Annotated in this window: 107 protein-coding genes, 3 tRNA genes and 2 pseudogenes (2 of these 112 cut by a window edge); 15 read left to right on the top strand and 97 right to left on the bottom strand. The window is 42.8% G+C overall.

Going from position 1 to position 115,343, the window contains the following annotated elements:
• From ftsZ to P0G38_RS04425, 11 genes are all read right to left on the bottom strand, one after another.
• A protein-coding gene (gene ftsZ, locus P0G38_RS04475; protein WP_005228816.1) for a cell division protein FtsZ crosses the window boundary here: on the bottom strand, positions 1-499 show its 5' portion. It extends 746 nt beyond the left edge of the window; only the first 499 of its 1,245 coding nucleotides appear in the window; its start codon is at positions 497-499; its stop codon lies off the left edge, out of view.
• Between the two features lie 31 nt (positions 500-530).
• Positions 531-1,853, bottom strand: a complete 1,323-nt coding sequence (gene ftsA / locus P0G38_RS04470; RefSeq protein ID WP_005228814.1) for a cell division protein FtsA — start codon at positions 1,851-1,853, stop codon at positions 531-533.
• A gap of 153 nt (positions 1,854-2,006) precedes the next feature.
• Entirely contained in the window at positions 2,007-2,990 is a 984-nt protein-coding gene (locus P0G38_RS04465; RefSeq protein WP_081116377.1) for a cell division protein FtsQ/DivIB, read from the bottom strand.
• Between the two features lie 86 nt (positions 2,991-3,076).
• Positions 3,077-4,171: an undecaprenyldiphospho-muramoylpentapeptide beta-N-acetylglucosaminyltransferase gene (gene murG / locus P0G38_RS04460; RefSeq protein WP_010749767.1), complete on the bottom strand. Its 1,095-nt coding sequence runs from the start codon at positions 4,169-4,171 to the stop codon at positions 3,077-3,079.
• 15 nt (positions 4,172-4,186) lie between these two features.
• A complete protein-coding gene (gene murD, locus P0G38_RS04455; RefSeq protein WP_128431585.1) occupies positions 4,187-5,545 on the bottom strand; it encodes a UDP-N-acetylmuramoyl-L-alanine--D-glutamate ligase in 1,359 nt (452 codons plus the stop codon).
• Positions 5,546-5,557: 12 nt separating this feature from the next.
• On the bottom strand, positions 5,558-6,520 hold the full coding sequence (mraY, locus tag P0G38_RS04450; RefSeq protein WP_010749769.1) for a phospho-N-acetylmuramoyl-pentapeptide-transferase: 963 nt from the start codon (positions 6,518-6,520) through the stop codon (positions 5,558-5,560).
• Positions 6,521-6,539: 19 nt separating this feature from the next.
• On the bottom strand, positions 6,540-8,735 hold the full coding sequence (locus tag P0G38_RS04445; RefSeq protein WP_275854112.1) for a penicillin-binding transpeptidase domain-containing protein: 2,196 nt from the start codon (positions 8,733-8,735) through the stop codon (positions 6,540-6,542).
• Positions 8,736-9,155, bottom strand: coding sequence for a cell division protein FtsL (gene ftsL, locus P0G38_RS04440; protein ID WP_005228796.1), 420 nt, complete (start codon positions 9,153-9,155; stop codon positions 8,736-8,738).
• Between the two features lie 5 nt (positions 9,156-9,160).
• Complete coding sequence (gene rsmH / locus P0G38_RS04435) at positions 9,161-10,120, bottom strand: 16S rRNA (cytosine(1402)-N(4))-methyltransferase RsmH (RefSeq protein WP_005228794.1); 960 nt, start codon at positions 10,118-10,120, stop codon at positions 9,161-9,163.
• 25 nt (positions 10,121-10,145) lie between these two features.
• On the bottom strand, positions 10,146-10,577 hold the full coding sequence (mraZ, locus tag P0G38_RS04430; protein ID WP_005228792.1) for a division/cell wall cluster transcriptional repressor MraZ: 432 nt from the start codon (positions 10,575-10,577) through the stop codon (positions 10,146-10,148).
• Between the two features lie 198 nt (positions 10,578-10,775).
• Positions 10,776-11,144, bottom strand: coding sequence for a DUF3397 domain-containing protein (locus P0G38_RS04425; RefSeq protein ID WP_005228786.1), 369 nt, complete (start codon positions 11,142-11,144; stop codon positions 10,776-10,778).
• A gap of 331 nt (positions 11,145-11,475) precedes the next feature.
• On the opposite strand from P0G38_RS04425, the gene P0G38_RS04420 reads away from it, so the two are divergent.
• Entirely contained in the window at positions 11,476-11,595 is a 120-nt protein-coding gene (locus P0G38_RS04420) for a DUF4044 domain-containing protein (RefSeq protein ID WP_005237290.1), read from the top strand.
• A 64-nt stretch (positions 11,596-11,659) separates the two neighbouring features.
• Here P0G38_RS04420 and cls read toward each other — a convergent pair whose 3' ends face one another.
• The 16 genes and pseudogenes from cls to P0G38_RS04345 form a co-directional block, all read right to left on the bottom strand.
• Positions 11,660-13,105, bottom strand: coding sequence for a cardiolipin synthase (cls, locus tag P0G38_RS04415; RefSeq protein ID WP_005228785.1), 1,446 nt, complete (start codon positions 13,103-13,105; stop codon positions 11,660-11,662).
• A gap of 124 nt (positions 13,106-13,229) precedes the next feature.
• Positions 13,230-14,114, bottom strand: a complete 885-nt coding sequence (gene ftsX, locus P0G38_RS04410) for a permease-like cell division protein FtsX (protein WP_338070815.1) — start codon at positions 14,112-14,114, stop codon at positions 13,230-13,232.
• Complete coding sequence (gene ftsE / locus P0G38_RS04405; RefSeq protein WP_005237293.1) at positions 14,107-14,793, bottom strand: cell division ATP-binding protein FtsE; 687 nt, start codon at positions 14,791-14,793, stop codon at positions 14,107-14,109. Before ftsE ends, ftsX begins: the two co-directional genes overlap by 8 nt.
• Positions 14,794-14,905: 112 nt before the next feature.
• Positions 14,906-16,013 (bottom strand): peptide chain release factor 2 gene (prfB, locus tag P0G38_RS04400; protein WP_100214389.1). Its coding sequence is split into 2 segments (ribosomal slippage): positions 14,906-15,940 and positions 15,942-16,013, totalling 1,107 coding nucleotides; the frame shifts between segments, so codons are not numbered across the junction.
• 88 nt (positions 16,014-16,101) lie between these two features.
• Positions 16,102-16,176: pseudogene (locus tag P0G38_RS17215) on the bottom strand (SEC-C metal-binding domain-containing protein); the annotation flags it as partial.
• Between the two features lie 45 nt (positions 16,177-16,221).
• Positions 16,222-18,606, bottom strand: a pseudogene (gene secA / locus P0G38_RS04395) (preprotein translocase subunit SecA); the annotation flags it as partial.
• A gap of 248 nt (positions 18,607-18,854) precedes the next feature.
• Positions 18,855-19,670 carry a DUF1189 family protein gene (locus P0G38_RS04390; RefSeq protein ID WP_275854109.1) on the bottom strand — a complete coding sequence of 272 codons (816 nt, stop codon included), beginning with the start codon at positions 19,668-19,670 and terminating at the stop codon, positions 18,855-18,857.
• Between the two features lie 10 nt (positions 19,671-19,680).
• Positions 19,681-20,514 carry a sugar ABC transporter permease gene (locus tag P0G38_RS04385; RefSeq protein ID WP_016608756.1) on the bottom strand — a complete coding sequence of 278 codons (834 nt, stop codon included), beginning with the start codon at positions 20,512-20,514 and terminating at the stop codon, positions 19,681-19,683.
• A 2-nt stretch (positions 20,515-20,516) separates the two neighbouring features.
• On the bottom strand, positions 20,517-21,806 hold the full coding sequence (locus P0G38_RS04380) for a carbohydrate ABC transporter permease (protein ID WP_010749778.1): 1,290 nt from the start codon (positions 21,804-21,806) through the stop codon (positions 20,517-20,519).
• A gap of 160 nt (positions 21,807-21,966) precedes the next feature.
• Positions 21,967-23,238: an extracellular solute-binding protein gene (locus tag P0G38_RS04375; RefSeq protein WP_275854108.1), complete on the bottom strand. Its 1,272-nt coding sequence runs from the start codon at positions 23,236-23,238 to the stop codon at positions 21,967-21,969.
• Positions 23,239-23,394: 156 nt separating this feature from the next.
• Positions 23,395-24,342: a LacI family DNA-binding transcriptional regulator gene (locus P0G38_RS04370; RefSeq protein WP_005228774.1), complete on the bottom strand. Its 948-nt coding sequence runs from the start codon at positions 24,340-24,342 to the stop codon at positions 23,395-23,397.
• Between the two features lie 184 nt (positions 24,343-24,526).
• On the bottom strand, positions 24,527-25,084 hold the full coding sequence (gene hpf, locus P0G38_RS04365) for a ribosome hibernation-promoting factor, HPF/YfiA family (protein ID WP_005231866.1): 558 nt from the start codon (positions 25,082-25,084) through the stop codon (positions 24,527-24,529).
• A 137-nt stretch (positions 25,085-25,221) separates the two neighbouring features.
• Positions 25,222-25,698 (bottom strand): ComF family protein, encoded by a 477-nt coding sequence (locus tag P0G38_RS04360; RefSeq protein ID WP_275854107.1) that lies wholly within the window; start codon positions 25,696-25,698, stop codon positions 25,222-25,224.
• Positions 25,699-25,894: 196 nt separating this feature from the next.
• Positions 25,895-27,205, bottom strand: a complete 1,311-nt coding sequence (locus tag P0G38_RS04355; protein WP_275854106.1) for a DEAD/DEAH box helicase — start codon at positions 27,203-27,205, stop codon at positions 25,895-25,897.
• Between the two features lie 106 nt (positions 27,206-27,311).
• The gene (locus tag P0G38_RS04350; RefSeq protein WP_275854105.1) at positions 27,312-27,632 is read right to left on the bottom strand and encodes a PTS sugar transporter subunit IIB; all 321 of its coding nucleotides are present in this window, start codon (positions 27,630-27,632) and stop codon (positions 27,312-27,314) included.
• A 72-nt stretch (positions 27,633-27,704) separates the two neighbouring features.
• Positions 27,705-27,998 carry a DUF7662 domain-containing protein gene (locus P0G38_RS04345; RefSeq protein WP_005228767.1) on the bottom strand — a complete coding sequence of 98 codons (294 nt, stop codon included), beginning with the start codon at positions 27,996-27,998 and terminating at the stop codon, positions 27,705-27,707.
• Positions 27,999-28,108: 110 nt separating this feature from the next.
• On the opposite strand from P0G38_RS04345, the gene P0G38_RS04340 reads away from it, so the two are divergent.
• Positions 28,109-28,750 (top strand): YigZ family protein, encoded by a 642-nt coding sequence (locus P0G38_RS04340; protein ID WP_275854104.1) that lies wholly within the window; start codon positions 28,109-28,111, stop codon positions 28,748-28,750.
• Between the two features lie 193 nt (positions 28,751-28,943).
• On the opposite strand, the gene P0G38_RS04335 is transcribed toward P0G38_RS04340, so the two are convergent.
• Together P0G38_RS04335 and P0G38_RS04330 are read right to left on the bottom strand one after the other, a co-directional pair.
• A complete protein-coding gene (locus P0G38_RS04335) occupies positions 28,944-29,651 on the bottom strand; it encodes a GntR family transcriptional regulator (RefSeq protein ID WP_005228765.1) in 708 nt (235 codons plus the stop codon).
• Between the two features lie 199 nt (positions 29,652-29,850).
• A complete protein-coding gene (locus P0G38_RS04330) occupies positions 29,851-34,077 on the bottom strand; it encodes a 2-hydroxyacyl-CoA dehydratase (RefSeq protein ID WP_275854103.1) in 4,227 nt (1,408 codons plus the stop codon).
• A gap of 174 nt (positions 34,078-34,251) precedes the next feature.
• Here P0G38_RS04330 and P0G38_RS04325 point away from each other — a divergent pair, with 174 nt between their 5' ends.
• Positions 34,252-34,857, top strand: a complete 606-nt coding sequence (locus P0G38_RS04325; RefSeq protein WP_086337982.1) for a TetR/AcrR family transcriptional regulator — start codon at positions 34,252-34,254, stop codon at positions 34,855-34,857.
• Between the two features lie 136 nt (positions 34,858-34,993).
• Here the strand turns inward: P0G38_RS04325 and P0G38_RS04320 are convergent, their stop codons facing one another.
• The 47 genes from P0G38_RS04320 to rpoN form a co-directional block, all read right to left on the bottom strand.
• A complete protein-coding gene (locus P0G38_RS04320; RefSeq protein WP_115232638.1) occupies positions 34,994-36,022 on the bottom strand; it encodes a LacI family DNA-binding transcriptional regulator in 1,029 nt (342 codons plus the stop codon).
• Between the two features lie 208 nt (positions 36,023-36,230).
• Positions 36,231-37,154 (bottom strand): carbohydrate ABC transporter permease, encoded by a 924-nt coding sequence (locus P0G38_RS04315; protein WP_275854102.1) that lies wholly within the window; start codon positions 37,152-37,154, stop codon positions 36,231-36,233.
• Positions 37,155-37,191: 37 nt separating this feature from the next.
• Positions 37,192-38,055, bottom strand: coding sequence for a carbohydrate ABC transporter permease (locus tag P0G38_RS04310; protein ID WP_115232640.1), 864 nt, complete (start codon positions 38,053-38,055; stop codon positions 37,192-37,194).
• Positions 38,052-40,307 (bottom strand): DUF5696 domain-containing protein, encoded by a 2,256-nt coding sequence (locus tag P0G38_RS04305; protein WP_275854101.1) that lies wholly within the window; start codon positions 40,305-40,307, stop codon positions 38,052-38,054. Before P0G38_RS04305 ends, P0G38_RS04310 begins: the two co-directional genes overlap by 4 nt.
• On the bottom strand, positions 40,304-42,319 hold the full coding sequence (locus P0G38_RS04300; RefSeq protein WP_275854100.1) for a hypothetical protein: 2,016 nt from the start codon (positions 42,317-42,319) through the stop codon (positions 40,304-40,306). The genes P0G38_RS04305 and P0G38_RS04300 overlap by 4 nt, the downstream gene beginning before the upstream one ends.
• A gap of 1 nt (position 42,320) precedes the next feature.
• On the bottom strand, positions 42,321-43,190 hold the full coding sequence (locus P0G38_RS04295; protein WP_275854099.1) for a carbohydrate ABC transporter permease: 870 nt from the start codon (positions 43,188-43,190) through the stop codon (positions 42,321-42,323).
• Positions 43,191-43,217: 27 nt separating this feature from the next.
• Positions 43,218-44,153, bottom strand: a complete 936-nt coding sequence (locus P0G38_RS04290) for a carbohydrate ABC transporter permease (RefSeq protein ID WP_087627829.1) — start codon at positions 44,151-44,153, stop codon at positions 43,218-43,220.
• Positions 44,137-47,151 (bottom strand): extracellular solute-binding protein, encoded by a 3,015-nt coding sequence (locus P0G38_RS04285; protein ID WP_275854098.1) that lies wholly within the window; start codon positions 47,149-47,151, stop codon positions 44,137-44,139. Before P0G38_RS04285 ends, P0G38_RS04290 begins: the two co-directional genes overlap by 17 nt.
• An 89-nt stretch (positions 47,152-47,240) precedes the next feature.
• The gene (locus P0G38_RS04280; RefSeq protein ID WP_275854097.1) at positions 47,241-48,767 is read right to left on the bottom strand and encodes an ABC transporter substrate-binding protein; all 1,527 of its coding nucleotides are present in this window, start codon (positions 48,765-48,767) and stop codon (positions 47,241-47,243) included.
• Between the two features lie 718 nt (positions 48,768-49,485).
• On the bottom strand, positions 49,486-49,653 hold the full coding sequence (locus tag P0G38_RS04275) for a hypothetical protein (RefSeq protein WP_005228760.1): 168 nt from the start codon (positions 49,651-49,653) through the stop codon (positions 49,486-49,488).
• A gap of 152 nt (positions 49,654-49,805) precedes the next feature.
• Positions 49,806-49,877: transfer RNA gene (locus P0G38_RS04270), tRNA-Gln, on the bottom strand.
• Between the two features lie 4 nt (positions 49,878-49,881).
• A tRNA-Tyr gene (locus P0G38_RS04265) sits at positions 49,882-49,965 on the bottom strand.
• 85 nt (positions 49,966-50,050) lie between these two features.
• On the bottom strand, positions 50,051-50,284 hold the full coding sequence (locus P0G38_RS04260; RefSeq protein WP_005228752.1) for a DUF2969 domain-containing protein: 234 nt from the start codon (positions 50,282-50,284) through the stop codon (positions 50,051-50,053).
• Positions 50,285-50,410: 126 nt separating this feature from the next.
• Positions 50,411-51,058, bottom strand: coding sequence for a CBS and ACT domain-containing protein (locus P0G38_RS04255; protein ID WP_010749788.1), 648 nt, complete (start codon positions 51,056-51,058; stop codon positions 50,411-50,413).
• A gap of 3 nt (positions 51,059-51,061) precedes the next feature.
• Positions 51,062-51,763, bottom strand: a complete 702-nt coding sequence (locus P0G38_RS04250; protein WP_015510178.1) for an ABC transporter ATP-binding protein — start codon at positions 51,761-51,763, stop codon at positions 51,062-51,064.
• Entirely contained in the window at positions 51,763-52,539 is a 777-nt protein-coding gene (locus P0G38_RS04245) for an ABC transporter ATP-binding protein (protein ID WP_015510179.1), read from the bottom strand. The genes P0G38_RS04250 and P0G38_RS04245 overlap by 1 nt, the downstream gene beginning before the upstream one ends.
• Positions 52,520-53,497: a branched-chain amino acid ABC transporter permease gene (locus P0G38_RS04240; protein WP_005228744.1), complete on the bottom strand. Its 978-nt coding sequence runs from the start codon at positions 53,495-53,497 to the stop codon at positions 52,520-52,522. Before P0G38_RS04240 ends, P0G38_RS04245 begins: the two co-directional genes overlap by 20 nt.
• 9 nt (positions 53,498-53,506) lie before the next feature.
• Entirely contained in the window at positions 53,507-54,385 is an 879-nt protein-coding gene (locus tag P0G38_RS04235; protein WP_005228742.1) for a branched-chain amino acid ABC transporter permease, read from the bottom strand.
• A 108-nt stretch (positions 54,386-54,493) separates the two neighbouring features.
• Positions 54,494-55,681: an ABC transporter substrate-binding protein gene (locus tag P0G38_RS04230; RefSeq protein WP_010749790.1), complete on the bottom strand. Its 1,188-nt coding sequence runs from the start codon at positions 55,679-55,681 to the stop codon at positions 54,494-54,496.
• A gap of 284 nt (positions 55,682-55,965) precedes the next feature.
• Entirely contained in the window at positions 55,966-56,847 is an 882-nt protein-coding gene (locus P0G38_RS04225; protein ID WP_074536095.1) for an ROK family protein, read from the bottom strand.
• A 124-nt stretch (positions 56,848-56,971) separates the two neighbouring features.
• Positions 56,972-57,430: a GNAT family N-acetyltransferase gene (locus P0G38_RS04220; RefSeq protein ID WP_005228727.1), complete on the bottom strand. Its 459-nt coding sequence runs from the start codon at positions 57,428-57,430 to the stop codon at positions 56,972-56,974.
• 39 nt (positions 57,431-57,469) lie between these two features.
• A complete protein-coding gene (gene yidD / locus P0G38_RS04215) occupies positions 57,470-57,745 on the bottom strand; it encodes a membrane protein insertion efficiency factor YidD (protein ID WP_016608771.1) in 276 nt (91 codons plus the stop codon).
• A gap of 91 nt (positions 57,746-57,836) precedes the next feature.
• Positions 57,837-58,013: a DNA-directed RNA polymerase subunit beta gene (locus P0G38_RS04210; RefSeq protein ID WP_005228723.1), complete on the bottom strand. Its 177-nt coding sequence runs from the start codon at positions 58,011-58,013 to the stop codon at positions 57,837-57,839.
• 21 nt (positions 58,014-58,034) lie between these two features.
• Positions 58,035-59,327, bottom strand: a complete 1,293-nt coding sequence (gene murA / locus P0G38_RS04205) for a UDP-N-acetylglucosamine 1-carboxyvinyltransferase (protein ID WP_005228721.1) — start codon at positions 59,325-59,327, stop codon at positions 58,035-58,037.
• 90 nt (positions 59,328-59,417) lie between these two features.
• Entirely contained in the window at positions 59,418-59,651 is a 234-nt protein-coding gene (locus P0G38_RS04200) for a DUF1146 family protein (RefSeq protein WP_008380880.1), read from the bottom strand.
• A 160-nt stretch (positions 59,652-59,811) separates the two neighbouring features.
• Complete coding sequence (locus tag P0G38_RS04195; protein WP_005228716.1) at positions 59,812-60,234, bottom strand: F0F1 ATP synthase subunit epsilon; 423 nt, start codon at positions 60,232-60,234, stop codon at positions 59,812-59,814.
• Positions 60,235-60,265: 31 nt separating this feature from the next.
• A complete protein-coding gene (gene atpD, locus P0G38_RS04190; RefSeq protein ID WP_005231864.1) occupies positions 60,266-61,672 on the bottom strand; it encodes a F0F1 ATP synthase subunit beta in 1,407 nt (468 codons plus the stop codon).
• A 26-nt stretch (positions 61,673-61,698) separates the two neighbouring features.
• Entirely contained in the window at positions 61,699-62,601 is a 903-nt protein-coding gene (locus tag P0G38_RS04185; RefSeq protein ID WP_074536097.1) for a F0F1 ATP synthase subunit gamma, read from the bottom strand.
• A gap of 15 nt (positions 62,602-62,616) precedes the next feature.
• On the bottom strand, positions 62,617-64,173 hold the full coding sequence (gene atpA / locus P0G38_RS04180) for a F0F1 ATP synthase subunit alpha (protein WP_005228708.1): 1,557 nt from the start codon (positions 64,171-64,173) through the stop codon (positions 62,617-62,619).
• 23 nt (positions 64,174-64,196) lie between these two features.
• Complete coding sequence (locus tag P0G38_RS04175; RefSeq protein ID WP_194193315.1) at positions 64,197-64,739, bottom strand: F0F1 ATP synthase subunit delta; 543 nt, start codon at positions 64,737-64,739, stop codon at positions 64,197-64,199.
• Positions 64,726-65,250, bottom strand: a complete 525-nt coding sequence (gene atpF, locus P0G38_RS04170) for a F0F1 ATP synthase subunit B (protein ID WP_005228706.1) — start codon at positions 65,248-65,250, stop codon at positions 64,726-64,728. The genes P0G38_RS04175 and atpF overlap by 14 nt, the downstream gene beginning before the upstream one ends.
• 88 nt (positions 65,251-65,338) lie before the next feature.
• Entirely contained in the window at positions 65,339-65,551 is a 213-nt protein-coding gene (atpE, locus tag P0G38_RS04165; protein ID WP_005228705.1) for an ATP synthase F0 subunit C, read from the bottom strand.
• Between the two features lie 32 nt (positions 65,552-65,583).
• Complete coding sequence (gene atpB / locus P0G38_RS04160; RefSeq protein WP_008380872.1) at positions 65,584-66,303, bottom strand: F0F1 ATP synthase subunit A; 720 nt, start codon at positions 66,301-66,303, stop codon at positions 65,584-65,586.
• A 293-nt stretch (positions 66,304-66,596) separates the two neighbouring features.
• Positions 66,597-67,055 (bottom strand): SsrA-binding protein SmpB, encoded by a 459-nt coding sequence (smpB, locus tag P0G38_RS04155; protein ID WP_008380870.1) that lies wholly within the window; start codon positions 67,053-67,055, stop codon positions 66,597-66,599.
• A gap of 15 nt (positions 67,056-67,070) precedes the next feature.
• Positions 67,071-69,431 carry a ribonuclease R gene (gene rnr, locus P0G38_RS04150; RefSeq protein ID WP_275854096.1) on the bottom strand — a complete coding sequence of 787 codons (2,361 nt, stop codon included), beginning with the start codon at positions 69,429-69,431 and terminating at the stop codon, positions 67,071-67,073.
• A gap of 3 nt (positions 69,432-69,434) precedes the next feature.
• Entirely contained in the window at positions 69,435-70,187 is a 753-nt protein-coding gene (locus P0G38_RS04145) for an alpha/beta hydrolase (RefSeq protein ID WP_275854095.1), read from the bottom strand.
• Between the two features lie 123 nt (positions 70,188-70,310).
• On the bottom strand, positions 70,311-70,547 hold the full coding sequence (secG, locus tag P0G38_RS04140; RefSeq protein WP_005228700.1) for a preprotein translocase subunit SecG: 237 nt from the start codon (positions 70,545-70,547) through the stop codon (positions 70,311-70,313).
• Between the two features lie 153 nt (positions 70,548-70,700).
• The gene (locus tag P0G38_RS04135; RefSeq protein WP_015510184.1) at positions 70,701-70,973 is read right to left on the bottom strand and encodes a GNAT family N-acetyltransferase; all 273 of its coding nucleotides are present in this window, start codon (positions 70,971-70,973) and stop codon (positions 70,701-70,703) included.
• A gap of 17 nt (positions 70,974-70,990) precedes the next feature.
• Positions 70,991-71,947, bottom strand: a complete 957-nt coding sequence (locus P0G38_RS04130; RefSeq protein ID WP_275854094.1) for an alpha/beta hydrolase — start codon at positions 71,945-71,947, stop codon at positions 70,991-70,993.
• Between the two features lie 139 nt (positions 71,948-72,086).
• Entirely contained in the window at positions 72,087-75,092 is a 3,006-nt protein-coding gene (locus P0G38_RS04125) for a Cna B-type domain-containing protein (protein WP_275854093.1), read from the bottom strand.
• A 525-nt stretch (positions 75,093-75,617) separates the two neighbouring features.
• Complete coding sequence (locus tag P0G38_RS04120; protein ID WP_275854092.1) at positions 75,618-76,673, bottom strand: hypothetical protein; 1,056 nt, start codon at positions 76,671-76,673, stop codon at positions 75,618-75,620.
• A 157-nt stretch (positions 76,674-76,830) separates the two neighbouring features.
• Positions 76,831-78,132, bottom strand: a complete 1,302-nt coding sequence (eno, locus tag P0G38_RS04115; protein ID WP_005234360.1) for a surface-displayed alpha-enolase — start codon at positions 78,130-78,132, stop codon at positions 76,831-76,833.
• Between the two features lie 112 nt (positions 78,133-78,244).
• The gene (tpiA, locus tag P0G38_RS04110) at positions 78,245-79,000 is read right to left on the bottom strand and encodes a triose-phosphate isomerase (protein WP_275854091.1); all 756 of its coding nucleotides are present in this window, start codon (positions 78,998-79,000) and stop codon (positions 78,245-78,247) included.
• 63 nt (positions 79,001-79,063) lie between these two features.
• A complete protein-coding gene (locus tag P0G38_RS04105; protein WP_005234355.1) occupies positions 79,064-80,254 on the bottom strand; it encodes a phosphoglycerate kinase in 1,191 nt (396 codons plus the stop codon).
• Positions 80,255-80,353: 99 nt separating this feature from the next.
• Positions 80,354-81,355 carry a type I glyceraldehyde-3-phosphate dehydrogenase gene (gap, locus tag P0G38_RS04100; RefSeq protein WP_008380858.1) on the bottom strand — a complete coding sequence of 334 codons (1,002 nt, stop codon included), beginning with the start codon at positions 81,353-81,355 and terminating at the stop codon, positions 80,354-80,356.
• A gap of 40 nt (positions 81,356-81,395) precedes the next feature.
• A complete protein-coding gene (locus P0G38_RS04095; protein WP_005228675.1) occupies positions 81,396-82,433 on the bottom strand; it encodes a sugar-binding transcriptional regulator in 1,038 nt (345 codons plus the stop codon).
• A 244-nt stretch (positions 82,434-82,677) separates the two neighbouring features.
• The gene (gene rpoN / locus P0G38_RS04090; protein ID WP_176323943.1) at positions 82,678-83,997 is read right to left on the bottom strand and encodes an RNA polymerase factor sigma-54; all 1,320 of its coding nucleotides are present in this window, start codon (positions 83,995-83,997) and stop codon (positions 82,678-82,680) included.
• Between the two features lie 51 nt (positions 83,998-84,048).
• Here rpoN and P0G38_RS04085 point away from each other — a divergent pair.
• A tRNA-Arg gene (locus P0G38_RS04085) sits at positions 84,049-84,120 on the top strand.
• Between the two features lie 165 nt (positions 84,121-84,285).
• On the opposite strand, the gene rpoE is transcribed toward P0G38_RS04085, so the two are convergent.
• Together rpoE and P0G38_RS04075 are read right to left on the bottom strand one after the other, a co-directional pair.
• Positions 84,286-84,894 carry a DNA-directed RNA polymerase subunit delta gene (gene rpoE / locus P0G38_RS04080; RefSeq protein ID WP_005234347.1) on the bottom strand — a complete coding sequence of 203 codons (609 nt, stop codon included), beginning with the start codon at positions 84,892-84,894 and terminating at the stop codon, positions 84,286-84,288.
• 84 nt (positions 84,895-84,978) lie between these two features.
• On the bottom strand, positions 84,979-85,416 hold the full coding sequence (locus tag P0G38_RS04075; RefSeq protein ID WP_005228669.1) for a YwiB family protein: 438 nt from the start codon (positions 85,414-85,416) through the stop codon (positions 84,979-84,981).
• A 223-nt stretch (positions 85,417-85,639) separates the two neighbouring features.
• Between P0G38_RS04075 and P0G38_RS04070 the strand changes: the two genes are divergently transcribed.
• From P0G38_RS04070 to yidA, 3 genes are read left to right on the top strand one after another with little or no spacing between them, the layout of a single operon-like run.
• Positions 85,640-86,461 (top strand): lipoate--protein ligase family protein, encoded by an 822-nt coding sequence (locus tag P0G38_RS04070; protein ID WP_420842488.1) that lies wholly within the window; start codon positions 85,640-85,642, stop codon positions 86,459-86,461.
• Positions 86,445-87,815 (top strand): HD domain-containing protein, encoded by a 1,371-nt coding sequence (locus P0G38_RS04065; RefSeq protein WP_010749809.1) that lies wholly within the window; start codon positions 86,445-86,447, stop codon positions 87,813-87,815. The genes P0G38_RS04070 and P0G38_RS04065 overlap by 17 nt, the downstream gene beginning before the upstream one ends.
• A gap of 9 nt (positions 87,816-87,824) precedes the next feature.
• Entirely contained in the window at positions 87,825-88,643 is an 819-nt protein-coding gene (gene yidA / locus P0G38_RS04060) for a sugar-phosphatase (RefSeq protein WP_016608788.1), read from the top strand.
• Positions 88,644-88,688: 45 nt separating this feature from the next.
• Here yidA and P0G38_RS04055 read toward each other — a convergent pair whose 3' ends face one another.
• Complete coding sequence (locus P0G38_RS04055) at positions 88,689-89,132, bottom strand: NUDIX hydrolase (protein ID WP_060792833.1); 444 nt, start codon at positions 89,130-89,132, stop codon at positions 88,689-88,691.
• A gap of 147 nt (positions 89,133-89,279) precedes the next feature.
• On the opposite strand from P0G38_RS04055, the gene gloA reads away from it, so the two are divergent.
• Together gloA and P0G38_RS04045 are read left to right on the top strand one after the other, a co-directional pair.
• The gene (gene gloA, locus P0G38_RS04050) at positions 89,280-89,654 is read left to right on the top strand and encodes a lactoylglutathione lyase (protein WP_005228659.1); all 375 of its coding nucleotides are present in this window, start codon (positions 89,280-89,282) and stop codon (positions 89,652-89,654) included.
• A gap of 87 nt (positions 89,655-89,741) precedes the next feature.
• The gene (locus P0G38_RS04045; RefSeq protein WP_221693245.1) at positions 89,742-90,455 is read left to right on the top strand and encodes a gamma-glutamyl-gamma-aminobutyrate hydrolase family protein; all 714 of its coding nucleotides are present in this window, start codon (positions 89,742-89,744) and stop codon (positions 90,453-90,455) included.
• Between the two features lie 72 nt (positions 90,456-90,527).
• On the opposite strand, the gene P0G38_RS04040 is transcribed toward P0G38_RS04045, so the two are convergent.
• The 8 genes from P0G38_RS04040 to zapA form a co-directional block, all read right to left on the bottom strand.
• Positions 90,528-91,781: an ABC transporter permease gene (locus P0G38_RS04040; protein ID WP_275854089.1), complete on the bottom strand. Its 1,254-nt coding sequence runs from the start codon at positions 91,779-91,781 to the stop codon at positions 90,528-90,530.
• On the bottom strand, positions 91,774-92,673 hold the full coding sequence (locus tag P0G38_RS04035; RefSeq protein ID WP_005228654.1) for an ABC transporter ATP-binding protein: 900 nt from the start codon (positions 92,671-92,673) through the stop codon (positions 91,774-91,776). Before P0G38_RS04035 ends, P0G38_RS04040 begins: the two co-directional genes overlap by 8 nt.
• Positions 92,674-92,690: 17 nt before the next feature.
• Positions 92,691-93,371, bottom strand: a complete 681-nt coding sequence (locus P0G38_RS04030) for a DUF2812 domain-containing protein (protein ID WP_010749814.1) — start codon at positions 93,369-93,371, stop codon at positions 92,691-92,693.
• On the bottom strand, positions 93,358-93,684 hold the full coding sequence (locus P0G38_RS04025; protein WP_010749815.1) for a PadR family transcriptional regulator: 327 nt from the start codon (positions 93,682-93,684) through the stop codon (positions 93,358-93,360). The genes P0G38_RS04030 and P0G38_RS04025 overlap by 14 nt, the downstream gene beginning before the upstream one ends.
• Before the next feature lie 282 nt (positions 93,685-93,966).
• Positions 93,967-94,281, bottom strand: coding sequence for a thioredoxin (gene trxA / locus P0G38_RS04020; RefSeq protein WP_005228645.1), 315 nt, complete (start codon positions 94,279-94,281; stop codon positions 93,967-93,969).
• Positions 94,282-94,377: 96 nt separating this feature from the next.
• Positions 94,378-96,741, bottom strand: a complete 2,364-nt coding sequence (locus P0G38_RS04015) for an endonuclease MutS2 (RefSeq protein WP_060792829.1) — start codon at positions 96,739-96,741, stop codon at positions 94,378-94,380.
• Between the two features lie 78 nt (positions 96,742-96,819).
• On the bottom strand, positions 96,820-97,374 hold the full coding sequence (locus P0G38_RS04010) for a CvpA family protein (protein ID WP_005234314.1): 555 nt from the start codon (positions 97,372-97,374) through the stop codon (positions 96,820-96,822).
• 23 nt (positions 97,375-97,397) lie between these two features.
• Positions 97,398-97,838, bottom strand: coding sequence for a cell division protein ZapA (gene zapA, locus P0G38_RS04005; protein WP_005228634.1), 441 nt, complete (start codon positions 97,836-97,838; stop codon positions 97,398-97,400).
• A gap of 216 nt (positions 97,839-98,054) precedes the next feature.
• On the opposite strand from zapA, the gene rnhC reads away from it, so the two are divergent.
• Positions 98,055-98,981: a ribonuclease HIII gene (gene rnhC, locus P0G38_RS04000; RefSeq protein WP_167826954.1), complete on the top strand. Its 927-nt coding sequence runs from the start codon at positions 98,055-98,057 to the stop codon at positions 98,979-98,981.
• Positions 98,982-99,070: 89 nt separating this feature from the next.
• Here rnhC and P0G38_RS03995 read toward each other — a convergent pair whose 3' ends face one another.
• The gene (locus P0G38_RS03995; protein ID WP_060792827.1) at positions 99,071-100,051 is read right to left on the bottom strand and encodes an ROK family protein; all 981 of its coding nucleotides are present in this window, start codon (positions 100,049-100,051) and stop codon (positions 99,071-99,073) included.
• A 158-nt stretch (positions 100,052-100,209) separates the two neighbouring features.
• Here P0G38_RS03995 and P0G38_RS03990 point away from each other — a divergent pair, with 158 nt between their 5' ends.
• Genes P0G38_RS03990 through P0G38_RS03980 form a run of 3 tightly spaced genes read left to right on the top strand, consistent with a single transcriptional unit; the run spans position 100,210 to position 102,113 of the window.
• The gene (locus P0G38_RS03990; protein ID WP_016619764.1) at positions 100,210-100,602 is read left to right on the top strand and encodes a VOC family protein; all 393 of its coding nucleotides are present in this window, start codon (positions 100,210-100,212) and stop codon (positions 100,600-100,602) included.
• Positions 100,603-100,615: 13 nt separating this feature from the next.
• Complete coding sequence (locus P0G38_RS03985; RefSeq protein WP_074535528.1) at positions 100,616-101,257, top strand: sugar O-acetyltransferase; 642 nt, start codon at positions 100,616-100,618, stop codon at positions 101,255-101,257.
• Between the two features lie 19 nt (positions 101,258-101,276).
• Complete coding sequence (locus P0G38_RS03980) at positions 101,277-102,113, top strand: histidinol-phosphatase HisJ family protein (RefSeq protein WP_275854088.1); 837 nt, start codon at positions 101,277-101,279, stop codon at positions 102,111-102,113.
• A 119-nt stretch (positions 102,114-102,232) separates the two neighbouring features.
• On the opposite strand, the gene P0G38_RS03975 is transcribed toward P0G38_RS03980, so the two are convergent.
• The 4 genes from P0G38_RS03975 to P0G38_RS03960 all read right to left on the bottom strand — a co-directional run bounded on the left by P0G38_RS03975 (position 102,233) and on the right by P0G38_RS03960 (position 107,201).
• Positions 102,233-103,957, bottom strand: coding sequence for an ABC transporter permease/substrate binding protein (locus P0G38_RS03975; protein WP_167826952.1), 1,725 nt, complete (start codon positions 103,955-103,957; stop codon positions 102,233-102,235).
• The gene (locus P0G38_RS03970; protein ID WP_005228609.1) at positions 103,950-105,164 is read right to left on the bottom strand and encodes a quaternary amine ABC transporter ATP-binding protein; all 1,215 of its coding nucleotides are present in this window, start codon (positions 105,162-105,164) and stop codon (positions 103,950-103,952) included. Before P0G38_RS03970 ends, P0G38_RS03975 begins: the two co-directional genes overlap by 8 nt.
• 135 nt (positions 105,165-105,299) lie before the next feature.
• Positions 105,300-105,953, bottom strand: a complete 654-nt coding sequence (locus P0G38_RS03965; protein ID WP_061053152.1) for a GntR family transcriptional regulator — start codon at positions 105,951-105,953, stop codon at positions 105,300-105,302.
• A gap of 54 nt (positions 105,954-106,007) precedes the next feature.
• On the bottom strand, positions 106,008-107,201 hold the full coding sequence (locus P0G38_RS03960; protein WP_275854087.1) for an NAD(P)-dependent oxidoreductase: 1,194 nt from the start codon (positions 107,199-107,201) through the stop codon (positions 106,008-106,010).
• Positions 107,202-107,295: 94 nt separating this feature from the next.
• Here P0G38_RS03960 and P0G38_RS03955 point away from each other — a divergent pair, with 94 nt between their 5' ends.
• Complete coding sequence (locus tag P0G38_RS03955; protein ID WP_015510201.1) at positions 107,296-107,919, top strand: DapH/DapD/GlmU-related protein; 624 nt, start codon at positions 107,296-107,298, stop codon at positions 107,917-107,919.
• A gap of 194 nt (positions 107,920-108,113) precedes the next feature.
• Entirely contained in the window at positions 108,114-109,652 is a 1,539-nt protein-coding gene (locus P0G38_RS03950; RefSeq protein WP_275854086.1) for an AMP-binding protein, read from the top strand.
• A gap of 72 nt (positions 109,653-109,724) precedes the next feature.
• Here the strand turns inward: P0G38_RS03950 and menC are convergent, their stop codons facing one another.
• The 5 genes in view from menC to menE are tightly spaced (at most 15 nt apart) and all read right to left on the bottom strand, a layout consistent with a single transcriptional unit that may run on beyond the window.
• Positions 109,725-110,852 (bottom strand): o-succinylbenzoate synthase, encoded by a 1,128-nt coding sequence (gene menC, locus P0G38_RS03945; RefSeq protein ID WP_275854085.1) that lies wholly within the window; start codon positions 110,850-110,852, stop codon positions 109,725-109,727.
• A 15-nt stretch (positions 110,853-110,867) separates the two neighbouring features.
• Positions 110,868-111,707, bottom strand: coding sequence for a 2-succinyl-6-hydroxy-2,4-cyclohexadiene-1-carboxylate synthase (gene menH, locus P0G38_RS03940; protein WP_275854084.1), 840 nt, complete (start codon positions 111,705-111,707; stop codon positions 110,868-110,870).
• Positions 111,704-113,416 (bottom strand): 2-succinyl-5-enolpyruvyl-6-hydroxy-3-cyclohexene-1-carboxylic-acid synthase, encoded by a 1,713-nt coding sequence (menD, locus tag P0G38_RS03935; protein WP_275854083.1) that lies wholly within the window; start codon positions 113,414-113,416, stop codon positions 111,704-111,706. The genes menH and menD overlap by 4 nt, the downstream gene beginning before the upstream one ends.
• A complete protein-coding gene (locus P0G38_RS03930; RefSeq protein WP_086332646.1) occupies positions 113,409-114,773 on the bottom strand; it encodes an isochorismate synthase in 1,365 nt (454 codons plus the stop codon). Before P0G38_RS03930 ends, menD begins: the two co-directional genes overlap by 8 nt.
• Positions 114,751-115,343, bottom strand: partial view of an o-succinylbenzoate--CoA ligase gene (gene menE, locus P0G38_RS03925; protein WP_275854082.1) — the end only. The gene runs 907 nt beyond the window's last position; the window shows 593 of its 1,500 coding nt (coding positions 908-1,500); the start codon falls outside the window, past its right edge; the stop codon is at positions 114,751-114,753. The genes P0G38_RS03930 and menE overlap by 23 nt, the downstream gene beginning before the upstream one ends.

The raw sequence follows: 115,343 nt of genomic DNA, 5'->3' as shown, positions 1-115,343 counted from the left end.
TTGAGATGATCAATAAGGTATCGACATTCTCTTTTAATTTAGCGATGCCTTCAGCCGCAAAACGGCCACGTTTTGGTCCTTCAAATGTAAACGGACGAGTAACGACACCGACTGTCAACGCGCCGATTTCTTTAGCGATTTTCGCTACGATCGGTGCAGCACCTGTTCCGGTTCCGCCACCCATACCAGCGGTAATGAAAATCATGTCTGCGCCTTCTAATGATTCGCGAATAGAATCTTCACTTTCTTCCGCTGCTTTTTGACCAACTTCTGGTTGAGAGCCAGCACCAAGTCCGCGGGTATATTTAGGGCCTAATTGAATGACTGTTTCTGCTTTTGAGTTTTTTAACGCTTGAACGTCAGTGTTGGCTGCAATAAATTCTACGCCCTTGACATTTTCTTCGATCATACGATTAACTGCGTTGCCGCCACCGCCACCGACTCCGATGACTTTGATCACAGCGCCGTCATTGATGTTATTATCAATTGAAAATTCCATAATTTATCTTCCTCCTGAGAATCGTTTTAGATTATTCAAAGATATTTGAGAAGAAATCTTTTACTCGGTTTGTGATCGACTCACCTTTTTTCTCTTCTTCTGCTTCTTCATAAGTTTCTTCTGGCGCTTCATATTGTTCGTAATGCACTTCTTGTTGTTGAATAGCAACGGGCTGTTGCGCCACTGTTTTTTCACCAGTGATCGCACTTTTGGCAAGCTGGTACACTTCGCTTAAGTTTGCCGAATAGTCAACGATACTGATCACATTCGTGAAAACAGGATTTCTAAGTCCCATATGATTAGGAACGTAAAGCTTGACGTTTGTTTCGAATACTTCTTGAGCAAGATCTACGACACCAGGAAGACTTGCAGCGCCACCAGTCAAGATCACGCCACCCGGTAAATCAAGTCCATCGATTTCGTCTAGGACTTCTTTTGATTTGGTGAAGATTTGTTCCATACGGGCTTCAATGATTTCTGATAAATAGCGTTCATCGATTTTCACTGGTTCTGATTTTCCGATCACATCAACCGGAAATTCTTCGCTGGCTGAAGTGCGTTCAGGATACGCATCCCCATAATTGATCTTCAATGCTTCTGCATTGTTGAAAGAGGTATTTAAAACCGTCGAAATGTCTTTTGTGACAAATTCGCCGCCCTCTTGGTTCACATGGGTGAATTTCAATTGCTTGTCGTGCATCGCTGCTGTGGTTGTTTGGCCGCCACCAATGTCGATGACGATCGTACCAAAATCTTTTTCACCGTCTGATAAAATCGATTCTGTTAGTGCTAATGGCGTAATGACTACTTCATTAACAATCAAACCAGATTTTTCAACACATTTGCGAATGTTGTGAATGATGGTTTTTGGTCCTGTATACACAACACCAAACATTTCTAGGCGAACCCCGATCATGCCACGAGGATCTTTGATTCCTTCAAAACCATCAACGGTAAATTCCTGCGGTAAAATAGCAATGATCTGTCTTTCAGGAGGGGTAGAACGAACGAGTGCTGCGGAGGCAACATTACGCACGTCTTCGTCGGTGATCTCTTTTGATTCACTATTGACAGCGATCATTCCTTGACAATTTTCCACTTCAAGAAGATTGGCTGGTACACCAACACTTACACTGCGAATTTGAATTCCTGCTTTTTCTTCTGCTTGTCTTACTGCTCTTTGAATGGCTTGTACCGTTTTATCGATATCTACAATGATCCCACGGTTGATTCCTTCTGATTTTGCATTACCTACACCAATGATATTCATTTGGCTGTCAACGTATTCGGCTACTACAACTTTTACAGATGTCGTACCGATATCAAGGCCAACATACATTCCCGTTTTTGCCATGGATGGGGTTCCCTCCTACTTAAATTGGATATATAGCGAACCATCACAGTCCGTTTTTAGAGTTCATTCGAATAATTTGTTCACTGTTACCAATTCTACCATATAATGGCGCTTTTTAGAAACAAGTTAATGAAAAAAACTCTTGAATTTTTCCTAAGAATCACTATCAGCTGTTTGATTTTCGTCTGCATCGTCTTCTTGTGTATTTGAAATTGGGTAAGTAAAGATTCCAACTTCCATATCCACAATACTGTCCTCGGTCAAATCTTTGGCAATTTGCGGATAATACTGCATTTGACTCACCATATTCGAAATGTTGACGATCACTTGATTGCCATCATTCATAAAGAGAGTCAGCAGCTCATCATTGCTGTCACGGGGGGTATATTTGATTTGAGAAACGCCATCGCGAATTTCTGAACTTAATTCTTGATAGGCACTAAGTGTTGCTTTGATTTTATCTTCAGCCGAAAAATTTTCTAAAACCGGCAATCCTTCCACTGGCTGCTCACTGATTTCATCTAACACAACTCCATTTTCTAAAACCGGCGCATAGCCACCATCTTGGGCTAGTAAAGCAACTTCTTGAAATTCAGTGACAGTGATATCGAAGCGATTGATACCAGATAGAGAAATTGAGGCATTTTTTATACGTGGCAATTCTTTTTTGATGGCAGACACGCTTTGATTACGTTCGAAAAATTGCGGCCACATCTCTTCATTGACGGTTAGGTCCGAATTTTCGAGAATTGCTTCTGCGGATACTTCATGATTGCCTTTGACGACCACATTCGCCAAACGACTAAGGGGCGAAACGAAATACAAAACAATCAATAAAGGAATCATCAACAATCCAATAATCAAGGCTAAACGGCGAATCAACACTTGGTTGCGGTACGCCTTTAGGTTAGGCAGCCGATCAGCAAAGGAGCGGGCCTTATTTTCTGGCTCTGGCAATGCTTCCTTCTCATCAACAGACTCTTCCATTGCTTCATCTGCTTCAAAAAATGTTTCTTCTTGCTCGTCTTCATGGTCTTTGGACGTATCTTCTGTTTCTTCAGGAGCAGGAGAAGACCAAGCTGGCTGATTGCCTTTTTCTTGCAAATACTTTAGATTTTCTTTTTGCCAAGGGGTCAACTCTTCCGTTGACGAGGGGGTTTGATCATCATGAGGTGTTTTGTCTTTACTAATGATAATCGCTCCTTTCTATCCCACACATTGTACTATTTGATTACCTCTTGCACAAGTCGAAATAATCGTTCTGAGGCATCGCTGATCCCTTGTTCTTTTGAGGCTTTTGCCATCTTACTACGAAGGGCTTCATCTTGCATGATACTGTCTACTGCTTCCACGAGGTTTTGACTGTTTAGTTCATGATCGGCAATCATTTTGACTGCTCCTGCATTGGCTAAACTTTGGGCGTTCTTCGTTTGGTGGTCATTGGTCACATAAGGACTAGGAATCAAAATCGCTGGAATCCCTAATGCAGTGAATTCTGCGATCGATGTGGCTCCTGCTCGTCCAATCAACAAATCACTATTTGCCATCACTTCTGCCATCTGATCAATGTAAGGGCGAATACTGATATTAGGAAAGGCATCTTTTGACATGCCGATTTTTTCTTCGATCTCTTTGTAATACCGTTCACCTGACGCATAGAGAAGCTGATACTCTTTTTGAGCAAACAGCGGCAGCGCATCAATGATCGCTTGATTGATTTTCAGTGCTCCTTGACTCCCACCAAAAACCAAGACCGTCTTTTTCGCCGGATTTAAATCGTAGGAAGACAAGATCGCTGACTTTTGACTGTTGCGTACTTCTTGACCTCTGGGATTCCCCACCAGCACCGTTTTCTTCGCTGGAAAGTACTGGGACGCATCGTGAAAGGCAATGGCGATTTTGTCCACATATTTGGTTAGAAATTTATTCGTGATCCCGGGAACACTATTTTGTTCATGAATAATTGTAGGAATTTTCAACTTCGCTGCAGCAAAGACCACCGCGCCAGAAACGTAGCCGCCGGTGCCGATCACCACATCCGGTTGAAACTCCTTGATGATTTTTTTGGCTGCGTAATAACTTTTCATGAAAAGTTGGATCGTTTTTACATTATCGAAGGACAACTTACGCTTAAAGCCTTGGATTTCTAATGTTTTAAAAGGAATACCTGTTGGAGGGACGATTTTATTTTCCAAGCCCCTTGTTGCACCAATGTATAAAAATTCGGCTGTCGGGTCAATCTCTTTTACATAATCGACAAAAGACAACGCTGGATAAATATGTCCGCCAGTACCGCCGCCAGTCACAAGTATTTTCATATCCGTCACTCATTTCTATTTAAGTTCTGCTACTGCCGCCATAAATTTGTCGCCGCGAACTTCAAAATTAGGGTATTGATCCCAACTTGCATTCGCAGGTGACAATAAAATCGTATCTCCAGCAGCACTTAAAGAAAAGGCTAATGGGACGGCTGTTTCAACATTGTCTGTCATTTCAATTGTTTTTACCCCTGCTGCTTGAGCAGCAGCGGCTAATTTTTCCTTTGTTTCACCAAACAACACGATGGCTTTTAGCCCTTTTAGTGCGGGAACTAAGTCATCAAAGCTGTTCCCCCGATCCAGACCACCTGCCAATAAAATCAGTTTCTCATTGTCAAAGCCGCCTAATGCCATTTCTGTGGCTAGAATGTTTGTTGCTTTGGAGTCATTGAAAAATTTCACCTGATTGATGGTGGTGACATACTGAGTCCGATGGGGCACGCCTGTAAAGGTTTGTAACGCTTGCTTAATGGCTTCGTTTGGCATATCGCAAAGTTTACCGACAGCAATCGCTGCTAATGCATTTTCAATATTATGATCTCCTGGCACGCCAAGTTCATCAGCTGCCATAATCACTTCTTCTTTATAATAGAGGATACCGTCAAGCATGTACGCGCCTGCTACTTTTTCCTTGGTGGAAAAAGGAATGATTTGCGCTTTTGATTTTGCCGACAGTGCTTCTAGTTCTGGCTGGTTCCAGTTGATCACCAAATAATCATCTGCAGTCATTCGCTGTTGCAACCGCCACTTTGCTAGGACATACTCTGGACGACTGCCATGGTAATCGATATGGGCTTCATAAATATTGGTGATCACGGCGATTTTTGGTCGCAAAGTATCGATCCCCATCAATTGGAAGCTAGACAATTCCATGACTAATCGGTCTTCCGCTTTGGCCGTTTGAGCAACGGAACTTGCAGGAAACCCAATGTTCCCAGAAAGCAGTGCCTGCCCTTTTTGCATCCCTGCGTTTAAGACATTGGCGATCATGGTCGTTGTGGTGGTTTTTCCGTTCGTACCAGTAATGCCGATAATCGGAGCCTCAGAGATTTGATACGCTAGCTCCACTTCCGTGATTACAGGAATTTTTTTCTCTAAAGCTTTTTGAACAAGGGGCTGTGAATAAGGGATTCCTGGATTTTTCACAACTAACGAAAAGCCTTCATCCAATAATTCGATTGGGTGGCTGCCAGTGATCACTTTGACCCCTAACGCCAAAAGATCTTGTGCTTCGGGATTTTCAGCAAATGGCTTGCCGTCATTAACGGTCACAAGTGCGCCCAAATCATGTAACAATTTGGCCGCACTGAATCCACTACGCGCTAATCCTAGCACAAGAACTTTTTTATTTTGATATGTTTTAATTTTTTTCATTTTCTTCATCTCCTACCATACAAGGGCTATTGTGAGCAACGAGCAACCTAACGCAATACACCAAAATACAGTGTCGATCTTCCACTCAGACCATCCGCTCATTTCAAAATGATGGTGGATGGGTGACATCTTGAAGATTCGTTTGCCCGTTAATTTGAATGAGGCAACTTGCAGCATCACGCTTGCTGTTTCACAAACATAGACCAGTCCGACAAGCAAGAGGGTCCATTCTTGGTGTAAAAGAATCGAAATTGCTGCCAGCAGACCGCCTAAAGCCAGTGAGCCGACATCCCCCATAAAAATTTTAGCCGGTTTGCGATTGTACGGAAAGAAGCCGATCAATCCGCCAATGATTGCTAGACAAACGATCAACACATCGATTTGATCTTGCCGCCAAGCAATCAGTGCGTAAGTTGAAAAAGAAATCGTGCCCAGTCCTGCGACCAGACCATCGATACCGTCGGTCAAGTTGACTGCATTTGAAAAACCGACCAGCCAAAAGATGACGAACACTCCGTAAAAGATCGACAGTGGCACATCGATCCCAAAGAAATTTAGCACGTCTGCATTGCCTTCCGCTCGAAAAACAAAGTAAAAGACGAGTCCGCCTAAAATCTGTCCAATCAATTTTTGCAGCGAGTTTAAGCCCATATTTCTTTTGCGGAAAATCTTGATGAAATCGTCAAGAAATCCTAATGCACCATAAACCAAGGTAATGAACAAAAGAATGAACAATGAAGCAGTCAGTTGATTTTGCCATGCCCCTACCCAAATTGCAGTGATCATTGCAGAAATCAAAAATACAAACCCACCCATCGTTGGTGTACCAGCCTTTACATTATGCCATTTAGGGCCGTCACCACGTATTTCCTGTCCGTATTTCTTCATTTGAAAATAGCCGATAAACAAAGGCATCGCGGCTGTTACGATCGCAAAGCCGCTTGCCAAAGGTAATATCATCTCTGTCCATTCCATATCGTTCTCTCCTATTATTCTATTCGTTTTCGCTTAGTGTAAACTTGATCGATTGTCCCGATAACTCAGTATAAGGCTCCACGCTCTGTTTGGTACAATAGCCGTCCCCTTCAAAACTGACGTCCACATTCAACAGACTGCCAAATTTGATCAAATCTGCTTTGGACCAGGAGGTCGTATCAGGCATGTAATACTTGTTGCTATCCGTAATCAGCAGTACCCGTCCGCCAGGCATGATCGAAGTGCCGCTGTCAACGGACTGTGCGATGACCTTCTCGCCATCACCGATGACAACAGGGGTCAACCCAGCTTTTTGAACGTCAGTTGCCGCTGATTCTGTATCAAGATTACGATAATCCCCTACAGTCGTTTCACTACCAGAGGTTGTACTATCTTCTAATGCAGAATTTTTCAGATCCATGACTCGTTTCATCAATGGATTGGCAATTTCACCCAACACGGTGCTTTCGTGCTTCTCTGGCAATTTGATCGTCAAATACAAAATATATTCAGGTTCTTCTGAAGGAAACATCAAAACAACAGAATACAGATAATTGGTACCACCAGACAAATACTTACCGGTCGTTGGATCGGCTACTTGGGCTGTCCCCGTTTTCGCGGAAATATTGTAGCCCGGTAGTTCATAGACACCATAAGCACTTCCGTAATTTTCACTTTCGACAACATCACGCATATATTCCCGTACTTTTGTTGCCGCTTCTGCTGTGATGGGATGGCCAACTTCTTCTGGTTGTGTGACCGTTTCTTCTCCTGTATTGCCATCAACGATTTTACTAATAAATTGTGGTTTTAACATCGTTCCGTTATTTGCCACCGACGTAAAGGCCTGCATCATTTGGAAATTCGTCACACCAATCGCTTGACCAAATGACGTCATCGCTTGGCTGACAGGGTTATCCTCTGGTGTGATCCCAGTATTTTCGTTAGGCAATCCTGAATAGGTACTGCGACCAAAACCAAATTCTTTTAAGTATTGCTGCCAACGATCTGCCATTCGCTGTTCCAAGGTCACCATTCCAATATTACTCGACCATGAAAGTGCTTGGCGCATCGTCAGTGTTCCTTTTTGACCGAAGTCCCAGTCGTTGATGGTTGCATCATAAAGTTTCATTCCATCAGGGCTTGGGGTAAAAGTTTCGTTTTCATTAAAGATCCCTTGATCGATCGCTGCAGCCGTCGTCAAGATCTTCATGGTTGATCCTGGCTCGTAGTTGTCCTCAACTAATAGGTTTTGCCAATCATTGATGGAATCCAAATTTTCTGGATTATAGGTTGGTCGCTGCGCCATCGCCACGATCTCACCCGTTTTTGCATCCATCAAGTTCGCTGTTAAGTTTTCTGGTTTGTTTTCTTTAAAGACACTGTCCATCAGCGTTTCCAAGTAGCTTTGGATTCGACTATCGATGGTCGTATAGACGTCTTTTCCATCCACCGCTGCAACAGTTTCGGCTACGGTTCCTGGCAACGGATTTTGATTGTTATCTTTTTGATAAACGATCTCGCCATCGGTCCCAGAAAGCACGTCATTGTACGCAGCTTCTAGCCCGGTTTTCCCAACTAGACCAGTATCGTCATCATTAGCAACAGCATACCCGATAAAGTGAGAAGAAAAGACACCATTCGGATAAAGTCGAGCTGGATGACTGTCAAAATGAAAGCCAGCAATCCCTTCTTTTTCCATTGCATCTTCAATCGCATTCTTTTGTTCTAATGTAATATTGTTCCCTTTGCTTCCAAAAGAAACACGCCATAATTGTTGCTCAAGCCCTTCTTCTAATGTATTGACTGCTGTTTCTTGGTCGATGGACAATACATCCGACAAGATTTTGCCCAATTTATTGAAGTTTGCTTCTTCTGCAAAAAGATTCTTTTTGCCATCTTTGTAATTTTGGTTCAAAACAGCGTAAATTGAATAGGAAGTCACATCTTCAGCAATTGGAATCCCATTGCGATCATAGATCGTTCCACGTTTCGCTTTGATGACTTCACTGCCTTCATAAAGATTTTTCGTTTTTTCAGCTAAGGAAGTCCCTGCGACATCTCCGACAATGACGATGTAGCTCAAACGCGTGACAAACAAAAAGAACAATCCAATACTCGTAGCAAAGAGAATAATACCTACTTTTTTGCGATTGTTCGTTGTAGTTTGATTGTTCTTTTTTAAGTATTGCTTGAATTTATCTGTTAACTTCATTTAGTCCACTTTCCTTAAATTGCCGTCATCGATCGACAATCCATTATCCTCAGCAATCTTTTGGATGCGCTCGGTTTTAGAAAGTTCATTTTTCTCTTGTTCCAACTGTTCTGCTTGTGTTGTTTTTTCATTGATATCCGATTGGATCAAAGAAATATCGTGTTCGACTTGACTGATATTGGTTCGAATATTGATGGTCAAGATCGCCAACGTCAATACAGAGATGATCACAAAGGCAGCAATCAGTTTTTCCAGAGTAGAAATGCTTTTTAACCGACGAGCCGGAGATGCTGGTACGCGGATGACCTCAGGACGCTGGGGATCAGTAGGCAGTTTTTCAGTTGTCGGTTCAGAGTGTTCCATAGGTTGTGATTCAAGTGGTTCTCTGAATTCATAGTCATGAACTTTTAGTTCTGCCATAGTTGTTACCCTTCGCTTTCCTTGATTTTTTCCGCGATTCGCAGTTTCGCACTGCGAGAACGATTATTTTCAGCTACTTCTTCCTCAGTTGGAAGTAGTGGTTTTCTTGTTATAAGTTTAAGTGTTGGTTGGAATTCTTCTGGTATCATCGGCAAACCTGGCGGCATATCCTTCGGTGTGCTGTATTCCTTGAACATCGATTTCACGATGCGATCTTCTAAAGAGTGAAACGTGATGACACTCACACGTCCGTTGACTGCTAAAAGATGAATCGCTTGTTCAAGTGATTCTTCAATCACACCTAGCTCATCATTGACTGCAATGCGAATGGCTTGGAAAACCCGTTTTGCAGGGTGTCCGCCTTTTCTTCTTGCTGGCGCAGGAATGGCTGTTTTGATGATATCAACCAACTCACCCGTTGTTTCGATTGGATGATCTTGTCGCACCCGCTCGATTTCACGAGCGATTTGTTTCGAGAATTTTTCTTCTCCATAACGGAAGAAGATTTTGACTAATTGGTGGTAGTCGAATTGATTGACTACTTCATAGGCAGTCAATGCTGCAGTTTGATCCATCCGCATATCCAGCGGTGCATCTTGGTGGTAGCTAAAGCCGCGTTCGGCTTCATCTAATTGGGGTGAGGAAACACCTAAATCGTACAAAATCCCATCGACTCGGCTCACACCGTGTTGATGCAATGCTTCCTTTAAATAGCGGAAATTACTTTTAATGAACGTAACCATTCCTTTAGCAACATATGGTGCTAAACGTTCTTTCGCATGATCGATAGCAGTTTGGTCTTGATCAAAAGCAAAGAGATGTCCCTCTTCAGACAGTTGCGACAATAAATATTCACTATGACCGGCTCCACCTAATGTACAATCGACATAGACGCCTTCTGGACGAATCTTTAACCCATCAACGGTCTCCTGTAGCATAACGGTGTAGTGTTGAAAATCTGCCATGTGTTTTTTCCTCTTCCTATCAAGCCTATAAGCCAAAATCAATCATTGTTTCAGCAATTTCATCAAAGTTTTCTTCTGCTTCTTCAGAGAATGCTTGCCAACGCGTTTCATCCCAAATCTCGATTCGGTTTGAAACGCCGATGATCACACAGCTTTTGGTAAGGTCTGCATGATTTCTCAATGTAACAGGGATATTGATTCGTCCTTGTTTATCGATTTCGCACTCTGTTGCAGCAGAATAAAAGAAGCGGACAAATGTCCGAGCGTCCTTTTTCGCTAAAGGCATTTCGTTTAGTTTTTCTTCAAGTTTTTCCCATTCAGATAAGGGGTAGCCAAATAAACAGCCATCTAATCCACGTGTCACAACAAATTTTTCTCCGAGTTTTTCTCGTAGTTTTGAAGGGACGATTAGTCGGCCTTTTGCATCTATCGAATGTTGAAATTCACCCATAAACATCGATAAATAACCCCCGATCTCCACCTGATATTCACAGTCTACCACAATCCCCCACTTTCTACCACAAATTATATGAAATTTGAAAGGGAAGTTGTTTGACTTTTCTTTACCAAATGAGGAAAAAGAGGAAAACCGACTACTTAAAGTTTTTAAAAAAACTTTAAGTGAAAAAATGGGCGTTTATCAAGAGTCAAAACACTATAAGTAACTAACAATATTTAGAATGATCAAAACGACATGAAAAATGATCGTAAATAGAAAAATACTACGCCAATACATCTTTAAATAGCGACCATATTGGATCTCCTCATAGTAATATGCCTGAAAAACTGCCAGCAGAATCCCTAATAAAAAAATGGAGATCAAATAGTACAATGTGATCGCTTGATCAAAAGTATACTTTGATAATTGATGAATCCCGACCATCAAAAACGGTACTGCTAAATCCGGTGCCTTCACGTGGTAACGATCATTCAAGGACAACGCGGAAACAATGAACCGACAGGCGAAATAGACGAGCACAGGGAAGATATACCAAAACAAAACGATTGGATTAAATCCAGACATACAGCAAAATCCTTTCTAACAACTAGTGTCACTATACTTTATTTTCTTTACATCCGTGTTTCAGTTCTTTTAAAAATCTGAGCTGGAATAAGACAGCCATGAAATTTTTAAGGAGCCTCTTTGTTCATCAGCCAACTTTTGAAAGTCTTGAAGAATGCATTTCTTTACCTATTAAAACAGAAGGGCGTAGCTTCAACAAGTCTATCTTGCCATTCTAGTGATTTTTTTTGTCCTGAAATTGAAAATTTCTTAATTTCTCCTTGGTTCAACTTGAGTTCTTGTGTATTTGAGGGTAAACTGTCACTAGAATAACTCTAAAAGGTGGATTAGAATGAACGAGAAAAAACCAAAAAGTACCTTTGCAAAAATCACGCAAGTCGTGATCTGGACCATGCTTATTCTCACTGTTGGCTCGATTTTCTTAGCAGCATACACAAGTATTATGGGTTAATCCTATTAAAAAAGTGCCCTTTTCCAAAATGATGGCTTCCATCTTTTGGAAAAGGGCACTTTTTTTACAGCAAGGGTGACACAAGGCGTGCCAAGCCTTCTTTGATTTTGATCGTCAGCTTTCTTTGCTGATACGCTTCGATCGTTAAGTGCTTAGAATCGATCGAATCCGCCAGAAACGCTTCTTTCGTTTGCGTCGCGAGTTGTGCATCGTAGATGATCGTATTGACCTCAAAGTCTAAACGAAACGATCGGACATCGATATTTGCTGAACCAATCGAAACGAGCCCACTGTCAATGATCATCGTTTTTGCATGCATAAACCCTTTCTCATAGGTTTCGATGACTGCCCCAAAATGCAGCAGCTCAGCCGCAAAGGAATAGGTCGCCCAATATACCAAGGGATGATCCGGTTTGTTAGGGATTTGTATATGAACTTTCACCCCAGAAAGCAGTGCCAACTTCAAGGCATTGTGAATGGCTTCATCCGGAATATAATAAGGTGTTTGGATCAAGATTTCCTTTTTGGCTAAGTTGATCATTTTCAGATAGGTCATTTTGATTTCTTCATGTTCCGTATCAGGACCACTCGTGATGACTTGGGCTGCAACTGTCCCGACTTGTTTAATTTCAGGAAACAAGGAAGGATCATATTTGATCTCCAACGCATGTTGTGAATTCCAATCCATCAAAAACCGATTTTGCAGCGAATAGACAGCTGAACCGGCAATTCGCAAGTGATTGTCTCGCCAATAACCGAATTTTTCCACTTGCCCTAGATATTCATCTCCCACATTAAAACCGCCTGTATAGCCAATTTCTCCATCGATCACCACGATTTTCCGATGATTTCGATAATTGATTCGCGGATTGACATAAGGAACGAATAAAGGAAAGAAGAAGGCAATTTGACCGCCATGTAGACGCAACTCATCAAAAAACTTCAATGATACTTGGGTGCTGCCCCAAGCATCTAATAAGACTCTTACTTTTACGCCCCGCTTCGCCGCGCGCACCAGTGCCTCTTTGACTTCATTTCCCAATGTGTCACTGCGATAAATGTAATATTCCATATGAATGTGATTTTTTGCCTGTTCGATATCCGCGATCAAAGCATCAAATTTCTGCCGTCCGTCGGTATAAAGCGTCATACTATTCGCTGTCGTATACAGGGATTGCCCAAAGACTGTCAACAGGTAGACCAGCTGCTGCACTTCTACCTGCGCGGTCGGCGGATGCGGAAACAGCTGACGAGCGAGCGCTTGTTTTTGTTCTTCTAATTCAACATTCAGCCCCACCTTTGCCTGTGAGCGCATATCAAAGATCTTTTCCTTAGAGATCCCTCTACCAAAGAAAAAGTAAAGCACAAAGCCAACGATTGGAATGAACATCAAGACCAAAAGCCAGGCCCACGTTTGAGCAGTCTGCCGCCTTTCTCTGAAAATGATAATGATTGATAACAAAATATTGACTATAAATAAAATGGTTACCAAATTATCCATTACAACCATTTCTCCACCTCTTCCCCGATTTCCCGCTACTAAAGCATATCAAAAAATAGTACCTAAAGTAAAGAAACACTGTGATGAAACAAAAAAAGCCGATCTTGACGATCGACTTTAAGAAAACATCGGTTTAGAATTTTAAGAAACGGCGCATTGATAATACGGAACCAAGTGAACCGATCACGATCCCAATCAGTGCCATCACACCGCACACTTGAATCAAGAACAGATTTGGTGTGATCAAACTATAGTTTGATCGTAGCAAGTTTGGATTGACCCAACTGTAAACTTGGTGATACCCGAAGTACATCAACGCAATTGGAACGATCGATCCTAAGAGACCGATCCAGCCGCCTTCAAGGAAGAATGGCCAACGGATGTAGCCGTTTTTCGCCCCCACCAGACGCATGATTTGAATTTCTCTTTGACGAGACAAAATCGTGATCCGAATCGTATTAGAAATCAAGAACATTGCCACAAAAATCAGTAAGACAGCAGCAGCTAAGCCCCAAGTCCGTACAGCAGCAGACAATTCGAATATTTTATCAGAAGAATCACCACCGTAATCGGCTTTAAAGACATTCGGCAAATCCCCAGCTTGTTCTGCGATCTCTGTCGTATACTCTGGATCTGTGGCACTAACGACAAACACGTTATACAGCGGATTGCTGTCGCCTTCGAATAAGTTCCATGAATCCCCCATTGCATCTTGGATTTTCTGCAATTCTTCGTCTCGACTCGAAAATTGTACATCTGAAACGTTCGGCAGATCATTTAAGGCCTGTTCTAAAGCATCCATGTCTTCTTGTTCCGTACCAATATCAACGAAAACCGAAACGTCCACATTCTCACGAATGTCTTCGGCTAGTTTTGTTGCATTTAAGATTACACCTAGAAAAATACCGACTAATGTCAGTGTGATCGTTACCGCACTCAATGACGCAATAGTCATCCAGCCGTTACGCTTTAAACTTTTGATACTCTCCAGGAGATGACGGAAAAATGTTCTAATCATCGTAACCATATTCTCCTTCCGCTTGGTCGCGAATAATGCGGCCATTTTCAATCGCGATCACGCGATGACGAATCGTATTTACGATCGTACTATTATGGGTCGCCATAACGACCGTTGTTCCTTGGGCATTGATCCGATCAAGCAGCTTCATGATTTCCCATGAGTTTTCAGGATCTAGATTCCCCGTTGGTTCATCCGCAATCAATACTTTCGGCGTATTTACGATGGCACGAGCGATCGACACCCGTTGTTGTTCCCCACCGGAAAGCTCACTTGGAAAGACCCGAACTTTATGTTTCAGTCCGACCAAATCCAAAACTTCCATCACCCGTTTTTTGATATCACGAGGCTTGCGGCCGATAACTTGCATTGCATAAGCAACATTTTCAAAGACCGTTTTCCGTGGTAAAAGTTTATAATCCTGAAAGACCACGCCGATTTCCCGACGCATCAAAGGGATCTCGCGGTTTTTCATGCCGACCAAATCATATCCTGCGACATTCAAAACGCCTTTGGTTGCTCTTTCTTCTCGATACATCAATTTGATAAAGGTTGATTTGCCGGCGCCTGATGGTCCAACGACATAGACAAACTCTCCTTGATCAATTGAAATCGAAAGGTTACGGATAGCAGTCGTACCATTAGAGTACTTTTTCATTATATCTTTCATTTCTATCATACAGCTATCTCTCCATCTCAAATTTTCATTCTGGCTTATTATAGCATGAATATATTTCACCTTGCTTGCAACAGATTACAATTATGTTTCAATCTGTTTAAGTCACACAAGGTTATTTTTGATTCAGTTTCAGCTTCAAATACGCGTCGATAAAGCCATCCAAATCGCCATCCATGACTGCCTGTACATTCCCAGTTTCGAAATTCGTTCGGTGATCTTTGACCATCGAATAGGGATGGAAGACATAAGAACGGATTTGCGAGCCCCAACCAATTTCTAACTGCTCGCCTCGCAAGGCTGCTGCCTCTTGCTCTTTCTTTTCCACTTCTAATTGATACAGCTTGGCTTTCAACATCCCCATCGCTTGCTCACGGTTTTTCAATTGTGAGCGCTGGGCTTGGCTAGCAACGACCGTTCCTGTCGGAATATGGGTGATCCGCACAGCAGATTCGGTTTTGTTGATGTGCTGTCCACCCGCACCACTTGCGCGGTACGTATCGATTTTCAAATCATCTGAGTTGATTTCCACATCGATCGCCCCATCTAATTCTGGCATCACATCCACCGAGCAAAATGACGTGTGCCGTCTCTTGGCTGAATCAAAAGGTGAGATCCGAACTAAACGATGAACGCCTTTTTCCGATTTCAAATACCCATAGGCGTTGTGGCCTTTTACAAGTAAAGTGACACTTTTGATCCCCGCTTCATCACCAGCTTGATAGTCGAGGGTCTCTACTTGATACCCGTGTTGTTCGCAAAAACGAGTATACATCCGTAACAGCATGCTGCCCCAGTCTTGTGATTCGGTACCGCCTGCACCAGGATGAAGCTCGATGATGGCGTTATTTCGATCATAGGGTTCATCTAACAGCATCGACAATTCATAAGACGCCATTTTCTCGTTTAGCTTCGTGATCCGTGCTTCAAGTTCTGCTTCCATTTCTGGGTCTGCTTCTTCTTGAATCATTTCCAACATCACTTCCAGCTCTTCCAATTCTTCTGCTAACTGATTGAACTGATCGTAGGTCTCTTTGTTGGCATTGTTTGCGTTAATGACTTGTTGAGCTTTTTCTGAGTCATCCCAAAAGGTGGGATCTGCCATTTGGTGTTCCGCTTCCGCAATGTCCTCTTCTAACTGATCTAAGTCAAAGAGACCCCCTAAAACTGATTATTTTTTCATTCATCTGGGTCAATTGATTCCGAATATCTGCGATTTCCATTAAAATTCCTTCTTTCTTTTTTTCTTACAAACGAAAGTAGACTGGACAAAAACGTCTGCCAGCCTACTCTCAACTTTTTCAAAACGTGTTACATACTTTTCCCGTGGCAATTCTTGAATTTTTTCCCGCTGCCGCATGGACAAGGATCGTTACGACCAACGTTTTTGAAACTTGGTGCTTGGGCAGCAGGTGCTTCTTCTACCCCTTGTGCTTCCCCTTGAGCAACTTGTTCCCGTTGAACGTTTTGACGAATCTCTGCCTTCATAAAGAGACGAGTTACTTCATATTCGATCGCTCCAACCATGTTCTCAAACATATTGAATCCTTCTGTTTGGTACTCAACTAATGGATTGTTTTGTCCATAAGCCCGTAACCCAACCGATTGACGCAGCTGATCCATAGCATCGATGTGGTCGGTCCACTTCGTATCGACAACTCGTAGGATGACCACTTTTTCAAATTCCAGTAATTGTTCTGGACTATTAAGTTGTGCTTTCTTTTGTTCAAAGACTTCTTCTGCCCGTTGGTTTAGGTAGTCTTTGATCTCTTGAGCTGATTTGCCCTTGATGTCCTCGATACTGATAGTATCTTCATGAACAAGTGCATTCGCCGCAAAATCAACGATTCCTTCGTAGTTCCAATTGCTTTCTTCTAATTGCGTATGACTGTCGACGACTCGGCTGATGGAACGTTTCACCATATTCATTAATTGTGGTGAAAGATCCGTTTCTTCCATGATCACTTCTTGACGTTGTCCGTAAATAACTTCCCGCTGTTCTCGCATCACGTCATCGTATTGCAAGACGTTTTTCCGAGTATCGTAGTTATTGCCTTCCACTCGTCGTTGGGCAGATTCTACTTGTTTTGAAAGCATCTTGCTTTGGATCACGGCGTCGCCTTCATCGATCTTCATCCGATCCAAGAACACTTTGATTCGTTCAGAACCAAAACGCTTCATTAAATCATCTTCTAACGACAAGTAAAATTGCGACATCCCTGGATCTCCTTGACGTCCCGCACGTCCCCGCAACTGATTATCGATCCGTCGTGATTCATGACGCTCAGTACCGATAACTGCCAAGCCGCCTAGTTCTGCAACACCAAGACCTAACTTGATATCCGTTCCCCGACCAGCCATATTGGTCGCGATCGTTACAGCACCTTTTTGTCCCGCATTCAAAATGATTTCTGCTTCTTTAAAGTGATTCTTGGCATTCAATACTTCATGAGGAACTTTCTCACGATCAAGCATCGATGACAGTAATTCAGAAGTCTCAACAGCGACCGTCCCTACAAGCACGGGTTGTCCTTTGCGGTGACGCTCTTTGATGTCTTGAACGACTGCTTGGAATTTGCTCGTAAGCGTTGGATAAAGCAAGTCCGCACGATCATCCCGTAAGATTGGTTTGTTTGTAGGAATCTGAATGACTTGCATGTTATAGATTTCTCGAAACTCTTCTTCTTCCGTTTTCGCTGTACCAGTCATCCCAGACAGTTTTTTGTACATCCGGAAGTAGTTCTGGAATGTGATCGTCGCCATCGTTTTGGTTTCATCTTCGATTTCGACACTTTCTTTCGCTTCGATCGCTTGATGGAGCCCATCAGAATATCGGCGACCATCCATGATCCGACCTGTAAATTGGTCAACGATCATTACTTTTCCATCTTGCACGACATAATCGATATCGCGAATCATAATGTAATTCGCTCGTAGTGCTTGGTCCAAGTGATGGGTCAATGCCGTGTTTTCAATATCATACAAGTTTTCTAAGCCGAAGGTCTCTTCCGCTTTTTCGATCCCACGTTCTGTCAAACCGATCGTTTTTGATTGGATATCGATTTTGTAGTCTTCTTCTTCCGTCAAGCGTTTGACAAAATTGTCGACCCGATTGTATAGCGCAGTTGATTTTTCTGCTTGTCCTGAAATGATCAACGGTGTTCTCGCTTCATCGATCAAGATCGAATCGACCTCATCGACGATGGCATAGTTTAATGGACGCTGTACCATTTGATGACGGTAAACCACCATGTTGTCCCGCAAATAGTCAAACCCTAATTCATTGTTTGTACTATAAGTGATGTCACAAGCATATGCCGCACGTTTTTCTTCTGCTGATTTTGAGTTAATGTTCAAGCCGACCGTCAACCCTAAAAAGTTGTACAGCTCCCCCATCTCAGTCGAGTCACGAGTTGCCAAGTATTCATTGACAGTTACGACGTGGACACCTTGACCGCTCAAAGCATTCAAATAAACAGGTAATGTCGCCGTCAAGGTTTTCCCTTCACCCGTACGCATCTCTGGGATATTCCCATCATGCAAGACGATCCCACCCATTAATTGGACGTGGTAAGGATAAAGGCCCAAAACGCGTTTTGCAGCTTCACGTACTACTGCAAAGGCTTCAGGTAATAATTTATCCAAAGTCTCTCCCTCTTGGAAACGACGACGAAATTCATCGGTTTTCCCGCGTAATTGTTCATCAGATAAAGCGGCCATTTCATCCGCATGTGATTCAACTTGATTCGCAATATGGTCAAGACGTTTTAATTCTTTTTTGTCGTTTTCGATTAATTTTCTAAAAAAATTGGCCATACCTTAATAATTCTCCTTTTACTTCTGCATTATCCTAGCTGGAAACTCTCCTAACTATTTTAGCACTAGTTCACCATAAATGAAATATTTTTCGATAGAACTATCGCATCAATCTTGCGTGATAAACGGATTCTTAACCTTTTTTCACAGATTTTAAAGAAACGCGGGAAAAAAAACACGCAACAAGCCATTGATCGGCGCTGAAAGTCCAGCACACGCCCAAACGTCTTGTTGCGAAGGTTTGCAAATTATGCCGTTTTAAAACGGGTTTTTAAGAAAGCTAAGAAGAGCATCAGTAGCATGCCTAAAGACTGAATCCCGATCATCAAGACGATATCAGCGCCAATAAATCCTGCCAACATCGCAACGAGAGAGCCTGCCCCCAGTGCATTTAAAATCACGTTCGTACTTTCTTTGAAGCTGCCGATTGTCGATAGTCGTGATTTTTTCGTCAACCAGAGGAAAAACGCTGCGCCTATGACTAGAATACTATTCATTGCCACCAATAAAAATGCCACTGTGATCGTCTGACTGAAGAAAATCGCTGTCTCGTTGTTGCGATAGAAGCCGTCTTCGATTGCTTTTTGAAACGAAGCCGCATCATCTACTTGATCAGGTGCCATTTCCGCCGTGTAACGCATTTCATAGTGATAAGTTTGTCCATCGATTTCTTCTTTGATGGTCCAGTCTGTTTCCCGAAAATTGATGGCGTATTTTGCTTTTTCAAGAGCCGCTTCTGAAAGCGCAACGCCTATGATCCCCGCTTCTGTTTGGGAAAAGACTTGTGACTCATCCGCTAAAAGTTTGCCATCTTCCAGCTGCAACTCATTGTATTTTGCTGCCGTTTCTGCCGTCACGAGTGTTTTTGCATGGGGAAAAAATGCCGCAAAGGCTTGATCCGTTTGCTTGCTGATTATTAAGGTCAACGGGATCATCAGCAAGGACATCAAGAAAACATAGACGAACACTTGCTGCCAGCGATTTAATATTTTACGCCATGCATAGACTTTTGTTGGAGAAAAAATGGCCCCAAAGTACGTTAAGGGAAATCGTTGTTCAGACATCCTATCATTCCTATCCTTTTGTTCCGCCAGAGGTCAAACCTGAAACAAAGTATTTTTGTAAGAAGAAAAACAGTGCAGCGATCGGTACGGCGATCAAAATCGCCCCAGCCGCAAAGAGTGCGACCCGTTGGTTACGGGCATCATTGATAAAGGTTTGTAGCCCGACTGCGACGGTCAAACGCTCTTGTGAGCGAAGCAAGAATCGCGCCAGCAAGAATTCGCCGAATGGTCCCATAAAGGCCCACAATGCTTGGACGGCAACCATTGGTTTTACGAGGGGCAAAACGATTTGCCAAAAGATGCGAAAATGCCCTGCACCATCAAGTTTTGCTGATTCATCCAAGTCGATCGGTACCGTATCAAAGTACCCCTTCATCAGCCAAGTATTCATCGGAATCCCACCACCGATATAAATCAGTGTCAAGAACCAGAAGCTATCTAGACCGTTTGCTAATAAGCCCATGACATAAAAAGCGGTCAACGCCGACATTGTCGGTACCATTTGAACGATCAAGAACACCATCAGACTACTTTTACGACCAGCAAAACGGTAACGACTGTAAGTATACCCTGCTAACGTTACGATCATTACTTGAATGATCATCGTCGAAACGGCCACGATCAAGGTATTTTTATACCATGTCAAATACGGGGTTTCATTGAATAAACGTCGAAAGTTGTTCAATGTCCAATCCGCATCAAAATCTAAGCGAAAAGCGATCATGTTCCCTGCCTTGAAGGCTGAGGTTGCGGTAATCAACAAGGGATAGATGATAATGATCGATAACGCGATCATAAACAAGTAGGTAAATAATTTGCTGAAAGAAAACTTCTTCTTTTTCATCCTCAATCCTCCATATTAAATGCATTCGTCTTTTTAAACACCAGTAATGAAATGGAGATCACCACAAAGGAAATGATCAAGGTCAATGCAGAAGCAATCGAATATTGTGGTGAGCCGCCGGTCGTCAGTTTGTAGATCCATGAAATCAAAATATCTGTCGATCCAGCATTTCCGCCTAAACTTCCTGGTCCACCTTCGTTAAATAGATAGATCATCGAGAAGTTATTAAAGTTCCCTGTATATTGCGTAACGAAGGTTGGGGCTGCTACCAAAAAGATTGCCGGCAGCGTAATGTTCCGAAAACGCTGCAACGCATTGGCTCCATCCATTTTTGCTGCTTCATACAAATCTTCGGAAATGGATTGTAAAATCCCCGAAACCATTACATAGATGTAGGGGAACCCTAACCAACCCTGAATCAAAATAATCGCCGTTTTCGTCCAAAACGGATCGGTCTTCCAAGCAATGTTCCCAATATCCACAAAAGGTAGATTGTTCAATAGCGGGATCACCTGCGTATTGATCGCTCCTGCGGTATCATTAAACATATTTGAAAAACTCATGATTGTGATAAACGCTGGCACCGCCCAAGGAAGCAAGAAAATCACCCCAAAGACGCGACGAAACTTCACAAATTTTTGGTTGGCAACAACTGCTGTCAGTATGCCGAGTGTAATTTGCAAGGTGGTTGCTAAAACGGTCCAAATCACCGTCCAACTGAATACTTTTACAAAGGTGTCGCGGTAAGAACTTAAGGTGAAGATATTCGTGAAATTCGAAAAACCGATCCAGTCGATTAAGTTTGCTGGCGGAATGTGTCGAAAATCATAGTTGGTAAATGCCATAAAGAGCGTCACCATTACTGGAAAAATAATTGCTACGATCATTACCAAGTAGGCAGGGATCGTCAGTAAGTACGCGAACCCATCTTCGTATAATTTTTTGAAAAATTCTTTTCTCGTAACAGCTACCGGGAAGCCTTTTTCAATGCTTTGCCGAACCTGATAAGCATCTTTGATATTTAAAACCCAAAAGATAATGAAAATAACGGTAACGATGACCTGCAGTGTTCCTTCAATCAACAAGAACAAAGAGTTGTCTTCCATCGGTACTGATCCGAGTGTGACAAAGTTATAAAGTGCTTGTCCACCAAACAAAAGCATTTCGACCAGAAAAATCAGAAAGGCTGCAAAAAAGAGACCCGCTTTGAATTTCTGACCATTTTTGAATTGTCCCCCACCAGGGATGATTGAAAGAAGCGCTGTCTGCATGGCTTGTGAATTCGTCCTCATATGTATCCTCCTTAAAATCGAAAGTCTGCCAAGCGGCCGACGATCGATAGAAAACAATCTCGTCAAGCAATTTCTTGCGTGCTACGTTGCAAGGAATCCTTTTGACAAACATCCTCTATAGAATCGTCGACATGAATGACAGACCGTAATCGGCTAATTATTAGTATTTCTGCTCAATCGCTTCTTCGATTGTTTTGGCAGCATTATCCGCTGCTTCTTGAGGAGTCATATTGCCTGAACCTGCATCAAACAGCATGTTTTCAGCCCCTACCCAAACCTCAGACATTTCAGGGATATTTGGCATTGGTTGTGAAACACTGTATTGCTCAATCACTGCTTTTGCTACTGGATCATCAGAAGCAGCGACTGTTTCTTGAGCCATAATGTTCGCTGGAATATCATGACGCATGTCATACAATTTCTCTTGATTGGCTTCGTTGGTCAAATACTCGACAAATTGTTGAGAAACGTCTTTGTTTTGTGAGTAGTTAGATACCACCCACGCTTTTCCGCCGCCAAATGTTTCATAGTCGTTGCCGTTGTTTAGCGTTGGGATTTTCGCTACTCCATAGTTGATGCCTGCTTCTTCAAAGCCGTTCACGCCCCATGGTCCATAAATGATAGCTGCTGTTTTGCCTTGATTGAAGTAATCCAACATCAAGTTTTCGTTGGCTGATACATCAAGCATTCCTTGCGGCCAGACATTTTGGAACCAATCAGTTGCATACGTGATTGCTTCAACAGAACCTTCATTGTTCAGCCCTAGATCAGATGGATCTGTTCCTTCATCACCAAAGACATACCCGCCATGCCCCGCTAATAGACCATACGTATAATAAAAGTCCGTCCAACGAGCTAAGAAACCAACATTGTCATCGCCTTCTGCAAAACGATCATCTTTTGCTAGTTCTTCTAAATCAGAAAAAGTTGCTGGTGCTTCATCGATCAAGTCTTTGTTGTAGAACATGACAACCGCTTCGATCATTGCTGGTGCGCCATAGATCTTATCATCGATGGTCACTTGTTGCTTGTCTGTATCGCTGTACCGTCCATCATCTGGCAAAGTCATTTCTGCCAAATGCCCTTGGGAGCCTACTTGACCCACACGGTCATAAGGAGACATCGTAACATCTGGGCCTTTCCCAGCAGGACCGTCTAGTTGAAGCGCATCCATTTGATCGAACATGTCCATTTCCACAACGTTGATGGTGACATCATTTTCAGATTCAAAGTCAGATTTCACTTCATTGATATAATCAATATAGTCTGCGCCTACAGAGACCGTGATCGTTTTTTCATCGCTACCTGAACCTGCATCTGCATCTGCATTACTACCATCGGTACTACCGCCGTTGCCGCCACATGCTGCAAGCGCTAACAACGCACTTCCTGAAACTAATCCTAGAGCTGCCTTTTTCCAATTCACTTTCATCCTGTTTACCTCCTGCAATTTGTAACTCTATTATGCAACCGGTTTCTTAAAATGGCAAACATTTTCTAAATGTTAGCGATAACAAAAATTGAAAAAGCCTTTAAATTAAGATATTGAGGAATTGAAAAGAAATTGCGCAACCATTTGCTTAATTTTTCACCTCGTGGATTCACGAACCACGAGTTGCGGTAAAAAGCGCTGTTGTCGCAGGCTCGTATCGTTCTGTTCAATTTTTTGAATCAGTAATTCACCACAAGCTTCGCCCATCTCAACGATGGCTTGCTTCATAGTCGTCAACTTGGGCGAGCTGACCTGATCCAGGAATACCCCATCGTAGCCGACAATCCCAAAATCCTTTGGTATCTGCGCGCCAATCGACTGCAAGCCTTGATTGATGCCTAGTGCCAAACGATCCGTCGCACAAATAAAACAAGTATTTTCCGCAAATTGCTCCTTCTGTGCTGTGATAAAGGTGCGGGCTGCGGAAGAACGGTTCTCAAAACGATGGATTTTTGGTGCTTGTCCTGTTTTTGTGACTGTATCTATGTACCCTTTTTCTCGGCTTTTCGTAAATGCTTCTTCCAACTCTAAACCAATATAGACCAAGTGTTGATAGCCAGTATCGAGGGCGTGTTTACAAGCAGAAACGATCCCTTGGTAGTTGTCACTATCAACAAAGCTGAATCCAGCTTCATTTTCACCAAATAGAACGACGGGTTTCTTTAAATTTTTTATCCAGTCCATATCCTTTTGGCGAAATCCCGTAATGATACAACCATCTGCTGGGCCACGATCCACCCCATCCGTCGTAACCAGCTGCAACGAATAATGCGCTTTGCCGATGGAACGAGCGATCCCCACTAATAAATTCATATAGTATGGCTCCGTCGTGTCCATCTCCTCTAAGATATACACTTTGATGATATGGGAACGCTTGGAAACTAATGATTTGGCAGCAATATTCGGTTGATAATCCAGTTCTAGCATTGCTTGATGAACGAGCTGCTTTAGCTCTTCGGTCACTTTATCTGGATGGTTGATCACTCGAGAAACGGTCATTGCGGAAACATTTGCTTTTTTGGCGACATCTGCTAACGTAGTCATGATTCACTCTCCCTGTATGATTTCATCTATAGTATAACACAATAAAACAAAAGAGAAACAAAGCCAACTTTTATATAGAAAGATTTCTTGCTTCATTCCAAAAGATAAAAAAACAGAGTAGCTTCTCAGCTACTCTGTCAAAAAAGACTTTTTTTGGGGTGTCGCCAAAAGGATCCCACACGTGTTAATCCGTTTCGATCAACCCGTATTTACCATCTTTCCGACGATACACAATGCTCGTTCCATTCGTTTCCGCATCTTCAAAGATAAAGAAGTTGTGTCCAAGCATGTTCATTTGTAAAACAGCTTCTTCACTATCCATTGGTTTTAAAGACAAACGTTTTGTACGTACGATGTCTAAATCAGAACCATTGGTTTCTTCATCGTTTGCTTCAGTTGTGAACAAATCACCATCTGTTGGCGGAACCAACGCTGTCTCACGAGATTTGCGATTGATTTTTGTTTTGAATTTGCGGATTTGGCGTTCCAATTTGTCAACAACCAAATCGATACTAGCATATAGATCAGGTGAAGTTTCTTCCGCACGTAGAACTAGGAATGGTAAAGGAATCGTTACTTCTACTTTTGCAGTTTTTTCTGTATAAACTTTCAAATTAACGTGTGCTGTTGCTTCTGGCACATCATTAAAATAACGTTCTAATTTACCTACTTTTTTCTCGACGTAATCACGGATCGCTTCTGTTACCTCGATATTTTCGCCACGCACATTATATCTAAACATAAAAATTACCCCTTTCGTCTACCAGTAAAGAAGGAAAAGGACCACTCTTTTCTTCTTCTTAACTCTATTATATCGAACTCTTGGTCATTTGCCTAGTAAATCGAACAATTTTCTTTAAGCGTTTTCAAAATAACGTTTCAACGAGCAATAGAAAAAGAACGAATCGACTGGGGGTCAAAGGACTGCAGTGCTTCAGCTGCATGATATAACGTTCTACCGGTAGTATACACATCATCGATCAACAATAATTTTTTCCCTTTGATTTCACACGCTACATCTGGCTTCACTGCAAAGGGTTGCGCCTCTACTAATCGTTGCCTGCGAGAACGTTGTGCCTGTGGTGCGGTATCAACAACTTTCTCCAGTAACTCTTGAAATCTGACTCCGGCGGCTTCCAGCACAGCGGTGACTTGATTAAACCCTCGCTGTTGGTAACGCTCTGCCGATAGTGGGATGGGAATCAAACACTCATAGTCAAACCTGTTGAGTTTTTGTTTGATCACAGGCGCAAACGTCCCCCGCAACTGATAGTTTCCCATCAGTTTGTATTCGTGAAGCCAATCCTTCATTCCTTGATCGTAAGCAAATAGCGCTCGGTGCTGCAATTGTATCATGGGACACGTTTCTTCCCAATAGAGACAATCGCTGCAAAACTCAGTTTCTTTTTTTCCACACGAAGGGCAGCAGGTTCGCCAATCGATCACTGAAAACTGTTGGGCACATTGCGGGCACAATTCATTTTCTGGGATACGCCAAGGAGCCAACACCTCAATGATCGTTCGTTCTCTAGGAAAAGTCCTTTTACACCAACTACACACCATCGGTCAGCCAGCTTTTTGCCAATTGGTTCATTTCCTTGATTTCGTTGAGTGCTTTTCGGATCGCTTCCGTCATTTGGTCGTAGAAAAAAATGACCTCCCCTTCCGTATAGGCCCCTTTACGATCGACACGACCAGCAATTTGCACGAGCGCCGATTTTGTAAAGACTGGATGATTAGCACCCAATACGATGACTGAGACGTTTTCAAACGTCACCCCACGCTCTAAAATCATCGTTGTAAACAACACCTTGTAAATCTGTCGACGAGCAGACGCTACTTTTTCGCTCCGTTTTTGATCTTGCGACGAAACGCTAGTCAAAGACCATGACGTGCCTTGTCGGCGGACAGCCGCTTCTACTTCCTTCATCAGCGCAATGCTTGGACAAAACACCAAGACAAAGTTTTTTTGAAGCAGCCGCTGCAACTGCTGCAGCAATGGTCGCAGCCAACGTTTTCTGCGATAAGCCTGCGCCCAGTGACTATAATGAACAGGTTTTGGAACGATCAATGGACGCTGATGAAACCGCAGCGGCATTCTCAAGACAGCGAATTTTCCACGAATTTCTTGCAGCAGTCGTTCTGAAGGCGTCGCACTTAAATAGATCAGACACCCGTTTTTGGCTAAGGCATTGTATAATCCGTAACGCAGCTGCGCATCGCCCTCGTAGGGAAATGCATCTACCTCATCCACCACGATCAGTTGAAAGCTCCGATAAAAATGCAGTAGCTGATGGGTGGTGGCAATAAGGATGTTTGTGTAGCGATAAGGCTCTTCTGATTTTCCATAAAGGAGCAAGCTTTCCTCTTGTGGAAATGCTTGCTGAATCCGCGGAAACAATTCACGACAAACATCGATCCGAGGTGAGACGATCGCCACTCGACCACCTTCTTGCCGAACGTAGCGGATCGTTTCAAAGATCATTTCGGTCTTCCCTGAACCCGTGACCGACCAAACAAGCGAGGATCGCTTTTGTCGACAATTAGACACCAATTGCTGGGAAATTTTTTGCTGAAACGGCGTCAATGCTCCTGGCCAGACGATGTGGTGATCAACGGCTGGACTTTCCGTAGGTTGAATCACCAGTCGCCCATTTGATGTGATCCGACCATAGCGAATACAGGTTGGACAGTAATAGCTGCCTATCGGTAATTGCACCGACGGCTTGCGGTGGGAAGAACCGCATCGCTGACAAACGATTCTCTGCCCCTGCTCGAGCATTGCCGGTCGAGAATCAAAGGGTTTTCCTACATTCATTGTTTCATCTAAAACAAAAAATTGTCTTCCTTTTTGATTGGTCATAACATACACCTCAGTTTTAAGTACGCAAAAAAATCGGTTCAACTACTTTTTGAAAAGTACTTGAACCGATTACAGGTTTCTTGTTTGCTTCAACAGCAGGTCTTGCTTATTCGCCGATCAATGTCAAAGCTTGATCTAAGACTTTTTCGCCGTTCATCATGCCGTAATCTGCCATGTTGATTACTTCTAAAGGAATTCCTTTTGGCGCTAGACGTTTCTCAAAATCGCCTTTCATGAAACGAACTTGTGGTCCTAATAATAAAACATTTACGTCTTTGCTTTCTAAATGTTGATCTGCTTCTGAAGCGGAAACTGCAAAAATATCTACTTCTAATCCTTTTGCTTCAGCTGCTTTTTGCATTTTTGTTACTAATAAGCTTGTACTCATTCCTGCAGAACAAACTAACATAATTGTTTTTTTCGCCATATCGAACACTCCTTGAATTTTAAGAATAAGATAACATTTCCTATCTCTAGTATAGAACAAGTTTGAAATTTGTCAACGCTTTCTATCCAGCAGCCAGTTTGATTTTACTAAACGGTTAAAAACGACATACTCTTTTTTTAAATTGACGAGGACTACCTCATAGCCGGCATTCAGCCACGCATAGGCCCCGTTTTCAGGATGTCGGTAATCATTTGCCCACCAATCCGTACTCGTGCGGGCACTTTTGGGCAAACCGGATGCTGGGAAAAGAAATTCATCAAACTGGGTAAAGGTTAACGTAATTTGTGAACCGCCGTTGTTTTTTAAATAGTGCGTGATCGTATCGTACTTTTTGCGTCTACCCAAAGCAACTGCCTCCTCTTTTTCAGGTCTGTGTTGGTGCCTTTTTCTTTCTTCTATTTGTAACTTTCCTTCCGATTGCCTATACTAGAAACATAAAGGAGGCGATCGTACGCGTGACTTATCGAACGATCCGACAAGATGGAGAAACGGAAATAGAAATCAAAAAATCGCGTTTCATCTGTTCGTTAAAACGAATCCAATCAGAAGATGAAGCCAAAGCGTTTATACAAGCCCTCAAAAAAGAACATTGGAAGGCGAATCATCATTGCAGCGCCTATGTATTGGGTGAAAACCATGAGATCCAACGCAGCATTGATGATGGTGAACCTAGCGGCACCGCTGGAGTACCGATTTTAGAAGTATTGAAGAAAAATGACTTGATCAATATGGTCGCTGTCGTTACCCGCTACTTCGGTGGAACGAAACTTGGCGCTGGCGGATTGATCCGCGCTTATTCCAGTTCAGCTTCCGCTGGCATCAAGGCGGTGGGAATCGTCGAAGGCGTTTTGCATCAAGAGCTTGCATTGACCATTGATTATCCCCTTTTAGGTAAGCTGCAAAACTATTTAGAACTGCAGAACATCTACGTAAAAGACATTGCTTATACCGAGAAAATCGTTGTTACCTTAATGATTCCTGAAGCAACGCTTGCCGACCAAGAAGCCGCTTTGATTGATTTGCTGCAAGGGCAAGTGCAGCTAAACAAAGGCAAGACCGAATATGTAGAGCGCCTCATCGAGGAGCCAACCGAGTAACTATGCAGGACAAGTACCTGTCAGGTTTGCTCTTTTCCTCAAAGCACGGACTCTAATGCCGCTTGCTGCAGCGAATGCAGGAACGCCCAATCGTTGAAAAACCGAATTGACCGATGCGGAGCAACAGCACGTATGCTCGCAGTGTCCTTTCGGCTTTTTCGCGTCTTTTTTGTTTCCAGCCATCTCAGGCAGCTTATTTTTCCATATAAAATTCGAAACGATTGCCGACATATTGGGTGCGCACGTATTCAAATGGTTGACCATCTTCAAATGAAGTGATTTGCCGCATCCGTAAGATCGCATCGCCGCGTTTGATTTGTAAATAATCAGCAATTTGCTCGGAAGCGACCATAGCTGAGATCGTTTGCGAAGCACCGCCGATTTTCCGCTGTCCTTTTTCTTCCAACACTTTATAGAGGGAAGAGATGATCTCCTCCTTGCTAAAATCATGAATAAACTTTTCAGGGATACTCGCTACTTCAAAACAGATCGGCACATCATCCGCATACCGAATCCGCTCCATCCGTAAAATCGTTTCGTGTCCTTCTAATTGCAGCTTTTCCATCTCACTGGAGCTAGGTGCCGTCAAGAAATAAGCGACCGCTTTGCTGGAAGGCTTACGACCAAGAGAATTCATAATTTCGGTAAAACTCGTCGTGCCCGTCATTTTCTCTTGTACTTTTTGGCGAGCCACATAAGTGCCAGAACCGATTTTGCGCTCAAGAATCCCCTCATCCGCTAAGGTTTGGATCGCTTGCCGCAACGTCATGCGACTCACGCCGAATTGTTTTGACAACTCCCGTTCTGAAGGCAGACGATCCCCGATTTTGTATGTATTGTTTTCGATATTGGCTTTGATTTGATCATGAATCTGGATATAAACAGGTAATTTTTCCACCACTACACATTCCTCCGTTCCCCCCCCTATTATAACTGGTATATACCTAAATAGCTAATAAAAAAAGCAAAAACTGCTCAGTTTTTCTCAATTTGTGCGAACTCTTTCCCCATTTTATAGGCAGAAAAAGAAGTTATCACAAATTGTCCAAACAAGAGCAGTCTCTTTGCTTTTAAATTGGTTCGGTCGCTGGCTTGAGAATTTATTCAGCCAACGCTTTATTGGCAGTTGCCATGAGCAAGCGAATGCGATTCAATTGATTGACGATCGAAACACCTGGATCGTAATCAATCGCTGCAATGTTCGCCTGTGGGTATTGGCGACGCAGCTCTTTCATGACGCCTTTTCCTACTACATGGTTAGGCAGACAGCCAAATGGTTGCAGACAAATGATATTGTTGACATCATTTTCCAACAGATCGATCATCTCACCGGTCAAGAACCAGCCTTCTCCCGTATGATTGCCGATGGAAACAATCTCGCTCGCTTGCTCGGCAAGCTGATGGATCGAATGAATGCCCTCAAAGCGCGTTGACGCCCGCAACGCTTTATCCATTGGTTTTTGGAGCCGTTCAATCGCCATGATCGCAAAATCAGCGATCATTTTGCTTTTCTTCGCCATCCCCAAATGCTCGTAGCGCCAAATTTGATTGTAGAGGGAATAATTCATGAAGCCGACAATATCTGGTACGACCGCTTCCGCTCCTTCTGCTTCTAACAGGCGAACGACATCATTATTGGCAGTCGGTGAATACTTCACTAAAATCTCTCCCACGACACCGACACGCGGCTTCTTGATATCTCTTATCGGCACTTGATCAAAGTCTTGAATGATTTTCTTCATATTGCGATTAAACAGACTGAAGGAGCCATTGCGGACATTTTTGGCAATTTTTTCCAGCCAATCTTGGTGGAGCCGATCGACAGCCCCTGCTTCTTGCTCATATGGACGGGTGCGATAAACGACTCGTTCAAAGAGATCCCCGTATAAAAATGCCACCGCCAAGCGTTTCATCATCGGCAAGGTAAAGCGAAAGCCCGGATTTGATTCAACACCAGTATTGCCCATCGAAATAGATACCACCGGTACTTGCGGAAATCCTGCATCGTTCAATGCTTTACGTAACAAGGGAATATAGTTCGTTGCGCGACACCCACCGCCCGTCTGGGTCATCAATACGCTGGTGTTTTCGACGTCATATTCCCCGCTTTGTAACGCTTCTACCAGCTGTCCAATGGAAATGATGGCCGGGTAGCAGGCATCGTTATTGACAAAGCGCAAACCGACATTGACTGCTTCTCGATCTTCACTGGGCAGACAGACCACTTGATACCCAGAAGCCTGCAAAGCGACATCTACTAATCCGCTTTGGTGGATGGGACTCAACATCGGCAATAAGAGCGTGTGCTGCTTGCGCATTTCCTTGGTAAAAATAATCTTTGCTGGTTCCTCGTATTGCTTTTTAGGAACAAAGTGCTGTTTATCCCGTTCGTTGACTGCTGCTTTCAAGGAACGCAACCGAATCCGAATCGCCCCAAGGTTTGCACCCTCATCGATTTTCAACACCGTATACAGCTTGCCATATTGCGCCATGATCTCTTCGACTTGATCGGTGGTCACTGCATCGATCCCGCAGCCGAAGGAGTTTAATTGAACCAATTCCAACTGCTTGTTTTTCGCCACCACTCGTGCAGCCGCATACAACCGTGAATGATAGACCCATTGATCCACGACCCGCAGATCGCCGACATTTGCTAAATGAGCAATACTGTCCTCGGTCAGTACATGAAAGCCTTCTTGGGTAATGACTTCCGCTATCCCATGGTTGATTTCAGGGTCCAAATGATACGGTCTTCCAGATAAAACGATCCCTTTTTGGTTGGTCGTCATCAGCATTCGCAGCGTTTCTTCTCCCCGTTGCGCAATATCTGCTTTGAACTGATCTAGTTCCTCGAAGCCGCTGCGCAGCGCTTGGGCAATTTCGTCTTCAGAAAAACCAAAATCTTGAAACGTCCCCATTAAGGTTTTGACCATTGAGGCTTCATCTGCCAGATTTAAAAATGGACAGCGGTAGTCAACCGCCCCTTCACGAATCGCATCGACGTTGTTACGAATCACTTCTGGATAGCTTTGTACGATTGGACAGTTAAAATGATTTTCAGCGGCAGTGTTCTCTACTCGCTCAAAAATGACTCCTGGATAAAAGATCAACGGTATGTTTTGATCGATCAGTGCTTGGATGTGTCCATGGGCTAGTTTGGCTGGGTAACAAACGGTATCGCTAGGAATCGTTTCGATCCCTTGCTCATATAGTTCTTTATTAGAACGCGGCGACAAGGTTACCCGAAACCCTAACTGGGTGAAAAAGGTATGCCATAGCGGATAATTTTCATAAAGATTCAACACTCTTGGTAAGCCGATTTCCCCATGGAGGGCATCTTTTTTACGCAAAGAACGGTACTTGAACAAGCGGCGGTATTTTTCATCCACGAGATTGACTTTGCGGTCTTCTTTTTTGATTTTGATCCGCGCACCACGTTCGCAGCGATTCCCCGTAATGAATTTTCGACCATCCGAAAAGAGGGTCACGGTTAATAAACAATTGTTTTCGCAAAGCCCGCAATTTGTAAATTCTTTTTCTGCTTGAAAATCGGCCATTTCTGCAGGAGACAACAACGTACTGACATCGTCGATCGCCGCTTCTTCTAACGCGATCAACGCCGCCCCATAAGCGCCCATCAAGCCAGCGATCGATGGTCGTACGACTTCACGGCCGCTAATCAATTCAAAGGCGCGTAGAACCGCTTCATTATAGAAAGTCCCTCCTTGGCAGACGATTTTCTCGCCAAGATCTTCGGGGCGCCGAACCTTGATCACTTTATAGATAGCATTCTTTATGACCGAGTAAGACAAGCCAGCCGAAATGTCGCCAACAGACGCTCCTTCTTTTTGGACCTGTTTGACTTTTGAGTTCATAAAGACGGTACAACGCGAACCCAGGTCAACCGGCGCTTGGGCTTTTGTCGCTGCCAGCGCAAATTCTTTGACATCCTGATTCATAGATTTGGCAAAGGTCTCAATGAAGGAGCCGCATCCTGAGGAACAGGCTTCATTCAATTGAATCGAAGATAACGCGCCATCTTTAACCGTCATCGCCTTCATGTCTTGTCCACCGATATCTAGGATAAAATCAACCCCCGGCTGGAAATGTTCGGCAGCTTTGTAATGGGCCATCGTTTCCACTTCACCGATATCGACTTTCAGTGCATGTTTGATCAAATGCTCGCCGTAACCTGTGATCGTTGACTTTGCGATGTAAACGTCAGAAGGCATCTGACGATAAAGCTCTTGTAAAACCGCCATCGTTGTCGCTAACGGCTCGCCTTCATTGTTGCCATAAAAAGAAAACAACAAATCCCCTGCATCATTGATCAAGACGACTTTCGTTGTCGTTGATCCAGCATCGATACCCAAATAAGCAGCACCTTTATGCTCCGACAAAGGTTTTTCTGCAGCAACCGCTTGAGCATGGCGAGCACGAAAAGCAGTCAATTCCACCTCGTCTTTAAACAATGGGGCTAATGTATCAGTTGGCGCGAGTTTGCCATCTTCTCCGTTGGCTAAGCGGGCTAATAGCACGGAAAGCTGTTGCTCTTCTTCTGCATACAGTGCGGCCCCCATCGCTACAAACAGTTCTGGGTTCTCAGGAAAAATGATGTCTGCTTCTTGCAGGCTCAACGTATCGATAAACCGTTGACGCAATTCCGACATAAACGTCAACGGTCCACCTAGAAAGGCTACCTTGCCTTTGATTTTACGACCAGCAGCTAAGCCAGCAATCGTTTGATTGACCACCGCTTGAAAAATACTCGCAGCAATGTCCGCTTTTGCCGCTCCTTCATTGATCAGCGGCTGCACATCAGTTTTGGCAAAGACCCCGCAGCGTGAGGCAATCGGATAAAGGGTTTGGTATCCCTTGGCTAGCTCATTGACCCCATTGGCATCCGTTTTCAATAAAACCGCCATCTGATCAATAAACGCACCGGTCCCACCGGCACAACTGCCATTCATCCGCTGCTCCAACGCACCTTCAAAAAAGGTGATCTTCGCATCTTCACCGCCTAATTCGATCGCCACATCCGTTTCTGGGATCACTGTCTCGACTGTTTTGGTACAAGCGATGACCTCTTGGACAAAAGGGATCCGCAAAACTTCTGCCAGCCCCATTCCGCCTGATCCGGTAATCGCCAGCGCAACTGGCTGATCTTGGATTACTGCTTGCGCTTCTTTAATAATTTTTTCCGCTGCCTTTTGGATGTCTGCATAGTGTCGTTCATACCTTGAAAAACACGTTTGATTGCGTTCATCTAACAGAACCATCTTGACCGTTGTTGAACCGACATCGATGCCCGCCTTATATTTTTTCATTTGTTGCCTCCATCTAAACAACACTTTGTTGATTATCTAACAAGCCGTTTGTTATAATACTTATGTTCATTGTAATTCTTTTAATTGATAATTCAACAAACAATTCCAACGAAGGTGTGGGATAAACAACAATTAGACGTTTTTTGTCGTTTATTTTGAAAGGAAATTCACAATATGAAAAAATTGGATTTACGTGTCAAACGAACCAATAAGTACATTATTGAAGCCTTTATTCGCTTAGTTGAAGAAAAAGGCTTCGAGCAAGTGACTGTCCAAAATATCGCAGACGAAGCCATGATCAACCGCGCGACCTTCTATGCCCATTACAAAGACAAGCAAGACTTGTATGAAAAAATATTTGACTTGGCCGTCGAATCTTTTACCTCGATCCTTGACTTTGAAGATTTCGTTCAAGGCAATCGAATCAAGATCCGTAAAATCGAAGCGGCCATGACCGAACTTTTTATACACATTCAAAAGAATCGCTCTTTTTATTTGACGATCATGGATGCCTCTGCCATTGAGATCATTCGTAAAAAACTGGGGCTGATTTTAACGGAACGGTATCAAGAGATCTTCTCAACCTTGAAGATCACAGAAGGCGATCTTGAAGTGCCCTTAGACTTCATCATTGATTATATGACCTCGATATTTGTTGGCACGCTGCATTGGTGGCTAACGGCAGAAACAACGATGCACGCCGACCATTTAGCAAAACTCGTCATCAAACTAGTGGCAAACGGTCACCTAACTGTCTTGGGGATTGAAATTGAGGAATAACTGCTAAAGAAAAGTTACCCATCACCATTCCCTTCACTGACTATATCCCCCGTGTAAAAAGCATTAAATCTTCCCTAGATAACATACACATGGTTTTTTCTTCCTCCACAGAAAAACCCGCCCTGATCGTCTGCTCTCAGGGACGGGTTTCTTGCAATTTTTCATGGTTCTTTTTTACTGATTTACGTTCGATCAATTCGAAAGGGATGATCTCAGAGGTGATCGTTTTCCCATTAAGTACACAATTAAGCAGTTTCAAACAAGCCCGTTTTCCCATCTGATGAAAGGGCTGTGAAATGGTAGTCAGTGGCGGACTGACCATTGCGGCAATACGGGAATTATCATAACCAACGACTGAAAGATCATCTGGTACGACGATATGGTTTTCGTAACAAATGGAGATGATTCCCAATGCTGTTTCATCACTTGCACAAAAGACCGCTGTAATCGGTTCTTTTCTTTCCAAATACGCACTCATTGCTCGTCGCCCAGATTGAAAACCAAAGTACCCATACTCAATAAATTGTTCTTTAACGGGGATCTGATTCTTCTCTAAGGCATCAATATATCCCTTGATCCTCGGTACACTCGTATTCTCATCATCATAGCTTAATCCTGCCAGCCCAATATTCGCATGTCCCTGTTTGATCAAATAGTCAACCGCCGTATACGCTGCCAAATAATCATCCACTTTTATGGAAGGAATTTTGTTGTTTGTGTCCGTACTTGAGACGAGTACAATCGGGATATTCAAGCTTTCGATTGGTGCCAAATCGTACTTTGATAAAAAAATGGAAAACACAATAATGCCGTCCACTCTACGTTCAGCCATGAGATCCAAACTCTTCTGGAAGCCTTCTCCCCCGATCCCTGCATGGGTCACGATCACGCTAAATCCTCTTGCGTGTGCTTCTTCTTCAATTCCTTCAATGATTTTCACATAAAAAGAAGTATCAGAATTTGGCATAATGATTCCCACCGTCTTAGTTGTTTTGGTCACTAAACTGATGGCAGTCTCATTTTTGCGATATCCTAGCATTTTAACTGCCGAAAGGACTCGCTCTTCAACTTCTTTGCTATACCCGCCAATATTATTCAGCACTCTCGAAACAGTGGCAATCGAAACGCCTGTCTCTCGAGCAATATCTTTTATAGTCGCAGCCATCTCAAATCTCCTTTTGTGTGCTTTAGTATCCGTTGCTTCTGATCAAATGAAAAAGCTTGCTACTTTTATCTCATTAGCATTCATAGCCATTTATTTCTCTTCTATTCTAACAAATATTGAAGAAAAAACGATAGTTAGAAGAAGTAAAAACGTCCTCTAGCTATCGTCAAAGCAAGAATAAAAGGGAAAATAGAGCTACGCTTGTCGCTTATTCTCCCGTGATTCCTGATTTGTCGATACTTTCCACAAACCATTTCTGAACAAAAACATAGAAGAATATCAACGGAAAAATGCTCAAGATCGTTCCCGAATATGCCACTGCCTCCGTATAACTAAGATTTGGATTGGTTCCCGGATCGCCTAGGGTCGCCGTGTTATTGACGACATTGTTAAATCGACTCTCCAATGAATTGAGTAGCATAGGTGTGGTTTGAATATTTCCTTCAAGATAAAAAGAAGTCAACAACGTTTCATTCCAATACAACGCAAAAGCATAGATCCCGACAATTACAAATGCAGGTCTCACCATCGGTAAGGCAATCTTATAAAACGTCTTAAAGGCTCCTGCACCATCTAGAAAGGCGGCTTCTTCTAATGCCGTTGGAATCATTTTGAAAAACTGATAGAAGATCAAAATAAATAAAGCTGCTTGTTCCCCTTGCCCCATTAGAGCTGGGAAGATCAACGCACCCATATTTCCACTTAACCCAAACGTAGTAAAGAGTTGGTATCGCGGAATAAAAAACAATACTTTGGGTGCTAGATAGGTAAATAAAAGCAATGAAAAGATCAGAAATTTGAAGGGAACTTGAAAGCGAGCTAAGCCATACGCAATCAGCGCAGATGAGAGCATCAAGCACACGGTGGAGACCCCTGCAACCAGCACAGTAGTAAAATAACTCCCTGGCAGTCGCAACGCTCGCCAGGTCAGACGAAAATTTTCTAAATAAAATTCTGAAGGAATCCATTCGATCGAGTGATCTGCCAAATCTAAATTTGACATCAATCCAACCGTTATCATATTGATCAAGGGAAAGATAAAGACAAAACTCAGCACGATCAAGATTGCATATATGGCGATTTTCCCTAGTAAACCATTTGTAACATTCGTTCCCAGTATCATTTTTTTCATTCTATGGGTATTTCCTCTTCGTCGTATCATCATGTTCTTAACCCGCCTTACTTTTCTTGCGCTCTTTTATGATCGTATACAAAATACCAATCATTAAAAATTGGAACAGTGTGTACAATATAGCGATCGCTGATGCATAGCCTTCTCTTCTGGCCCCGTCATAAGTGGATTCTAATATAATGGAAACTATTGGATTTGCTTCGAAATTTGCTAAAAAAACGACTATAAACACGACAGCGACATTGATCAACGGAAAAATGATCGGTAAAGTGATTTTCCAAAAACTGACCCAAGAAGAGGCGCCGTCGATCGATGCAGCTTCATAGATACTCGGGTTGACATTTTGTAAGGATGCTAGAAAAATCAATACTGGAACTGCACAATACCATAGCAGTTGCGCAATCATTTCAAATAGCTCTGCAATCAGTAGAACAACCGCTTGTGAAGGAATAAAAAGTTCTAAAATATCGAGAATCACGAGATTCGCCACAATTCCTGTTCCACCATACTCACTGATCATGGTCATCAGTTTGCCGCTTAAGATGATAATAGGTAGAAAAAAGATCAGACGAAAGAACCAATTACCACGGATTTTTTGGTTCAATAGCATGGCGATAATCACGGATAAGGCGATGATCACAGGTACCTGAAATAAGGTAGCCACAAAAAAGTCTTGCAAGGCGATCACAAAGTCAATATCTTGAAACAAGATTCGGTCATAATTCTCCCAACCGACCCAATTATAACGCCAGCCTGAACGAATCCCGTAGGAGACGTTATGGAAGCTAAAGAAGATCGTTCGACTAAGCGGATAGGCGACTAACGTCAGAAACCCAATGATCCAAGGACTGACAAAAAGCAACCCTGTTAACTTCTTTTTCTTTTGCATGGATAATTTCATCGAACAACGACCCCCTTTCCTTCTACTGTGACTTCCCCTGTATCAAAGGTCGTTTCATTATAATTGATCGTTAGTGTCTTTTGATTAGCATAGGTTACTTGAACGACCCCCTCTGCTAAGCGTTGATGGCCGATCATCTCACTTCCTCTGACACCTGCCAAGGCTTCGTTCATTGCCTCATAATAAAAGGTGATTCGTTCTGCTAAATACTCATATTCAGAAACAGTGATTGCACTCGCACCGGTACCTTTCATTTTGTATGCGGGTTCCCCCGTCAAGACGAATGCGGGATAAACACCAAATTCGATCAGTCGCAAAAGGGTATCTTGGTCATAGGAAACACTATTCAGATAGGTGGCATACATCTCAACTTGTCCACTTAAAATCAGTTGCAACAATGGAATCGTTTCATCAATAAAAACAAACCCTGAAGAATAGATAGGCGTATCATAATACTCATCAAGATAAGGGAAAAGATACGCATTTGGTTGATAGATATTCGTTGCTATTTCAGCTGCTTCCAACCGCTCAAGCAGCTGTTTGACACTGGTCATCGTCACAAGACTACTATGGATCTGACGTTCTTCAAAAAAAGTAAATACATTGTGATCAAAACCAGCCAAAGCCAGACTTACTCCCGCAAGATCAGCGAGTGTCGTTAAATCATTTTCTAAAGATGAAGCATAGAAGTACGGACTGTTCATATAATTGAGGGTTGCCTTTTCAGGATCAAAAAATTGAAAGTCATTCCGATTTAATTTGTATGTTTGCTGATTGCTTGCATTGTGATACGTTTTTGTATAGTCGACGTAAAAATTGAAATCTACCTCGTGTTCATGAAAGTAAGCCAGTAACGCTTGGAAATCATCGTCATTGTTCAGATTTTTTTGTGGGCCAATGCCATACGTCCAACGGTCTTGCAGAAACGCTTTGGCAGTGACGGTTAATTGCTCGATGCCATTTTCTAGTAATTGTTCCGTGATAGCTTTTGCTTGAAGAGGATCTGTCAAGGTTACTTCCTCAATCCCCAAATTCCCCATCTTTACTTCATTCATCAAAAAATCGATTTTTAAAGGCAGCGATTGTTCGGGCGTTTCTTTATCTTTGGTTTTTCCAAGCTGTTCAATAAAGCTGCGATAACTCTTTGCCAGCCCAACATAATTTGCCTCATCTTCTCGCAAGAAAACATAGCGTTGCACGACATCATACTCGTTGGGAAGCTCTTGAAAACCTAGGATATGCTGATCTTCATTGATCCGACTTTGAAATTGAGAATAGGCGGTTCGATACGTATAAGTAAAATAAGATTGATAGAAATGTGTATCCGTATTTTTGGGTCGATAGTTATACGTGGCATAGCTTTCTCCGTTTTCAGAAATGACTAAAACACCGGCACTATTCTCTTCTTTGATCACACCATAAAGAGGCAATGTCAAAAGTTCAATTGGTTTTGAAGGATAGGCACCGCCTCGAGGATTGTCCTCATATCCTTGATCTAAACCATAGACTGGTGCCGAATACCCCACCAATGACCGCGGTGTCTCATCAAGGCGAATGGTTGCTCCAGGACCATCGGGTATGACCAAATACCCCGTTTCTTCCCCTTCTGTACTAGCAAAAAAAGGATACATGATCAATTGGTTCAATGAAATATTATTGTTTCCCGGCTGCCAAAGGTTTTCATTGTATTCTTCAATACTCTCCTTCGGAATATGAACAAGAAGATCCCCGCCTTGAATAGTGACTCTCATTTCAAAACGAATCTTTTGTGAAGTAAAATCAATTGCAACAACAAAGCCATCCTCATGAAATTGGTATTCCCTCGTGACCCCTGAGTCCATCAGGGTACGCCGTCCCGGTGTGGCTCGGTCATAGGTAACGATCGAAACACCGGACTTGATATAATTGATGATTTCTTGACTATACTGCATCTCAACATAGTCTGCTTGGTAATCATAAGACGCCCACTGCTCACCATTCACCTTATCAAAGACAAGAATTGCTGCCGTCTCCTCCTCGACATACAACACGAGTTGTTCATTTTCAGCCGCTAATCGAAAAGTGTCTGGAATTTCTGATGGTGCCTCATACCTCCCCTCAGAAACGTTTGCTGCGGTATTGACAGTCACCGCCTGAAAATCATTCATCAGCGGCTCGATCGTAGGTCTTACCTCTTGCGAATCGAACAACCAAAATCCCAGTAAAACAATCACTGGTAAAAATAGTATATAAGTCAGCCATTTCTTATTCATCGGGCACTCACCTCAGTTATCACGTCTAGAATAAAGTTGATTAGCTGGCTGCCTAATGTATAAAGGACAAACACACACAATCCAATAATCAACATGGTAAAAATACTTTTGAAGATAATCGTAAAGGTCTCGCCAACTTCATAGTTGTGTAGATCTTTGATCACAAAAAATTGTAAAAATAAGACCCAAAGACCTGCAATCGCTTGTGGGAGATAAAAAAAGACGCTTTGTTCTAAAGTGAGACCATTACTCAGCAAAATCACCACTGGGAAAACAAACAATATTGGTGTCATCGCATAAGCTGTCCCATTGACACTTTGAAGAAACGTGCCTTCCCCATCATTGATCGAGCAAATCAAGTAATTCGATACCATCCATAACAAGACGACAAAAATGAAGGTTGCTAGCTCATACAAAAGATAAGGATTATCTGCTACAAAGATCACATTCGTCCATTGATGGTACATGAGAAACAAACCGATGTAGAGAAGAAAGAGAATCATAGAGAAGAACACGGATACCCGTTTGCGACGCTTGATCGTATAGATCCCATCAAAAATTGCTTGATGAAACTCGAAAATAAACAAAAAATTATCGACGAATTTATACTTTTTCAGCCATTGAAGCTTATGAGTGAGTGAAATAGAACGCCGACTAAATTTCTTCACCAATCGCCATAAACTCCACAATATCAATCCAACTATCATCAAGACAAACAACGTATTTAAATTGGCACTCAACCAGTCTTGCCGAATCTCCCAAAAAGCCGCTGATATTCCTGGTGTAAACTCAGCACTCATAAATTCTTGGTACGCCAACTGTGCTTCACCTTCTCGCAAGTAAGCGTTACCCAATCCGATCCGTGCATTATCAAACACTGAATTATAATTCAAGGTATATTCCCAAAGTTCTTGACTGACTCGGTACTCTCCTTGTTGATAACTACTCATGGCTTGATGGACCGCTTCGGTGAAACGAGTGCGTTCATACTTCACTAGCGAAGCGGCTCCTTGATCGACGACGATCAGCTCATTTTCGGACGTTGCTGCAATACTCGTAGGTCGGCTTAAAATCCCGAAACGACTAGAGATCACATCATTCCCTCCAAATACGAAGAGCAACTGCCCTTGAGAATCGTACTCATAGATCCAACCATCTGAAGAAACTGCATAAACACTGTCCTGCTGACCGACCCAAATACTTTCCATATTAAACTCACCTAACAAATTGTCTGGAAAATAATTGGTCCCTGCAACGTTAAACTTTTTGATCGCACCATTTGCCAACGAAGAGGTCACCGTGTAAACAAATCCTTTTTGGTCAATACTCACATCCGCGATAATGTTTGGAAAGACAGTTTCCATCGCTTGTTGCTGCGTTTCTGTTAAAAAGAAGGAACGGATTTTATCTAGAAGGGGGACATTTAAGGGATTGGCACCAAAAAAAGTCACGAACTCTCCTGTACGATTCAGCATAATCAAGCCATTACTTGATTCAGAACCTCGAACATAGATGTTCCCTCGCATATCCACCGCAAGATGCGTCGGTAAAAAAGGATATCCTTCATTGAACACGGGTGCATCTGGCGTACCAATTTCTTGTAATAATTCATGGCTCTCTTTGTCATATAAGAAAATTTTATTTCGGCTCGTATCTACTGCATAAATAATATCTTCTGTCACGAAAGTACTATGTACTTCCACCAATTCTTCACTCTCTAGAATTCCTTGATAGGACAACGTTTTATCAAGAATGATGACTTGATTCAACCCCGTATCAGAAATATAAATATTGTCTTCATTATCGACAAAAACATGATTTGGTTCGACAAATGAACGACCATCAAACGCTGTGATTTCCTTTGCAGGTGTATAGGCTGTTTGGGTCCGCAAAAAATAATTTTCACTATCCGTCGTAAAAGTAAAATATGGAACCTCTTGGGCAACGGCTTTATTCGGTAAAAAAGTTGCGAAGACCATAACAAATAAAATAAGCATCGTCATCTTTTTCATATCACTTGATCCCCGTATGCGCCATTGAATTCATGACTTTATTTTGTAAAATGATAAACAACAATAAGTTAGGGACAAACATAATCAGTCCACCGACCGCTTCGACACCCGCACTTGCGACGACATTTCCCGTTTGCGAAGAAAGGGTCGACATATAAAACGGAAGCGTCCGGATAGTTTCACTATCCATAAAAATCGCTGAAGCTTCTACGTTGCCCCATACGGACTGAAACGTCAACAACGAAACAGTGATCAGTGCTGGTTTGATCATCGGCATGATAATACTCCAATAAATTCGGGCGAAGCTTGCTCCATCCATTTTAGCTGCTTCGATCAAAGAATCTGGGATCTGATCGATAAATTGCTTCAATAAAAACAAGCCTACGGGCATTGCCAACATTGGGATAATATGCGCCCAAATCGAGTTATATAAGCCCAATTGAACAATGATCAGAAATCGGGGGATCGCCACCGCAACCGGAACGAACATCAGCGCCAAAGTATTGATTTTATTGAAGGTCTCCTTACCTTTAAAATGCAGTTTAGACAATGCAAAGGCTGCCGAGGAGCTGATCAACAACGTCAAGACAATCAACGTGAACGCTACGAATAAACTATTGAACAAATAACGGCTCATTGGGATACCGGATTGATTGGAAAAATTGGTCAAGAGCTGAAAATTTTCTAATGTAGGCTGCCGAACAAAAAAAGTTGGCGGATAAGCAAATAACTCGGTAAATGGTTTAAATGCATGATTCACAATAAAGATCACTGGTAACCCCATGATCAGTGAAACGAAGATCAAAAGTACGTGGATCTTCGTTTGGTCTTTATGAAATCGTTGTGGATTCACTTTAACGGGACTCGACATCTTTTCACCACTCTCTAGATAATAATTTTAGTTTTCACTAAACAGCTTATAGCTGACACGATTAAATAGGACCACAATAAGTAGTAGCACAACTGTGACGGCTGACGCATAGCCTAACTCATACCGTGTAAAGCCAAAGTCTTGCGCATGATCAACGATCAACCAACCGGAATATTGCGGAGGTGGATTTCCACCACTCAAAGCCGCCGCCAATCCGGCGGTGTTAAACGTGCCAACGATGGCCATGACTGCCCCAAACAACATTTGAGGTTTCATAGAAGGAATTGTAATAAAGAAAACTTCTTGCCATCTATTTTTCACACCATCAATACTTCCTGCTTCATAAAGTGAACGATCGATGTTCAATAGACCACCTAACATGGCTAAAAAGCCGACTCCCATGCTACTCCAAATCCCGATAAAAATCATAATGACAAATAAAATCGTAGGCTGCTGTAAAAACTGAATCGGTTCTCGAACGATCCCCCATTCTAAAAGCCAATGATTCAAGTAGCCAGTCTCATCGCCACTGAATAAAACGCGCCAAACCGTCCCCATCATAATAGAGCCCGTAATTGAAGGCGAGTAAATGATCACCGTATATATGGTTCGCATCCGATGCGTGACTTGCGAGATATTCCACGCGAGGAAAAAAGCCAACATATAGCCTACTGGACCGACGATCACCCCATACAAGATCGTATTCATCAGTGCATTTTGTAAAAAGATCGTATCCCCCATGATCAAATCAATATAGTTTTGAAAACCAATAAATTCTGGAAATTGAACGGTATTGAAATAGGTGAAGGATAAAATAAAAGCGACTAAAACAGGCAATAAAATCAGTAAACCGAATAATAGTGCATAAGGCGAAAGAAAGAGAAACGATGAATTCAACAGACGATCTAGCCAGCGATGCTCTTTTTTCGTTGTCTTTTGACTTGATTTAGTTATCCCCATCATGACTTGGTATCCACCTTTCAATTGTTTCTAATACGGGGACATTAAAAGGTCGGACCAAGACATCTTCTTGGATATAACCAAATTCCCTCAATTTTCTTTCCAACTCTTTATCGATAATCCCGACGGCATGATCAATGGCGATTCGTGGATTTTCCCCATCTAAAACTACTTTGTTCCAAGCATTACTTAGCTCTCTTTCAACAATATAATCTCCAGGAACTCTGCCTGTGGTTTGGATCCATTGCCATTGGTCTAAAATCACTTGCTTTGATTCTTGCGGCCAAGCGCTTGCTTTGAACCCATCTAGATTAGCGGGCAGATAAAGGAATTGGTGACCCAAAGTCGCCTGGAGATCATAGGAGAACGTCGCCTGTGTTTCGCTACTGTTCCACCATTGTAAGAATGACCAGCTTTCTGCTTTTTTCTCACTATCGCTAAAAATGATCGATGCAGAACCATAGGTAGGATCCCAGCGCTCGATTTCTCCCTCTGCATTTTCTATACCAGGAATTGGGATCATCCCCCATTGTCCAGCGATTTCAGGTGCTGCGTGTTTTAATTGCACATACAGGTTCGCATCACCGATCCCAATCGGCGTTTTCCCATCCCGAAAGCTCTGATAAAATTGTGCAGTAGTCAAGGGCATATTGTAGACCGTAAATAGACTAGTCATAAAATCAAACGCTTCATAGGCACCGCCTAAATGAATCTCCGTTTGACTCCCTGTGTCATCAAACAGTCTGCCGCCGTACTGATAAATAAAAGGTGTCGTCGTGTCGAAACCTTTATGTGAGCTATCTGATCCTAAAGGAATATAGATATTCATGTCGTATCTTTGCAACAAAGGAATGATACTGATCATTTCTTCCCAAGTTTGTGGCGGTTCTTCTCCGATCATCTCCAATAGATCCTTGCGATAATATAGCAGTTTGACGGTTTGCGTTTCTGGAATCGCATAGACGCCTTCGTCATAAATGTATTGCGTAAAGGAATTCGGATTGTAATTAGCAGTAAGCTGGTCAAATCCCTCCAATGCACTAAGATCCTCGATGATCCCTCGCAAACCCAGCTCAAACGGCATCCCATGACTGACACTGAGAGCAGCATCTGGTACACTTCCTGCAGCATTATTTAAAATGATTCGTTGTTCATCTGGTAACAAAGATAAGTTCACTTGGATTCCTGTTTTTGGTGTGAATTCTTCATCAACCAGTCGCTGGATGATCTCCAAGTTCAATCGTGATTGATTGACCCAGACCTCAATTGCTTCTCCCTCAGTTTCATTGAATTGCCTATATCTTGGATTGATGAAGGTATAAATAAATGCCTTAACTCCTTCGAAGGCTGTAGTAAAGATCCCAGCTCGTTCCCTTGGTAATTCCGCATTGGCATCGTGGATGAAAATGCGATCCATTGATAACGGACTAGTGATCAATGTTGGCAGAACAGATTGAATCCTTCCGTATGCGGAAGAATACCCTTGATTAAAACGGGTCAAATAATGCGGCAAAGTATCAGGCTGTTCATAGAAACTCTCTACCATTGAGATAGCCACGGCTAATTCAGTTAAAATGGGCAATTTTTCGTTGCCAAATAAATCGATAAGCACTTCTTTTTGTGTTTCCAATCCCTCTAGGATCTCTGCTAATGAAGCTTTGAGTTCTGGAAAATAAGTTTCGATCCGCCAGTCTCTTTGACGATCGACCAAACCACCCGTCAAGCGCACGACTTCTGCACCAATGGCATCCATTTTTCCCAGTAATGCAAGCAGTTCATGATAGGGTGCTGCTACTAACGTGCTATCAATCGTAAGAGACATCGTGTGCTGTCCCTCTTCTAAATAAAAAACATACGCGTTCCCCTCAGTATCACTTAGGGTTTCATGCGTCCACTTATTTGCGTAATCAAAAGTGTAGGTACTCATTTCCTCAAATGGAACTTCGCCATTCAACTCGATTCGTCTTCTAGCAGGCATACCGTTATTCATATTTTGTAAATACTTGAAGGTGATCTGATAAAAACCACTCTCTTCTACATCAAAAAGATACGTCACCTTGTCTCCGGGTTCTGAAAAAGAAGCACCATCTAATACATTCAATAATCGAGTTTGATAGTCATAAGGGCTCAATGCTGGGTTTCGGAGATATTGCCCACGAATACTTCTGCGACTTTTTGTCAAAGGCGCTTCCGTCTCGATCGTCAACAATTGTTGTTCATTTTGACTTGATGTTCCTTCATACAACGCAAGATATTCTTCGTAAGAGGGAATCGATTGTTGCGTATTCTTGATAATGATATCTCCTAGTAAAAGAACCCCTTCATTTACCTCAAAAGAAAAGGTATTCGCGCCTTGCTCAAGTTCAAACTTCAATGGTTCTGCAAAGAAATGATTTGGGTCTTTCAATGGTTGTTGCGCCCACTCCCCAACTAGTTCTGATCGTACTTGAAGCTGATCGCCATAACGGTCAAATTGAATAGCGGCTTCATCATTTGTTTGCTGCCATTGTAGCGGCAACGTCAATGCATTCATCTCATTAAATTGACTGGTGTCGTTGATTCTCAATGACAATTCTGGATTTAAAAATGTTTGCTCATCTACACGATAATCCATCCATACTTCATACAAACCACTGACTGGCACATTGATGTCAAACACTATTTTGTCCCCAGCTTGAATACTGGTGACATGGCCCTCATAGTTTTTACTCTGAGAAGGAGGAATTAATTCGCCACCTGTGCGTTCTGGCGCTTGATTGGTCACTTCCTCAAGGGGAATCTCAAGCCCTTCTTTTGCTCGCCTCATCGCAATCGCATAATAGTGGTCCGCTTCATAGGAGAAGGCCATTACTTCTTCAGTAGCCTTTACTTCATTCCCCTCTGCTTCTTGCTCCCCTCCACTATCGTTTTGGGAAGAAAGAGCTGCTGCGAATACAATCGCAATCGTTACTACGATCGACCAGGCGATTTTGACCGTCCTTCTATTTTTCTTCTTCGTCATAGCATCCCAACCTATCACTCATTTTTTGATGCAAGGAAACCTTGTTATGGTTCCAATGACCATAACAAGGTAGGTATTGACTATAGTGATCATCGATTGTATTGTCGTAAGTATTCTTCGATCTGTTCATTGATTCTGCGATCCCATTCGCTTGCAATGTCACTGTAGCGAACACCTTCATCTTTGATTTGATGCATGATTTCCCAAGGATCGACATCTCCTTGAACATTAGAGAATCCAGGCATCTGTCTTGGGTAAGCCACTGGGTTTGAAAGCTGTTGTTGGAATGCTTCTTCTTTAAAGGCAGCAAAATTGTAGTTTGCTAATCCGCTCTCTTCATCGAAGCCTTTTACCAGTGGATGATTTGCTAGTACCGTTGGATTGGTCGTGATTGGCCATCCTTGAATAAAGTCCATCAAGCGATCTTCTGCTCGTAGTGGTGCATCTTCTGGAAGACCTGTATATTCATCGATCAATGCCCATCTGGACAGCAATCCTTCCTCACCATAAGTCAACCACTTCAATAGCTCAAATGCCGCCTGCGCCTTGAAAGGATCATCTTCTAACTGACTAGAGATACTGAAGGTATCATAGTAACCTGGAATATAGGTTTCACCACGAGGAGCAGTAGGCATTGGGTAAATATCGATCTCCATATCCCGCGTTTCGATCAATTCAGAAACATCGCCACTTAACGCCCATAACCAGCCACTATCTAACACTTGCAAGCCATCACCAAACGCCCAACTCAAGTTGCCGACTTTTGCTACTCTTTCCTCTTCGCTCAGATCATAAAAATGCAACCCTTCGATTGCCTCGCGGGCAAATCGCTCATAATATTCACCAAAATTAGTTGCACTAGCTAAGTCCCAGCGTTCTGTTTCAATATTGAATCCTTTCCAGCCATTGGGAATATCATCAAAGTAATTTGGACCTATTTCACCAAATCCGACAACACCTGGAAAGATTGGGCTGTTTGGTGTTAGAACTGCAATTTCACTTCGAAGATTTTCGTACTCCTCATAACTCCAGTTGTAGTCTGGAATCGCAATGTTGTTTTCTCTTAGGAGCCGTGTATTGACTAACACATATTGAGAAACAGACTGCCACGCCAAGCCATAGATTTCTTCTCCGTCATGGGTACGTAAAAACTCCATTGCGTTCTCAGAGATCCATTGCGCTTCATCATCTGCTTCTAAATAAGGGGTTAAATCAAGCGTAAATTCACGATCGTAAACTTCAGCAGACATCGGCGAAAAATAAATGTCAGGTAAGTCATTGTCTTGTGCACGGGCATTCAGCATTTCCAATTGTTCAAAGTTTCCATTTTCACCATTGGCAAATTGCGCATCACGAATAACATTGACGTTCGGATACTTCTCCATAAATTTCTCGATATTTAACCACATTGGATTTTCGCTATTTTCTTCCCCATAATAGCGGCTGGCAAAAACCAGATCGATCTCTTCTTCTTGCCAGGCAGGAGTCCCTTCTTCCCCTTGTGTTGCATGATTTCCAGAACCAATGGTTTCTTGATCATCCGAGTTACTACACGCTCCCAAAATAAATACACTGGAGAACAAACAGACCGACTTTACTATTTTGCTATTTTTCATACAAAACACTCCTCAATTTTATTTTGTCTTTTATTTCTTAATGGAAATGGGACAACTTTCCTTAAGCGCTAGGCAATCTTTTTTAGTTAAACGTTTACGTACGTATTACGTAAACGTTTAACCAGAGTCTTTTCCTTCACCCTCTAATCGTAACGATGAAAAACGATAGATGTTAACGAGTCGCCGATTTTAAATTGTTATCGGAAAATTCTCATAATTTTTTTACTCACTGTGGTACATTGTTTAAACTCTCTCTTTGATTCTTAGATTGTTAGTTTTCGCTGCAATACCAGAAAAGATACACTCTGCTATTATTCATTTTGATCTAATTATTAGGTTTCTAACATACTGAATCTATCTGTAAGCGCTTCAGTTATAGAGTAATAGTACCATATGATAACAGATACTCAATATAAAACTTATAATTTGTGCAAATAACCTCCCTATTTTATCTCGAAAAACGATAAATTATCGCCTTAAATAAGGTAATTTACATAAAAATATTTTATTTTTTGATTATTTAAATTCAATTAGAAAAAACAGCCTATAATAATATAACAAAGCATACAAAACGATCGGTGATGACAAGCTGACGAATTAGTAAACTATCGATAATTATTTCTTCATTTTTATTTTTCAAGAAAACAAAAAAAGCACCGTGCTGTGCACAAGTGCTTCTCAAGGTGGATCCTTTAAAAAAATGTTTCTGTGATTCGTATCAATGATTTTTTGCGCGCCATTTGATCGTGTCTTTTGTCTTACGCTGTTTTGTTACTTTGATTCCTTTTGGAGCCACACGAATCGCATAGTCTTCCTTTTTGACAACGTCATAGACATGCTCTGCAACTTCCGTTACTTTTTCTTTTAGATTCAGTTTAAATTTCATGTGTTTTCATCTCCCGAATGCTTTACTACTAGCGTATCGCAAATAAAAAAAATCTTCAACTTATAGCCCTTCCTCAAACCAAAAAAAATAATGGTTAAATAACGAAAAAAACAGCAAGACTACTTGCTGTTTTTTTCTGCGTATTCATCTGACTGGGGTAGCTGGATTCGAACCAACGCATGACGGAGTCAAAGTCCGTTGCCTTACCGCTTGGCTATACCCCAATAATGGTGGAGGAGAGTGGATTCGAACCACTGAACCCTAAGGAACGGATTTACAGTCCGTCGCGTTTAGCCACTTCGCTACTCCTCCAAAAGGTTTTTCTCAAACCTGACAATAGTTATAATACCGAAAAAGATAACAAATTGCAAGAGCAAAAAGTAAATTTTTCTAGAAATTATTCATGTAAATTCCATTGGCGAATAATCATCTCGATCGCAGCTTCTAAACTTCTGCTTGAACCTAGATCTTCATCCCCTAAAAAGCTTTGAAATTCTTTCGGTCCAGTCGTTAAAATCTCACCGATACGTTTTTTACCAATAAACAATTCATTGACGGTATAGTCTTTGCCATGAATGGCTTTCGTTGTTTCTTCAATACGGACTTCGATATCTTTATTTTTCTTAGACATGATTGCACCTCTTTCTTTACAGCACCTTCCTATTTTAACAGAAAACCAGCAAAAGAAAAAGAAAATCTCATCTGGAACGAAAAAAAGTAGTCAATCGTTACGATCGACTACTTTTGCTGCTTTGTCTCATTTCTGGTTCGTCAAGACAGCACTGGTTACGGTATACCCCGCATCGCTTAAGATTTTCTCAATCGCTGCGACTTGGCGCGACTCTACTTGGATCTCAACAATCGTTTTTAGCGCCATCCGATTGACTACGATGGTCAAAATACTCATCTGATGATCGGCAAGCAGCTTGGTCACGTCTGCTAACACGCCTACATGGTCATCCGTGATCTCGATGGACACTCGGGTTCCACCATCATGGTAGCCAGTGATTTTCAAAAAGGCATCGAAAATATCATTGTTGGTAATGATTCCCACTAGGGTATCATCATCCATGACTGGTAAAACCCCCACGTTTTCACTACGCATGACGGAAATGGCGTCCTCTAATAGTGCATCTGGTTCAATCGTGGTCACTTTTTTCAACATGATATCAGCGACAGTCGTTTTATTTAAGAGATAGTTCATTTCATAAACGCTTAAGCTTGTCGCTTTTGAGGGAGTTGCTTCAGCGATCGTTCCTTCTGTGATCAACCCTACTAATTTACCATCGTCAACGACGGGCAGACGGTGGATATCGTGCTGCTTCATTAAATCTACTGCATCAAAGATCGGTGTCTGCGAATCGACGGTGACGACCGTCTTCGTCATAAAATCACTTACACTCATTGTTTAGCCTCCTAGATACGCTTTTCTTACTTCATCACTTGCTAGTAATTCTTCTCCAGTACCTTCTAAAACGATTTTCCCCGTTTCTAATACATAGCCGCGATCGGCAATCGATAAAGCCATTTTTGCATTTTGTTCAATCAGCAGCACAGTCGTTCCTTGCTGCTTGATTTCTTGAATGATTGAAAAAATTTCTTTGATAAAAATCGGTGCCAAGCCCATCGAGGGCTCATCCAGCAAAAGCAAGCGCGGTTTTGACATCAATGCCCGCCCCATTGCCAACATCTGCTGCTCACCGCCAGATAATGTCGACGCATCTTGCGAGAGGCGTTCTTTCAATACAGGAAACTTGCGGTAAACTTGTTCATAGTCTTCTTTGACACCACTGTCTTTACGCAAGAAGGCGCCCATCTCTAAGTTTTCTTGAACCGTCAATCCTGAAAAGACGTGCCGCCCTTCTGGCACTTGCGACAAGCCGTTTGCGACGATTTTTTGCGGTGCTTCTTTCTCAATTCGTTTTCCTTCAAAAGTGACTGAGCCATTTGAGGGGCGGATCAATCCAGAAATCGTCCGTAAAATCGTGGTTTTCCCTGCACCATTGGCACCAATCAGTGAAACGATCTCCCCTTGATTGACGTGGAAGGAAACATCATGGACCGCTTGGATCATGCCGTAGTGTACACTTAAATTTTGAATTTCCAGCATCAGATTTCCCCTCCTAGATAAGCTTCGATCACCCGCGGATTGTTTTTGATCTCTTCTGGTTCACCGTGGGCGATGACTTGGCCGTATTCCAGCACATAAATCCGTTCGCACACTTCCATGACCAAACTCATATCATGCTCAATCAAGAGGATCGTCAATTGAAAATCTTTTTGGATCTTATAGATCAGCTTTGTCAGTTCTGTTGTTTCTTGAGGATTCATCCCCGCAGCCGGCTCGTCAAGAAACAGAATTTTTGGTTCTGTAGCCAATGCGCGTACGATCTCTAACCGACGCTGCTCGCCATAAGGCAAATTTTTCGCTAACGTTTGACTTTTGCCATCCATATCAAAGATCCGTAACAGCTCTAAGGCTTTTTTCTTCATGGACGCTTCGTTTTTGTAGTACTTTGGCAAACGCAGGATGCTAGTCAGCAGTCCTTCTTTATGCTTACTGTTCATAGCGATCAAGACGTTGTCCATCACAGTCAAATTTTTAAACAAGCGAATGTTTTGGAAGGTTCTTGAAAGACCTAAATCCGCAATTTTATAGGGCTTCACGCCATTTAAACGTTTTGGCTTACCTTGGGTCTCAAAAAGCACTTCCCCTTCACTAGGTTCATACACACCTGTCAGGAGATTAAAGAGCGTTGTCTTGCCAGCACCGTTTGGTCCAATCAATCCGACCAGCTCATTGGTATCTAAATGGAGGTCTACATGAGAAACAGCAGCTAAACCGCCAAAGTTTTTCGTTAAGCTTTTAACTTCTAATAGAGGCATCGTTGTCATCCCCCTTTTTTCTAAATTTATCCAGCAGTCCTTTTACGGAGAATTCCCATGTTCCTAAAAGTCCGCTTGGTTTAAAGATCATGATGATGATCAAAGCCAATGCATAAATGATCATGCGCAAATCAGAGAAGCCTTGCAAGTACATATTTAAGATTCCTAGCACTACTGCCGAGACAACTGCTCCTGTGGTACTCCCAAGCCCTCCAAAAACGACGATGATCAATACATCGATCGATTTCATAAAACCGTAATCTCGTGGGAAAACCGACTGCTGATAGCTGGCATAAAGGGTACCAGCAATGCTTGCCATCACTGCCCCCATTACAAACGCAATTACCTTGTATTTCGTTGTGTTGACCCCCATTGATTCTGCAGCGATCTCATCTTCCCGAATCGCTAAAGTCGCCCGACCTGGTCCGCTATGGATAAAGTTTGACACGACAAGAATCGATAAAACGGCAAAGAGAAAGACGATCTGCCAATTACTGAATTGGGGCAATCCGAAAATTCCTGCAGGACCATTGGTCAAGCCTCGTAGGTTCACCAACAAGATCCGAATGATCTCTGCCACACCTAAGGTAGCGATCGCTAGATAGTCGCCTTTTAAACGGAGGGTCGGAATCCCAACCACTAATGCGACTGCACCAGAAACCAGCATCCCCACCAGTAAACCAGTTAAAAAGCCACCAAAGGTTGGATTGCTTGCCGACAGGATCGCGCCAGCATAAGCACCGATTGCCATAAATCCAGCATGTCCTAAGGAGAATTGCCCTGAAAAGCCGATGATCAGATTCAAACTGACTGCCAAGATGATATTGATTCCGATATTGACGATGATGGCATCAGAGAACAAATTGATCATTCCGCCATTGTAGGCTGCAAATAATCCAAAATAAAGAATAGCTGCCAGAGCGAGCCAGATTAAGTTGTAACGTAAATTCTTTTTCATTTCTGCCACCTACACTTTCTCTTTGATATTTTTGCCGAGGATCCCAGCTGGACGAACCAACAATATAATTATTAAAATGACATACACTAAAGCATCCTTATAATCAGAAAAACCAAGCGCTGTCGCTGCTGTTTCCACCAAACCGATCACAAAGCCACCTAAGGCTGCTCCAGGAATGATCCCGATCCCGCCAAGAACCGCTGCAACAAAAGATTTCAGACCAGGAACGACGCCCATTGATGGATCAATGGAATTATAATACAAACCGATCAGCATCCCGCCAGCTGCAGCCAAAGCCGAGCCTAAGGCAAAGGTAAAGGAAATCGTTCGATTGACATTGATCCCCATCAAACGCGCTGCATCTGCATCAACACTTACTGCCCGCATCGCTTTTCCCATACGGGTCTTTTTCACGATCAATTGCAAGAGAATCATTAAGGTAACCGAAACAGCCAAGATCAATAACTGGACATTACTTACTTGAACAAACCCGATGGAATAAGTTTGTCGTTCAATCGCTTGCGGAAAGGGGCGCACATTGGCTGAAAAGAAAAAGATCATGACATTTTGCAAAAAATAAGAAACCCCGATTGCCGTGATCAGTGCCGAAATTCGCGTGGAATTGCGTAAGGGACGATACGCTAAAAATTCGATCGTTACCCCAAGAGCTGCACTGGCGATCATTGAAATGAACAACGCGGGGAAAAACCCTAATTGCCATTGATTGATCAAAAAGTAACCGATAAAACTACCGATCATGTAAACTTCTCCGTGGGCGAAGTTGATCAACTTGATGATGCCATACACCATCGTATAACCCAACGCTAACAAGGCATAGATACTGCCTAGAAACAAGCCGTTGATCAATTGTTGGATCATCATTTCCATATACTCACTTCCAATATCATTTATTATGGTCATTCTTTTAGAGAAAAGAAACTGAGACAAACACATCAGGTCTGTCCCAGTTTTCACTGCCAAACAACTGCGGTTTTTTTAAGGTTCCACAGTGTCTGCTGAGGTTTCTTTCCCGTCAGTCAATCCTAAAACAACTGCTGATTTTTCAGGGTTATGATTTTCATCCATCGTGATTTCACCGGTCACACCGACAAAGTCTTTCAGTTCAGACAAACCAGCTGCGATCGCCAATGAATCTGCTGAGTTTTGATCTTCGATCGCTTGTTTGATCATATAAACGGCATCATAGGCTAATGCATTAAAAGCAGAAGGCTCTTTGCCATATTTTTCATTGAAAGCTGCCACAAACGGCTCAACTTTGTCGTTTGCTGGTGCTTTGGTAGAGAAGTGACCTGTATAGTAAACATTGCTGACATTTTCTGCACCAGCTGTTTGAACCATTTTTTCATCACCGAATCCATCCGCACCAATGATTGCTTGATCAATTCCTAATTCTCGCGCTTGCTTGATGATCAAACCAGCTTCTGTGTAGTAGCCTGGAATGAACAAGACATCGAAGTCAACATCTTTGATTCTTGTAAGAACTGCTTGGAAATCTTTGTCGCCTTCGGTAAAGTTATCCTCTAAGACGATTTCGCCTGGGTAGCTTTCTTTAAATGCTTCCGTCAAACCAATTGCGTAGTCACTTGAGTTATCACCCAAGATTACGGCTTTTGAAGCATCCAAATTTTCTGCTGCATATTTTGCCAAGATTGTTCCTTGGAAGCTATCTTGGAAACAAGAACGGAATGCAAATTCTTGGACTTTTCCACTGGTGTAAGTAATCGCATCATCGGTACCTGAAGGAGTGACCATCGGTACTTGGGCTCTCGTCACATTCGGTAAAGCCGCCTTTGTGGCACCTGAAGTTGCTGGTCCAATAATGGCAACGACTTTATCATTGGTTGCTAAGTTGGCTGCTACTGTCGCAGCTTCATTGTTATCTGATTTGTTATCTTTCGAAATGATTTCAATTTGTTTTCCAAGAACGCCGCCGGCAGCATTGATTTCTTCGACTGCCAAGTCGATCCCCTCTTTTTCAGCCGTCCCATAAGCAGCAACTGCTCCAGACAACTCTAAGTTGGCACCAATCTTAATGGTATCTCCCTCTTGTTTATTGCCACCTTCAGCAGCACCACTGCTATCCGTTGGTCCACCTGTTGGTCCTGCACTACAAGCTGTCAATAAAAACAAACTCGCAAACAAAAATGCAAATTTCTTTTTCATAATTTTCCTCTCCTTTACTTCCCCTGAATATGTTATCCAATATACTGAAAAATCTAGGAAATGTCAACGAATTATCAGAATATTTCACCTATTCAGAATTTATTTTTTTCGCTGATAAAAAATGGTGCTTTTAAAACATTGATCCAGCAACAATGGAATCGCTTTTCTAATTTTCGGATAAAAAGAAAAGCAAGCAAAGGTTTTTCCCCTTTGCTTGCTGCCGATACGCTTTGATTTGATACTTTTTTCTTCAAACGGACGTTTGAAAACATTACATCCTCATGTTAGCGGCTATTTCGTGGATACAATGCTTGAAAATTTGCCGCCGCCCCAACTAAATTGGCATCATTGCGATAGTCACATAACTTGATCAGTGGGACGAAATCATTTAATGCTTGATCCGCCAACATTTTTTTCAAGCGCTGGTCAACTTCTTCTAACAAGCCTTTTTTGGCACTGACACCACCGCCGATAATGATCACTTCAGGATCAAAAGCAAACTGAATACTGAACAGTCCTTGTGCTAAATAGTTGTAAAATTTATTGACTTCCTCGATCGCAATGGCATCGCCATCTTCTGCACGTTGAAAGACCTCTTCACCGGTAATCGTCGTTCGATCCACTCCGATCCGATCACAATACCGCCAGGCCATCTGAACCGCTGTCCCTAGTTGCGAAAATGTTTTGCCTTGATCTAGGATCATCAACCCAAATTCGCCACCGTATAAATGTGCCCCACGGACTAGCTCACCATTTTGAAACAGGGTACCGCCAACGCCTGTTCCGATCACAACGAAGGCTGCTTGCTGATACTCTTTGCCCGCTCCTTGATAAAATTCAGCCATCCCAGCGCAATTGGCATCATTTTCGATGGTTACGGGTACCCCAAACGCTGCTTCGAGTTCTGAGTAAATATCAAACCCATGGATATAAGGGATCGCACTAATGCCGTCGATCCGCCGTTCTTGGGCATTGACCGCACCTGGCGCACTGATTCCAACGCCTTCAATCTCTTCATCTACGCTTGCCCTCACTTGCTGCAGCTGTGCTTTCATTTCCTCCCAAGTATTTGGAGTAGTGAATTTCCCTTTACTCACCAAAGAACCTTGTGCCCAGACGCCATATTTTACTGCTGAACCACCCATATCAAAGACTAAAATCGCCATTTTTTTCCCTCAATCCTTTATTATTCTGATACTGTCTATTTTACCGCAAGTCGGCGCTTGAAGAAAGCGATTTCCGAGGACAAGAAAAAAACAGTCTCATTCACTTAGACTGTCTCTTCATCCATTAGAGTTGTTTTTCTAAAATCACTTGATCGAACAGCTGCTGCCCATTCTCAAAAATCGGTTCGACATAGTGGGTGGTGAAATAATTCTTCACCCGCTCTTTTTCAACATAGCCTTGCTTTTGGTACAAAGTCAAGGCTGCAGAGGGCAGACTACCAGTTTTGATCACTACGATCGGCCGTTTTGCCCCGAGGTGCTGACTGAGGATCGCTTCTTCGGCAGCTTGCAGCAATTGACGACCGATGCCCATTCCTTGCTTTTCTGGAGAAACGGCCACATTCATGATCTCCCAGTTCTTGCCTTGATTTTGATAAACTAGCACACCAATCATTTCTCCAGCTTCTTCATAAACAAGTGTTTGGCTATTATATAGATAGCTTTCTACGACTGCTTTATCAGGATCTGCATCCAGCAGCAACGCCCAAGGATACGCTTCATTAGGGGCGATTGGACGAATCATGGCTTTTTGGCTCCTTTTTTATATTTCTGTTGATTCCTTTTAACTTTTCCGATAACGGTACGTTGGTTTGACTTTGTCTTTCGTATTTCGTTTTAAAGTAAACGTCTGGGGTACGTAATCTATTCCGCCTTTTACAAAGGGATGGCAGCGTAAGATACGAGCTACCCCCATCAAGCCTCCTTTGGCTGCTCCATGGACTTGGATGGCTTGGATCATGTATCCTGAGCAAGTCGGATAATAACGACAGCTAGGAGGAAATAATGGGGAAATAAAACGTTGATAGAAACGAACAAAGCCGATCAAAAGTTTACTCATTCCTTGCCAGCCTTTCTTTTTAGCGTACGATTCAGTAAAGATAGATAGAAAAAACTAGGACTCAGCACGTGGCGTAAGTCCTAGTTATGGTTTATTTCATAAACTCAAAGATATGATTCCAAAGACTTGGAGAGAATACTTTAAAAGGACTGCCGTCACCGATCACTCCGTAACCAATCATCGTTCCTGCTAGGAACAATAAAATAGCTAATAAAATGACGATTAAAATTTTTATCAAGCTAGTTAAAATATAACGGTTCAACTTCACTTTTTTTCTCTCCTACTCCTATTAGGCGTTAACTGGTACGACTTCTTCTACTGCGTCAGAAACTCGTTCAACCGATGCCCCTAATTGTTGCAATTTTTCGTGGAATTTGTAGTAGCCGCGATCCAAATATTTTAGATTGCGAACACGCGTCCGTCCCGTTGAACGCAAACCTAATAAAATCAACGCTGCTGCGGCACGTAAATCTGTCGCATAGACCAGCGCACCTTGTAATTCATGACCGCCTTCGATCACTGCAACGTTGCCGTCAATTTTTACATGGGCATTCATGCGACGCATTTCTTCTAAATGTTGGAAACGATTCTCAAATACCGTTTCATTCACAACACTCGTTCCTTGCGCTAATAATTGAATAGCAGACATTTGCGCTTGCATGTCCGTAGGAAAACCTGGGTGAGGCATCGTTTTTACATCTGTTGCCTTCAATTGTTCAGGTCCGACCACACGAATCCCTTCAGCGACTTCAGTCACTTCTGCACCCATTTCGATCAATTTTGAAATCAATGGACGATTGTGCTCTGAGATCGCATCTTTAATAATAACGTCTCCTTGAGTCATCGCTGCTGCAACCATAAAGGTTCCTGCTTCGATACGGTCTTGCACGATCGAATGATCTACTGCATGCAGGTGTTCGACACCTTCAATACGCATCGTTTCGGTTCCTGCACCAAAGACCTTGGCACCCATTTTATTCAAAATGTTTGCTAAATCAACGATTTCTGGCTCACGAGCGACGTTTTCGATGATGGTGATGCCTTTAGCTTTTACGGCAGCCATCATGATATTTTGCGTTGCGCCGACACTTGGGAAATCCAAGTAAATGCTATTGCCTTTTAACTCATCGGCGATCGCTTCTATGTATCCATCTTTTTGGATGATTTGCGCGCCTAGTGCTTGAAATCCCTTCAAATGTAAATCAATTGGTCGTTTGCCGATTGCACAGCCGCCAGGCATTGCCACTTTGGCATGTCCATTACGAGCTAACAAAGGCCCCATGACTACGATTGAAGCGCGCATTTGGCTCACATACTCATACGGTGCTTCGATTGCTAATTCTTGTGACGCATCGATCGTCATTGTGTTGTTTTCTTCTTCAAAATCGATTGCGACATTTAAATGCCGAATCACTTCTTTCATTGTTAATACATCGGAAAGGATCGGTACATTTGTTAATGTCGTTGTTCCTTCTTCCGCTAATAAGCTTGCCGCTAAGATAGGTAGAACAGCATTTTTTGCCCCTTCGATCTTCACTGTTCCAGTTAATCGATTACCACCTTGAACGATCATCTCTTCCATTTATGTTCCCTCCAAATAATGCAGTGACTCACACAAATCTTGCCAATTATAGCATAATATTCGGTGTTTTTGCATATATTAATGAAATTCTTAAAAACCTGTTAAAAATAAATTACGACATAGCGCAATCAACTCAAGGAAAAAAGTACTGGCGGTGTAGCCTAATGCAATCGCAAGAAACACCATGACCATTCGTATCTGAGTCGTTCGTAAGGCTTTAAAAAAAGCATCGATCCGCACAGATTGCAATGCCCAAAATGCTAAATAGATGAACGCTAAATGACTCACGATTCGAATGATTGCATCAATTCCATACACTTGCATACTTCCTGCTCCTTTTTTCATAATTGAACATTCCTATCATACCACAAAGATGTCAAGATAAAAAATAATCTTTCTTGAAACCTTCATGAAAAGACTTTAAAAAGTTTTTAAAACGTTTTCTTGAAGAAACAAAAAAACAAAGGCAAGATGCCCTTGTTTTTTAGGAATGTTTTGACACGTTGATTCGATTGATGGCGCGGTGCAAAGCAACCGTTGCGCGCCGAAGCTGGTCGATATCCTCGACTTGTTTGGCTTCTTCGATTTGGCGTTCTGCACGCTGTTTTGCTCTTTCTGCACGTGAAACGTCGATGTCACGATCACGTTCCGCACTATCGGCTACGATCGAGACAACATTGTCTCGCACTTCTAATATACCGCCGTTGACAGCGACCCAGTCGACATGGGTATCTGAATCGATCCGTTTGACTCGGACTTCATCAATCGTCAATGGAACGATGATTGGGGCATGGTGCGGCAAAATACCGATCTCACCATCTGTCGTACGTGCAACCACGATTTTCGCGTGATGATCGTAAACCAAACCAGCAGGTGTCACCACATTGACTGTTAAAAATTGATCCATGAGGTTCCCCTCTTTCTTCAAGGCTGGTTAATTAATAGCCAATTTTTTTCGCTTTTTCAATGACATCTTCAATTCGTCCAACACTACGGAAGGCTTCTTCTGGAAGATCATCATATTTTCCTTCAAGAATCTCTGCAAATCCTTTGATGGTTTCTTCAACTGGCACATAAGAACCAGGTTGTCCCGTAAACTGTTCCGCTACGTGGAAGTTTTGTGACAAGAAGAATTGAATGCGGCGTGCGCGGGCAACTAAGGTTTTTTCATCATCAGACAGTTCATCCATCCCTAAGATGGCGATGATATCTTGTAATTCGCGATAACGTTGCAACGCATGCTGTACTTCAGTCGCTACTTCATAATGTTTTTCACCAACGATTTCAGGTGCTAACGCACTAGAAGAAGACGCCAGTGGATCAACGGCAGGATAGATCCCTTGTTCGGTCAATTTACGTTCCAAGTTGGTTGTTGCATCCAAATGGGCAAACGCAGTCGCAGGTGCTGGGTCTGTATAGTCATCGGCAGGGACGTAGATGGCTTGAATAGACGTAACGGAACCTTTTTTCGTCGATGTGATCCGTTCTTGTAATTGCCCCATCTCAGTTGCTAATGTTGGCTGATACCCAACGGCCGACGGCATCCGACCTAGTAAGGCAGATACTTCAGAACCTGCTTGAGTGAAGCGGAAGATATTATCGATAAACAAGAGCACGTCTTGTCCTTCCACATCACGGAAGTACTCGGCTAATGTCAAACCAGTCAAGGCTACCCGCATCCGGGCACCTGGTGGTTCATTCATTTGTCCAAACACCATGGCTGTTTTTTCGATAACGCCAGATTCTTTCATTTCATTATAAAGGTCATTTCCTTCACGTGTCCGTTCACCAACACCTGTGAAGACAGAGATCCCACCATGCTCTTGGGCGATGTTGTGGATCAATTCTTGGATCAAGACGGTTTTACCAACACCGGCACCACCGAAAAGTCCAACTTTCCCCCCTTTTAAATAAGGAGCTAACAAATCAATGACTTTGATCCCAGTTTCAAGGATCTCCGTACTTGTTGACAATTCATCAAAGTCAGGTGCTTTTTTGTGAATCCCACTGCGGGGTGCCTCTTCAGGAAATGGTGCTTCTAAATCGATGGTATCGCCTAGGACATTAAATACCCGTCCTAATGTTTCTGTCCCAACTGGAACAGAGATGGAGGCGCCTGTATCGATTACTTCCATTCCTCGTTGTAAGCCATCTGTTGATTCCATGGCAATCGTACGGATAACGCCGTCGCCAAGTTCTAGGGCAGCTTCTAACACAACTTTTGTTTTCTGCTCATCTTTTTTGTAAACAATCAACGCATTGTTGATATCTGGTAATGATTGGTCTAGAGAGAATTCCACGTCAACAACGGGACCAATGACTTGAACAATCTTGCCTGAACTCATTCGTATTCCTCCATTCGTTCTTGAAACTATTCTAACGCGGATGCCCCCGCCACAATTTCAGTAATTTCTTGGGTGATCGCTCCTTGGCGCGCTCGGTTGTATGAGATCGTCAAGTCCCCAATAATATTTTTGGCATTATCTGTTGCTGTTTTCATCGCTGTCATTCCGGCAGCATGCTCGGCTGTTTTTGCGTCAACAATCGCACCATAAATCAAGCTTTCAGCGTATTGAGGCAGTAATTGATTCAAAATCGCTTCTCTGGAAGGTTCAAACAAGTATTCTTGTTCATAACTTTCGGCTTCTTCAGGATCTAAATCGGATATCGGCAACATTTTCTCCACACGAAATTGGCTAGTCAATGAATTGATGTGATGGTTATAACACACATATAATTCATCGAAGACCTCGTTTTGGTACATCGTGGTTGCCAATGTTACGATTTTACGTACCTCATCAAAGCTTGGTTGATCCGAAAGGTTTCTTAACTCGTACGCCAAATTGATGCCCCGTGCTTTGAAAAAGTCAGCGCCAGTTGCACCAATGGCAATCATGACATACTCTTCTGCTTTTGCATGGTCTTCATCCAGCATGGTCATCATTTGTTTTAAGATGGAACTATTATAGCCGCCCACTAGACCGCCATCAGAAGTGATGACGATATAGCCTGTGCGTTTGACCGGACGACTAACCAACATACTGTTATAGTTCACACCATCTTTAGGACCAGAACCTGCAAGATCGGAAAGCTGCTGCGCAGTCAAATGCGTAACGATTTCACGTACTTTGTTGGCATACACTTGAAACTGTTTCGAATGAGCTTCAGATTTTGTTAATTTTGCAGCTGAAACCATTTGCATGGCCTTTGTGATTTGGCTGGTTTTCTTTGTTGAGGCAATTCGTTGCTTGATTTCATTTAATGAAGCAGCCATTTTCTCTCACCTCTTTTATGCGTTTTGCATTGTCGATATTTTATCTTGCGGTGTCACCCGAGAACTGTTGGATGCCATGAAAATATCTTTGAATGCTTTAATGGTGTCATCTAACAAGCTTTCTTCTGGCAAGTCTTTCGTTGTCCGAATGGTTTCAAAAATCGTTGCTGCGTTTGCTTCGATATACTCAAATAATTCTGCTTCAAAGTCCAATAGTTTATTGACAGGTACACTATCAATGAATCCATGCGTCAACGCATAAAGAATCACGACTTGTTTTTCGACTGCCAATGGTTCATGTAGTTTTTGCTTCAAGATTTCAACGGTGCGTCGACCGCGGTTTAATTTGGCTTGTGTCGCAGCATCTAGATCAGACCCAAATTGTGTGAAGGCTTCTAGCTCGCGGTAACTTGCCAAGTCCAAACGCAAGGTTCCAGCAACTTTCTTCATCGCTTTGATCTGTGCAGAACCACCAACCCGTGAAACGGACAATCCAGCCGCTACGGCAGGACGCACACCTGAATAGAATAGGTCATTTTCTAAGAAAATTTGTCCATCTGTGATAGAAATCACGTTGGTTGGGATATAGGCTGAGATATCCCCCGCTTGCGTTTCAACGAATGGCAGTGCCGTCATTGATCCGCCACCTAGTTCATCACTTAATTTCGCTGCACGTTCCAATAAACGAGAGTGCAAGTAGAAGACATCCCCTGGGTATGCTTCACGACCTGGCGGACGGCGTAGAAGGAGAGAAAGTTCACGGTAAGCGACTGCTTGTTTTGATAAGTCATCAAAGACGATCAAAACATGTTTGCCGTTATACATGAATTCTTCTCCCATTGCTGCCCCAGCATAAGGTGCGATGTAAAGCAATGGTGCTGGTTGTGAAGCACCTGCTGAAACAACGATCGTGTAATCAAGTGCACCGTAACGGCGTAATGTTTCTACTTGTGCACGAACCGTTGAGTCTTTTTGGCCAATAGCGACATAGATACAGATCATGTCTTGCCCTTTTTGGTTGATGATTGCATCGATCGCAATCGTTGTTTTCCCGGTTTTCCGGTCACCGATGACTAATTCCCGTTGGCCACGACCGATTGGTACTAAAGCATCAATAGCTTTCAACCCTGTTTGCATTGGTTCCGATACGGATTTCCGTTGCATTACACCTGGTGCAGCTGCTTCAACTGGGCGTGATTTGTCTGTTTCGATCGGACCTAAGCCATCGATCGGTTGCCCTAATGGGTTCACTACCCGGCCAATTAATGCATCGCCGACAGGAACTTCCATGATTTTACCGGTTCGTTTTACTTTGTCTCCTTCACGAATGGTTTCAAAATCACCTAGGATGATGATACCGACATCGTTTGATTCTAAGTTTTGTGCCATCCCATAAGAACCGTTTGAAAACTCAAGCAGTTCTCCACTCATGGCATTTTCTAAACCGTGGGCGCGGGCGATCCCGTCCCCAACATATGTGACAGTACCGATTTCTTCTACAGAAAGTTCGTTCTGATAATTTTTAATTTGCTCTTTGATCAAGGCACTAATTTCTTCTGCTTTGATGGCCATCCGATTCACCTCTTATCTCTTGTTTATCTGCCGATTTTTTGTCGCAGATAATCCAGTTGGCTCTTAATACTACCGTCGATCACTTGATGATTTGCTTCAACGATGACTCCGCCTAAAATCGTTGGATCGACCGTTTCTTTCAATTGTGCCTGCTTGTACCCAAGCTTATCGGCGATTTGCTCTTCAATTTTGCTTTTTTGTTCTGCTGACAAAGCAACAGCCGTTGTGATCGTTCCGAGAACAAGACCTTGATATTCATCGTAACGACGTTCGTATTCATCAATGATCAGCAATAGATCATCCATGCGATCATATTCATAAACGATCTCTAAGAAATTTCTGACCAAGCCTTCAAAGCCCTTCAGCAATTGATCGACTAATTGTCTTTTTTCATGGAGATCCAAGCGGTTATCCGTCACGATCTGACCGAATGTTGGAATCTCTTGATAAATCTGACGCAAGGTCATTAATTCTTGGTAAACTTCTGTCAAGCGCTGTTCTTCCATCGCCAATTCGAACAAGGCTTTTCCATAGCGTTTTCCCACTGTGAATTTATCGAGTTTCATTAACTGAACCCAATCCTTCGATATATTGATTGATTAGGGATTCATGATTTTCGGGAGTCAATTCGCGGCCTAAGATTTTTTCTGCGATTTGAAGCGAAAGTTCTGCAACATCATCTTTCACTTCTTTTAACGCAGTTTCTTTTTCAAGGGTGATATCTGAGTTTGCCTTTTCTTTCAAACGAGCCACTTCTTCTTTGGTCTCGCTCAAAATATTTTGCCGACTCAATTCCCCGCTATCTTTGGCGCTCTTGATGATCTCCGCAGCTTCAGAATGAGAACGTGCCAATTTTTCTTGGCGTTCTTTTTCTAATTTTGCTGCATTCAAGCGTGATTGTTCCGCTGAATCCAAATCATTGGCGATTTTATCTTCCCGTTTTTGCATCATGCTGCTGATGGCATCCCATGCAAAATGTTTCAATAAGAATAGCAAAAGAAGAATTGATCCGCTGACAACGATAATATTGCCAAGCATTGGATTTTGAACTTCCGCTATAACCAACTGATTTAGCATAACGATTCTTCCTTTCTGAAAGTCATTGTTTCATTAGAAAAAAGCAAAAACGAGTGCAATTGTTCGTTTCTGCCTTTTCGTGCTTGTCTTATCGGAAGACTAATAACAGCGCGATAACTACCCCTAGAATCGGTACAGCTTCGACTAACGCGACCCCGATAAACATTGTTGAACGTAGTTGACCTGACATTTCAGGTTGGCGTGCCATTGATTCGATCGTTTTTGCGATTACTTGTCCGTTACCATACCCTGCACCAATTGCTGCTCCGATAATTGCTAATCCTGCTCCAATAAAGTTCATTCTTTTTTCCTCCTAATTGTATGTCGATTCGATTAATGTTCTGCCACGATTTTGTGGCTCATAAATACCATGGTCAATGTAACAAATACATAAGCTTGGATCGCTCCAATAAAGAGTGAGAAGCCAATCCAGATCATTTCTAGCGGCATCACGATCGGTAATGACCACCAACCAAGACTAATAAACATGTTTGCAATCAATCCTAATAACACTTCCCCCGCGAATATATTTCCATATAAACGCAAGCCTAACGTGATGACATTCGTAAATTCTTCGATGATTTTTAGCGGTAATAAGAACCCCACCGGTTTCAAGTACGAATTGATCAAGTAATTTTTGAAGCCCAACGACTTGATCCCAAAGAAATGTGTCAAGGAAATAACCATAAGTGCGAGTGTCAGTGTAACAAACGGGTCTGCTGTCGGACTTTTCCATAAGGTAATGTCATCTGTCGTCACGATTTTTGTGACTAACCCGATCTCATTTGCCACAAACACAAAAAGAAACATTGTTACACCGAGCAAATGAAAGTTGTTCACTTGAGATCCTGGTAGATTGTCCGCTACGATACCGCGAACAAAGTCAATGACCCATTCAATGAAGTTCTGCTTCCCTTTCGGTTTCATTTGCAGATTACGTGTACAAATAAAGACCACCAAAAAAACAATAATACAAGAAATGATTGTCATCATAGCTACAGTTCCATCAAACCATATAGGACCGATATGAAACATAAGCGATTTATCTTCCAATCTTTCTCACCTCTTTTCCTGTCATCTCCAGAAAAAAATCTGGTGTTACAATGCGTTTCCTCTCATAACAATCGGTATCATACCACCACGAATGGAAAATTTCAAAGCATTTTCAAGAAAATTAGACAAAAAACTCACAATGCTAAAAATCCTAAATTAAATGAAAAATCCCCGTGTCGCTATGTGGAAGAAAAAGCCTGTTATATCAACAGCTTTCCCTTAAATGCTACCAAATTTAGCGCGATTTTCAAAGCAATAACCTCTATCGGATTCTAAAAGAAGTTCTTAGAAAATTAGAAATTTCTAAGAACTCGGTCAATTTGTCTTTCTTGATCTTTGCGTTTCAAGGATTCCCGCTTGTCATATTCGCGTTTTCCTTTCGCTAAACCAATCAAAACTTTGGCATAACCATCCTTGATATACACCTTTAATGGAACGATCGTCATGCCGGTATTTTTTGTTTCGCCAATCAGACGAGCAATCTGCTTTTTATGCAGTAACAGTTTTCTTGTCCGTAGTGGATCATGATTAAAAATGTTTCCTTGCTCGTATGGGCTGATATGCACATTGACTAAGAATGCCTCACCATTACGAATGCGTACAAAGCCGTCTTTCAAATTGATCCGACTGTTACGGATCGCTTTGATCTCTGTTCCCTGTAAGACGATCCCCGCTTCGATCGTATCGAGGATCGTGTAATCATGGCGGGCCTTTTTGTTTTGGGCGATTAATTTCCCTTCTCCTTTAGGCACGGGCCATCCCTCCAATTATTTTTTCTTAATTCCTTTATAAAAAGGTTTTTTCTTTTTCACTTTGCCAGCTTTCTTTGATTTGCCTTTACCGGTTTGTTCAAAGCGTTTCCCTTGGTTTTTCTCAGGGTTGCGTTGCTTTTTCCCGCGACGGTTCGCTTCATTTTTTTGATGGTTGTTTCGTTTGTTAGCTTTTGGTGCTTGCAGTTTTTCGACTTCTTCTGCTGCTACCAATTCGAAATCGATCTCTCTTGTTTCAGGATCAGCTTTCACGACTTTGATACGAACTTTTTGACCAATTTTAAAGGTCAAGCCTGTCCGTTCCCCTACAAGTGCCAGATGGTTTTCCAAATAATGGAAGTAATCTTGCTTCAGATTATTGATATGGATCAGCCCTTCAATCGTGTTAGGCAATTCAATAAACAAGCCAAACTTAACGACGGAACTGATGATACCGTCAAACTCTTCTCCTACTTTATCGGCCATATACTCAGCTTTTTTAAGCGCATCGACTTCTCTTTCTGCATCGACTGCTCGTCGTTCCATTTGGGAGCTGTGCATGGCGATGTCAGGCAAGATTTCAGCCCATTTGTTTTGGTTGGCTTCAGAGACATCTTCACTGTAAGAACGAATCAAGCGATGCACGATCAAGTCGGGGTACCGACGGATCGGTGACGTGAAGTGGGTATAATCTTCCGCTGCCAAACCATAGTGGCCGACGTTTTCTTCTGAATACTTCGCTTGCTGCATACTTCTGAGCAGCATCGTATTGACAACCATTGCCTCTGGCTTATCTGCGACATCTTCAACCACTTTTTGCAGTTGTTTTGGTGAGATCGAGCCGTTGGTTTGTTTGACTACGATCCCTAAAGCAGATGCAAAATCAAAGAAGCGGCGCATTTTCTCTTCTTTTGGTTCCTCATGGATCCGATAAATAAATGGTAAATGCTTCCGATTGAAATGGCGCGCTACGGTTTCATTGGCTGCCAACATGAAGGACTCGATCAATCGTTCGCCGACGCCACGTTCTCTCAGAACGATTTCTTGCGGGTGTCCTTCTCCATCGACCAAGACTTTCGCTTCGCGGTCTTCAAAAGAAACTGCCCCACGTTTGATGCGCATCGTTTCTAACACGTGGTGCAAGGCGGCCATATCATGGAACATCGGTACTAGTTTCGCATATTCTTTGGTTGTTTCTGGATCATTCTCTTCAATAATTTGATTGACTGCCTGATAGGTCATACGGGCACTTGTTTGAATAATACTTTGGAAAATATTGTAATCCGTGACGATCCCTTCTTGGTTGATCCACATTTCACAGCTCATGGTCAACCTTGGCACATTCGGATTCAACGAACAGATCCCGTTTGATAAACGCTGAGGGATCATCGGGATCACCCGATCCGTAAGGTAGACACTCGTTCCCCGCTCAAATGCTTCTTTATCCAATGCACTGTTTTCTGTTACATAATAAGAAACATCGGCGATATGCACGCCCAAATAGAAGCTGCCGTCAGGCAATGCTTTTACCGTCACCGCATCATCCAAATCTTTGGCATCCGCTCCATCGATCGTTACGATCTGTTGATCTCGCAAATCCCGTCGTTCTGGAAAGTCAGCAGGATCGATCGTATCGGGTACTGCATCTGCCGCTGCCAAGGTTTCTTCCTCAAATTTTGTGGGAATCCCATTCGCCACGACGATCGATAAAATATCCATTCCAGGATCGTTTTTATGCCCCACAACTTTTGTGATCAACCCCTCTAAGCTTTTCGAATAGCCTTTTTCTGGATAATGGCTGATCTCAACGATCACGATGCTGCCGTCTACTGGACGAATTCCTTGGGCGCCGATAAACACCTTTAAATCGCTTAGTTTTTTATCTTTAGGTTGAACAACGCCATATAGATCCGATTCTTCGATCTCTTTTTCGTCAAATAATGTAAACTCGCCGACCAACTGACTGATGGCGCGTTGTTTGATTTCTACGACCTTTCCCTCTGCGCCGCGATCTGAAAAAGGATCGGCAACATGCACGATGTCTACAGCAACGGTATCGCCGTCCATGGCATAGCCTGTTGCTTCTTTAGGGATATAAACATCGTCTTCTTCTTCATCCAACGTGACAAAGCCGAAGCCTCGCTCATTGGCACGGAAGGTTCCTTCCACAAACACACGTTTCATGGGTAATTTCACTTTGCCTTTTTTGTTAAAAATCACACTGCCTTCTCGTTCCATCGCCGCTACTGTCTGGACAAGATTCTTAAAGTCTGTACTTTTTTGAAGTCCTAGACCTTCAGCAATTTCTTCCATTGAAAAACTTTTTTTACGGCTTTCTTCGAGAAACTGAATGATTTTGGTTTTAATCGTTTCTGTCATAACTCACTCTTTCCAAGCAAGTGTTTCTAAGAAAGCAAACACATCCTGCTCTAATTTTTTCCGTTCTGGTCCAACTGTCACCACATGACCACTTTGAGGATACCATTGAAGCGTGTAGGGAACATGGGACAATGCCGCTGCGGTTTTGAAAACCGTCTGTGGATCGATCATTTGATCCCTTCCTGCTTGCGCCAAGAAGACTGGGCGCTCGATTTTTCCTAAATGCTCAGCTGTGGTTTGTCCGACTGTTTCGATTCCTTGCAGTTGTTCTCTGACCTTACGAGGGACTTCTGCCAAGATTTCTTTTTGGGTCGCCTCATCTAAATCAGCGTAGGGTATGACCATTTCCGCATACTTTTCAAAATTGACTGGTACTTCGTTCTTGGTTTCAAATAACGGTGAGCAAAAAAGACCGCCGCCCATCAATGTTGGGTCTTGCGTCAAACGATCCATCGCTAAAATCCCACCCATCGAAAGTCCAAGAACGGCAACTTCCTCATAGCCTTTTTCTTTCACATAAGCAACTGCATCCGCAGCATCCTGCTGCCAAACAGTCATTCCTTGATTTAAGATATCATCTGGATTCGGTGTACCATGTCCAGTAAACATCGGTGTATAAACCGTGTAGTCTTTTTGTTCTAACGAACGACAAAGCATGCGCACATCGTTAGGACTGCCTGAATAGGCATGGAACAAAATGACCGCTCGTTTGCCGTGTTCAGCAAAAACCGGTTTTGGTTGATTAAATATTTTCATGTTTCCTTTCACCTCACGTCCAATTCTACCATAGTTAGCAAGAATACTTCGACAAATGCGATCAAAATCTTCCCGTTAAAAAGAAAAAAACCTCTCTTTACGAGAGGTTCGCTAACAAAGTTATTAGTTTGATGAAAGAAAAGCCAAAATAAAGAGCAAGACCATCCAAACAAAACCTAAAATGGCCGTTGAACGCTGCATCACCGCTTCAAATCCACGGGCTTTTTGCTTACCAAACAATTGATCTGCACCGCCGGTAAAGGCACTAGCTGCACTATTTTGCTTGCTAGGCTGCATCATGATCGTAATGACCATTAAAATCGAAATAACGATCACAGCAGTTAATAAGATGTTATACACGTTAGCTCCTCCTTGCTTGCTAAAGTCGTCCTTTCTATTTTAGCATTTTCCGCTGGAAATTACTACTCTCTTTTTGTCATTGACCGTTGCATGACTGTAAAAAAAGACTGTCCTTTCTGACAGCCTTTTTCTCATAGATTGTTTTCGTTCAAATCAGCGAACGAGTACGTCATCGTATTCTGGTTTTTCTTTGAACTCTTTGACCGCAAAGGAGCAGACAGGCATAATTTTTTTCTCTTCCCGTCTTGCTTTTTCAACAACCGCTTTGAGTAATTTTTGCGCCAATTGCTGGCCGCGATAATCAGGATTGACGAAGGTGTGGTCTACTTCTAGAACATCATCTGGCGTTTCTTGCCATGTGATTTCTCCCACCTCTTTTTCTCCATCATACAAAGCAAAACGTTTATTTTCTTCTTTGATTTCCATTGCTTTCTTCCTTTCCATCAGACGATGTCTGTATTTTGTTTGATATTCTCAATGAATTGCAAAACGGTTGTCCAATATTCTGGAGCATCTTTCACTGCTTGTAAATGTCCCATATTCGCAAAGAGGACTTTTTGTTTCGGTCCAGCCGTTGCTTCCATTAAGGTATTGATTTCTTTTTCCGAAAGAAACGTATCCTTTTCTCCTTGTAAAAACAGCACAGGTAAATGGTTGCTGCCGACTTGTCGGGTCACCGAGATCTGCAAGAAGGGATAACCGACTAATTGTTTGCTATAGCGATTCGCTAAGCGCAAAAAGCGTTTGATTGGTAACCGAGAAAATTGCGGTAAGCTTGATCGGATCGCACTGTAAACGGACGTATAGCTGCTGTCTGAGATCAACCCAGCCACTTGCACCGGCATGACTTCTCCACTAGCCAGCAGCAAGGTCGCAGCCCCCATTCCTAAACCATAGAGGAAGATTTGTGTTTGTGGGTCTTTTTCCAAAATCTTATCGATCCACAAAAGCAGATCCATCCGATCTAGCCACCCTAAGCCGATCTCTTTGCCTTCACTGCGGCCATGTCCACGTAAATCAGGAACTAAAACATTATAACCAGCAGACCAGAATTTCTCGGCCGCCTCTTGACAATCTGCTTGCCCATCACTGCGATACCCATGCAAGCAAATCACCCATGTTTTAGCACACTGATCGAAGACTTCCGCTGTCAGGATCAGATCATCAGCGGTCGTTACCGTACATTCCGAACCTTGTGCCCAAAAAGCCGAACTCTTTGTTGCGATCCGCTCTTTGTATGGAATCCCCAGTTTCTTTCTGCCTTCTTTTTCATACCATTCATTGTTTCGCATAATGATCGCCGAAACAAAATAGCGTACGCCCTTTTTCAAAACAGACGTGCGATATACATAGTACACCAAAAAACCAAAAATAAGCAGTAGTAGCAATAGCCAAACCATAGGATCCCCCCTTCATTTTAGTTTACCATTTACAATGGATTTCAGCCAAAGTTTTGTCGCAGGTCTTAAATAAGTCCTATACTTTTAAAAAAACTTTGCCCTGCTTATCTGTTAGAAGTCAGGGCAAAGTTTTGATTGGTTAACTATGTTTTCGTCGATAAAGTATGCCAACGCTTGTAACGAGTAAAATACTTCCAAGAATACTCCACTCATAAGAAGAGCGCTCGTTTGTCTTAGGCAATCGTTTTTCAGTAGTCGCATGGTTTGCGTCATTCTTGTTGTCATCTTCCGGTTGTTTAGATGTATCTGGCTTTTTAGGTGATAACGGGACCTGCGGCTTTTTAGGATCACTCGGGGTTTTCGGTGTCTCTGGCCCTGTATAAGTGTTGACTAGGTCATAGCCATTTACTTTGGTGGTGTATTCTGGAACATTTTCTTCTTGGATCTTGTAAGTGTAGGCTTCTCCTACGGCATCGTATTTAGGCAGATTGTCAAAGCGATAGGTCCAGTTCCCATCTTTATCTGCTTTTACGACTTGCTTGTCGATTTCCTTATCATTTTGTATCAGTTTGACAGTGATGCTTTCAGGACGGGTATTGTACTTGTTGTCGTAGTCATTCCATGTCTTTGTTCCTGATATTTCTGTCGTTTCGGTGTTACGGTAGGTGTTGACTAGGTCATAGCCATTTACTTTGGTGGTGTATTCTGGAACATTTTCTTCTTGGATCGTGTAAGTGTACACTTTTCCTTCGGCGTCGTATTTTGGCAGCTTATCAAAACGATAAGTCCAGTTGCCGTGGTTATCTGATTTTACGACTTGCTTGTTGATTTCCTTATCATTTTGAATCAGTTTGACAGTGATGCTTTCAGGGCGGGTGTTGAACTTGTTGTCGTAGTCATTCCATGTCTTTGTTCCTGATACTTCTGTCGTTTCGGTATTACGGTAGGTGTTGATTAGGTCATAGCCATTTACTTTGGTGGTGTATCCTTCAACGGGTGTTTCTTGAATTGCGTAGTCATAGGTCTGACCAGATTCGTCGGTTGTTGGTAGATCGGTAAATTCATAATGCCATTCCCCCTCTTTATTTGGGGTAACCGTTTTTGTTTGGAACACTTCACCGTTTTGCAGTAATTGAACCGTAATGCTTGTCGGACGGGTATTAAATTTGTTGTCATAATCGTCCCACGTTTTGGTTCCGCTGATTGTCGTTGTATCAAGAGACAGCAGGTGATTCATTGCAGCTAGTTTGATTATCGGTACAACCGTTTCATTGGCTTGAAGATCCCAGCGGTGGGTTTCCGCATTGACCAATACCGTATCAGCAATGATACTACCGTCAACATTTTGATGGACATCAACTGTATCACCAACAGCCAAAATCGTTCCTTGGAAGGGACTATTAATCGAAAGCATTTGATTTTCTGGCTGATTAATAAAATTCCATAGGATAACGGCATCATCAAAATCTTCTGTTTCATGACTATTGCGCGTCGTACCATCTGTATATTCTAGTTTGATTTGCGACTTGATATTAACGGTACTTGCTCCTTCGGTATCTACATTGATGAGTACAGGAGACGTGCCTTTTGTTAGCCCTTTGATGGTAATTGGTGTATCTTTTTCTAATTCTGTTTTTGAAAGAGTAACGACTACCTTTTGATCTTCTTCATCAATAGTGTCTGCCGAAAAGGAAATTGGTTTTTTGTCGATTAGATAACCGTCTGGCGCTTCTGTTTCAACAAAGGAATAGTCCCCTTCTGGAAGATCCGTTTCGATTACTTGTCCATCATCATTTGTGACCTCTTCATCAACCTCTTTATGTGTCTTTTTATTTTGAAGTTCGTAGACACCGTCATCAAGCGGGTTTCCTTGTTCATCCGTTAAGGTCAACACAACCTCTTGCGTATCATTTTCAGCACGGGCGGTATTGATGACCCGCTGATTATTATCAGTAAAGTCTTTGGTTACACCGGGTGTTTGCGGATAGGCTCCTAGCCTTTCTGACGTCGCCTGTAACGTTGAAAATACCTTTTTAAAATCTATATACGGTTCACTTGCGGATTGATCTTGGAAAACTTCGGAAGTTTTCAAGTGATCCATTCTCTGTCCATTTACAAAAACGGCAGGTTGTTGATTTTGATCTGCTAAATCTACTGTGACTGATGGGCCAAAGACAACTTTGTTTTTTCTGCTATCAGTTCCTGACACAAAGGAAGAATTTGCGATCGTATTGACTTTTTGAATATAATTGATTTCTGTTGCCAACGAACCATCCTGAATACTGGTTCCAAAATTGACATTTCCATTTAGTTCTCCCACTGCTAAGTTTCCGTTCGTGTGGGTATTTAGCGTCGCATGGTTAGCAAAAATATGAAAATACTGAGCTTCTCCTAGAAGTACGTTATCAACTTCTGGCACATCATTCTTAAAGCTGCCGCCACTTGATAGTTGTGAAGCTGCTGGCGCACTTGCTTGTGTATCAAGTGGTGATTCTATGGCTGTTGATGCGGTAGTTGACTCTACTTGTGGTTGTGACTCGCTGCTTTTTGTGGCAGGCTGTTTTTCGGAAGCCTCTGTTTGTTCCTGACTGTCAGCAAGCACTGCTTCGGCACTCGTTGCTTCTGTGGATTCATTTTCAGGTAGAACAACTGCTACATCTGTTGTATTGATGATGTCTTCTTTCACTTGTCCATTTTCTTCCTCTGTTTGAAGAAATGCGGATTTGATTGTCAATGTTTTAAGAGCTTTTGTTTGAAACGTTAGCGTCATTTGGCTAAAGGAGCTGCTAGTAGTTTCTTCCATCAGCTGCTGTCTTTGCGGATCATATGTAAATGGCGTGCCGTTGCTTTGGATTGATTCTGGCAGAACCGTTTGTTCTCCTTCACTCAAACTGAATGCTAGTTGATTAGCAGCAGACTGCTGATTCTTTTCTACCTCGATCGTCCAAGTGATTTCTCCTGTCGTAGGATCTGGTAATGAGGTCACTTGCGCAATGCCCTTTTCGTTTTGAAATAGGATTGTTTTGGGATTCTCCTCGGTGTCCGCATTGGCTGTGATGACTGATAATAAAGGCGCCAAATAGGATAACATAAGTAAGGACAGCATGAACATTGGGTAAGCTATTTTTTTCACATAAGTACACATTTCTCTTCCTCCAAACAACAAATTTTACTCAGGTGATTATCCTAATCGGAAAAAAGAGAAAATGCAAAATGACCCAAATTTTGATTCTGTGAGAAAAATGAGAGCAAAAACCGAAAAATGGGTCCTGCTCTCAAGGAAATTTGTGAAAATGAAATAGGATTTCTTTTGTTTGAAAAACAATAGAATATTTTTTTCATGATAAATACTCAAAATCCAGAAAGAATCTTTTGTTTGTGATAAAAGTTCTTTCATTGAAAACTCTTAAACACCAGGAGTGATTGGCTACTCGCTAAAATTTCACTTGTCAAAAAAAAATAATTGTAAACTGAAAATGAAAATTTTCATAAACAATCATATTATTTTCATTTTCGGTTACAAAAATTTTAGCAGATTCTTTAAAATCTTATTGTTATTTTCCCTCTATTTATAAGTTCTCTTAACTTTTCAACTTACATTCTATAGAAAAAAACTGTTCCTTGTTCATCTACTAGAAACAGATTTTTTCTATATAGCTTTCATTCACTTTTAATTACTAAAAGTTTGAACAATCTCCTCTTGATCAAAGTCACAAGCCACATCCAAGGACAAAGAATCTGCAGTAGCCAATGCACCCCATGACAAACAAAATCTTAAATCAGCTGGACTTTGATTCCCCTCAATATAATAAGCTGGGAATCCCGAGTCAGATCTGTCAAGTTGATATACACCCCCGGATTTTTTCAGGAAACACTCATCGTCATAATATTGAGTTACAGCAAAATTAAGGTTATTGGCAGATTTTTTTAACAAATATTGCGCGCCATAGTATCTTTGCCCACTAACGATTTCAAAATCACGGAAAGAGTGTCGAGGAAGATTCGTTTTTATCTCAAGTTTTCCCTTCCCTTTGATCATTTTTAAATTAGGCAATAAGATAAAGCGACCGATTATTTCGCTGACCCAATCTGGATGACTTTCACCGTAGTCACTCGAAAAATTGCTATGACCATCGATTACTTTAAAAGAAATCGGCTCCCCGTTAAAGGTTAACCACCAGTTGCCAACAGTTGTGGGTAGCAACTGTTGACTATAAAGATCGCCAAACGATCTGTCTGGTCTTTCATCACATGAATCAGACACAGCTATATCCTTACAATGCTTTTCTATATATACCAATAGATCTGTATCGTCTGTAACGACAGAATATGAGCTACCATCATCAATGATTAATTCTAAGCTGCCTAATGGATGCTGAATGTACGGAAGATCTACATCACGATTCCAGCCTTCCCACTCAGGATAAGAATCAAAGATCAAAAGATCATCCAAAGAAATGCTGGGTAAAAAACCAGTTAGCACCCCTTCATGAAGATAAGTATCTTTGATTGCATCCAATAAATTATGGCCGCTCAGCCAAATAAGCGACTTTCCATTTTTCTTCTTTTCAATCGAATGCAAAATACTTATGTCACCTGAATAATCGGTAATCAGCCAATTATACTGGAGGATCACTTCTTTTGGAAATAGGTCAATAATTCCTGCAGCCGAAACAATATGTTCTACTTCCTTTGATACTAAATTATTTATGTACAATTTTTTCATCAGCGTTCTCTCCTAAAATACTAAGTTTTCCTATAGTCTATCATACAATTAGCATACCGATAAAACTCGTAAAAAAGTCCCCCCATGTCAATTACACATGGGGGGACTCTACCATCATTTCAGTACAGTCAAACGAAAATGTTTGATCAAACTAAAATTATTTATTTTTTAAGTTGTAGAAAGCTTGCAAGCCTTTGTATTCAGCAACTTCACCAAGTTGGTCTTCGATACGTAGTAATTGGTTGTATTTTGCAATACGGTCAGTACGTGAAAGAGAACCAGTTTTGATTTGGCCAGCGTTTGTTGCAACTGCGATATCAGAGATTGTTGAATCTTCTGTTTCACCTGAACGGTGAGAAACTACTGCAGTGTAACCAGCTTCTTTCGCCATTTCGATAGCATTGAATGTTTCAGTCAATGTACCGATTTGATTAACTTTGATCAGGATTGAGTTACCGATACCGTTTTTGATTCCTTTTTCAAGGATTTCAGTATTTGTAACGAACAAGTCATCCCCTACTAATTGAACTTTGTCGCCTAAGCGTTCAGTTAATAGTTTCCAACCATCCCAGTCATTTTCATCCATACCGTCTTCGATAGTGATGATTGGGTATTTGTTAACTAATTCTTCTAAGTAGTCAACTTGTTCAGCAGCAGTACGTTTTACGCCGTTTTCGCCTTCAAATTTAGAGTAGTCGTAAACACCGTTTTCGTAGAATTCTGATGATGCACAGTCAAATCCTAGGTATACATCTTTACCTGGTTCTAAACCAGCAGCTTTGATTGCTTCTAAGATTGTTTCAACACCGTCTTCAGTTCCTTCAAAACGAGGAGCGAAACCACCTTCGTCACCTACTGAAGTTTCTAAACCACGTTTAGACAAGATTGATTTCAAAGCGTGGAATACTTCAGTACCCCAACGTAAGCCTTCTTTGAATGTAGGTGCGCCTACAGGCAAGATCATGAATTCTTGGAAAGCGATTGGTGCGTCAGAGTGAGAACCACCGTTGATGATGTTCATCATAGGAGTTGGCAATACTTTTGTATTGAATCCGCCTAAGTAGTGGTATAAAGGTACTTCTAGGTAATCAGCAGCTGCACGAGCAACAGCGATAGAAACACCAAGAATCGCGTTTGCGCCTAATTTGCCTTTGTTAGGAGTTCCGTCTAAAGCGATCATTGCTTTATCGATAGCCATTTGGTCACGGACATCGTAGCCGATGATAGCTTCTGCAATGATGTTATTTACATTGTCAACTGCTTTCGTTACACCTTTACCGCCATAACGAGCTTTGTCGCCATCACGTAATTCAACTGCTTCGTGTTCACCTGTTGAAGCTCCTGAAGGAACCATTCCGCGGCCGAAAGCACCTGATTCTGTGTAGACTTCTACTTCGATAGTTGGGTTACCACGTGAGTCTAAGACTTCGCGTGCGTAAACATCAGTAATAATTGACATGTTTTGTCTCTCCTTTGAGTTTGTTTTATCTTAAGGGGAAAGCCCCTTGCGAACAACTTAATTGTAGTGAAAAAGTGACGATTCTGCAAATGTTATTTTCATGAAAATGAAATTATTTTACAGCATCTAATAATGCTAGGAATGAATCAGCTTGCAAGCTTGCGCCGCCAACTAATGCTCCGTCAACATTTTCTTTTGCCATGTATTCAGCAATGTTTTCAGGTTTTACAGAGCCGCCGTATTGGATACGTACGCTGTCTGAAACTTCTTTGCCGTATAATTTTTCAACAGTTTTGCGGACAACGCCACAAATTTCGTCTGCGATGTTTGCATCCGCTGATTTACCAGTACCGATCGCCCAGATTGGTTCGTACGCAATCACAAGATTACTTACTTGACCGTCTGTTAAACTGTCTAAGCCAGCAGTGATTTGTCCTTCGATCCACTCCGCTGTTTTGCCAGCTTCATAGGTTTCTAAAGATTCACCACAGCATAGGATTGGGATCATGCCGTTTGCAAAGATTGCTTTGGCTTTTTTGTTGATGTCTTCATCTGTCTCATGGAAGTATTCACGACGTTCTGAATGGCCAATGATGACATAGTCAACACCTAGATCTGCTAAAGCTGCTGGTGAAGTTTCGCCAGTAAAGGCACCTTCATTTTCCCAGTAGCTGTTTTGAGCAGCAATTTTTAATTCTGTTCCTTCAGCAGCATTCACTAATGTTTCTAAGAATAAAGCTGGCGAACCGATCACAGAGTCAACTGTATCGTTGCTAGGAATTTTTGTTTTGACTGCTTCAGCAAATTCTTTTGCTTCTTTCGCAGTTTTGTTCATTTTCCAGTTTCCGGCAATAATTGGTTTGCGCATGTTCTGGCACTCCTTTTCGTTATCAAGCGTGCAAAGGAGATCCTTTGCACGGCTTGTCATTGATTATTTATCGTTGATCGCAGCTAGGCCAGGAAGTGTTTTTCCTTCTAACAATTCAAGGCTGGCACCGCCACCTGTTGAGATGTGGGTAAATTTGTCAGCAAAACCTAATTGTTCTGCTGCAGCTGCAGAGTCACCGCCACCGATGATCGTTGTTGCATCTTCAAGGTTGGCAATTGCTTCACAAACACCGATCGTACCGTTTGCGAAGTTAGACATTTCAAACACACCCATAGGTCCGTTCCAAACAACTGTTTTTGCGCCTTTTAATGTTTCAGCAAACAAAGCGATAGTTTCAGGTCCGATATCTAAGCCCATTTGTCCTTCAGGAACATCACCAGTATGTTCTTCTGTTGGAACATCATTTGAAAATTCAGCAGCAGTGATTGAATCAACTGGTAATACTAATTTATCGCCAGCTTTTTCGATCAATTCTTTTGCTAATTCTACTTTATCTGCTTCCACAAGAGAATTACCGATTTCCATGCCTTTTGCTTTGTAGAACGTATACGTCATTCCGCCGCCGATCAAGATTTTGTCTGCTTTAGGAATCAAGTTTTCGATTACGCCGATTTTGTCAGATACTTTTGCTCCACCAAGAATCGCGATCATTGGACGTTTTGGTTCTTCGACTGCTTCACCGATGAATTTGATTTCTTTTTCCATTAAGAAACCAGCAACTGTTGGGATACCTGTTGAAGCGATCCCTACGTTTGAAGCGTGTGCGCGGTGTGCGGTACCAAAGGCATCATTTACAAAAACATCGCCTAAAGAAGCCCAGTATTTACCTAGTTCAGGATCGTTTTTGCTTTCTTTTTTGCCATCGATGTCTTCGAAACGAGTGTTTTCAAAAACAACGACATCGCCATCTTGCATGTTGTTGATCGCTGCTTCTAATTTTTCGCCGCGGGTTTCATCCACGAAAGTTACTTCTTTGCCTAACAATTCGCCTAGACGTTTCGCAACTGGCGCTAAAGATTTTCCAGCTTTATCTGCTTCTTCTTTCACACGACCTAAGTGTGAGAAAAGAATTGCTTTTCCGCCGTTTTCGATCACGTAATTGATTGTTGGTAATGCTGCTTTGATCCGTGTATCGTCTCCGATCACTCCATCTTTCAATGGAACGTTGAAGTCCACACGTACAAGAACTTTTTTATCTTTTAAATCGATATCTTGAACTGTCATTTTCGCCATGAACAGATTCCTCCTAGCATAATTGTTAAAAAAAGCGGAGAAGCGCGATGCTTCCCCGCTTTCTCTTGCGATGGTTTAAATTAAAGTCGTTCGCAACTCTTATAGGTTAGCGAAGTATTCTAAAGTACGTACTAATTGTGCAGTGTATGACATTTCATTGTCGTACCAAGCAACAGTTTTAACTAATTGTTTGTCGCCAACAGTCATAACTTTTGTTTGAGTTGCATCAAATAATGAACCGTAAGTCATACCAACGATATCAGAAGAAACGATTTCGTCTGTGTTGTAACCGTAAGATTCGTTTGAAGCTTCTTTCATTGCTGCATTGATTTCATCAACAGTTACTTCTTTGTCAAGAACAGTAACTAATTCAGTTAATGAACCAGTTGCAACAGGAACACGTTGAGCAGCACCATCTAATTTGCCGTTCAATTCTGGGATTACTAAGCCGATCGCTTTAGCAGCACCAGTTGAGTTAGGCACGATGTTTGCAGCAGCAGCACGGGCACGGCGGAAGTCACCTTTAGGGTGTGGTCCGTCTAGAGTCATTTGGTCACCTGTGTAAGCGTGGATTGTAGTCATTAATCCTTCAATCACACCAAATTTGTCGTTCAATGTTTTCGCCATAGGAGCTAAACAGTTTGTTGTACATGAAGCACCAGAGATAACTGTTTCTTCACCTGTTAAAGTTTCATGGTTTGTGTTGTAAACGATTGTTGGAACATCGTTTCCACCAGGAGCTGAGATAACTACACGTTTTGCACCAGCTGTTAAATGTTTTTCAGCAGCTGCTTTAGAAGTGAAGAATCCAGTACATTCTAACACGATTTCAACACCTAGTTCGCCCCAAGGCAATTCTTCAGGGTTGCGGTTAGCTAAAACTTTGATTTCATTTCCGTTCACATTGAATGAACCTTCGTGAACTTCAACTGTACCGTTGAAACGTCCTTGTGTTGTATCATATTTTAACAAGTGAGCTAACATTTTAGCATCTGTTAAGTCATTGATAGCCACAACTTCGATTCCTTCTACTTCTTGGATACGACGAAATGCTAAGCGTCCGATACGTCCAAATCCATTAATACCTACTTTAACTGTCATTTAAGATTTCCTCCTTATGAAAATCATAAAAATATTTATTTTAAAGGGTTGCCCCTTTTAAAATCTCATTTGCGCAAGCTTCATCGGTGATGAGCCAGGTTTGTTTTGGTGCATTTTTCATGTATGCATTGACCGCTTTGGCTTTTGATTGTCCGCCAGCGACCGCAAAAATAATTGGGACTTTTTGCAAATCTTTTAATTGAAGTCCGATGCGAGGAACTTTGTAGACGACCTCGCCAGCTTCGTTAAAGAAATACCCAAAGGATTCTGCAACTGCATTTTTTTGTTTTAACATCAGAATTTCTTGTTCTGACATTTTTCTTCGAGCCGCCATATGCAACGCCCGTCCAATACTATGAATAACACAATTTGCTTGACTTATCAAGTTTAAGACATCAACGATGGCGGGTTCTTTCAAGAGAAACTCGTAGGTGTTCATGCTTAATTGTTCTGGTACAAACAAGGAGCGATAATCGCCATTTGTCTGCATTGCCATCACCGAGCTGACAGAGTTTGCTTGCACGTTGACTGATTCTCCGATACCACCACGGGCTGGAACAAACAAGTTATGACGTTTGGCGGTTTCCAAATTACCCAATTCCTCGGCAACTTTCGCCATTGTCGTCCCTCCCATTACTGCGATGGTGTTTTTGCCTTCTGGCAATAAGAGATCCAACGATTCATTCAGCAACTGGCCAAATTCAGCAATAACTTTCGGTTGTCGATCACCATCGCCGCTCGCAATCAAACAACGTTCGATGCCAAAGGTCTCTGATAATCGTTTCTCGATTTGGTGCATTCCGAACAGCTGATCCATCAGTGCACCAATCTTCGTGTACACTTCTTCTCCGTAGGCGGTCAATTGCATGCCGCTTTTTGAAGAGTCGATCAGTTTTAGCTTTTTAAGGATATCTGTTTCCGTCCTCAACACGCGTTCCGTCATTGATAAACTTTCCGAAAGTGTCCGGCGGCCAACGGGCTGCATCCAATAAATATTTCTTAAGATACGGTAACGTTCCTGGAGTACAGCGAGAATATCCGGGGTGATTGCCTCAATCAATTTTAATTCATCGAGCATTTTATATCCTCCCGTTGGACAATTTTCGTCCTACAATGACTTAAAATGACCCATCGATTGCAAAAAAAATTTAAATCTGTTTCCTACACCAATAATAGTAGCACTTATCGCCTTGATACGCAACTATTTCAGTCACAAAATCTTGCTTTTCATAAAATCGTCATAATTTGAAAAAGAGGAAAGGATCGATAAAAAAAAGGAAAGGCTTTGCTGCCTTTCCTACTCGTTAATAGTACGTTTTGCTTTACTCGAATCGTTTCCGCTTGGAAGAACCTGGGATATTCATAGCTTCACGATACTTTGCCACCGTTCGTCTGGAAATATCGATGCCCTGGGCTTTGAGGGCATCTGTCAACTTCTGATCTGACAATGGTTTGTTTTTATTTTCTTCATCGATCAGTGCTTTTAGCTGCTGTTTGATCGATGCCGTCGTCAGGTCATCACCGCTTTCTTGTGTCGAAACCTTCTGTCCAAAAAATAGTTTTAATTCAAACACCCCAAAGGAGGTTTCCAAGTATTTCCCGTTGACCGCTCGGCTGACCGTTGATTCATGAATCCCCAATTCTTCGGCAACTTCTCTTAAAACCAATGGCTTTAATGGGCGATCTGGTTGAGTGAAAAACTCCTTTTGCCGTGCAACGATCTGCACCCCGACACGATAGATGGTATCCCCTCGTTGCAGCAAGGTCTTTTTCAGCCACTCGAACTCTTGGGCTTTATTGTCTAAATAACTTAAGACCTCTGGATCACCGCTTTGCTTCAATTGATCAAAATATTGCTGCTGAAAGCGAACCTCTGGTAAGGCGCGTTTGTTTGATTTCACGATCGGCTGTCCTTTTTCAACCGTCACCCGCAGGTCAGGAACGATGTAAAGCCCATCGGTTGACCCAAACGCAGCCCCTGGTGTGGGGGTCAATGTTTGAACATAATCAAAGACCTTTTGGATCTCAGTTAATGGAATCTGCAGCGCTTTGCTGATTTTGTCCCACTTGCGCTCTGCCATTTCCGTAAAAAATTCTTCTAAAATGAGATAGGCCATTGGCGGCGCATAATCATCTCTTTCCGTTTGTAGCATCAAACACTCTCTTAGATCACGAGCACCGACGCCTGCTGGATCTAGCTGCTGGATCAAGGTCAAGGCATCAAGCATTTGGATTGGGGTCCCACCAACAAGTTTTCCAGCTTCTTCCAGATCAATCGTCAAAAAGCCGTTTAAATCAATGTACTCGACTAAAAATAAAACGATCGTCCGCAAGAAGGTATCTCGGTAGTTTAAATGCACTTGATCGATGAGGTATTCGAATAAAGACGTATGCTGGTCAGGGATCTGGCTTAAATAATCCATCAATTGTTCTGATGAGCCATTGCTTTTGCTTGGTGTGATGGGCGAATCATATTCCCCCAGATCAATCAATGGATTTTCTAATGCTTGGTTATCTATGAAGGACAATAATTCGTCTGCAGAAAATTGCAGCACTTGGATTGATTGCTGTAATTTCTGCGTCATAGCAAGCTTTTGCGTCTGTTTTTGTTGTTGTGAAAATTGCTGTTGAAATTTCATCATTCTACCTCTTGTTTTTTTCACTGAAATTGGTTAAACTAATATTTGTGCTTCGCGCCTTTAGTGTAGTGGATATCACGTAAGATTCCGGTTCTTGAGACGGGGGTTCGATTCCCTCAAGGCGCGTTTTTTCTTTTCGTTACAAGTATACTCGATTCAAATCAATAATTCAAAAGCACTTAGGGACCGCTGATGCGGTTCCTTTTTTTATTTGTATCTATGTAAGAAGACGAAATCGTCCTTCAGCGATTAAAAGCTGCTTGCAGCCCAAAGGCGAAAAAAAGAAGAGGATTACTCCTCTTCTTCCTCTTCATCCGCAAAATCATCTTCATCATCGTCATCGATAATGGTGAGATCTTCCTCAATGCTGTCAGGTAATTCTTCTTCATCATCGGTGCTATTGTCGGCGCCGATTTCTTGCAAGTCTGAATTGTATGCCGAGATTTCTTCATCCTCGTCATCATCATCATCAAAGAGATCATCTTCTTCGTCATCTGACAAATCAGTATCCTCAGGATCATCATCGTTATAATCGATTGCGTCTTCATCATCGTTGATAAAGGCATTGACTTTTTTACGTTTGCGACGACGTGGTGTATCTTCATCCTCGTCTTCGATGCCATGGTTGACTTCTTCATCGATCGAATCAATGGCGTACCATGAACGTAAGCCCCAACGATTGTCGCCTAAAGAAATAAAACTACCGTCGATATTCAAGTCTGTATAAAACTGCGCCAATGAATCACGAATCTCGCTGTCTGAAGTTTCAAGATAGTTTTGAATTTGGTTGACCAAATCAGAAAAATCCATCACGTCACCGCGCTGCTCTAAAATCGCATGGGCAACTTCAATCATCGACAATTCGTTTTTATTTACACCTTCAAATACATTAATTTCCAAACGGGACACGTCCTTTCACAGTCTACTCCTAATCATACAAAATTACGTCTCAAATTGCAATTTTTTCTTTCAATTTCCCTTTGATCAAGCGGTAAATTCTAAAGATAGTTTGTATTCGCCGACTTTGTCAGCAGCCATGAACAAGTCATAATCGATATCGATCTTTCCCGAATATGGACGGTCTTTCAAGCTAACGTGCAAGTGATTGGTGAAGGTGTGGAACATCATCAAGCCATACGGGGTTTGGTAGCTCGTCTCTAAACGTTCCTTATAAGAAAATTTCAAGCGCATGCGCATTTCCCCTGAGCGAATCAATTGAATCAATCCGTCTGGCATGATTTTCATCGTGACGGGAACGTCGGTGCCGTCTGGCTGGATCTCTTTGTAACGGATGTATAAGGTATCACCGATCTTGACTGCTTGTCCTTGCAGATCAAACAGAAAGTTTTCTGTTTCCCCTGCTTGACGTACATTGGTTGTTAAATGAATCGAGATTGGGATTCCTTTTGATAATTCTTGCATGTACGTGTGCCTCCTTTGAAGATTTCAGTTTCATTCTTGCTTTTTTTCATTCGTTTGTCAATCATTTCAGTTGATTCTCCTTGGTCTATTTCTTCATTGAAAATAAAAAAGCGAAAACAAAAGCAAGTTTTCATTCTTTTCTCCAAGTAATTTTCCAAGAATCGTATATAATAAGGATAACAGGTATTTTTAAAGGAGTTTAACCGATTTGACTATCTATATAATGGATCAAACCTTACCACGTATCCACAATCCTTATGAGCCGTTTGCTTTTACCGATGTTGCCACCGAAGCTGCTGGCAAACTGGAACAAGTTTATTGTCATTTTTGGCAGTTGTCCGATACGATGATTTTAGGAATGAAAGATACCCGGCTGCCTTTTTTGTTAGATGGTCTGCAGGTTTTGAAAGAAGCTGGCTATGCCTCGATCATCCGCAACTCAGGCGGGCTTGGGGTCATCAATGATGCCGGTATTTTGAATGTCTCCCTCATTTTCCCTAAACATTTGGCTGCCACTACGGATGCAGCCTATGAAATGATGGCGACATTGTTGCAAACAGCCTTTCCTGAGCGGACAATTTTGGCTTATGAAATTGCTGACTCGTATTGCCCAGGCACCTATGACCTGAGTATTGACGGAAAAAAAATTGCTGGCACAGCACAACGACGAATCAAAGACGGCGTGGCTGTCATGATGTATCTGAGCATCAATGGCGACCAACCAGCCCGCGGCTCTCTCGTTCGTCGTTTTTACCAAGTAGGTTTGAAAGAGCGCTTTGGTACAGATGGCTATCCAGCCGTCAATCCTGCGAGCATGACCACTTTAGAAGCAGCCCTCGGCCGTAAGTTTACCACACAAGAGGTGATTGACCGCTTGCAAAAAGCCCTGCTTTTCTTGATCACAGACCAATCCCTATATCCGCTTGAGTCACTGGATCAATGGCTTTCAGAAAATGACCTTAGCGAACAAATGCAGCAACGCTTAGCTGGCATGGAAAAGCGAAATCACCCAATAAAGGAGTTTAGCGATGAGCCTACCATATAAATATCAAACCTTAGCGATAGAAAAAGTGTTTCGTGACCCTGTTCACAACTATGTCCATGTGCAGCACCAAGTGATTTTAGACTTGATCAATTCCAAAGAAGTGCAGCGTTTGCGACGAATCAAACAACTAGGGACTGCTTCTTTCACCTTTCACGGAGCAGAACACAGCCGCTTTTCTCACTCCTTGGGGGTTTATGAAATCAGCCGCCGCATTTGCGATATTTTCCAACGCAATTATTCGATTGAAAAAGTTGGACCGAACGGCTGGGATGATAAGGAGCGTTTAGTGACCTTGTGTGCAGCATTGCTTCATGATGTGGGCCATGGTCCATACTCCCACACCTTTGAGCATATTTTCCATACAGACCATGAAGCCATCACAGTGGCGATCATCACTTCTCCTGAAACGGAAGTTCATCAGATATTGAACCGAGTGGAGGCTGGATTTCCTGAGAAAGTGGCAAGTGTCATCACTAAAACCTATCCAAATCCCCAAGTCGTTCAAATGATTTCCAGTCAAATCGATGCTGATCGGATGGACTACTTGCTGCGCGATGCTTATTTTACCGGCACTGAATACGGCACGTTTGATCTGACCAGAATTTTACGAGTGATTCGTCCGTACGAAGGCGGTATTGCTTTTTCTATGAATGGCATGCACGCTGTGGAGGACTACATCGTCAGTCGTTACCAAATGTATGTGCAAGTTTATTTCCATGCGAGTTCTCGAGGGATGGAAGTGATCTTAGCCCACTTGCTGGATCGTGCTGCAGAACTTTATCAAGTGGATCAGGAAATGTTTCAAAGCCATTCGCAACTGCTTCTCCCATTTTTAAAACAAGAATTCACTTTAGATGAATACTTGAAACTCGACGATGGCGTGTTGAATACCTACTTTACCCAATGGACGGAAGAGAATGATCCGATCCTCAGCGATTTAGCCAAGCGGTTCTTAAATCGTAAACCGCTAAAATCCGCTCGCTTTGACGATGAGACGCAGTTGCCGATGATTGAAGAAATGCAGGGACTGGTGGAAAAAGTCGGCTTCAATCCCCGCTACTATACTGCCATCAATTCAAGCTTCGATCTGCCTTATGATTTTTATCGACCAACTTCTGGTAAGCATCGGACACAGATCGAATTACAGGAAAAAGATGGTTCCCTTGTAGAATTATCCCAAGCCAGTCAACTTGTTGCAGCCTTAGCAGGACAAACCCAAGGTGACCAACGCTTTTATTTTCCAAAAGAAATGATTGACCCCAACATCCAAAATCACTATGATTTATTTGGAGAGACGTATCAAGAGTTTGCCAAGCACATTCGCAATGGTGCTTTGATCAAACCAAGCCACTAGGAGGAACTTATGAGTATCAAACTGATCGCCATCGATATCGATGGCACCCTGCTGAACAACGACCGCAAGATCACTCCAGCAGTTTACAAAGCATTAAAAGACGCAGAAGCACAAGGCGTGCGCATCGTTTTGTGTACGGGACGCCCCTTAACTGGTGTCCAAGATTTATTGAAGGAACTAGACTTATTTACGGACAATGATTTCGTGATTACCTACAACGGCTCTTTGGTTCAAAAAACCAAAAATCAAGAGATCATCTCTGAATTCGGCTTGTCCCAAGATGACTATCTCTTTGTTGAGATGACTGCGAGAAAATTAGGGGTTCACCTTCATGTAGAAACTGAGGATACCATGTATACCGCTAACCGCGATATCAGTCCTTACACGATTTATGAAGCCTTCTTAGTCAACATGCCATTGAAATATCGGACACCAGAAGAAATGACTGCTGACTTGAATATCATCAAAATGATGATGATCGATGATCCCGAAATACTGGATCAGATCATCCCACAATTGCCGAGTAGTTTGACCGACAACTACAATGTGGTTAAAAGTGCTCCTTACTTCTTGGAAGTCCTAAATAAACAAGCCCATAAAGGAGCTGCTGTCAAAAAATTGGCGGAGCACTTAGGCATCAAACAAGAAGAAGTCATGGCGATCGGCGATAATGAAAATGATTTAACCATGGTGGAATATGCTGGTATCGGTGTGGCGATGGCCAATGCTACTGAAAACGTGAAAAATGCCGCAGATGTCCTAACTGCTTCAAACGAAGAAGATGGTGTGGCAGAAGTAATCAACAAGTATGTTTTAGCAAATAACTAAGTGTAAAAAAAGTCAGGTTTCCATTTTATCGGAAGCCTGACTTTTTTATTTTGCCAACCACTGTTCAACTGCCCATTTATGGCTGCCGCGTTTCAATCGTTGGATCGCTTCTTCTGGCGTGTGCCATGACAACTGATTGGTTTCTTCTGTCGGTTCACAGACTTTTTTCCATTTGGTCATTAAATAGAAATAGCCGGGGTGATGGTAAAACGTGTCGCGATGGCGCGAATAGAAGTATTCAACTGCCTCCCCTAGATACTCAGCGATCTCTCCTTCAAATCCAAGTTCTTCTATTAATTCTCGCTGGATCGCTTCTTCTTTGCTTTCATTTGGTTCAATTTCACCGCCTGGTAAAAAATAGGCGCCGTTGGGTGCTTGCACCAAGATCACTTCATTTTTTTCATTTGGAAGAACGACATACGCCCCGTAGCGTGATTTGTATGGTTTTCCCGCTTCTTTTTCCCCGAACACAATTTCCTTTTCTGGCATGATTCCCTCCACCAACACTTTCTTTCCATTTTACCCTATGCCAATAGTCTGGACAAGCTGGAAATAACGCTCGGTTGTCTTTTATTCGTTACAAAAAGAGAAAATATGTTATCATACAACTATCAAGATCGAAAGGATGATTTACCCATGAAAATGGCTCACACATGTGTCCGCGTCAAAGACTTAACGGCTTCTCTAGATTTTTATCAAACTGCCTTTGGTTTTGAAGAATCTCGCCGTCGTGATTTTCCTGAACATAAATTTACTTTGGTTTACTTAACTTTGCCTGGTGATGATTACGAGCTAGAGTTGACGTATAACTATGACCATCCTGGCTATGAGTTAGGCGACGGCTATGGCCACATCGCCATCAGTACCGATGATCTAGAAGCGCTTCATGAGAAGCACCAAGCTGCCGGATTTGACGTCACTGACTTGAAAGGACTACCAGGGACTTCTCCATCTTACTATTTTGTGAAAGATCCTGATGGCTACAAAATCGAAGTTATTCGCGAAAAATAAAGCGAAGGTGATCGAAAAAAGGACCTCGTGTCCTTTTTTCTTTTTCGATTCATTTCGATTCATTTACTAGTAGAAAGGTTTGATCAAATGAAACCCATTATCGGCATCGCTGCCAATGAACGACCAATGATTGAAGAAGCAGAACATTGGTTGTCCTATACACCCAAAAATTTTGTGACCCATATCCAACAAGCTCAAGGCATTCCCCTATTATTACCAATGGGTGTCGTGGAAGATGCTGCGACTTACATCAGCAAAATCGATAAACTCTTGTTAGCCGGTGGTCACGATGTCTCCCCTGTTCACTATGGCGAAGATCCTCATCCATTGATTCAAGGTATTCATCCTGATCGTGATGTCTTTGAATTGGCATTGATCAAAGAAGCAGTGGCTCAAAACAAACCGATCTTTGGAATCTGCCGCGGCATGCAGTTACTCAATGTCGCATTTGGCGGGAGTTTGTACCAAGATCTCTCTTTGATCGATCACCCAACGATCAAACACGTGCAATTGCCGACGTTCTTTCAATTCCCTACACATCGGGTAAAAATCAAGGCAGACAGTCGTTTGGCTGCTCTTTTAGGCACAACCTATCACGTCAATTCTTTTCATCACCAAGCAGTCAAAACCGTTGCGGATGATTTCAACGTGATTGCCACCGCTCCTGATGGTGTCGTTGAAGCCATTGAATCCACCGCCTATGGCGCACCGATCTTCGGCATTCAGTGGCATCCTGAGCTAGCCGCTCACAAGCTGCCTTCTGAGCAATCGATCTTCAACTTTTTTGTGCAGGAATTCTAAAGGCTTGCACCTTGTTTTCTAGATTTTAGCGAATAAAAAACGCCCGATTACGAAAAGGATCGGGCGTTTTGCTTATTTCTCGTTTTTCATTAACACTAGTGATTGTTTTAGCGTTGCTAAAATGCCATTGTCGTTATAGATCAAGACATTTGATTTGTACATTTTTGCAGAAACCAGCATCAGGACAATTGTGGTAACAGCAAGGATCCCTACTGAAATCAATGCACCGCCGATACCCACAGTATCATTCGCAAGCCGTACTGGCATAATATAAGAGGACAAGAATGGGATATAAGAGGTTACTCGTAAAACAACGTTATGAGGATCCATTCCGCCTAGCACGATTCCAAGCATATACCCGCCCAATGAAAGATACGTCACTGGGATGATGGCTTTTGCCGTATCTTCTGCTTTGTTCACTAACGACCCGCAAAGGGCTGACAAGACCGAGTAGATCAAAATTCCTAAGAAGACGAAAACGATCGCAAACACCAAGAAGGGACCAAAAATGCCATCTGTCGAAAAGTTTGCCAACAAGTCTTTTACCATTGGGTTATCCTTGATCCAGAAATAGCTCCCACCAAAAATCGCAACATACGCAACTAGCTGGGTTGCTGCAACCATGATCACCCCAGTCAATTTGGCATAGTAATGGGTTTGCGCCCGTGTACTAGACAAAATGACTTCCATGATGCGTGTGCCTTTTTCAGAAGCGATCTCTTGTGCAATGATCTGTGCGTAAGTAATGATAAAGAAAAAGAGGATCACTGTTGCGATCATACTAACTACTGATTGCATCGCGGTATTGTCTTCCCCATAAGTCATTTCGCCATCTTCACCGAAGGAAACTTTTTGACGATCAAGCGGTGCGACTTCACTAAGGACTGCCACTTGCTCAGCAGTCAAGCCAAGCTCACTAGCTCTATAGGAAGACTGCAAACCCGTCAATAACTGTTGGATCGTCAGCTCTAAAGCTTGCCCCATCGAGGACTCGCTTAATAATTCCCCTTGCAGCGTATCCCCAGAAGCAGTAATAAGTAACAAAGCATCAGCATCTTTGTCTGCCATCTGTTGCTGCCCTTGTTCTTCGCTGTCAACAATTTCAAATTCAAAATCATCGCCGCTTTGGTCCACAAAGGTCTGCGCAATGGCTGGTTCATTCGCATAAACGGCAATTTTGTCGACACTGTTCATACCATCAGCAAAATAACCAATGAGATAAAATGCCCCCGTTGCAATAAATGGCACGAGAATCATAATCAAAAACGAAATTGATTTGATATTTTTTTTATAAACATCTAATGCGATTACCCAAAACTTACTCATTTATTTTTCCCGCCTTCCGCTTAAAGATTTCTTCTAACGTTGGCGGTTGTTGATTGAACATAGGGATATAACCATCCGCCGTTGCTAAATCAAATAAGGTTTTTCCTACTGCAGGATCAGCGATCGTAATATCATAGCTGCCATCTTCTCTGGCAAGAACTTCCTCGACACCTGCCACTGCCAAGAGCTGTTCTTTCGTCAAGTTGGATTCTAAATAGACTTTCGTCCGCCCAAAGGATTCACGAATTTCATGAACTTTTCCGTTTAAGACAGTTTGACCATCCCGCAGCATAATCAAGTGATCGCAGATTTTTTCCACATTATCCATATTATGACTGGAGAAAATGACACATGAGCCATTTTTTTTCAGTTCAATGATCCCATTTTTCAACAGTTCTGCATTGACGGGGTCTAACCCACTAAATGGTTCATCTAAAATCACCAATTTTGGTTCATGGATCAACGTTGAGATCAGCTGAACTTTTTGCTGATTTCCTTTTGATAGCGATTTGACTTTATCGGTTTTCTTGCCCTTGACTTTAAATTTGTCCATCCAATAGTCGATTTTTGGTACGATGTCTTCTTTCTTCTTGCCTCGTAACCGCGCGAAATAGATCAATTGATCTTCAATCGTTACTTTTGGAAACAAGCCGCGTTCTTCTGGCAGATAGCCGATAATATTGTATTCTTTTTCACTAATTTTATGGCCATCCCACAATACTTCCCCTTGATCGGCTTTCAAGAAATCCAAGATCAATCGGAATGTCGTCGTTTTACCAGCACCATTTTGACCAATCAAGCCCATGATCTGTCCATCATTGATGGTAAAGGACAATTGATCGACTGCTGTATAATCGCCAAATGTTTTTACTAATTGTTTTGCTTCTAACACATGCTCACCTTCCCTATCTAATAAAATATATCACTAAAGAAAAAGCCGATAACGGCGCCAATGATCGCTCCGACAAACATCAAGATGACGGTATCGCGGATCACTCGTTGACGCTTCGCCAGTTTCTCTGGTTCATTGTAATAACTTGCTCGATTTTTATATAAGAATTTCATCAGGATCGTGGTCAATCCTACCCCAATCGGGATAAACACCAGCCCCGTAATCAATCCTAGTCCAAAGGACCAAAATGGATTTGTGCGAATATTGAAATAACGGATCAAAAAGTAAATCGCTGCTAATATCACTAAACTGATCACCGAAAGTAGAATCGATTTTTTCATTAAATACCGTGTTTCATTATCGATCCGTTCTTGATAGCTTTCTTGGTCACTGAAAATCGCTGGTGTGTCAGGAGACGCTTTAAAATAAAAATAGCGATCTTTATAATTGCTGATATAAGTCCAGCCTCCTGCTTGATACATCGCTAAGTAATCAACGATCTCAGAGGGCTCTCCTTCGAAAAAGTCTACTGCATATTTGGTCGTTTCTGGGTCTCCTTTGATAAACTTCAAAAACCCTAACCGATTCATCTTCACAAAGTGCCACCCTAACGACGCTTGTTTTTGCAGACGAACCATTTCCTTTTCTGGGTAATAGGCTACACCAAGTGAAAGAAGGTATTTCTTATTGATGCCCATCTTGCTCTCCCCCTAACGCTTCGAAAACCTGTTCTCCGATTTGATAAAATAATTTGCGCCGTTGAATATCTCTCTCCAGAACTTGTCTTCCTTCTGGTGTAATCTGATAGATTTTTTTTCGGTCAACGCTCTCCTCTAAATCGATCCACCCCTTTTTCGTCAGCTTCTTTAAAATCGTATACATCGTTGCGGGACCAATCTCAAACGTCCCTTGGCTTAGCTCATGGATCTGTTTCATGATGAGATACCCATGTTTCGGCTTTAAAAGCGCTAATAAAATCAAATAGGTTGAATCTGTCAATGCCTCATCCATTTGATTCCTCCGTCCCACTAGCTATATCACTTAATGATATATTATCGAATGATATAACCAGCGTCAATCTTTTTTTTCTGATCTGCTAACATTGCTGGAGAATGACTGCTTTCTTAATGTTCATTCTCACTTTTCTCGTTAGCAATTGAGTGAACCCCAACAGCAGTGCATGGAACAAAGAGTAGAAGTTAGAAACGTCAAAGGCATTCTTCAAAGACTTTGTCCCCAAAATAAAAAAAGCAATAGCCACTTTCGGCTATTGCTTCAAAAACGTTTCTTCTATTACATATGTTCCGCAACTAAAGCTTTCAATTGATCTTTTGTATGCACCCCGATTGCTTTATCAACGACTTGGCCGTCTTTTTTCAACAACAAAGTTGGAATAGACATGATCCCGAATGAAGCTGGTGTTTCAGGATTTTCATCCACATCCATTTTCACGATCTTCAATTCGTCTTCTTCATATTCGTTCGCTAATTGTTCCAAGATCGGCGCTTGCATCCGACATGGACCACACCAAGTTGCCCAAAAATCAATAAGGACTAAGCCTTTATCGGTTTCTTCTGAAAAAGTTTTATCAGTAATTTCTTTTGCCATCGTACTTCCCCTCCATTTTTAAAACTAAAAAAAGTATACCACGTATCGGAAGTTTTTTAAAATCGTCTGCTTACAAAAGGTAAGGGTTCTTAAAGGTTAATTAAACTTCACAATGGTCGCCCCATTGCCCCCTTGATTTGCTGGGGCAAATTCAAAACTTTTCACCGAGCGATGGTTTTTCAAATAATCGGTAATCCCTTGACGCAGCGCACCGGTTCCTTTTCCGTGGACGATCGTCACTTGCGGATAGCCTGCCAAAATCGCTGCATCCAAATACTGATCCACTTCATTGAGGGCTTCTTCGTACCGCTTGCCTCGTAAATCCAACTGATTGACCACTGGACTGCTGTCAGCAGAACGAATCGTATTGACGATACGCTGTGTAGGCTCCTTCACTGGCGCTGCTGGTTGGAGATCTGTTTCTGGCAAATTCATTTTCAAAATACCGATTTGGACTTGCCATTGATTTTTGCCTGCTTTTTTCAACAAGACTCCTCGCTGCCCATAAGAAGTTACCAGCACTTCGTCTCCTTCTTTCAGTGTCTTGGCTGCCTTGGCTTTTTGCAGAACCTTGTTTTTTTGCAGATGTTCTTCTTGCTGTAGCCCTGATAACTTGGTGCGCGCGTCGATCAGCTCGTGTTCCTTGACCTTCGTTTGTCCGCCGGCTAACTGCATTTTACGAATATCGGCAATGATTTTTTCAGATTCTTCTTTGGCTTCTTCAACGATCTGATTGGCTTTTTGCCGAGCTTTCGCCAATTCTTTTTCACGTTCTTCAAAGAAATAACTATAGGCTGCTTCTAGCTCTTGGTGCAAGCGGGCCGCTTCTTTTACATGATGACGGACTTCAAGATACTCGGTTTCCGTCATTTTTCTTCGATTTTCTAAATCAGCGATCATTTCATTCAGGTCTTGGCTTTCTCCATCCATGATCTCTTTGGCTTGATCAATGATCGTCTCTGGCAAACCAAGTCTTTTCGAAATCTCAAACGCATTGCTTCGTCCTGGAACCCCGATCAACAAGCGATAGGTCGGACTTAAGGTATCAACATCAAATTCCATAGAGGCATTGATCGTATTGGATCTGTTATAGCCATAAACCTTCAGTTCAGGATAATGGGTCGTCGCCATGACATAAGCCGACTTAGCACCAAGTTCGTCCAAAATCGCAATCGCTAGTGCCGCCCCTTCTTGAGGATCGGTTCCTGCGCCTAATTCATCAAAGAGAACTAAGCTTGTCTCGTCGACTTTTTTCAACACTTCAACGATCGTTGTCATATGAGAAGAAAAGGTCGATAGACTTTGCTCAATGGATTGTTCATCCCCAATGTCCGCAAAAATCTCATTGAAGACACCCATTTGGCTTTCTTCTTCTGCCAGAATTGGTAAACCAGCTTGGCCCATGATCTGTAATAGCCCTAATGTTTTTAAGGTGATGGTTTTCCCACCGGTATTCGGCCCAGTAATGACAACGGCTTGATAGTCTTTTCCAATCGTAATATCGTTAGGAACGACTTTTTCTTGATCGATCAATGGATGACGTGCTTGCTTAAAAAAGACATGGTTGTCTTGATTGATTGCTGGTACGATTGCCTTCATCTCTTTTCCAAAACGAGCCTTGGCATTCATGAAATCCATGATCCCGATCACATACGCATTATGGAGGATCTCTCTTTGATATGGGGCTAACTCTGCTGACAATTCTGCTAGAATACGTGTAATTTCATCCCGTTCCGCAATTTGATGCTGGCGCAAACGGTTATTTTGTTCCACTACTTGTTTCGGTTCGATAAACAAGGTTTGACCAGAGGAACTTTGGTCGTGGACTACCCCGCCGAAAACACCTCGGTACTCTTGTTTGACTGGAATCACATAACGCTCATTTCGCATGGTTACGATCGTATCACTTAAATACTTTGCATTGCCACCTCGGACGATGCCATCTAATGTCTCGCGAATCGTCCGTTCTGCTCGTCGGATCGATTGGCGAATTCCACGTAGTGCTGGAGAGGCATCATCTGTGACTCGGCCATCCTCATCGATCGCTTCTTTCAAGCGTCGATTCAAGGTTGGTAAAGACACCAACTGTTCTTCCCAGTGATACAAGCGGGAAAATTCAATCTCGCTTTCAGACAAATCAGCAAAAAAGCGTTTCAATTCCTGCGTAGTTGATAGGACACGGGCAACTTGTGCCAACTCAATGCCGTTTAAATCGGCGCCAATTTCGATCCGTTTCATTTGGGGACGAATATTCTCAATCTTCGGTACAGGGATTCCGCCTCTTAAACGTTGGATCTTGATCGCGTCTTCTGTTTCTGCTAGCCAAGAGGAAATGACCTGCGCATCACTTGATGGCGCAAGCTTTGCTAAAGCTTCTTTTCCTTGGGCTGTTACGATATACTGACCGATTTGACTCTTTACTTGTTCAAATCCTAAAACATCAAGGATCTTAGTATTCATTCTTTTCTCACCTGCTTTGTTTTAACTTTTTGTTCCTAAGAAAAAGGCAGAATGGCTCTGCAACCATCTGCCTGCTTTTTACCCAATCACATCTGTGATCCACAATCGATAGAAGTAATCTGAGAGAATCGGTGACCGATCAACGATGAAATTCGCAGTTCCGCTCGTTTCAAACAGATTTTGAATCGTGGCAAACGGGATCATTGAGAGAATCATGAAAAACATATACAAATTGATATACATCAAGATGACATTCAAAACACCCGCAACTGCCCAGTCATAGCCGCCTAAAAAACGTAGGCGTTTGTAACGCAAACTGTCTGCAAAAATCACTAATAGTTTGGTGATCAGCCAACCAGCAAAGAGCACCATCACAAAAGCGATGGCCGCATAATAGGCTTTGTCTAAATCTAAAGCCAGTTCCATATCGTAGTATTTTAACTTTGAATCCGCCGTTACTGACATATAAGGAACATAGAGCTCAATTTTTTTCGCAATTTCTTGGTAATTCGCAACTGCAAAGAAAAAAGAGATCAAATAGCCCAAAACTGAGACCAATTGTAAACTGGTTCCGCGCCGCGCGCCGCCATAAAAGGCTGCCAACAACAAAACCAAGACAAATAATCCAATCATTTAGGAATCCTTTCTACGCCGCACTACCCATGGGCTGTCTTTTCTTGAATTTTTCGTTTCCTTTGTTCATTTAAGATCTGTTGTGCTTCCACATGATTATGGATCTCCACATCACTGCGACCTGTCTCATCGAGAACTTTCCGTGCTTCGGATTCGATCGCTTCGATCCGCTTGATGCGATTCTCAAGCTCCGTTGCTTTAATGGCTTGTCCCCGCAACTCGTCCACTTTTTTTTGTAGGACCAACAGCTGTTCTTGTTTTTTCAGCTGGTCGGAAACAGCGTTGATCGCTAATAAGATCGACGCTTGTTCTTGATCGGTTTGTGGCGATAATTGCATGATCTCAAGCAGTTGGTCATTGACCAATCTTGTCACCATATCCATGTGTTCTTTGCTTTCGCGTCCAATAATCGTGTAACTTTGATTCGCGATAACTGCTTTATAGCGTTTCTTTTGCTCCGTCATAGGAATATTTCCTCCCATTGCTTACATTCTGCTCTATTCTATCACTTATTGAACATGTGTCGCAAACTCTTAACTATTATACGTGATTTTCTTATGAATTTCCATGCCAATCGTTTGTTTGCTGATCGTCTTAGTAAAAAAGAATAAGAAGTATGGTAAAATCTTAAAGTATCCTTTTGTCTACCTAAAAAAAGACAAAAAATCAGGAGGAATCAAATGAGTACGATCGTTATCAAAGTACCAACTTCAACTATCCAAAAAATGCAGCAATTTTACCAACGAGAATTGCTGGCGAAGAAAGTTCCTTATACCGTGTTTGTCGCCAAAAAAGGGCCAACGACGATCACTGCTTATACGTCTGGAAAAGTCATGTTTCAAGGAGCGACTGCTGAAAAAGAAGCTTCCTTATGGGGCGATACGGCTAGTGCTGTACCGGATAAGAAAAAAGCGACTGTTTCAACCACTGCGTTGCCAGCAGGATTTAGCGAAAAAAGCGTCGTCGGCAGTGACGAGGTCGGCAACGGCAGTTATTTCGGTCCTTTGGTGGTCTGTGCCGTCTATGCCAAAAAAGAGCAATTGCCACAGCTGAAAGTCTTAGGTGTCAAGGACTCAAAAATGCTGACAGATCCAGAGATCCGTAAGATGGCGCCGAAAATCAAAGAATTGGTTCCTTACCAATTGCTCACTGTCACGCCCAGAAAATACAACGAGATCCAACCAAAATACAACACGGTCCGAATGAAAGTTGCTTTGCATAATCAAGCCATTCGTTTGCTTTTGCAAAAAATTGCTCCTGAGACACCAGATGCCATTTTGATCGATCAGTTCACGAGCGAAAAAAATTATCGCACCTATTTAAAGTCGGAACAAGCAGCGGTCACTGAAAAGCTCTATTTTGCGACGAAAGGGGAACAATATCATCTAGCAGTAGCGGCAGCCTCTATTTTATGCCGTACAGTCTTTTTGGATGAATTAGATGCAGCCTCCAAAGAAGTCGGTATGCGTTTGCCTTCTGGCGCCCACGCAGCTGCTGACCAAGTTGCAGCAAAATTACTGCAGCAAGGTGGCATAGCACTATTAGGCCAATATGCCAAACTGCATTTTGCGAATACCGAAAAAGCACAGAAACTCGCCAAGCTGTGAGTTATCGTATTTTCAAAAAAACTGCCGCTACTTCTGAATAAAGGAAGCAGCGGCAGTTTTTGTCCTCAGTACCAGTTGAATGCTGGGAATCAAAGCCCTAAGCCCGCTGCTTCGATTCCCATCGTGATCAACCCAGCCAAATAATTTTCTGAAAACCGATCGGAAAAGTGTAATTTTGGCAAGACGCCATATTGAAACACTGCTGCCAGCTGCTTTTCCAAAAAGGAGCGCGACACGAGCGCCTGCCATTCAGAGGGCAAAAACAAAATGACTTGATGCGGGTCCGTCACTGCCACGATCGCTTGAAGAGTGGCAGTCACTTGTTCTGGGATCGCCTCTGTTGCCAAAGGGTAAGAAGCCGTGTAGAGATGCGGCAAATGCTTGATTTCGCCACTTAAATGGTTGGCTCCTTTAAAGAGCTGTTGGTCGATGACCAGTCCCGCACCTGGCGGATAATTTTTCGGAAAATAAATGCCAGCCACGATTTTTTTCTCTTCTTTGAAATGGAATACCGCTGCATTCACGTCATTCTCAATAAGCGTTTTTACCGCGATCTCCTTTTCAATCAATTCCCCTAGCGCCATGTCCTTAAATGCTGGAGCATCCATGATCTTCAGTCTTCCAGCAATTTCCACACCAGGAATTCCCACGACTGCCAAGCTGATTTTCGGGTATTCCTGTTTTATCTGACGAATCACTTGCAAGAACTGCGGCAATCGGCCCTCTGCTGACTGCTCATGATGCAAAATGTTCCCGATGAGATCGACGACTGAAAAACGAATCACGATCTGCTGGTCTTCTTCGATAAACTGAATGATCAACAACAGTGTCCGTTGCGCATTGTACTGGTAAGCCGCAGCTTGACGTCCTCCCGTTCGTTGCGGTTGATCCGTCGTCAAAAGCAACTGCTTTTCAATCAATTCAGGAAGCAGCTTGTTGATCGTTACCACGCTTAATTGAGAGGCATCTGCCAGTTGGCGCTTGGTCATAGGCGCTTGCTGCTGTTTTAGCAAATCCAGCAATACTGCCTGATTATGTAATTTAATGGTCGTTGGCTGATAAGCTTTCATTTTTCTCCCCCTCAACGCTCCTATTTTAACAGATAAAAAGCTGGGAATATACCTTTATTAATTTTGTTAACAAAGGTATAATAGAAGCAACTTATTAAACAAAGTTTACTAAGTTCAAAAAAAACGATTTATGTTGCTTATTAAAGGAGTTGTCGATAATGAAAATTGAACACATCGCACTATATGTCAATGATTTGGAAAAAATGAGGACATTTTATGAAACCTACTTTCAGGCGGTCAGCAACCCAAAATACCATAATCCGAAAACAGGCTTTCAATCCTATTTTTTGACTTTTGATTCTGGAAGTCGGTTAGAATTAACGACCAAGAAATTTTTAAGCCCTCGTGTCAGCGAGAGCTTAGGCTACACTCACCTTGCGATTGCAGTTGGTGATCAAGCTGACGTCGATCGATATGCTCAACGGTTTGTTGAAGATGGCTACCCTCTTTTAAATGGTCCTCGTACAACAGGCGATGGCTATTATGAAGCAGTTGTCCAAGACCCCGAAGGCAATTTGATTGAATTAACCACCGACGATTTACCGTCTTAGAAAGGATTTTGCAATGAAAGAAGACTTTGATTATCAAGCGATGTTGGCTGGTCAATTGTATCAAGCTGCTGGCATTCTCCCTGAGAATGGCTCAGCAGAGGGAAAAAAACGTGCCCAGGAAATCAACCATTTACCAGTCGATGACCGAGAAGGAATCATCGCCAAAGAAAAAGCACTCTTTGGCAAATTTGGGCAGCATTGCTTTGTCCAACCACCCCTTTTTGTTGATTATGGTCGCCATGTTGAGATTGGTGATCACTTTTATGCCAATATGGATTGCATTTTTTTAGATGTCAATAAGATTCTGATTGGTGATCATGTGATGGTGGGACCACGGGTCAGCTTCTATACCGCCGGTCATCCGATCGATTCTGTGGTCCGCAGTCAAGATTTGGAATTTGGTCTCCCGATCACCGTCGAAGATTACGTTTGGATCGGGGGCAATAGTACGATTTTACCAGGTGTAACGATCGGCAAACATGCCATCGTCGCTGCTGGTTCCGTCGTCACAAAAGATGTGTCGCCGAATACGATCGTCGGCGGCAATCCAGCCCGTGTGATCCGTGAGATTCAGCCGGCTGACAAAGAACATTGGGAAACTGCCGCCCAGCTCTATCATCAAAAACGAGCAGACTGGCAGAAGCAGCAAAAATAACGAAACAAAAGGAGACGCCATGATTTTTACAGACTATCACGTCCATAGTGATTACAGCGATGATTCTTGGTATTTGATGGAAGATGTAGTCAAAGACGCCATTAAACTAGGCTTAGCAGAAATCTGCTTTACCGATCATGTGGATTATGGAGTCAAAGAAGACTGGCAAGCGACGGATACGTACCTCGTCGGGGCCAATAAAGTTGTAAAAAATGTCTACTACGACTTGTATTTTAACGAACTGGCACGCTTAAAGGAAACATACAGTGACCAAATCAAGCTAAAAACTGGGCTGGAATTTGGGATACAAATGCACACGATCCCACAATTTACCCGTCTTAATCATTCGCATCCCTTTGACTTCATTTTACTTTCCGTTCATCAGGTAGACGATCAAGAATTTTGGACTGGAGAATTTCAAAAAGGACGCAGCCAACAGGAATGCTACGAGCGCTATTATGATGAAATGTATCAGCTAGTCACGACATATGAAGAGTATTCCGTCTTAGCCCATATGGATTTGATTCGTCGTTATTTAGATAAAGAGAAGGACGCTTTTGAACAAACGAAAGAACAAATCGCAGAGATCTTGAAAGTCGTGATCAAAAATGGCAAAGGCATTGAACTGAATACCTCTTCCCACCGTTACGGAATCAACGGGTATACGCCATCGATCGAGATCCTCAAGCTTTATCGTGACTTGGGGGGAAGCGTGATAACCATCGGCAGCGACAGTCATAAACCAGAGCAGCTCGGGTTTCAAATCAAAGAGGGACAAGATCTTTTACGGTCATTAGGATTTACTAAGCTCTGTACGTTTGAACAGATGCAGCCGATTTTTCATCGTTTTGCTTAACCTGCACAAAAGCTCCGTCTTTTGCAAAAATCATCCCCTCTTCTTTCGTTATAAACCTAAGTATTTTAAACAACAAAAAGAACGACCGCTTCAATCTGCGGTCGTTCTTTTTTTAGACATTAGTTCGTCCAAGAAGCAACTTCTTCTGGGTGATTGGCTACCCATTCTTTGGCTGCATCTTCGGCTGACGTTCCGTCATTGATTGCTAACATGACTTCTTCCATATCTTCTTGTGTCCAGTTGAAACGATCAAGTACTTCGTAAACTTCTGGCATATCATCTGCTAATCCTTGGCGTACAACAGTATTGATGCTTTCTGCTTCACCCATTGTTCCTTCTGGATCATCCAGATATTTCAGATCATATTTCGCAAACATCCAATGTGGAGACCAGCCAGTAATAACGATCTCATCTTGGTTCTTGATGGCTTGGCCTAATGCCACTGTCATCGCTCCTGAAGAAGAGGTAGCGACATTCCAATCTGAAAGGTTATCATACGTTGCAACTGTATTTTCCGCTGCATTTACAACACCAGCGCCTGGTTCGATACCAGTGATGGTTTTTCCAGCTTCGTCAGAAAGGTCTGCGATGGAATCTACATCCATATAACTTGGTACAACGATCCCCAGTTTTGCCCCCTCTAAGTTAGGACCTAAGTTTTCAACTTGGTCTTGGTACTGTTCATACTGGGATTGATGCGTAGATGGCAGCCAAGCAGCGACCATCCCGTCAACTTCCCCTTTTGCCACCGATTCCCACATGATGGCATTATCCAAAGGCGTCGTATTGACTTCGTAGCCCATTTGCGACAAAACTTCTGCCACCACATGGGTAGATGCAACTTCCGTATCCCATTCGACATACGCCAAGTTCACCGTGCCTTTGCTGTCAGAAACATTTCCAAAGGCAAACGATGCGCCAATCAAAGCAACGACTGCCGCTGCAGCAATCCCGCCAAAAAGACGTTTTTGTTTACGACTTGTCTTGCTGGCTGCTTTTTGATGTGCCGAACGATTCAAATTCTGGGTAAAGCGATCCATGATGATCGCCAAAATAACTAAGGATACCCCACTGACAAATCCGTTACCGACTTGTGCTCGTTGTAAGGCGGACAAGACGCCGCGCCCTAACCCAGGAGCACCGATCATTGACGCGATCACGACCATTGATAATGCCAGCATCGTGGTTTGGTTGACCCCAGCCAAAATAGTGCTTTTGGCTAGTGGCAATTCTAATTTGATCAGTTTTTGCCAGCCAGTCCCACCGAAGGAATCAGAGGCTTCCACCAATTCACGAGAAATTTGGCGAATCCCTAAGTTCGTCATCCGAACGGTTGGTGGTAGAGCAAAGATCACTGAGGCGAAGACCCCTGGAACCATCCCGATCCCAAAGAAAGCAACCGCAGGAATCAAATAAACGAAACCAGGCATCGTTTGCATAAAGTCTAAGATCGGCGTCACGATACTTTGCGCTTTTTCGCTTTTCGCCATTAAGATCCCTAGTGGAATCCCAATGATGATCGAAACCAAACTCGACAACAAGACCAACGTCACGGTGTTCATCAAGTCTGTCCATAACCCTTGGTTATAGATGAACAGCAACCCGACAAAAGTAAAAGCTGGCAAGCCGAATTTTTTGCGTGAAACGAAAAAGGCAGCAGCCGTCAATAAGACAATCATTAATAACGGTGGTACAAACAGTAATACATTTGTAATAGCGTCCATGATAAATTGTCCGAAAGACTGTAAGGCTGAAAACAATCCACTGAAAGTTCCTGTTAGCCAATCAGTAAAGTTTTCGACCCAATCAGCCACCGGAATCGTATGTTGTAAGAAATTATCCATTTGTCACTACCCCTTCCTCTGCTTGAGCGGCTGAATCAGTCTCAGCCAATGCTTCAATCACACTTCCGCGGATCACGACTCCGATCAAACGATCGTTTTCTACCACGGCTAAAGGTGTAGGCGAATCATAGATCAAATTGAAGATATCCGTTACCAGCATATCTTTATCGATCTTTTTAACATTTTTATCAATAACTTCCTTCAAGGTCAGATTGTTTTTCCGTGCCTCACGAGCAGACTCGGCTGTCAGGCTTCCTTTTAGGTGACGACGTTTGTCGACGGCTAACAGCATGCTGACTTCTTCTTTCCGCATCCGGTTCAATGCTACGCTTGGTCCATCGATCTCGATGTTCGTCGTCAATGCTGGGACCATGATGTTTTGCGCAGTCAAGACTTTGGAACGATCGACATCTTCCACGAAATCACGCACGTATTGGTTGGCAGGATTCGTCAAAATATCTTCTCCTGTACCGATCTGCATGATCTGACCATCTTTCATTAAAGCGATCCGGTCACCGATCCGCAAGGCCTCGTTCAAATCATGGGTGATAAAGATAATCGTTTTTTGAACATTGGCTTGCAATTCTAAAAGTTCATCTTGCATTTCACGGCGAATCAGCGGATCTAATGCTGAAAAGGCCTCATCCATCAAGAGGATCTCTGGATCATTGGCTAACGCACGGGCAAGTCCCACACGCTGTTGCATCCCTCCAGACAGCTGGTCAGGGTATTGGTCTTTAAAAGAAAGCAATCCTGAGTTTTCTAACGCTTTTTCCGCTTTCGCTGTTCGTTCTTCTTTCGAGACCCCACGGACTTCTAGTCCGTATTCTGTGTTCTCTAAAATTGTCCGATGAGGGAAAAGGCCAAAGCTTTGGAAAACCATGTTGATTTTGTGACGGCGAACTTCTCGTAGTTCCTCTTTACTCATTTTGGCAACATCCACGCCATCTATGTAAATATCTCCGCCAGACGGCTCGATCAATCGATTCAATAGTCGAATCAATGTTGACTTCCCGCTTCCAGAAAGGCCCATGATGACGAAAATCTCGCCTTCGTTGACTTCAAAGTTCACATCATAGACCCCGACGGTGGCACCCGTTTTTTCTAAAATCTCGTTTTTGCTGCGTTGTTCTTTGACCATGGCAAGAGCTTGCTGCTTTTTCTTACCGAAGATTTTGGTTAAGTGTTCTACTTTAACTTTACTCAAATGATTAATACTCCTTTTTCTGAAAAATTTCACGAAAGTGACCATACTATCTTAACAAGATGTGGTCACTTTGTCAAAAAAAATTTCCCAATGCTTTTTCTTTTGCAAAAAAAGCATGGGAATCAGGAAAAAGAATTACGCTGAATGGTCCGTTGGATAGAAGAAATTGGTCATGCGCTGCAACGCCAGTTCATTTCCGACAAAATAAATCGTATTGCCTGCACTGAATTTCGCATAAGGTCCTGGTGACAACAACAATTCTTCGGTTGTTTGGATTGCGATAATCGTCGCCCCTGTGGCTTGCCAAATATTCAATTCATTGATACTTTTTTCCAAATGCTGCGCTTGTTCCGTCAACTGAAGTTCAAAGGGCACAAACGGACTCATATGGTGTACCTTTTTGGTCTGCTGCACTAACATGTTCAACAAGTCAGAAAAATTATCCAGCTCTTGCTGCTGCCGCTCCACACTGTCTAAAATGTCTTGTCTGATTTCTTGGATCGACTGCACATCTTGGTATTGTTCAACAAAGGCCTGTGCTTTTTCCTTTGAAGCAATATAGGCGCCGCTGCCATGACGGACGTCCATGATTTCTAAATCAACTAATACATTGATCGCTTTGCGGGCTGTTTCAGGAGAGACATTGAAATTGCTGGCTAACGTTGAGCGTGCATGGATCTTTTGCCCAACTTGGTAGCGATTTTCAACGATTCGTTCCGCGATCGCTACGGCAATCTGCTGATAACGAGGCAAAGCGACCTTCTTTTTATCTTGAAACTTATTCGTCATGATGAACTTCCTTTACTTTTTTTTCATCATAACAAGAAACATTGTTGGTGGCAACTATTCACTGGTTCGCGAATTTTTGATCAAGCGGGCACGAACGATCGCTGTTTCTTGCTGTATCTGCTGCTGTAGATCTTGCAGCAGTGTTTCATTTGTCTCATCAAGATCAATCAAAGTATAGGCAACTCCGGCTTTTCTCTCACTCGCCAAATTATCGATATCCACGCCTGCTTCAGAAATGATCCGCAATAATGGGGCAAAAGCACCAGGCTTGTCGTGATAAAACAGCGCTAAGCGATACGGTGCCAAAAAAGGCAACTCTGCATGGGGGAAATTGACCGATTCTTGAATCGTCCCAGCGCGTAAATAGGCATGCATGCGATCAAAAACTACCTGATCCCCCTTTTCCAAGGCATTGGTAGTACTGCCGCCGATATGCGGATAACACAACACTTTCGGTTGTCCGATCAAGCCCGCACTAGGAAAATCAGTAATGTATTGTTTGAGCTGATTTTTGGCTAATGCTTCTAAGACGGCTGCTTCTTCCACGATCTCCCCGCGACCAAAATTCATCAACACTGCATTTTTTTTCATCTGCTGAATCGTTTGTCGATTCAGCATGCCTTTGGTCTCTTGACTTAAAGGGAGCAAAACCACCAGAAAATCTGATTCGGCCAACAGCGTTTGCAGGTCACTGACTTGCTCGTAATCGTGTGCTGCTTTCTTCGTACGGGCATAGCCGAGGACCTCCATCCCTAGCTGATGACAGGCTTTTGCCACCCGTTCACCGATCTCTCCTAAGCCTAAAATACCGATGGTTTTTCCAGCTAATTCTTCGCCGATCACTTCTTTTCGCCGTTCTTCAGCAACCTTCAACACCTCTTCTGCTTCAATGTGACCGGACGTTAGTTCTTCTTGCAAATCGGCTACCGTCTGGATCGCTTTGAATAAGGGGCGGACGCTGAGAAATAAATTGGATAGCACCAACTCTTTGACTGCATTGGCATTGACACCAGGACTATTGAAAACTACTGTGCCATTTTGAGTACACCGTGCCAAATCGATCGTATTGGTGCCTGTTCCTGAACGAGCGATCACAGCTAATTCTGGTGTGATCAATTCGTTAGGAACCGTTGAACTGCGCACAAACAGCGCCTCTGGGGCCGCTTGATTTTTTAACGAGTATCCTTTTTTGATTGCTCGCTTAGCTATCGTTTCGGTCATCTTATCTAACTGATAAATCGTCTCCATAAAGCAGACCTCCTTTTGTCTTTAGTGCGTATTAGTCAAATAGTACAAAAAAGTGCGGTAAAATGATAGCAATACGCAAGAGAGGATGATTTCTATGCACCTATCGATCACAAATTTTCCAGATGAACAGCCGATCGTTGGCAAAGACTCGCAGCTTCAAGACACAACTTTAGGAGACTATGTCGAAATTGGCGAAGCCAATCACATTGATCATTCTTCCATCGGCAATTATACCTATACGGGGCAATATTGCTTTATTCAGAACAGCCAATTAGGACGTTTTATCAGTATCGCAGCGATGGTCCGCATCGGCCCTACCAATCATCCCTATGAACGCCCTAGTCAGCATCTTTTTGCCTATAATGGCGAAGGCTATGGATTTGCGCCAAAGGACGAGTCCTTCTTAGAAAAACGCAAAGCAAAAACGACCGTCATTGGCAATGATGTCTGGATCGGCCACGGTGCCGTGATCCAATCTGGTTTGACCGTCGGTGATGGTGCCGTGATCGCCTCAAACGCAGTCGTAACCAAAGATGTGCCGCCTTATGCGATCGTCGGCGGGGTTCCAGCAAAAGTGATCAAATACCGCTTTGATCCAGAAACGATCACTGCTTTGCAAGAAATCGCTTGGTGGAATTGGAATCGTGCAGAATTAAAAGCACGCTATTTAGACTTTCGCCTCCCAATCGAAGATTTTGTAGCAAAATACACCCGTTGATTATGCACTTTTTCCGCTTAGTACGAGGAATGAATGATAACACATCACAGTCATTCATTCTTCGAAAGTCTTTGCCCGGATGATTTTTTAGAAATAAATAAAAAACACAAAATATCTATTGTATCGAGGAATTCCTGTGCTAAAATGGAGAAATCAAATGAAGTTTTTCACGAACTTTTAAAGGAGTGTTCTATTTGTCCATTTTAGACTATCGTCCATTGAATCTATACACCAATTATCGCGAAGCTGCTGAGACGTTTCCTGACACCCCCATCATCCATGATGAAGTGTTGCCAGCATTTCCTGAGCTTGGCTATCGTAGTACCTACCGTTCGAGCCATGAAATGATTTTAAAGCGTGCTTATCAACTTGCCTCACTTGGCGTGCAAGCAGGAGATAAAATCATTCTGTATAAATCTTCAAAATTCGATACGTATTTGTTAGCAACGGCTGCTTCTTACCTTGGTGCCGTTCCTGCTATGATCTCCTATCATTTTCCTGCTGAAACCATCGAAGTGTTTGTGGATCGCTTAGAAGATCCTTACATCTTATTTGATGAAGAAACCGAAGGCCGCGTCGCACAAGTGAAAAATAGCAGTACTGACAAACAGATCGCTGTTCGCCATTTGCTGCAACAACCAGCGGAACCAGTGGCCCAAACTGAGTTACCGGTGGATCAAATTTCTTATATGACCCACACTTCTGGAACAACGGGTATTCCAAAATTGATTTGTCATTCGGCAAACTCCATGGGCTGGCGGACAAAATGGCAAAAAACGATCTTCACCAAGATTGATCGCACCAAGGCAAACTCTGATTTAATTGCGTTCCATATCTCACCGGTGCACTCCCGCTTCAATATTGGCATCTCATCCTTGATGGCGATGGGCTTTCCGATGATGCCATTAGCCAATGCCAACGGCGCTCATGTCGTAAGCATGCTAAAAGAATATCCACCAATCGCTTTGGAAACTCATCCAAACAATTTTGTCCAATGGAGCTTTGTGGCAAAAGAACAACCAGATGCTTTCGCCAATATTCGTTACTATCACTCAACCTTTGATGCCATCAACAATCAAACAATGGCGACTTTTTTAAATACTTCAGCAACAAAAGAAGCACTCTTTTTACAAGTCTATGGCCAAAGTGAATGCGGGCCAATGATCCTAAAAGCACATACCTTAGAAAGCATCGCTACCAACGATGCCCGTGATATGGGTGTCGGTCTGGAGGACTTAACGAGAGCACGAATCGCCGATGCCGAGGGCAACGAGCTGCCAGCCAATACCGATGGGCACATCCATTTCCTTTCAAAAGGACGCGCGTTGACCTATTATAAAGAAGATCAGCGTTTTGCTGACAATGTCTATGGCGCTTGGTGGGACAGTGGTGACTACGGCATGATGGATGATCAGGGACATCTTTACTTAAAAGACCGTCAAGTGGACTTGATCAAAAATATTGAAAGCAATCTTGCTTTGGAAGACCTTTTGCTGGATCATTTAGACTTCCTTGCCGAAGTTGTGATCGTTCGCGACAAAGAAAACTCACCACAACCAATCATTGCTTTAGCGCCAAATCGTGAAATGGATTGGGATGCTTGGTGGAAAATGGTGGAAGATCTCCCTCACCTCAATCAGCCAATTTTACGCGACTACGAAGATATCCCACGAACAGCAACCATGAAAGTCCAACGACTACAAATTGAAAAAGAATTCAAAAACGCAGAATAAAACAAAAGAAACGGCCAGCAGATTTCCCTGTTGGCCGTTTCTTTTGCTTTCGCTGTTTTTCTTTGGCTGCTGTTATTCTTTCGCTGATCGTTTTCTTGAGTAGATACGTTCTTTAGGTTGCCCATATTGACTTAGCTTTGTTTCAGCTAACGTGATACCAAAGCCCTCTCCATCAGATACCAGCAGCTTTCCTTTATGCAAAGTTGCAGGCTGTGTAATGACATCATCATAAAAGTAACGGTCAGAAGCGGAAAGGTCCCCGGGAAAATGGAAAATATCTTGACTCGCAAATTGCAAATTCATGGCTCGTCCCACACCAGACTCAAACATGCCGCCTAACCAAACGAGTAGTCCATGGGTTTGACATCGATCAAGGATTCGCAAGGCTTCGGTGATCCCACCGACACGGGGGATTTTCAGGTTGATCGCACGGCAGCTGTCCAGGGCTGCGACGGTATCGACGTCTTCTGCCGTTCGAATATCTTCATCCAAACATAGAGGCGTCTTCATCTGCCGCTGTAGCTGACTGTGCCCCACCAGATCTCGTACCTTAAGTGGTTGCTCGATCATCACCAAGCCTAAGTCATCAAGTGCCAAAATGCGTTCTGGCTCACTCTGATAGGCTCCGTTTGCATCTGCCATCAAAAGCAATTCTGGAAAGGCTTGTCGAATCGCTCGCAAGGGTACCAGATCTTGCCCAGGCTTGATTTTTAATTTGATTCGTTGATACCCTTGGGCGACATAATCGGCAACAAGAGCCACTAGTTTTTCGACAGAGTCTTGTATGCCAAGACTAACGCCAACAGCGACACTCGGTCGGGTTGCGGTATAAAGCTCTTTCACACTTTGATGCGTTTGCTTGCCATATAGATCCCAAATCGCTGTTTCCAAAGCCGATTTTGCCATGTAGTTTCCTTGGACCGTTTGAAACAGCTGCCAAACTTCTTGCGGATGCTCGATCTCTTGGTCAATCAATAATGGGATCAGTGCTGTTTCAATCACTTGTCGAGCAGAAAAGAGGGTTTCTTCAATGTAATCTGGCTGCTCAAAAGCGACCAATTCACCGATGCCCATCGTTTTATCCTCTGTCGTCACCAAATAAAGATCAAAAGCTTTTTCTGTTAATTGTCCATAACTTGTCACAAAGGGTTGTTTGAGGGGCAAGCGACAGGCGATGCGTTCAATTTTTTCAATCTTCATTGCGTTCTCTCCTTGTCAATCAGCTGACTGTGGCCCCGATCCTTTTACAAACCATTGATCGATTTCATGACGAACCTGTGTCGGCTGTTCTAAATGGATACAATGTCCAGCATTAGCAACGACTTTGATGGTCATCTCTGGTTGCAGCTGCTTCATTTGGTGGGCGATTTTACGAAACTTTAAATCTTTTTCCCCCGCTAAATAAAGAATTTCACAAGCTAGCTGCGGAAGTGCCGACCAACAGCTTGGCTGTTTGCCAGTACCACCGTAAACCAAGCTTACTGCCAAGCCAAATTTGTTTTGCTGCAAGCGTCCTTGCCGTACAGCAGCCTGCTGCGCTAAAGGTAGCTCCTTTTGACTAGCAAACAACGGCAGTTCTTGCCAGTAATCGACAAAATCGACCAAAGGCTCCCTTAGTAAGCGCAACGCTAAGCGACGATCGTGTCGCTGACGAGCGAGGCGTTCCGCTGGATCAGCTAACCCGGGTGAACCACTCTCAAGCAAAAGATGGGTCACTGCCGTTGGTTCCATGACCGCCCAGACAAGTGCGATTCGCGCCCCCATCGAGTAGCCATACAGGCCATAACGTTCAATCCCTAACTTCGCTAAAAGGTGTGCGAGATCCTCCACCAGTAAAGGAAGTTCATAACGCATGGGATGGACGTAAATCGATGACCGTCCATGTCCAATCAAATCGACTGCCAATACATTGTAAGAACCTTCCTCTGCAAAAACCGGTCGAAAGCTTTCCGAAGAACCCGTGAAGCCATGCAATGCCACAAGGGTTGGTAAGGCTGGCCGGTACGGTTGCAGCCACTGATAAAAATAACTGACGCCATTTATCGTTTCCCTCATGGCTGCGCTCCCGCCTCGCTAAACTGCTGTTGCAGTGCTTGCCAAGTATTAACCGGATCTTTTTGCTCACCCTTCACTTCGATTATTTGAAAGCGCAGCTGTTGGCTTGTTTCCGTTAAAATCGTTTGAAACTCTAGCAAAGAGGTCGGTGTGTGCCAATCTGCCTCATATAAGGCCGCCACTTTTTGAAACTCAAGATCTAATGGCGTGCCAAAGAGCGGGACAAAGTCGTTTGGTTCTAAGGTGTTTTGTGACAAAAAGGAAAAGATCCCACCACCGTTATTATTCAGTAAAATGATCGTTACTGGCAATTGATACTGACGCAGTAGTTGTAGGCCGTTCATATCATGGTACAACGCTAAATCACCAATCAACAAGTAGGTAGGCTTTTGACTGGCGGAAGCAATCCCAGCTACGGTCGAGACAAGGCCGTCGATCCCATTGACGCCCCGATTTCCATACACTCGATAAGTGGAGGAAGTTTTGCTGCCGTAGCGATCAAAGAAACGGATCGCATTGCTGTTTGCCAAAAGAATTTGCGCTTCTTCAGGTAGACATTGTTGGAGCATGCGCACAGCGCTGCTCTCATCCCATTGTTTCAACTGCGGACTTGCAGCAATCACCTGATCTGCCCGCGCTTGAAGTGCTTGCCATTGTTGTTGCCACGCCGTATGTTTGACGATCGGCAACTGGGTGATGGCCACCACGAAAGTGCTGATCGCTGCTTCGATCAAATAGTTTGCCCGATGCAACTGGTCTTGCCACTGCCCCGATGGATCAACAAAGAGCCACGTCGTCGTATCCGCTGCTTTGTTCAACCATAACAGGACATTTTTAGTGACTGGTAAGCGACCAAAACGCACGACCACCTCTGGTTGGAAGGCAGAAGTCAATTGCGGGAAAATAAGATCGGCTTGACTGATAAATGTTCCTACTTTGGTACCGGCTGTCGCCAAATTGGTCAATGGATCGCCGACAATCGGCCAGCCTAATTTCTCTGAAAAAGCCAGCAACTGCTGCGCTTCTTCGATCGTAAGGCTTTCTCCAGCAATCAGAATACCTTTTTTATCAAAGTAAGGGGCTAGCTGGGTGATCATCTCTGCTGACAGCTCTTGTTGTGGTGCCAGATAGCTCACGTCTTGCTGAATACTGCATTGGCGACTAAAGTCAGGCAACAGCGGCTCCCGTAATGGAAAGTTGATTTGGACCGGGCCTTTCGGCTGTTTTTGCGCTTCGATCGTGCAAGTTGCAGCTTGCCAAAAACTATAACGCAACAAAGAAGGATCGTTTTCTGGCACGGTCATCTCTACCATCTTTTTGACGTGAGAGGCATACAAATTCTGTTGGTCCATCGCTTGTGGCGCCCCAACGCCCCGCAGTTCTGGTGGACGATCAGCCGTTAAGACGATCAGTGGCAAGTTGGTGGCTTCTGCTTCACAAACGGCTGGATAATAATTGGCTGCTGCAGTTCCAGAAGTACACAGTAAGATTGTTGGCTGGAGATCAACTTTGGACATCCCTAAAGCAAAAAAAGCAGCCGAACGTTCATCGACAGCCACCGTACAGGTGATCTCAGGATCACGATGCAATAGTAGCGCCAATGGCGTTGAGCGTGAACCGGGACTAATAACCGCTCGCTTCGCACCCGCTGCTTTTAGTCCTTGGATTGCCGCTAATAAATAGTCTGTCATGACTGTCTGGTTATTCATCTCCTAAGATCCCTCTCCTCATCGGTTGAAATTTTAACCGTGTTTCTTGACGTTCGGATTCCGCATCTGAATCGGCAACGATCCCACAGCCTGCATACAGCGTTGCTTGATTGCCGCTAAAGAATCCTGAGCGGATGGCCACTGCAAACTCGCCAATATCTTCTTGAATACCCAACCAACCGATCGGTCCACCGTACATCCCTCTGCTGGCTGGTTCATGGGTACGAATCCATGAGACGGCTGCTTCTTTCGGTTCTCCCCCCAATGCTGGGGTCGGGTGTAGTTTTTGCACGGCGCTCAGAAAGTTGACTCCTGCTTTTCTTTGCCCTGCTAAAGGAACAAACAAATGCTGAATGTCACGATTCTTGATGACGGAGCGGGCTTCTGATTGAAAACCGTCAGCTAACAAAGTAGCCAATGCCGTTTCCAAGCGATCGACAACTACTTGATGTTCATGGGTATTTTTTGCGTCCGCTAAGAGGGCTTGTGCCAGTGCCTCATCTTCTTCTTTGGTTTTGCCTCTTGGCGCGGAACCTGCGATACTTACCGTTTCAAATTGATCGACAGTCGCTTTTAGCAAGCGTTCTGGCGTCGCACCAGCAAAAACATGGCCCCCATGTTCGATGGCAAAAAGATAGGTATTCGGCTGCTGTTGCGCCAACCGTTGCAACACCGCAGCACTAATGATCGACTGCTTCGTTTCTATCTTCATTCTCCTTGCCAGAACCACTTTTTTCAACGGTGTTTCAGTCGAGCGAATGGCTGCCACTGTCTCTTCGACCGCTTGCAGCCATTGGGGCACCTCTAGTTCCTCTTGTGCCTGAAAAGCAGGCGTTTCTGCTACAAGACTCTTGTCCGGGTTGGCATTCAACCAGCTTGCGACTTTTTCCTGTAAGACAGCGACTTTTTGTTGTCGTTGTTCCTCGGAAGAAGCGGCTACTGTATAAACGACGCCACACTGATCGCCAGTTTTGCGGACCAGTATTTCTGGCAACGCAAAGAGACCGGCACCTAGCTCAGCCCAATCCTGACTGACTTCTGCCTGTTCATCAAAAGCAAAGCCCCCAACCAGCTGCGCCTGAAAAGGTGCCTCTGGTTGATAATGGGCTTGCTTTAAGAGAGAGCGGACTTCTGAAAAGTCTGCAAGTTTGGGTTGCGAAAAAGTGACTAACCAACCCAACCCTACCAGACTAGTCGTTTCATCAGGAGTACGCCAGAAATAGCGTTCCCCTTGATATTCTTGTGCCGCTGCATAAAGAGCCAGTAAGTCACACCTTTTTAAAGGCTGATACTCACTCAAATAGGTTTTCCCGGCAGCGATCGCTGCTTTATAATTACTTGATGATTTGCTGTTCAATGTAGTTCACTCTTTCTTCACTCAGCAATAGCCGTTTTAAAAGTTTGCCGCTTGCTGTGCGCGGCATTTCTCGCACGTGATAAAAACGGCGCGGAAATTTATAATGGGCGATCTGCCCTTCTAATGTATCCAACAAGGCTTGGAGTCGGACGGACTCATTTAACGTTAAATAAGCCGCGACAGATTGTCCCCACTCCTCGTCTGGTTCCCCCACCACAGCTGCCTCTTTGACCGCTGGATGCTGCAACAAGGCTTGCTCCACTTCTGCAGGATAGATGTTTTCTCCACCAGATATGATCAGTTCGCTTGCACGACTGACTACATACAAAAAGCCCTCTTGATCAAGATACCCTAGATCTCCTGTGGCAAACCAGCCCTCTTGGTCCCACTGCTGTGGACTGCGATCGTTTAAGTAACGGGTCGTGATCGCCGGTCCTTGCAGTTGGATCTCTCCGATCGACTGGGTACTTTCAGCAGTCCGATGATCTGCCATTTTCGCATCAACCGCAATTCGTAATTGAACACCTTGCAGGGGAACCCCAGAGGCGCCGATTTTTTCAGAAGCTTTTT

This window comes from Enterococcus casseliflavus (assembly GCF_029215545.1).
GTDB lineage: Bacteria > Bacillota > Bacilli > Lactobacillales > Enterococcaceae > Enterococcus_D > Enterococcus_D casseliflavus.
Note: the sequence above shows the minus strand (reverse complement) of the source record. Positions and strands in the feature narration are given on the sequence as shown.

Coding starts and splice junctions, on each gene's coding strand:
- ftsA (WP_005228814.1), bottom strand. CDS start 1,853: ATGGCAAAAACGGGAATGTATGTTGGCCTTGATATCGGTACGACATCT.
- murG (WP_010749767.1), bottom strand. CDS start 4,171: ATGAAAATACTTGTGACTGGCGGCGGTACTGGCGGACATATTTATCCA.
- murD (WP_128431585.1), bottom strand. CDS start 5,545: ATGAAAAAAATTAAAACATATCAAAATAAAAAAGTTCTTGTGCTAGGA.
- mraY (WP_010749769.1), bottom strand. CDS start 6,520: ATGGAATGGACAGAGATGATATTACCTTTGGCAAGCGGCTTTGCGATC.
- P0G38_RS04445 (WP_275854112.1), bottom strand. CDS start 8,735: ATGAAGTTAACAGATAAATTCAAGCAATACTTAAAAAAGAACAATCAA.
- ftsL (WP_005228796.1), bottom strand. CDS start 9,155: ATGGCAGAACTAAAAGTTCATGACTATGAATTCAGAGAACCACTTGAA.
- rsmH (WP_005228794.1), bottom strand. CDS start 10,120: ATGGCAGATTTTCAACACTACACCGTTATGCTACAGGAGACCGTTGAT.
- mraZ (WP_005228792.1), bottom strand. CDS start 10,577: ATGTTTATGGGTGAATTTCAACATTCGATAGATGCAAAAGGCCGACTA.
- P0G38_RS04425 (WP_005228786.1), bottom strand. CDS start 11,144: ATGTCTGGATTTAATCCAATCGTTTTGTTTTGGTATATCTTCCCTGTG.
- P0G38_RS04420 (WP_005237290.1), top strand. CDS start 11,476: ATGAACGAGAAAAAACCAAAAAGTACCTTTGCAAAAATCACGCAAGTC.
- cls (WP_005228785.1), bottom strand. CDS start 13,105: ATGGTTGTAATGGATAATTTGGTAACCATTTTATTTATAGTCAATATT.
- ftsX (WP_338070815.1), bottom strand. CDS start 14,114: ATGATTAGAACATTTTTCCGTCATCTCCTGGAGAGTATCAAAAGTTTA.
- ftsE (WP_005237293.1), bottom strand. CDS start 14,793: ATGATAGAAATGAAAGATATAATGAAAAAGTACTCTAATGGTACGACT.
- P0G38_RS04390 (WP_275854109.1), bottom strand. CDS start 19,670: ATGTCTGAACAACGATTTCCCTTAACGTACTTTGGGGCCATTTTTTCT.
- P0G38_RS04385 (WP_016608756.1), bottom strand. CDS start 20,514: ATGAAAAAGAAGAAGTTTTCTTTCAGCAAATTATTTACCTACTTGTTT.
- P0G38_RS04380 (WP_010749778.1), bottom strand. CDS start 21,806: ATGAGGACGAATTCACAAGCCATGCAGACAGCGCTTCTTTCAATCATC.
- P0G38_RS04375 (WP_275854108.1), bottom strand. CDS start 23,238: ATGAAAGTGAATTGGAAAAAGGCAGCTCTAGGATTAGTTTCAGGAAGT.
- P0G38_RS04370 (WP_005228774.1), bottom strand. CDS start 24,342: ATGACTACGTTAGCAGATGTCGCCAAAAAAGCAAATGTTTCCGCAATG.
- hpf (WP_005231866.1), bottom strand. CDS start 25,084: ATGTTTAGATATAATGTGCGTGGCGAAAATATCGAGGTAACAGAAGCG.
- P0G38_RS04360 (WP_275854107.1), bottom strand. CDS start 25,698: ATGATACAATTGCAGCACCGAGCGCTATTTGCTTACGATCAAGGAATG.
- P0G38_RS04355 (WP_275854106.1), bottom strand. CDS start 27,205: ATGACCAATCAAAAAGGAAGACAATTTTTTGTTTTAGATGAAACAATG.
- P0G38_RS04350 (WP_275854105.1), bottom strand. CDS start 27,632: ATGGCGAAAAAAACAATTATGTTAGTTTGTTCTGCAGGAATGAGTACA.
- P0G38_RS04330 (WP_275854103.1), bottom strand. CDS start 34,077: ATGAAAAAATATAAGGCGGGCATCGATGTCGGTTCAACAACGGTCAAG.
- P0G38_RS04325 (WP_086337982.1), top strand. CDS start 34,252: ATGAAAAAATTGGATTTACGTGTCAAACGAACCAATAAGTACATTATT.
- P0G38_RS04320 (WP_115232638.1), bottom strand. CDS start 36,022: ATGGCTGCGACTATAAAAGATATTGCTCGAGAGACAGGCGTTTCGATT.
- P0G38_RS04315 (WP_275854102.1), bottom strand. CDS start 37,154: ATGAAAAAAATGATACTGGGAACGAATGTTACAAATGGTTTACTAGGG.
- P0G38_RS04310 (WP_115232640.1), bottom strand. CDS start 38,055: ATGAAATTATCCATGCAAAAGAAAAAGAAGTTAACAGGGTTGCTTTTT.
- P0G38_RS04305 (WP_275854101.1), bottom strand. CDS start 40,307: ATGAATAAGAAATGGCTGACTTATATACTATTTTTACCAGTGATTGTT.
- P0G38_RS04300 (WP_275854100.1), bottom strand. CDS start 42,319: ATGAAAAAGATGACGATGCTTATTTTATTTGTTATGGTCTTCGCAACT.
- P0G38_RS04295 (WP_275854099.1), bottom strand. CDS start 43,190: ATGTCGAGTCCCGTTAAAGTGAATCCACAACGATTTCATAAAGACCAA.
- P0G38_RS04290 (WP_087627829.1), bottom strand. CDS start 44,153: ATGATGGGGATAACTAAATCAAGTCAAAAGACAACGAAAAAAGAGCAT.
- P0G38_RS04285 (WP_275854098.1), bottom strand. CDS start 47,151: ATGACGAAGAAGAAAAATAGAAGGACGGTCAAAATCGCCTGGTCGATC.
- P0G38_RS04280 (WP_275854097.1), bottom strand. CDS start 48,767: ATGAAAAATAGCAAAATAGTAAAGTCGGTCTGTTTGTTCTCCAGTGTA.
- P0G38_RS04275 (WP_005228760.1), bottom strand. CDS start 49,653: ATGAAATTTAAACTGAATCTAAAAGAAAAAGTAACGGAAGTTGCAGAG.
- P0G38_RS04260 (WP_005228752.1), bottom strand. CDS start 50,284: ATGTCTAAGAAAAATAAAGATATCGAAGTCCGTATTGAAGAAACAACG.
- P0G38_RS04255 (WP_010749788.1), bottom strand. CDS start 51,058: ATGAGTGTAAGTGATTTTATGACGAAGACGGTCGTCACCGTCGATTCG.
- P0G38_RS04250 (WP_015510178.1), bottom strand. CDS start 51,763: ATGCTGGAAATTCAAAATTTAAGTGTACACTACGGCATGATCCAAGCG.
- P0G38_RS04245 (WP_015510179.1), bottom strand. CDS start 52,539: ATGCCTCTATTAGAAGTTAAAAGCTTAACGAAAAACTTTGGCGGTTTA.
- P0G38_RS04240 (WP_005228744.1), bottom strand. CDS start 53,497: ATGAAAAAGAATTTACGTTACAACTTAATCTGGCTCGCTCTGGCAGCT.
- P0G38_RS04235 (WP_005228742.1), bottom strand. CDS start 54,385: ATGGAAATGATGATCCAACAATTGATCAACGGCTTGTTTCTAGGCAGT.
- P0G38_RS04230 (WP_010749790.1), bottom strand. CDS start 55,681: ATGAAAAAGAAATTTGCATTTTTGTTTGCGAGTTTGTTTTTATTGACA.
- P0G38_RS04225 (WP_074536095.1), bottom strand. CDS start 56,847: ATGGCGATTTTAGTCTTTGATATGGGTGGTTCAGCAGTAAAATATGGC.
- P0G38_RS04220 (WP_005228727.1), bottom strand. CDS start 57,430: ATGATTCGTCCAATCGCCCCTAATGAAGCGTATCCTTGGGCGTTGCTG.
- yidD (WP_016608771.1), bottom strand. CDS start 57,745: ATGAGTAAACTTTTGATCGGCTTTGTTCGTTTCTATCAACGTTTTATT.
- murA (WP_005228721.1), bottom strand. CDS start 59,327: ATGGAAGAGATGATCGTTCAAGGTGGTAATCGATTAACTGGAACAGTG.
- P0G38_RS04200 (WP_008380880.1), bottom strand. CDS start 59,651: ATGCAAGTGTATGGAATTGATGCAATCATTCGAATCGTGAGTCATTTA.
- P0G38_RS04195 (WP_005228716.1), bottom strand. CDS start 60,234: ATGGATCAATTTTTAACAGTCAATGTGGTGACACCTGCTGGTTTGGTT.
- atpD (WP_005231864.1), bottom strand. CDS start 61,672: ATGAGTTCAGGCAAGATTGTTCAAGTCATTGGTCCCGTTGTTGACGTG.
- P0G38_RS04185 (WP_074536097.1), bottom strand. CDS start 62,601: ATGGCTGCTTCATTAAATGAAATCAAGCAACGAATTGCCTCAACAAAG.
- atpA (WP_005228708.1), bottom strand. CDS start 64,173: ATGGCCATCAAAGCAGAAGAAATTAGTGCCTTGATCAAAGAGCAAATT.
- P0G38_RS04175 (WP_194193315.1), bottom strand. CDS start 64,739: ATGAAACTCGATAAATTCACAGTGGGAAAACGCTATGGAAAAGCCTTG.
- atpF (WP_005228706.1), bottom strand. CDS start 65,250: ATGCTAAATCAGTTGGTTATAGCGGAAGTTCAAAATCCAATGCTTGGC.
- atpE (WP_005228705.1), bottom strand. CDS start 65,551: ATGAACTTTATTGGAGCAGGATTAGCAATTATCGGAGCAGCAATTGGT.
- rnr (WP_275854096.1), bottom strand. CDS start 69,431: ATGACAGAAACGATTAAAACCAAAATCATTCAGTTTCTCGAAGAAAGC.
- P0G38_RS04145 (WP_275854095.1), bottom strand. CDS start 70,187: ATGAAAATATTTAATCAACCAAAACCGGTTTTTGCTGAACACGGCAAA.
- P0G38_RS04135 (WP_015510184.1), bottom strand. CDS start 70,973: ATGGAAATCAAAGAAGAAAATAAACGTTTTGCTTTGTATGATGGAGAA.
- P0G38_RS04130 (WP_275854094.1), bottom strand. CDS start 71,947: ATGGTTTGGCTATTGCTACTACTGCTTATTTTTGGTTTTTTGGTGTAC.
- P0G38_RS04125 (WP_275854093.1), bottom strand. CDS start 75,092: ATGTGTACTTATGTGAAAAAAATAGCTTACCCAATGTTCATGCTGTCC.
- P0G38_RS04120 (WP_275854092.1), bottom strand. CDS start 76,673: ATGAAAAAATTGTACATAAATAATTTAGTATCAAAGGAAGTAGAACAT.
- eno (WP_005234360.1), bottom strand. CDS start 78,132: ATGTCAATTATTACTGATGTTTACGCACGCGAAGTCTTAGACTCACGT.
- tpiA (WP_275854091.1), bottom strand. CDS start 79,000: ATGCGCAAACCAATTATTGCCGGAAACTGGAAAATGAACAAAACTGCG.
- P0G38_RS04105 (WP_005234355.1), bottom strand. CDS start 80,254: ATGGCGAAAATGACAGTTCAAGATATCGATTTAAAAGATAAAAAAGTT.
- gap (WP_008380858.1), bottom strand. CDS start 81,355: ATGACAGTTAAAGTAGGTATTAATGGATTTGGACGTATCGGACGCTTA.
- P0G38_RS04095 (WP_005228675.1), bottom strand. CDS start 82,433: ATGCTCGATGAATTAAAATTGATTGAGGCAATCACCCCGGATATTCTC.
- rpoN (WP_176323943.1), bottom strand. CDS start 83,997: ATGATGAAATTTCAACAGCAATTTTCACAACAACAAAAACAGACGCAA.
- P0G38_RS04075 (WP_005228669.1), bottom strand. CDS start 85,416: ATGCAAGAATTATCAAAAGGAATCCCAATCTCGATTCATTTAACAACC.
- P0G38_RS04070 (WP_420842488.1), top strand. CDS start 85,640: ATGGATCAAACCTTACCACGTATCCACAATCCTTATGAGCCGTTTGCT.
- P0G38_RS04065 (WP_010749809.1), top strand. CDS start 86,445: ATGAGCCTACCATATAAATATCAAACCTTAGCGATAGAAAAAGTGTTT.
- yidA (WP_016608788.1), top strand. CDS start 87,825: ATGAGTATCAAACTGATCGCCATCGATATCGATGGCACCCTGCTGAAC.
- P0G38_RS04055 (WP_060792833.1), bottom strand. CDS start 89,132: ATGCCAGAAAAGGAAATTGTGTTCGGGGAAAAAGAAGCGGGAAAACCA.
- gloA (WP_005228659.1), top strand. CDS start 89,280: ATGAAAATGGCTCACACATGTGTCCGCGTCAAAGACTTAACGGCTTCT.
- P0G38_RS04045 (WP_221693245.1), top strand. CDS start 89,742: ATGAAACCCATTATCGGCATCGCTGCCAATGAACGACCAATGATTGAA.
- P0G38_RS04040 (WP_275854089.1), bottom strand. CDS start 91,781: ATGAGTAAGTTTTGGGTAATCGCATTAGATGTTTATAAAAAAAATATC.
- P0G38_RS04030 (WP_010749814.1), bottom strand. CDS start 93,371: ATGGGCATCAATAAGAAATACCTTCTTTCACTTGGTGTAGCCTATTAC.
- P0G38_RS04025 (WP_010749815.1), bottom strand. CDS start 93,684: ATGGATGAGGCATTGACAGATTCAACCTATTTGATTTTATTAGCGCTT.
- trxA (WP_005228645.1), bottom strand. CDS start 94,281: ATGGCAAAAGAAATTACTGATAAAACTTTTTCAGAAGAAACCGATAAA.
- P0G38_RS04015 (WP_060792829.1), bottom strand. CDS start 96,741: ATGAATACTAAGATCCTTGATGTTTTAGGATTTGAACAAGTAAAGAGT.
- P0G38_RS04010 (WP_005234314.1), bottom strand. CDS start 97,374: ATGATTGGATTATTTGTCTTGGTTTTGTTGTTGGCAGCCTTTTATGGC.
- zapA (WP_005228634.1), bottom strand. CDS start 97,838: ATGACGGAGCAAAAGAAACGCTATAAAGCAGTTATCGCGAATCAAAGT.
- rnhC (WP_167826954.1), top strand. CDS start 98,055: ATGAGTACGATCGTTATCAAAGTACCAACTTCAACTATCCAAAAAATG.
- P0G38_RS03995 (WP_060792827.1), bottom strand. CDS start 100,051: ATGAAAGCTTATCAGCCAACGACCATTAAATTACATAATCAGGCAGTA.
- P0G38_RS03990 (WP_016619764.1), top strand. CDS start 100,210: ATGAAAATTGAACACATCGCACTATATGTCAATGATTTGGAAAAAATG.
- P0G38_RS03985 (WP_074535528.1), top strand. CDS start 100,616: ATGAAAGAAGACTTTGATTATCAAGCGATGTTGGCTGGTCAATTGTAT.
- P0G38_RS03980 (WP_275854088.1), top strand. CDS start 101,277: ATGATTTTTACAGACTATCACGTCCATAGTGATTACAGCGATGATTCT.
- P0G38_RS03975 (WP_167826952.1), bottom strand. CDS start 103,957: ATGGATAATTTCTTACAACATACGATTCCGGTGGCTGATTGGGTCGAA.
- P0G38_RS03965 (WP_061053152.1), bottom strand. CDS start 105,953: ATGACGAATAAGTTTCAAGATAAAAAGAAGGTCGCTTTGCCTCGTTAT.
- P0G38_RS03960 (WP_275854087.1), bottom strand. CDS start 107,201: ATGGAGACGATTTATCAGTTAGATAAGATGACCGAAACGATAGCTAAG.
- P0G38_RS03955 (WP_015510201.1), top strand. CDS start 107,296: ATGCACCTATCGATCACAAATTTTCCAGATGAACAGCCGATCGTTGGC.
- menC (WP_275854085.1), bottom strand. CDS start 110,852: ATGAAGATTGAAAAAATTGAACGCATCGCCTGTCGCTTGCCCCTCAAA.
- menH (WP_275854084.1), bottom strand. CDS start 111,707: ATGAGGGAAACGATAAATGGCGTCAGTTATTTTTATCAGTGGCTGCAA.
- menD (WP_275854083.1), bottom strand. CDS start 113,416: ATGAATAACCAGACAGTCATGACAGACTATTTATTAGCGGCAATCCAA.